Raw genomic sequence first — 112994 nt, forward strand, 5'->3', positions numbered from 1 at the left:
GAATCAGCCTTCAAAGTCATTTACCTAGCCATCCAGAATATTTCCAAAAAATGGACGATGCCGATTCGAGACTGGAGACCTGCTCTAAATCAGTTTGCAATTATGTATGATGACCGCTTTCCTCTCTAAATTTAGATCTTTGACACAGATCTATTTACATACCCGCGGCTGGAGCGCTGCGTGTTCATGATCTATGCCCCACGGGTATACAACCCTCTCGTCTAACCTCGTTAAACCTCGTATCAAGAGGTTAAACCTTGTGTTGCCTCGTCCGAAGAGGAATCAAGAGGCGTGACGAGGTTGTTTGTTGTAGCGCTAATCCTTCATCCCTTAAATCGTGGGAACTCTCGCTCGAACTATCTCATCTGAGAGCGAGACATCCCATGTCCACAATCAATTATCAGACCGAGGTCGTTATCACGGAAGGCACCAAGTTAGATATTGGGTGGCTCATGCGTGGTACTCGAACCCCGGCAAGCTACATCCTTACCGTTGGCACCGCTGCGGTGCTGAATGACGAAGTTTTATCCGTAACGTCCTCGGTTGATAACTTGCTGATTCAAGCTGGTACCAAGCTAAGCTTTGGCAACCAGATTGTTATCGTCACCACCGACACGATTGTTGATGCAACGACCCCAACTGATTTACCCATTCGCGCATTAGGTGCACCGATCGCCGCTAACGCAACTGCTACCACCCGAGCGCTATTGACCGTGCTGGGTCTGACCGATGCTTCTCCCAGTGGTGAAACTCAAGTTGAAGATACTTCCAACTTCTTGAGCGGTTTTGGTAATGAGGGAGTCATCGTTGGCGTAAACCGGACTGTTCAGTGCTCCGGCAACGTGATTGTGGGCGATCGGGCAATGGATCGCATCATCAAGCCTCTAATTCTGGACGATGAGAAGGCACGTCGCGAGATTTACGCTGACCTCCAGCTCCCCTCCGGCGAACGTTACCAGGGCGCGGCAAAGATTCAGTCATTCTCCAGCCCTTCTGCAAACCGTTCGATTCAGAAGTTCCAGTTCCAGCTTATGTTCCAGGGCTTGAGCTTCAAGCACACCCCAGCGACCACCTACGCGGCGATCGCCCAGGATGCAGCGTAAGCGATACGACATCTTGGCTTCCCGCTACTGGGATGTGTGTTTGGTAAATGCGCGGGTTGAAGATGGGCGGCTGCTCTGCGGTTTCGCCCACTTCGAGGGGGGAGGGTTAAGCGAGCAAGTCGCCGTCTTTCCCCCATCCCGCCCTAACGAAATTTTTTGGCTCGAAGTGCCACAGCGGGCCCAGCAGACGCTGACCAATGTGGTGATGACCTCCCCCACAGACGAACTAGAATTCAAATTGGTTGAGAAAAATGGCTAAACTTCTTCCCTTCGTAGTCCAGCCCCGTACAGAGATCCGGGCTGTCGGTACTCCTGAAATCGGTGTGATTCACCTGCTTAAGAAAGGTGGCATCAGCCCCAACGAAAACCCTGTAGACATTCAGCAGGCAGGCACCCGTCAAGCGAAAACACAGTTATTGCTAGAGTCAGCTACGAAGCGGCTAGCAGACGAGGAGAGAATTACTCGGAAGGAAGCCCGCAAGCGTCTGTTTGCGATGCCCGTCAGTAAAGAAGAAACTAACGGTGAGGCAGAAGTAGATATGCCCTCACTCTACGATTACCTCTCCCAAGAAGAGGCAACTCAACTCCTAAACCTGCGCGAGAATCACGCTGACACTGCGATTAAAGCGGCTACGCTGTTCATTCAGCATCGGGTAGCCTATCCGGTGCAGGTGACTGCTAAGGCTAAAGCTGGAGAAGAGAAGTTGGCGATCGCCCCTCTCTCATTTGAAATTGCCGATGGTCAGAAGATCCGGTTCGGGGGGTTACGTGTTGAGGTCGATGGCTATCACGAGCCAGAATCTGAAGAGTTGAAGGTTAAGTCTTTGAAGCAGCCTCTAGCAGCAGAGGCGATCGGATATCTGCAAGATCCAGATGTGAATAAGTTGCTGTTAGGTAACAGTGAGTGGTCAGAGCAGGATACCCGTGATTGCCTGACTGAAGAGTTGATCCTTCACATTCACCACTTCTACCAAATCGAGATGGGCGGCGTTCCTGAAGAAGAGGAGGCGCAGCCCGACGCTGACGAGGGAAAGAACCTAGCCTCAAGCTCCTCCGTCGCATTGCCAGCCGCAGCGTAATTGATTGGGGTGAGCTATTCTGGCAGCTCCAATATTACGGCTGTCGGGATGAGCGGTTTAACCATGAGAATTTTGGGAATCAGACCGATTCTCTAATCTTCCAAGCGCTGGACTTTTACACCCGGCGCTGGAAGCTCGATTTGAACACACAGTCTAAAACCCATGCGATCGGCTGGAGTGGTTTGTTTAACGGCTTCGGTGGCAAAGATTCTGCCAAGATGGAGCCGTGGCAGCTCCTACCCTTCCCTGACCTGGCAGAGACGAAGGTGAAGCGCCTCAGCTCGAAGACGGCGCACATCTTAGCTAGCTTGATTGAAGGTAGTTCACTGCCTCAGCGCATCATTGGGACGGTGAGACAATTTGACGAGATTGTTGAATTAATTGATGAAGCAAGTTGAGGGGGGAAGCTGAATTAGCTCCCCCCCTCAACTTGCTTATTTACCTAACATGACTTGACCTAGACCGGCTGCCAGCTGGCGACTCTCTCAAAAGCTTGGATCACCTTCTACGTTCCAGAGGCTATACAAAAGCTGGCAACCTCTAATCAATCCCGCTATCTGATCAAACTTGCTATCTCAGCTTCGGTTGAAGTTTGTCTTTAAAGTGGGCGGGTGGCGCAATTAAGCCTGCCCAAAACAGAACCTTGCGAATTGCCTAGGCAATTCGCAAGGCTTTCATATACTGAAGTCTGACGGTACTGCCGTCTGTGAATCTGCTGAGGATTCAGCCAAAGGAAATGCTTGATTCGGATAGATTGCAACTAACTGTCCAAGGAGTAAAGGTGTACTATGGCTACATGGTTAAAGCAGTACTCTATCAAGGTGATGCAATTTGTTGGCTGCGTGATCTGCCGGATGCGTCAGTTGACCTTATTGTGACCGATCCCCCATACGAGTCGTTGGAAAAGCATCGCGCGATAGGTACTACCACACGCCTTAAGCACAGCAAAGCATCTAGCAATGATTGGTTTGATATCTTTCCTAACGATCGGTTCCATGAGCTATTCGTTGAGCTGTATCGGGTATTGAAGAAGAATTCTCATTTCTACCTCTACTGTGACAATGAAACAATGTTCGTGGCAAAACCCATTGCAGAGTCCGTAGGGTTTCGCTTCTGGAAGCCACTTGTGTGGGACAAGATGAAGATCGGGATGGGGTACCACTATCGTGCTCGATATGAATTCATACTGTTCTTTGAGAAGGGTAAAAGGAAGCTCAATGATCTTGGTGTTCCTGACATCATTCAAGTGCCTCGGATTTACCGTGGATATCCAACTGAGAAGCCTGTTGAGGTTTCAGAAGTTCTCATAAAGCAAAGTACAGAGCCAAATGAAATCGTTATCGATCCCTTCATGGGTTCTGGCTCGACAGGCATTGCTTCGGTGAAACTTGGTCGTCACTTTATCGGCAACGATATTGGCTCAGAGGCTTTAAAAGTAACTCGCGAGCGGCTTCAAAATCTGCAAGTTGACTTTGTATCTACTCTCTGGCCGCAGTCAACATCAATGTCCGAAACGACACAACTTGATATCTCAATCTGAAGGCTCGGCTCAAACTTCAAAAGGCACTATTGTTAACATTTACGCAAGGTTCTGATAGTTATTAAGATGGGAGACAACCATGGCGCTGTCAAGAGGAGCGAAGAAGCTGTTCGAGTGGCTTAAACAGCAACGTGCAGGAACGATCGTAAGCTACAAAGATGTCATGGATGTCACTGGCTGGAGTGAGGTGTCTCTCACTACTTATATCGGTAAGAACAAAGTTGCTCCCTTTCTACAAAAACTCGGAGATCAACGTTTCAAGCTCATTATGGATGGCAATGAGATAACTGAAAGTTTTTTTGACGAGACATTCACTCAGACCACACCGCGGCAAGTTAAGCTCTCCTCAGGTGAACCACTGCAGGGTCAAGTTAACGAATACAAACTCGTCGAGCCATTAGGGAATGGAGCGGTAGGACACGTTTGGTCTGCTCAAACGCAGTTACCGGGGTTCACACTTGTGGCTGCTAAGGTAATGCTTCCGCGACAAGACCTACTGCAGGGCTCAAAGCTTCCAAATGTACGAGAACGGTTTAGGCGTGAGGCAAGAAATGGACGTGAGCTTAATCACCCAAACGTCGTCAAGTACATCGACGTAGGAGAAATTCAACAGAACCCGTTCTTGGTTATGGAGCTAGCGAATCGCTCTATTGCCGACAAACTTTGCGATAGTGGTCTTATTCCTGAGGAAGAAGCTGCTGAAATAATACTGAATGCTGCCATCGGTCTTGATTTCCTACATTCAAAGGAATGCCCTCATCGAGACATCAAACCAGCAAACCTCTTAGAGTTTTCTGATGCGATTAAACTTGGAGATCTCGGAATCGTTAAGTGGAGTGACTTTGACCCTAATTTCACGGGAGGAGGGACTATTACTTTGGAATCAATGCAACTTGGTTCCTGGTTCTACATGGCTCCAGAACAGCAAGAATCACCACACAACGCAGTCAAGGCGTCAGATATATATGCCTTGGGCGTTACTTGGATACAACTGCTCACTGGTAAAGTACCAAGTCCTCAGGCAATTGGTGCCGGAAGATATCAATTGCCTGAGGTAAGGTCTGGCGTTGCCGAGCTACTGGCAAATATGCTCAGATACAATCCAACTGACCGTCCAAGCCTTATAGATATTCAGGGAACAATTCAAAGATCGTACTTAATATAGTGACAGATGCAGGATCCGAAATTTCAACTTCAAGTTGTCAGGCAGAATATTTAACTGTTGCAAAAGTAAATGAAGATTGAATTTATTACAGCAGTTGTTGCTCTCATAGTTTCAATTACAGGAATCTTAATTAATGCACTACAAATAGATATCCAGCGCCGTAAGTTAAAGGATGACAGAGGACAATGGGAACGGGAATTCCAGAATAAGCAGAGTGAGTGGGAGCGCGCAGTAGAACGAGGAATTACTCAGGTAATATTTCAGGAAGCATCAATAAAATTATACGAGGCTAGACTTAGGGAATATGCTTCAGTTTGGCCGTTATTGAAAATAACAGCAAGATATGAGTGGCAAAGATTGGGAGGAGGTCAATTGGCTGAGGATTCCCACCAAAATGCAATAGAAGCCGTACAAAAAATGGCTGACAATCTGACCAACATTGCTTATGACAGTCTGGGTTTGTTGATGTCAGAAGAGTCTCGAACACACCTCACAGGTCTGCGTCGTTGCTGTGGTGCTTTCAAAAAAAATAAGATGACATTCGAAGAACTAGCAGGACAGGCACATTGGTTTAAGCATAGCCTCAGGGCTGATTTGCACATTCCTAATAAGTCTATCGAAAATGAGGAGTTTAAAAAATATACAGAGATAATCAATGAAATCCTTCAATCTGATAGAAATTGAAGACAAATTTATCCATATTGCGATCGCCTATCACATTAAGTTAGGCTGGGTTGTGGCTCATAAACCCAGCTCTTGCTTAAATGTTTCTAGGGATACCGTCCCTTTTTCCTGAGCTTCAGCTTTGGCTCCGCGCGCATCTTCAAGGTCTTCCTGCCCTTCCAAGTATTGCTTCATTACAGTCTCTAGATCACCGCCTATCGCCATCCAATCTGCTGCAAGCGCCAAACCATCAACCTGTTCACGAGGCAAAGTTGTGTTGTACACCTCAAGAGTGCCTCCAAAATCCATCAACCTCGCAATGCCTTCTATGAAAGACGGTCTAGCATACAGAAAATCTGTCAATCCGTTTAGGTTTATCTTCATTGGCTTTCCCTCTAAACCAAGTCTGTTGATAGCCGTCTATTCATGCATCAGAACCATTTCCATTACGCCGCTGCTGCTCCCCAAACAAATACTCTAAGATTCGGTGGTTCTCAGATTGCAGACCTCTGATAGCCTCTCGGTTTTCCTGCGCCTGTTGTGCAAAGCCGTCCATCATGCTAATCATATCAGCTATGCTAGAGCGCATTTCTTCGCGGTCTTGCTGTGCCTGTTGTGCAAGATCACCGATCATGCTACGCATTTCTTCGCGGTCTTGCTGTGCTTGTTGCCCTAGCTGCTGAATGCCTAGAAGCGTTGCCTCTGCAAGGTTTTCAAGGCGATTTAAGCGCTCTTCTGTGTCAGTCACGTCAAACCCCTTCATTGAATGCTGAAGACGCTTTGGTGCAAACCGTCTCGATTAATCGTCTATTGCTATTGTCGCAAACCGCGACAAAATTTGAGTACTTTGTTGTATGAAGCAAACAAAATACTGAAAGATTGCTGCCTTTAAGTCCAAGCCGATCATCCTCACCAGTTGCGGGAACTCTCAGACGGAGTTTCTGAGCGTCTTCTGTGGCAACTAGCGTTGGTGAATTGGTGCTGGAGTTGGGCTTAGACCCAACTGCCTATAACGAAGGCATGGAGAACGCGCATAAGGACGCGATCGCCATTGGTCAGGAGATCGAAGCTAGCCTGCGAGTTTCCCTGCCAACTCTCACGCCCAAAGTTGATGACTCAGCACTGACTAGGCTCAATAAACATTTTGACCTTAAAGAAAGTCACGCCAAACGGCTCAATCGATTCTTTTCTCAGAACCCACTCAAAATCAAAGTTGATTTCTCACAACTGAACCAACTTGAGCGCAAATTAGACAAGCTTGAGCGGCGAAGAACTACTGCCTCAATTCGCACCCAAACTAGTGGCAACACCGGCAGTTCGGGGGGTGACTCTAACTCTCAACTTGCTGAGATGATTGGCAAGGCAGTTGCACGAAACCTTAGACCAGGTTTAGCAGGACGAGCAGCGGGGTTAGTGGGGAATGTCTTAGCAACTCCCGGTAGGGTCGCTGGCAGAACACTGGCTGGGGTAGCTGAAGGGTTAATGTTCGGTGTGACACAGGAGGTCAGCCGCAACTTAGGCAAAGGGTTATCCAAAGCAATTGAGAACAGCCTTTCTGGTTCTGTAGGCAGTTCAGAGTTGCTAGGGGAGAAAGTTGGAGGCGCGATCGCTCAATCAATGGGGCGGTCGATGTCCGAGAAGTTTAAAGACCTACCCGATACGCTCAACAAGTTTGTAGATGAACTAGAAATTGACTCCAAGCTAAGGCGCAAATTCAAACAAGCCATTGGAGAAATCGAAGAGTTCCAGAAGCAGACTGCGGAACTACTGACGGAGACATTAGGCGGACAGCCAGCAATTCAACAGGAGGCACTGTACCAACGGGGAACCCAATCTCGCGATCGCCGGCGCAGAGTTCCTGCCACCCAGGAACAAGCTGCTGAAGAGTGGCGTGAGGCATTAAGAAGCAGAGATCGAGTACAGGCTTCAGCATTTAAGAGAACATTCAAAAACAGTCAACAATTTAAGCAACTCAAGGACGAATACGGTAGTACCCAGGAACAGTTTTCAGGACTAGAGAGCCAAGTTCAACAAGCTGAACAAGCCGGTGCTCCAGCCGAAGAAATCGAAGGGCTGACAACTCAGCTTAGACAAACTGGAGCTAAGCTGCGAGGTTTAGCTCAGGCGATGCAGAACATCGTTAAATATCAGGAAACCGTTGATAAAGCTGTAGTTGAAGCACAGCAGCGAGTCAAATCAGGCTATCAGCAGGTACAAGCTTTAGCTCCCAAACCTCAGCCTAAGACCTATATGGATTTGGTTCGTCAGGTTACGGGCAAAGAGTTATCCCCTGAAAAGATTCCTCAATTGAGGATTGCAGACGCTTCGCTTAAAAAATCTGGAGCGCTCAGCCAATACGACCCTGCCCGCAATGCAATTGAAGTAACTCGCAAAACTTACGAGGCAATTGAGAATAACACCCTAACTCCTCAACAAGTTGAGATGTTGAAAGAGGAGCTAGAACATGCTGTAGATTTCGACTTTGGCTCTTTTAAAGGACTGCAAGCTGCCAAACAAAGTCGAATTATCGGCAAGCCCGTAGTCCCTACTGCTGAGGAGTTTTCAGCAATCGCCCCTGGACTAGCTCCCTATGCCCCAGAGCGGAGGGCATTGGAGCTAAATGCCAAAATCAAGGCTCGAAGGGGTATGACTGCCTATGAGCAAGAGTCTAGGCAGTCAATGTTGATTAACAATGTTCCGACTCTGGCTTCTAACAAAGAGGCGATCGCTAACCAGAGAACGCAGTTGCAGGCGAAATTGCAACAGATTGGAAAAATTAGTGCTCTAACAGGAAACGACCTGTCCAAAGCACTTGCGTCTTACAACGGTTTCTTCGATTCACTTCAGCAGAAAATAGAACAAGCTGTTGAAGAAATGCTGTCAGATATTGATGGCTTAGATCAGTCTAAAGTTAACTCTATCGTCCAGAAGATAAAAGGCTATTGGGAAACTGTAGAAGGATTGAATCAGAAGGTCAATCAACTACTTCAGAAACAAATTGATGATGTTTCTGTTACCTCTAACTATGACGTTTGGACGGGCAAATTAGAGCGTTCCAAAAATTCAGGCTTATCCAACCAACCTCTAGGAACGGTTGATGATGAGTTCCTTAATCCAAATTTCGATCCGTTTGCAATAGATCGCCCCCCTATTGCAATTCCCCTTCAACTATCTATGCCAGAGGCAGAACTTGTACCCGTACAGATTCAGCCTAAGCAAACTCAGGTTACAGCTAGTCAAACTCAGGGCAGGGGATTTGCTAAGCCAACTCAAAGAGCAGTTGATGCCACAAATCAAGCTGTCAAGCAAGTTACTCAAAATGCTACCCAGACTGCCCAAGCTGCGATCGCCGAAGCACAGAAGTTAGAGAACGCTTTTTCTGGCTTGTACAAGGGGTTGCAGGATGCGATTAAGAAGGGAGATGACCGGCTTGTAAGAGCCTACAGTAGCGAACTTAAAGATATGGCAGAGGGTAGCCGCTCTGCCATCAATACGTTAATTGAACAAGCAAAACAGTCAGGCGAAACATTTGGCTCAGACGTTTTAGCCAAGCTAGGAGGAGTGAAGGGACGGTTAACTCAACGCTTTAACCTAGCCCAGAAAGGTACATCAAAGTATCAGAAAAAGAGAGCTGCTGAAGGAGAGGATTTAACGGCTCAAGCGCTTGACCCAGAAGCTGTTAGAGCAACCAACAAAACACTGCAAACCTTTAAGCAGTCTATTCAAAAGTCAATTGGGACACTCAATCAACTAACCGCTAACCTCGCAGGAGTTGAGGTACAAGAGAGCTTTGGAAAAACCCTTCAGAAAGCAGCGGTTTCAGAGCGTGGCAAAGACCTTTTGGTTAACACAGGTGGATTTATAGCATCCAACCTTGCTAGCCAGCATGGACTGTTGCCGGAGCTGGGCGGCGATTTGATTGGAGCACTTGTTACCCGACAAGTCGTTGAAGCTGGCATTGCTGGCAAAGACGCATACAGCAAACTTCAGAATGACGAAACCTTCAAAGCGGCAGATGCTTTGAAGAAGTTCTCGATGATCCTCACTGAGGTCACCGCAAAACTCCAAAGTTCTGAGTTTGGGGAAGAGCAAAACGGGGCCTTATTTGGAGATATTGCAGGGTTCACTGTTGGCAATCTGATTAAAGAACTGCCCAAGACCATTGCTCCAGGTCTGCCGGGAATGGATCTGCTGGGACAGATACCTGGCAGAGGAGCATTGGCAGCTTCACAAGCCGTTCCAATGCTCTCGAAGATGAGGGCGCAGATTACTCAGCAATTACAGTCCGGTCAATACAGTGGCGAAGAGTTGAAGGCTCAACGCCTAGATCTCAGCTACAAAAGGCTGAAACCCAATAAGCAGATGAATGATGCCGAGAAGGTATTCCTCGAAAACATCATTGAGCTGTTGGATGACGCAATTGTCAAAGCAAGACAGTTTGATCTTGCCTTTGGCATGTTAGACGCGCCTTCAATGAGGAAATTTGAGGAAAGTCTTGAGGGAGTAAATGAGGCACTAGATTCAGACGGCACAAAGATTGTTGCCCAGGTTCAGAAAACCATTGCTGACTACGAAAGAACTGTTCAGGAGCTAGAAAAAAGCTACGCTGAGCGATTCCAAACCTCACAAGACGACCTTGATGAAACATTTCGCTATCGCGAGGCTTATGCTGGGTTACTTGGGGACGGGCAAGATCCGCAGGAGTTAGACCTGGCGATCGTTCCTCCCAAACCACCCAGTGGTGAAGGTCTCTTTGGGGCACTGAAAGGAGATCTTGATGACATTGTTGAACGGCTTGGGGGCTTGAAGAATGCCGCAGGAGTGGCGTTTAAAGCGATCGTTGGGTTTGCGGCAGCTAGTATTGTGCTGCCATTCCTGACAGATCTTGCCACTTCAGCCTTGGAGACAGCAACAGAAATGGAGCAGGTTGGGCGTATGTTCAACTTTGCCTACGGATCTATGGCGGAAGGACAGTCCGTCATGGCTGACGTAAAAGCTGATGCGGAAGCGCTTGGACTTGATATGAGGCAAGCACTGCAAGGTCAGGCACAGCTAGGGGCAGCGACTCGCGGCACAAAGTTAGAGGGATTTGCGACCGAGCAAATTGGTGATGCCTCCAGAGACGCAATTTCGGCTTACAGTCTGAACCCGCAGCAGGCAGAACGGGTCAATCTGGCAATTCAGCAGATGTCGTCTAAGGGCAAAATTAGTGCTGAAGAATTGCGTCAGCAGTTAGGTGAATCGCTGCCCGGAGCGTTCCAGATTGCCGCTCGTGCGATGGGGGTGACGACTGCTGAGTTGGACAAGATGATGGAGCGGGGCGAACTGCTGTCGGAGGAGTTTCTACCCCGCTTTGCAGCACAGTTGTCAGCAGAGACGGCAGGTGCAATTCCAGGCGCAATGAAGTCATCTCAGGCTGCTATCAACCGTTTTAACAACGCGATTTTGGAATTGCAGACGAGTTTGGGTAAGCCTCTACTTCCAGCTCGAAATGCTGGATTGGAGGTCTTGACTAAGGGGATGGAACTTGCCTCAAGTGCCTCTGGAGTGTTAGTCAAAGGGTTAGGCGCTCTAGTGATTACTCCAGTCGTCAAAATGCTGTTCGATGTCGCGGCTGGAGCGATCGCCTCTGCGAAAGGCATGACCCTTGCAGGATTGGGAGCTAAGACTCTCAATTTCAGCATGAAATCATTGGCTAACACTGCCAAGGCCGTGAAGGGAGCGTTAGGAGCGATCGCCCTTCCTGCCGCCATTTTCCTGGCGATTGATGTCATCAGCTCATTTGGCAAAGCCTTCAAAGATGCGGGTGGTGAGGTTCGAGAGTTTGCAGATCAGGGTGTGAAAAGTTTAGCTGAGTACGACAAAGCTTTAGCGGACTTGCAAAATCGTTCTGGCAGAGGTGTCACACCTCCTGAACCACCACAGCCGACTGGGGTGCAAACCGAGTTTGGCGATACAGGCGGATCACTACTTGGCGGTCCGTTGGGTACATTAGAGCGGTTTATACAATCTGATAACCCCGCTGCCATTGGTTTTAGAATGACTTCTGGCATGGGGGCAGCTCCTATGCGGACATTTGGTCAGGTTGAGGCAGAGCAACAGGCGATCGCCCAAAGTGACTTCCTACGCAACACTGGCGACACTCGCGGACGACTTTTAGAGGAGTTGCAAAGGTATCAACTGAATCCCAACGGAGAGGGACTAATCGCTCAAGTAAGGGGCATTGACCAGCAGGTGGAAGAAGCCCAGGGGCAACGGCGAGCATTACTGCCGGGAGATGTGGAAGGACGCAGAGCACTTGATAAAGAGATTGATGACCTACTTCAACAGCGACAGAAGCCTGGGGAAGTATTAGCCAGCCTCCAGACCATCAACAACGCCAAAATTCAGCAGCTTCAGCAGATGATCAATCAGGCTGCCGCTGAGGGCGATACGGCAGCAGTCGCCCGATTCCAAAGCGAGTTAGACGCTACTACTGCGGCGGTAGACAAACTCAACGGTTTGATTGGCAAAACTCCTGATGTGCTGGGGCGCTTGGCACGGGGGTTTGCTGAAATTCAGGCTGAGCTTGAGAAGGTCAACATGGAGTTAGACCGCAGCGCTGCCTCCAATCGGAAGGCGATCGCCTCTGCCCAAATTGCGGGTGCAACGCCGGGAGAGCTGGAGTTTGCTCGGTCGTTGGCAGATCAGACCAACATGCGCGGTCGCATGAACGCCAACCAGTCTGCTATTGACCAGGCTCGAAATACGCTGACATCCAGCGACAAAACAATGGAGGCATTGAAGTCTGTTGGCATCAACTCTATCGACGAAATCAACCCTACTGCCCTGTCTGGTCAAATCCAGAATATGGAAGATTCAACCACCAAGGGATTGATTGAGCAGGCGATCCAACAGAAGCAACAGATCGACAGCCTCACCACCCAAAACTTTGATTTGGATGCCCAGATTAAAGAGTCTCAAGCTGCCGCTGTTGAAAAGCTGAGAAGCTTGGCAAATCAGGTTTTTGACTTCTTCCGCTCAATCGAGCAAAGCGCCAAAGAGATTCAGCTCAACGCCCAGCAGACCGCTCTACAAATCAAAACTGAGACGGCTCAAAGCAGGTTGAAAGGTGCGCTGGTCGGCTTCCAGGACTCGTTCCTCAACGATTTTGTGAACTCGCTAATTGGATTGATTGAGGCATTGAACAAGCCTCTCAATGATGCGATCGCCGCTCAACAGCAGATTCTTTCAGCTCAAAACCAATACTTCCAACAGATTCAGCAGTCGTTCCAACTGGGTCAGCAGTTACCCAGCAATCAGCAGGTGGCAGCAATGGCGGGTGAGCAGGCTGCACCGTCTGACCCGTTCACGCCACTGCCAGCGGGCCTACCCGTTGCGCCGGCTGCACCTGGTAACCAAGCGGCGATCGCCCCTGCATCCCAACGTCCAGAGGCATCGTTGCCAGCTATCCCAGTCGGGTCTACCCAAATGACCGCTCCAGAGATTCAGGGGAATCTTGGAGCACTCGCACAGCTCGACCCAGTATCAGCACAAGCGTTTAGCCAACAGGGATTAGCAGGGGCACAGGCACAGGCAGCGCAGAACTACCAGGCTCAGGTAGACATGATTAACCAGCAGCTTGCAGCCTCACAGCAGTTTGCTCAGCTTGAGGCAGTGATGCAGGCAGACGCAGCGAATCGCTCACTCTGGGAGGCGACACGGCGAATTGATGATACCTCAAGAGGGTATCAGCGGAGTCTGGAAGACTTGTTTGCACGGGGAGAGGTGGAAACACCACTGACCCAAATCCAGGGGACTTTCCGAGGCATGGCGCGGGAGTTTGAAGACTCTATGCGTGGCATGGAGGATTTCCGGCGTGGTTTGCAGCAGACCGTAGACCAGGCTGAGATGTTGCAACAGGTGATTCGGGATGGTGTGGCTCAGGGCATCATGCCGCGTGAAATGCTGCAAATGCTGCCACAACTCCAGCAGATGTCAGATGCCGCTAGGGACGACCTGAATGAGTTAGCTGGCACCATGACCGACTATGAGCAGGCTTATGGGGAAGCTGTGCGACGGCAGCAGAATGAGTTTAAGCGGCAGGAGGGAGAGCGGCGTTTTCAGGCACGGCAACGGCTCTCAGGCTATGACGTGCAGATGTATGGAGCACAGGCACAGCAGGCACGGCTGGGAGGCAATGAGGGTGTTGCTCGCAGTCTGGAGTATCGGGCTAAATATCTGGAAACGCAAAACCAGTATGAGGGACAGTTCCGAGAGCTTCAGGAGTTGCAGCGCACGGGACAGATTACCGCCGATGAGTTTGAACGGATGGCTGAATCATTGCGAGGACTGAACCAGATCTCGCTGAGAAACTTGCGAACGGAGGTGGAGAAAACCAATAACGAAGTCGCCGCTAGCGCTCTGTTTGGGGGACAGGGGCAGGATATGAGCCGACGCGATCGCCGTCGAGTGCTGCGGGATGCAAGAGAGGATTTCAGACTGGCAGTCAGAAATGGGGAGCTCAACCAAAGTCAGCAAAGGGAGTTTCGTGAAGCATTTAGCGCAGTCAGCGGCAGAGACAATGCTTCGGACGATTCGCTGGTGAGGCTATCCAATCGCTTCCAGGACAATGCTTTCTTCAATGAACTGATGCAGATGACGGGACGGGGAGATATAACGGCGATCGCTGGCATCTCTGAGCAAACTGCTTCGACCAGGATGACTGAGACTGCCGACCAAGGTTCGTCAATGGTTCAGGCATTCCGGGAAGCAAACGGAGGTATTGAGCAGCGACTAGATACCCTCAATGGCAATATCGTGTTGCTGGCCAACTCGCCGCGATCGCTCACAGTGCAAACTCCAGACCCAGTGAATGACATGAGCCAGATCCTATCTGAGCAAAGCAGACAGAAGATGGAGGCAGCAGGATTGTGAGAAGTTCCTTCTGAGAAACTTACTTCAGCAACTTTCCTTGATGAAGAGCAAGAACCACAAGTTAAACATCTTCTAGAACAGTTGCGTTGGGCGGTTGCTAGTAACTATTGAACTAAACCTTGATCTTTCTTAAATCTGCTCCAACACGGTTGTTAGCTGGCTTCCTTAGTATGTTACCAATTAGCCCACCGGAGATAATAGATGAAATATGGATCTGGAACGTTAAGAAACTCTTTCTCATCGTCCCATTCTAAAACTCTATCTTCACCAAGTTTCTCTTCAACAGCTTTGCCCATCTGTTGAAGAGCTTGTACTATACCAACACCACGAGGCGGATCGTTTGGAACTAAACTTTCAATACGATCTTTAATAGTTGCATAAGAGAGCGTCAAAACTGGATCTTCACATGCAAGGGCTTTTAGTATGACATAGTAAACGTCACCAGATTTTCCATCATTCAGGTAATGAATTTTTCGTTCAGTTCCGCGCGGTTTTGGTCCTGTGACGATAATGTCAAATGCAGTTTTGCAATTTGCTAGTGAGGTTGTGTTGCGAAGAAGTACTCCTACTTGTTCCTGATTCAAATCAATAGGAGCAATGTTTGGCTGGGTTTCACTACACCCTATATCTCGACAAAATTGTAAACATATAGCTTGCATCAGCTGTGGCGATGATACGCTTTCAGACACAAATCTATCAATAAGTGCTGGCTCAGGCTGAAGTTTGAGCAGGGGAAAACCTTTGTCGGCAATAACTCGTAACTCTGACTTCTCCCAATAGGGAATGTCTATGCAAGACACTCGCCCGCGCAAATCTGGGTTTGCCCGAATTGCATCATCACTACGATGTGTTACTGATACAACTACAATTGCTGTACCAAGTCTCGCTGCTTCTTTGAACTGTTCTGCAAGTGATTGCTGTACAGCTTTATTAATATAGTGAAAGTCGTCAACAACAAGCGTGTATCCATTCTGCCCTATGAATTCAAGTAATTCAGTGCCGTCAGGTCCATCATATTGACTAGTTTCGCCTTGAGATTGCCCTGTAGACAGGCTTCCATCGACTCCTCCTTTTGCATTGAATAGCATAGGTATTTGCAATCCAGCTTCGGATTTGCCCGTAAGTTGTGAAGCACGAGTAGCTTGCGTAGAAATAGATTTGGATAAGGGTAGTTGTAGCTTTTTACGAACTTTTTGCCAAAAGATTGATTCTTCACTGATGCCGCCTCCAGTGACAAGGAGCATTTTTTCCTTGCCTATTACACTTTCACAGAGGACAGTTTTACCGCTTTTGGATGGTCCAGAAACAGAGCAAATAAAACCTCGTGTTGCAATAGCCTCTGAGAGGCGTTGTTCAAGCTTAAGCTGTTCTCGATCATTGTAAGTGTATTCCGGCAGAAAACCTGGAGTAAAAACGACGTTTGCTTGCATGAGCTCTTGGACATCACAGATATGCTTCAACACTATGCTAAGAGCTGAGTATGTTTTATGCCAGCTAACTATCTTAAGCATTTCAGCTTGAAGACTAAGGAATCTTACGTTAACTACATTCGGAATTTCATCCTGTTTCATCACAAGCGGCACCTTAAAGAAATGAGGACAGATGAAATTCAAGCCTACTTGGGACTAGCTAGAAGGTTTGAGTATTTTCGAGGTTTAACATCAAGTTCATCTCATTAGGCAGTTGCTTCAACACAGCAGCAGACGTAAATTGCGTCAAACCCAGCAGGAGGCGATCGCCTGACTTAAAGTTTGCTCAGGACGAGGTTAGAACAGTATATTTAGTACAAACGTCCTAACTAATCCGTTATGCAAGCTCTTACTCCTGTTCAACAACAGCTTTACGACTGGTTGGTTAGCTATTTTGAACAAAACCAATGCCCTCCAACGATTCGAGAAATGCAGGAGGCAATGGGGCTGAAATCTCCTGCTCCCATCCAGAGCCGATTAGACGCATTGGAATTGAAGGGATATATTGAGCGGTCTAGTTATGGTCGTTCTCGCAACATTCGGCTTGTACAAGAGCGGATATCTGTACCAAAAGGCATTCCTATTCTGGGAGTAATAGCTGCTGGCGGGTTAGTTGAAACATTTGTTGATGGCGAAGTTGAACACGTTCCAGAAGCTTTTCTTGCAGCAAAAACGTCTAGTCATGAGAGGTCAAAGCATTTTGCTGTTCGTGTTCGAGGAGATAGCATGGTCGGCGCTTTAATTGCCTCTGGTGATGTAGTAATTTTGAAGCGACCTGATGATCCAAAAGCTATTAAGAACGGCACGATTGTGGCAGCAATGGTTAGAGGCAAAACAACGCTCAAATACTTGCAGCGCATAGACGAGAAGACTATCAGACTTGAACCTGCAAACTCTAGTTTTTTGCCTATAGATGTCAACGTTGAAGAAATAGACATCCAGGGAGTATATGTTGGAAGCGTGCGGAATTTAATTTAGTCCCACTTCTTCAACGCTAGTTGCTACAGAAGACACTCAGAAACACCATCTGAGAGTTCCCGCAAGCTGTGAGGATGATCAGCTTTGGCACAGGCACAGCGGGTAATGACTGGCAGGGCATGTTTGGAGGGGTTACTGGCAGGCAGGGAACAGTAACTCCAGAATTGGCAGGATTTACATGGTTAACGAATTTGGCAGATCAATTACCCTGACGCTAGGCGACTTTGCCATTAAGCTAGGCGACTATAACTGCCGCTTTGTGGAAGGCACTTACCCTCGTGAGTACATGGAATCGCCTGGGGTTAGTTTTAGTGCTTACGGTACTGCCGCGGGCGACGGAGCCAGCTACGAGTACACACATATCTGGAATTTGGCGCTGCTGTGTGAGCCAGATGTAGCTGACCAAATCTCCAGGATGTATAGCGCCTTCTTACTGGGCGGCAAGAGCAAGATTCGGTTGGTGGACGAAGTTGATCTGTATCACGAACCTACCCCCCGAACCAGAGCGATCGCCCCAGGCACAGAGGAGAACATCAGCGGCGGCATGACCAGTTATTTTGCTCAGTTTGACGCTTGGTTTACGGCTCCACCTCGCAAAGTGCAGGTGAGGGGATGGATCAAAGTGGCACTACAACTGACGGAAATGGGCAAGGTCAGAGCTTAATTGTGAGCTGATGCGGGTGAGTTTTGTAGTGAGCGGGTGTCTCGGAGCGATCGCCCCTTACTCAACAAGGGAACCTTACAGCAGTCTTAACCCTGCTGAATTGCTTTGTCTATCAACGTTTCCAGTCGCCGCTTTAAAGTTGTAATTATTGCTCCAGGCGAGTCTGAGAGCAACGGATTAGACGTGTCGCCGCTGCTAATTTCGTTTGACGGCGGTTACAACCCGTTGGACCAATCCGGGCTAATTAGTTTCTCTGGAAACCTGATCATGCAGGGGTTTCCTATTGGCAGCAATATTGACACCAATCCCCGAACCAACCGACAACGATGGGCAAGGGGTAACAGGGTAGTGATCTGGCTAGCAAACCAATCAGGAGAACTGATCAAATACAAAACCCTGCACATCCTGAAAGAACCACTGCCACCTTCCCCCCGAACCATACCTAATTTAGACATTCCAGTGGGAGATAAGATTGCGCTGCTGTCCTTTCGTCAGCCTCCGGGCGATGAGAGTGGAATCAAGATCGGCAACAACACCAGCCGCGCTACGATTATTGATCGCTTGCTAGCTAAAGCCGGAGCTGGAACACTGCTGGGAACCGTGCCAGGGTCGCTGAGCTATCCACCACAGAAACTTAGCAACGAGAGCTATCTTCAACAGGCTGGGAAGATAGCTTTTGCCGTGCAGCATTACCTCTGGTGTAATCGCAATGGGCAGGTGAGAGCATCTAGAATCACTTTGGATCTGCCTTCCTTCACTTCACTTCAAATTGGTAGGGATAACGGCTCAGAGTTAATTTACGAGCCATTGGAAGGGCAGGAGACACCTGCTGAAATTGTGCGCTGCGTCGGAACTGGATATAAAGTTCAGAAGACTTCAGAAGATGACGAAGAGAGCTTTCAATTTAATGAGGAGTTTGGTCCGGCAGTTGTTGTAGATCCAGAAGTTGGCGGAATTGCAGTTCTACTGCAAGAGACTATTCGTGAGTCTTGGAAACGCAATCAGCGAACAGTTCTAACTACTCGATATGAACCTGTTGGTCTGTTATTTCCAGAGCAGGAAACAGGTCGTCTCAGCTTATATCTCTCGTCTGTCACGCTCGAAAAATATATTTACGAAACAGGACGGGAAGGGAAGTTGTCACGGATTGTGTCAACTGTTGAACGTCCTTTTGGTGTCGTTGCCAGGGAGTATGTTGCAAACCTACCAATAGACCAGCAAAACGTTAAGTTTGCGGTGATTGAAGCCGAGGGCAACGAGGTCACCTATGACTACGAGAATGAGGTGACACAGGCGATCACAACCACTACTCAGGAAACTTGCGCTGGAATTATTCCAACGGAAGAGTGGACTAACCCGCTGTCCCTGGTCAACTCCAAATTGGAGCGAGAAACCTGGAAGCAGTTGAATGAGCGCGAGTGGCAGTACAAAAAACTAACTTATGAATCGGTTGGAAGAGCATTTCCTGAAGTCCTCACAATATTTCAAAATAACGATTTTGAAGCACCTGTTGAATCCAAGATTGGGTTAGTTCAAACGGGCAAAACTTCTCAAAACAGCAACTCAGGACAAACCCAGCCGCCAGCTCCAGACCGACGTAAGCCTACTCACAGTGTTGAGGAACTTCAGTTAGAAGGTGAGGCAAAGTTTGAGCCTTATGCTGGGTCGGAATATCAGGAGCGGGAGCGGCAATACGATATTCCCTATTGCGGTTCATCTGCGGATTTGGAGGATATTGCTCAACTGTTAGGAAGGATATTGATTGGCAGAAGACTAGGGCAAATGTGGCAAATTGAGCCAACTGACCAATGGCTCAATGACCCAGAACCATTGCTCAGAGTTGACTTCACAGAACCCAATAATGCTAAGCAATCTTTTTTGGCAAATGGGATGGCGATCGCCTTCAACCAACGCCAAATGTACGTTGGGGCATCCGGAATTTGGCTAGGCACAATCAGGAAAGGACTTTTCCCGGCAGGGGCAGTGATTCAGCCAGGGCAAACGCTGATTGAAGATAATCCAGATGCTTCTGAAAACCCAGATCGTCCAGCCATTCCCGTGAAGGAAGTCGAGTACATCGAACCACCCTATTATCCTGTGCTGCGGATCAATGGTGCGTCTGGTTCGGGGGGTAGCATTAAAGCTTATCCCTACCCGCTAGATATTGCGCCTGCAAGCATTCAGGGTGCATCTGGTTCGGGGGGAGACATTAAACCACTGTTGCCAATTCTGCGGCTAGATGGTGCGGCTGGGTCAAGTGGCAGCATTGAGCCTGTGCTGTTGCTGTTTGGTGCATCGGGTGCATGTGGAGAGATCACCCCAGTTGCTTCAAGCATTGTTAACGGAGACCTAACCCGTTACCTACTCAGCGATTCAGGCGTTGTGATTAATAACAACGAAAATGCAATCGAGAACAGAATTTTGACTTGGCAGGATCAATCACCCTTAACAACTGCGGTTGTTGGCTCCGAATTTGGAGACTTCAACCCTGAATACGCTTTAGGTAAGCTCAACGGCAAGCCCGCCATTAGGTTCTATGGAGACTACTCTGGTGAGACCCTAGAAGATAGAGATGACAGGCGTTTGCCAGCTTTCGTCTCCCCCTCAAGCTTTGCTGCCTTTGTAGTAGTTCAAATGACAGATGCTTACTATGAAGAGTTTGTTAGCCAGTCCGACTCAATTGTTTCTGCTGACGCAGCTTGGGGTATCTTCGCTCGAACTTCAATTGAGGGAGACCTTGAGGTAATTGGCGCTCACGCAACTCAGAACGGGAACAACTGGGTAGCTGTCGCTGCAAAAATCAACTACAACACTCCAATTGTTGTTTGCTACTGGCAGGAAGCAGGCACCGCTTACCTGCAAGTCAATGACGGAGCAATTATCTCTGTCCCTGCCTCAGACATTTCAGCCTCCAATTCCTTGACAAACTATCGGCTAGACATTGGCAACCGATTTGGCAACGCCTTCAACGGGTATCTGGGAGCCGTACTAACTTACAAACTGTCACTATCCGAAGCTGCGAGAGTAGCAGTCAGAGATGAACTAATTAACCTATATTCAATTGAAGATCCTGGTTCTCTAGCCTGCTACTTCATCAGCACACTGGGCGTTGAAGCTGACCTGAACGGCAGATTAGTGAGATGGAGTAACCAAGGTGGAACTGTTAACCCGTTGGTTTCTGTAGACCAATACGGCACACCGCAGGACGCAACTTCTATTCCGCTGGTGGTTGGCAATGCCCTTAACGGTCAGCCTGCACTCCGATTCAGCAATGCGGACGAGTACAGCGACTACCTTTACAGCGATCGCCTTGCCAATTTTATTGCAGCCGACCAATTCTGTAGCTTCCTCGTAATCAGCGTGGATTCTATTGATGGCTACGGGGACATGGGAAACAGTAACTCCTACCCAGTTGATGCTTTTTATTGGCGCATAGAGGTTCAATACAACTACGAAATCGAAAGTTATGAGATTCAAGGGTATTACCAAGCATCTGACAACTCAGAGGTTCTTGTTTCTGTCCCAGTCGCTTCTGACACAGCCATCCTAGTGTCCTTCTGGCAGGAAGCAGGCACCGCTTACCTGCAAGTCAATGATGGGGCGATCGCCTCTACTCCCGCCAAAACAATACTCAGCCGACAACAACAGTTGACATTTGGTTTAGGCTTCTTTGGCAACCTGGGAGCATTTGTCTGCCACCGAACCTCCTTATCAAGCGTTGAGCGGGAAGCAATCAGATCTGACCTTAACCAAGTCTTTAGTTGCTACTAGGGCTACTAGAGGGAACTTTACGCCAGATTTTCTGGATAATGCTGTGGCTAATTGGAACGAACACGTAATCTGGACGGGGAGGCGGGCAGAGGTAGACGTGCGAGGTGCAACGCCTCCAGATCCCTCAAAGTTCCGCTTGTTGCTGTGCAATGGAATCACAGTGACTTCGGAGACGAACAAAGCGGCGATCGCCTCGGCTGAGTTACTCCAGCAGAATGGCTATTCGCGCAAGAGCTACCAGCCTGCAAAAGGCAGCTACGACACTACGCAAAAGCGTTATGAGTTTCCGGTGGTGAGGGTGGATTACACTGCCGCTGGAGTGTCGCTGCAGTGGAGTGCTGCGGTGCTGTGGGCAGATTCCACAGCTCAAAGCTCTAAGCTGGTTGAATCGATTAATACTGCAACCGATCGCCTCACTATTACCGCACACGGACTGCTTAGCGGCAACGAGGTGGCAATTACCTCGACGAGCGGCTTGCCTTCGGGCGCTGTGGCAAACGTCATTTATTACGTCAAAGCCATTGATGTCAATACCGTTGAGCTTTACACCGAACCAGAGCTGCTCAACATTGTGAATTTTGTTAATACTGGTTCGGGCTCAATCCATCTGCGCTTGTGTGGCGGCAATCCTGTGTTTTTTGCAAACTTTCAGACTCAGCTAATTGGGCAGGATGCAACCTACCCAATTGAGATTAATTGGGCCTACGTTAGCCCTGGCAATGTGAACGGTGTCTGATGACTTGCAAGATCTTTTGAGAAGCAGGCAGGCGAAGCAGAATGCCAGCCTGAATGAATCTGTGCTGCAAGAGCAGCTAAATGCTGACCGAATGCCTCGCCCAATGGTAAGCCAGGGCTTTGATGCAGATTCTGGAACGGCATTGGTGCAGCCGCTAGGTGGTGAGGTGCTAACTGCTAGGACTATCACCAGTGGGGCGATCGCCACTGGCAGCACAGTTGTTGGCAGACAATCAGGGCAGATCCTTAGAGTCGATCAGATGCCTTCTCAGCGTGGCTCTGAGGAACAATTCCGGACGCAAACTGTTACCGCAATTCCAGTGCTGTTTCTGGTTGATATTGGGAATAGCGTTGAGTATTGGGTAGGAGGCGATCGCTCTACTCCAATCAAGGTTGCAACAATTCCAAAATATGGTCCTGAGTTTGAACTGAGCGGTTCCTTTTCAGGGAGCCTGGCTAGAAGTGGTCAAACTGAAGGAACTTTGTCTTTAGCAACTGAAGGAATGTTCTATCAAAACGTTCAAGCTTTCGGTCAAGCAGGGGGATCGTCAGTTACCGGAAACGTAACTTATCCTAGCAACCAGCCATTTATACCCAACGGAAATCTATTTGGGTCACTGGGTTTTGGGCAGACATTTGCGGTAGGGCGATTTCAATTTTTTGTTCCATCAGGAGCTGGGGACGGCTTTAACAAGACAAATCTTCCCGGGACTTTTGCCGTGCCACCTACTGTTAATTTCACTCCAGGTCAATCTTTTCCACTTTCAAACACCGATTCGGTTAGTGAAGGTAGGAACGACATTAGCGAAGCTGGTATCAATTACGAGCGGCCAGCCCAAATTCATTATCAAGCAAGCATCAGTGGGCGTGGATTTGCGACTGATGATGATCGGGTTTATAGAGCTGATTTCAGCGGCAGTGGCGGTGGCTCTCTAAGGGCTACTGCAAGGGAAGTTTATAGCCGCCGAGTCTACATGAGCGCTGCTGGGCGAAATGTTTATGTCACTATCGCCTATGACCTGAAAGCAGCAGGCTATGCAAACTTATTGATGTTTGCAATATTGGGCGATCGCGTGGTTGAACTGGGTCAACCTACACGTCAAGATTGGCGGCGATCGCTTGCTGTGCTTGACTACAAGCCACCTTCCACCGGAGATATTTGTATTGATCAACTGAGAGAAAACGGCAAGGTTAACTTGCTTCAGCGAACCAGGCTAGAGGCTGACTTTACCGAGGTCGAAGGGGACTTGAAGACTACAGACTTGATGGTCCCAATTCTTCGACAAACAATTACTCCAGGAGGCGATCGCTGTCAGGTTACGCCTATTCCACCTCAAACCATCCCTCCAGTCAAACTCTACTCGTTGCAAAACAGTGCAGCCGTACCGCTTTACATTTGCCCTACACAGTATCAAAGGCGGGTTGAACGATGAGGGAGTTGAACGGTAGACAGCTATTGCAACAGCGGTTGAGTAGGCTCAATTCGGCTTATTACTCTAGGGTTCAAGCTGGGGAAAATTCTAGTGACTCTCAATCAGTGTTGAGTGGCATTTGCACTGGCTATGACGCAGATTCAAGTTCAGTTTTGGTGACACTGCCGGGAGGCAACACCATTTCGGCGCGGCTGATTACGAGTGGAGCGATCGCCATTGGTACTCAGATGCAGATATTCATCACTAAAGGCAGTTCGATCGCCCACGCCGATGAAATGCCGAGCTAACTTGTCGTGGGAACAACAGGGCAACCTCTTTACGGCGGGATGCCCAATGAAGTACAAATTCAAAAATCCTCTAATTCCTGGTTTGGCTCAAGTTCACTTCTCCCTAGCTCCAGAAGGCACAGGTGACGGTGACGCAGGCGGCACTGGCGGCACAGGTGACAGTTCGGGGGGTGATAACAACGGTGGCACTGGCGGCAGCGGTGGTGAGGATGTCACTGGATTAAAGAATGCTTTGGCAGGTGAACGCAAACGGGCCGGTGATCTGGAGAAGCAGTTTAAACAGCTTCAAGAGTCAGTGAAGGGTATTGACCCAGAGAAATATAAGCAATTTGAGACGTTGCAAGCTGAAGCAGAGAAGTGGAATCAGCGGGAAGTTGAGATTCGCACTGGGCTTGAGACTGAGTGGACAAAGAAGGTTGAAGCTGAGCAAACCAAGTCCAAAGGTTTTGAGACGCAGTATCTAGACCTGCTGAAGCGCACCGAGGCAGAGAAGGCGTATCAGGCAGTTAAAGGGCGCGTAGGCGCTGGGGAAGACGGAATCACCTTCTTCGATAGTTTCTTGGCAGTTGCAGGCATTTCATTGCGCCTTAATGGCAAACAGTTAGAAGTCATCGACGCGAATGGTACACGACGCTTTAGCGCCAAAGATGCAACCAAACCAATGAGTGCGGTTGAGTACTTCGAGACTCTAACGAAGCACCCTGTTTTAGGACATTACTTCGAGCGCCAAAACGATTCACGCGGTGGTGGAATGCAGCAAAGCCATAACCTCGGCAACCTCAGCCAACAGGACTTGAGCAAGTTGCCCAGAGCTGAGCGTTTGGCTGCGGCAAGACGGGCGGCGTAGGGATGAGGGCTGGATTAACCCTTCATCCTCCTTCATTTCGCGTGGGAACTTTACGGCAGAAAAGCTCTGAGCGGCGGGATGCCATCGAGCAAAACCCTTCTGGCGTGCGGGATGCAGCCAACGAAGGACAGCAAACCAACCAACAGAATTTTTAGGTGATTAACCGATGGCAATGACCCTTTTGGAGGCTGCTAAGGTAGCCCCTGATCTAGAAACCGGAACCATTATTGAGGAGTACGCCGCTTCCTCAGACATTCTTCAAGAGATCCCTTTCCGAGACATCGATGGTAGCGGTGAACACTATAACCGCGAAGATACGTTGCCTGGAATTGGTTTCCGGGGCATCAACGAAGGCTATGAATCTAGCAATGGCATTATCAACCCTCAGTCTGAAGCACTGAAGCACGCTGGTGGTGAACTGGATGTTGACCGAGCGATCGTTGACCAGCAAGGTGAGGCGGCCCGTGCTTCTCACGAATTGATGAAGGTGAAAGCACTTGCACTAGCATGGACACGCAACTTTATCAAAGGCGACTCCCGCACCAATCCTCGTGTATTCGATGGTTTGCAGGTTCGGGTAACGGGTTCTCAGTTAATTGAGAATACTGCCGCTGGTGGCCCGCTGAGCCTCATCAAACTAGATGAGGTCATTGATCAGGTTGACGGAGCAACGCACCTGGCAATGAGCAAGTCTATGCGCCGATTGCTGACGGCTGCGGCTCGTGACCCACAGGTGAGTGGACACATCAATTACGAGCAAAATCAGTTTGGTCAAAAAGTCATGTACTACCAGGGTTTGCGAATCCTAATTCTAGACTATGACAACACCGGCGCGGACATCATGCCTTGGAACGAGGCTAGCGGTGACAGCAGCGCTCTAGATTGCAGCTCAATCTATTGCCTCAGCTTTGGCGAAATGATGGTTTCTGGCATTCAGGGCAAGGTCAACGGGCGCTACGGCATTCAAGTGAAGGACATGGGCGAACTGCAAGAGAAGCCCGCTTTCAGAACTCGCGTGGAGTGGGATAACGCGATCACCGTTAAGCACGGACGCTCTGTTGCCCGTTTGCGCGGTATCAAGAACGCTCCTGTTGTGGCGTAAGAGGTTTTGCCTCGTCCCACCTCGACTGACCTCTTCACACCTCTTTTGACCTCTTGAAAACTCGTTTAACGAGGAGAACCTAACTCATGTCCCGTTCAACTATTGCGAACCGTCGCTCGGCTCAGTTTGATAAGGAGCTGGAGCTGCGGGATTACTCCAAAGTCGCTCTGGCTGCGTCTGCACCGGAGGCGGCGATCGCCTTCCCTGCTACGAAGCAAATGACTTATCGCTGCATTGTCAATGTAGGCAGCCACACAGGTTATGTCGCTGGCACTGCTCAGTGGAATATTGCCGTTGAAGCGTCTGCCGATAACGTCAGCTTTAAACCTGTTGGCTCTGTCGCCACAACTGGGGCGATCGCCGGTCTTGAGATTGCTTTATCTGGCTCGTCTGTTGAGAGTGTGGTTCCGAACGCTGCTTACATTCGCGTTACCGCCACCAAAGTAGGCGCACCTGGAAACCTAACTTATGGCGCATTTTTAGCGCTGTCCTGACATGAAACAGGCAGATCCATTTCGCATTTATCGCGGCGGCGAATCTCGCATGGTTCATGGGGTGGACTTCCCGGCTTGGGAAGCCCAGGGTTGGAGCCGTGAGCCTCAAGCAAGTGCAGAGGAATCTATCAATGCCCAGTCTGATGATGTGGCTCAAAATGCTGGCAAGGAAGTTGTTGAGACAACTGCTGAAACAGCTAATCCGGTGGGGACTGAAGCAAGCGCTGAGGAAGACACTGAGGCACCTCAAACGCAACGTCGCACCCGCCGCACCTCCCCAACCTCTAACCCCTAACCTCCAAAAATGATCCCTGCCAACCTCAACCTATTCATTCCGCAGGGCGCAGATTGCAGCCTGACTATCACTGTGCTTCAAGGAGAGCCAATGAAAGCTGCGACAGATGTCGCAGCAGATTCACTCTCAATTCCCCTTGTGAAACCTATAACGGCTGCTCTGCCCCTCGGAACTCGGTTGATGTTTGGGGAGGCGATCGCCGAGCTTTCTGCACCTGCACCAATCGGCACTAAAGCATTGCCTATTACTGGGCTGCTATTACCGATTTCCAGGAATGCGATCGGACAAATCGTAGCTGATCTAACTGGCTGCTCTGCCCGTTCGCAAATCAAGCGGAAACCTGGTACTCCGGCGATCGCCATCTTTACTCCCTGGTTCGACCCAGACCCGCTCACGGGGCTATTCAGCCTGTCTCTGACCAATCAACAAACCAGCGCCCTACCTGCCAACTTGCCTCCCGGCACATCGTTGACGGAAGAGGAGTTGCAGGAGCGCAGACCACAGCCCACAGACTATTTTTGGGACGTGGAATTGGTTTACCCCAATGCCAAAGTTGAACGCCCTATGAATGGGTTGGTGCTGGTTAGCGCTGAGGTGACAACGCCTCTGATACCCCCCGAACCGGAAGAGGCAATAGCTCCATGACTTACTCAATTCGCCAAGCCACGACTGTAGTGGTGAAGCCTGTCACCGTGAATGCGGTGGTGAGTCAGCCGAGCCAAGTAACTGCGGTGAGGGTGAATGCAGGCTTGCCCGGTCGTTCTGGTTCGGGGGGTGGAAGCATCAAGATCCCATTTTCTTGGGGTGACGCTTCGCCAAAAGCGGTTTATGAGGTGGAAGGGAACGGCACCGTCTTCAGAGCTTCAATTGTGATTCAGACTCCATTTGACGGAGTTGGAGCATCGCTGAGATTGGGAGATGGCGAAGTGGGCGATCGCCTAATTCGAGCCGATCAAAACCTTCCGTCTCAAGCTGGAGAGTACGCCACTAGCCCAGGCATCACTTATATGACATCAACCTTCATCCTGCTAGAAATCACGCCAGGAGAAGGCAATCAAGGTTCAGGATTTGTTCTTCTGGAGATTTAACAATGGGAATTTGGCAAGACTTTGTAGGAACAACAGAAGCCTTATTCAGAGTTGGTCTGACAGGTTTCTCGCTCAAAAACAACGGTGGCAACGTCGTTGTCCGCAACTCAGGCGACACAGCCGATGCAGAACTGACAGCTTCTCAGGTCAAAGTGAGTGGCGACAGCATTGTAATCAACAGTGACGCAGCTAATGCTGGCAACGATCGGAGCCTCACCTTGCAACGGGCAACTTCAGGTATGACGGGAGCCTTAACAGTCATCCTTCCAGCACTGACAGGAGCTGACGGACAGGTGTTGGCTAAGAAGGCCGGCTCGCCTGCTGGAGTGCTTGAGCTTGAACTCATCTCAGCAGCTAACACGGCTTTGAACACTGCCAATGACACGACAGCTTTGGCGTTTGGTTCTGCTGCAACCGTGCCTATGTTCACGTTGCCAGCGAACGCAATTATTCAAAGCGTCGAAACGGTTGTAGACGTGACGTTCAACGGCACCCCTTCAATCAGCGTTGGCATCAGCGGCAACGCTAGCAAGTATGTTGCTTCGACTCAAGTTGATCTCAAGGCAGCTGCAAGAACATCGTTTGTGGTTCACCCCGCCATTGCTCCAAGCGCTAACCCTGAGAACCTTGAGATTGCCTACTCAGCCGGGGGAGCAACCGCTGGAGCGGCACGGGTGATTGTCGCTTACACAATCCCAGCCTAGTGAGCGTGTAACTCATGTTCTTTACCGACCTGATAGGGATCTTTGCCAATAGCCTACAGCTAGGCTTTGGTGGGGCAAGAGTTAAGAGCAACGGTGGCGCGATCGAGGCTCGGAATGCTGCTGACTCTGCCCTAGCTCCAGTTGTCGCTGACTCCTACAGGTATCTGCCGATCGTTCAACCTGCGACTCCCGCCAGTGGCATCGTTGAGTTTGCTGAACTGTCTAACGGCTTGCTGCGACTCAAAACCATTGACTCTACTGGCTTCATCACCGTTGACGGTCGGGACGTTACATTAATTGTTCGCAACACAACCGCTGCAACTATCAACAAGGGTCAACCTGTCTATAGAACGGGTGCAAGCGGGGGAGTCCCAACGGTTGGGCTAGCACAAGCAAATGCCTTGACGACCGCTCCAGCATTAGGACTGGCGGCTGAGACGATCGCTGCCAATGGGTTTGGGCGGATCATGATTCTGGGATTGCTGGAAGGGGTCAACACTTTGGGCATGACCGAGGGAGGCACCGCTTACCTCAGTTCAACAACAGCGGGAGCCTTGACCACGACCAAGCCGAGTTTTCCAACCCTGCAACAACGCTTAGGCTCGGTGGTAACAGTCAGTAATGGCATGGGTCGAGTCCAGGTCAGAATCCAAGGACTCGACAATGAGGAAGAGGGTTCGATCAACCCGTCCTGGCATATTGGCAATAACACCGCAGGTGTCAAATCTCTGCAATATCACAACGGCTTCACGCAGTCGCTCAACGCAAACCCGACTGCGAACCGGACAAATACCCTGCCCAACAAGGACGGAACACTCGCAACGTTGTCGGACGCGATCGCCCCTATCACCTCCAGCGATTTTTTGACCTGGCACGAGGGGCACGTTACAGCGGTTGCGCCCACAACATATCGAACTATTTTCTCGCTGACGGGAGCCGTCGATCTAGTTGGAGGTGCAATCTACAGTGCTGCACCTGGCTTCCGTCTGACAATCGACGGAAGCCAGGTAATCAACCGTACTGTCATTTCCGCTGGAAGAGTTGGGACATCGGGCATGGGGGAACCTTTTGGAGTCATAGCTATCCCTCCTGCAAGAGCAGCATTCACAATGATTTTGGAACTTTATAACACCTCTGGGGCGATCCGCGACTTCGGTTGGAAGGTAGTGACACGATGAGTTATCACATTGTTCGAGTCCTGAATGGGCAAGTGATTGGCACCCTTTCTCCTGTCAGCGACCCTGAAGCCTACCAGTGGGATGAAAGTGAGGTAGTTGAAGTTTTTGACAATCAGGAAGCGTTTGATGTTCGGCTAGAGCAACTACGGCAAGCCGCAGAGCCAAAGCCTGAAGACTTGCCGAGGTGGGATGACTTCCAAAATCTCATGTTGATGAACAGCAACTATCTAAGGATTGTTGGAGCCAGCTCAGCTACGCTTGTCTACAACTCCACACTGATTTGGATTTTAGGGGAGATCGGGAAGCATCCCGAACGACTCCCACACTTGATAAACGTGTGGAACGCGATCGCTTACATCGCACGGCCGACCCCTGAAGAAATCGAATCGCTCAACAAGGTTTGTGTGGCGACAAACATGCGGTTCTGGTTGAACGAGCGCGGCTTTATGGTTGCCGTTTAGCCTGCAACTGACGTTCAATTTTGTCGATCTTCCGCTCTAGGGCGTTTACCTTACGGCGACGTTCTAGCCGCTCCTGCCACTCCTGATATTGAGGGTCAGCTTCAGTGCCCAAATGCAAGCGCTTAACGGGTTTGCCATCCTTCTCAAAGATGGCTTTCTCAGCCCTGATGCGCTTGTAGATAAATGGTTTTTTCTCACCTGAAGCCAGTTTTTTGTAGGTGGTGTAGTTTTCCATCCAACAGCCCGTGGGAGCGATCGCCCCTTCCCGCCGAACCTTATCCAACTCGGCTAGCAGATCCCGGCGCTGGTTCTCAAGTTTGGGATCAGAATTTTTTACTTTTGAATACCCCTCTTCTAGTGACTTTCTAAACTTGTCATTTTCAACCTTTAAGGCAAATAGAGATTCAGTTGTAGCCCTTGCGTGGAGCCGGAGCGAGCTTCGAGGATAGGCAAAGTGTAGCCCATCATAAACAATCTCAACTTCAAAAGTTGGGAGTATGCGCGAGACGATGACAACCTTTTCATACAGGTCATCATCTGCCACAACTTGAACCCAGTCCCCAGGCTCTAATGTGACTGTTAAAGACTCATCTTGAAATGGCTTGATGGGTTGAATGTAGGGATCTGGTTCGGGGGGTATCGTTTCTTCCTCAAAGGGTTCTCTGAGAGAAAGATAGCGAGCAAGGCTACAGCGAGGGGCTGGTTCGTGAATTAGTTTAATGCGGTCTGGGTGAACGCAATCCCAAGCTTTTACTCCATTTGAGATCTCTCGGTCAAAGTGGATGTGTTCAATTGGGATGCCCTCACGGTCATAACGGTTGCGCTCTCGCACAACGCCTTGAACAGTAATCCAACAACTGAGCCCTTCAGCATCAAAACCTATAATCTCTGCCTCAATTGAGTCACCCGCTTTCAGTTCGGGGGGTATGGGTGCCACATATAGGGAATCACTCTGCTGGTCATCACCAGCCGCCGAGCTTGCAGCCGGTAGAGGTACTTTCTCGCCATCCCCTGCGAGATTTGGAGTTTCTCGGCGATCGCCTTCGTCGTCAGTCCTGGGTTGCTCTGAACCAATTTGAGAATGTTTGCGCCCGGAGGTGTTGTCTCTACGGGTTGTCGCTTGTGTCGTGGAACTCCCATTAGCCTGTATGCATGTGTGCTTGTCTACAACCTTAAGTAGCGCAGTAGCACCCCAATTGCCCTCAGCCACATCGCCGTCAAATGTGACTAGCACAGGAGTTTTGCGGTCTTTTCTGAAGCCTGTAACTCTGCCGTATCGGCTGCCAGGTCGGTGCGCCGGGGTGATGCGATCGCCTACTGCCAACTCCTCAACAGATACGGGAACGAACTGCAAATCGGATTCAGGCTGGGGCTTTCGCTGGCTCAGCCAAAGCACTTTTCCCAGCCTTGCCTGCTGGTAGGTGCCCAGTTTTTCAAGCTCGATTCTGATCGTCTCTGAGATAGCGATCGCCTGCTCCTGCAACTGCTGAAGCCGTTGCCACGCCGCGTCGTCGGGGCAACAGAACTTTCCTTGCTGGCTGGTAGGCTGCTCATAGGTGCCCTGCTGAAGCCGCATCATCACAGCAGAGTGTTTGACGATGGGGTAGCGCTCGACCCTAGAGACACCCCACCAGCCCAGATAGTTCGGGACACCCCACGAGGGTGAATCCGGGTCTTCAGCCAGAATTACCGTCGGCGTGAGTGGGTTAGGAGCCTTCTTCAGTCCGCCCGCTTCTTTCAGCCGGGTTGAGTAGGCTCCGAGGCTGCGGAGATGTTTGGCGATCGCCTCCAGTGCTGCCTGAAACTCACCGTGCAACCGCACCGCCGTTGCCCATGACTGCTCCTCGGGCAGGCAGTAGACGAAACTGTGATCAGCGTTGAATTCTGGCTTGTTGTATGTGACTCGCTTGGGGTACATATCAACAGACACCCCCCGAACCAAGCGCACTGATTGCGGCGTGGCATAGCCGACAGGAAGACGTTCTATCACTGGAGCTTGGTAGGGGTCGAGGCGATCGCCAATCACCAGGCAGTGAGAGACAACTGGCTTAACCTTTCCTGGCTTGATGGGTAGGGCAAGCTGGTCGCCTTCGTAAGGAATTACTCTGCACGTCACCATAAAATCACTCCTCCTTTGCCCGTCGCATGGTGAGGCTGATGCGTCCGGGAGACTGCATTTCAAGATCTGCGGGGCAGGTGTTTGGCAAGATTTCAGTGATGCCGTGATATGCCAACCGTGAATGACCACTCATCACTAACAAGTCACCAGACCGCAGCTCAATGTCTTTGTAGGGCGGGTCACGGTGGGCCACATTGCCCAAGCGAAACATGCCACTGTCGCCCAGGCTGACGGTGACAATCGGGCTACCTGCGTCGATTAGCGGCTGATCTTCGCTCTTGTCTTGATGTAGCCCCAAACTAGAGCCGAGAGGAAACATATTGACAATGCCCGTGTCAGGCGTGAACGGCAGGTATCGTTGCAGATTGGTGTCGATTAGCGCCTGCACCGCCATGAGGATAAACTCGCCAGGAACAGGCACTCGCGCTTCGTAGTACTCGTAGGGTCGCCATTGAAGCCCGATGCAGGCGATCGGGTGCTTCATGGGCGTTCCGTTGAGCATCTTGGGTGTGTACCACCCTTTTCTGGTGCAGTGCCTCAGCAGAGTCAGCACGGCGTTTTGCTGGTCGATTGGCAGCCAATCTGGGACGTGCCACACGCCGGGAGCTATCTGCTCCTGTGAGCGGGGAATCAGGTCAAGCTGATTCATGGCGATCGCCCCCTTCAAACAATTCTTCTAATTGCCGTCGCTGACGAAAACCTTGAAATTCAGCAATCATCGGATAGGCTTCTTCTACACTGATGCCGATTCGCTCCATCAGAAACCAGCGGAAATAGGCATCGCTCTCGGCCGCTTCAGCGGTTTCAATCAACCCAATGGCGTGATTGAGTGCCTGTACTGTTTCCCACTGGCACTTTTCGCCATACCAAAACACGTTGATTAAAGCCTTGCGGGTTTTCAGTCCAAAAATGACTTCAATCCCTTCGATTAGGGGCGATCGCCCTTCTTTAAGAAACTCGCGCAAGTGAGCAGATGTCACGAGCGCTTCATTTTCTGCCTGCGCTAAGTGCTGCGAATAGCTAATACCAAAGCCTTTTGGCGGTTGCTGCTGAGCCGAAGATCTGTACATTTGAACAAATCCTTTGACAATTGCAGCTTCTCCTTCGGCATAACCGATAGCCTGAAATATTGCTTGCGCTCTAGCTCTAGCCTCAGTCAAAGAGAGCAGCCCATTTTGCTGATTAAGCTGCCAGTAGATTGCCGGTTGGTAATTGTCAGCCCTAAACCAAGCATTGGTGAATATGATATTCGGCTCAATGTCCGGCATCAGTGGAAGTGAGTCAGTCATTGGCGATCGCCCCCTCTCACCAAAATCTCAGGGATTTCTGCCCAGCCAAGTATTTCAAAATCTCCGTCTAACTCAGTAAAGCAATCGCCACACCAGTTCCAACCCACAAGTTGCCACTTGTCGTCACCTGTATTCGCAAGATTGTTGAATCCAATCGTTGTGAAAATTTCTTCATCTTCCAGGCGATGCTCGCAGTCCTCGGTAACTTTGACTCGCAGGAGCAGGAGACTGCCATCTTTAGGGGCATTGTGCGGATATTCCTTAACCATTACGATCGCCTCCCTCTACATCTTTAGGGCGTATTTTGCTGGCTACTTCTAACGCATCTTGAAGAGATCGGGGCTGAGCTTCAAGAACCGCTGCAAGCTGCCTTCCTGCCATAGCTGCAAAACCTGCTTGCTCATCCGTTTGCCCATAAGTGACAATGTTGAGATTGTGTCCTTGCTCATCTGGTTTGGGGAACCGAGCTATCAAAACCAATTCACCTGCCCCGTACTCTTCAGCAATTCTTTTTAGTGCTTCAACAGGTATTTTCTTCACTGGCGATCGCCTCCACCTTTACTCACTCGCTGTCTTTGCCAACTTAAGAACAAGTCCATGACTTCCTGAGCTTCCTCGGCTGAACAATGTACGGCTGCAACAATGCCATCGCAGCCAGGGCGAATCTCTAAATGACCTTGCCTGACCTCACCCGGCTTAAGCCCTAACCCGTTACCAGGCGGAAACATGGGGATGAGCAGCGGCATTCCAGCTTCACTTGCTGCCTTGTGCAACACCTCAGCGGAGGTTGCTATAGGGTTGTTGCCCTGTTTTCCAAAACCTTTACTCATTAGCGATCGCCTCATTAATACTTGTCTGCTCCGCTTCCAATGCCTGGGTGTAGGCATCTAGAAGGGCAAGTGCCGCTTCAACATCCGAGCTCATGAAAGGCTCTACATCATCTGCCCGATACAACATTGCAGTCCACACAGGAGAACCATCTGCACTGTGGCGACTCAACTCCAGAATCAAAACCCAGTCAGGTCTAGCAGCGATCGCCTCCTGAAGACACCACTGGAGATGCTCATACTTTTCCAGTTCTGCCCATTCGTTAAAAATCTCCAGCATCAGACACCTCCAGAGACACACGAATTAGCTGCCCTGACTCATAGCGCACTTCCCAATGTGGGTTTTGGTCTACTAGCCACTTCACCTGGTTAGGGTCAGCCGGGTAAGTCGGGCCGCCCTTGAGCCGACGCTCCAGTGCAGCAAACAAGTCCTCTAACCGATTCTCGTCATAAAGTCTGTTGAGGTTTTGACTTGCCTGCTGCCACTCCTCAAGCTGGCGGTCACGGAGTGCTGCATCAGGAGTTTTTCCAGGTTTAACTTTGGATGGGGACTTCTTTAGTCCTGATTCAATTTCATACTCTTCATAAAACCTAGAACCATCGTTTTGAATCTTGGTAAGAGCGTAGTCTTCTATCGAATCAATTTTTTTTCTTTGGGATTTGACTCTGCGGGTGCTGTAGTCCTCTGTACGTTTGAGCATGTAGTTCCAGAACTCTGGAAGATCTTTTTGTAGAGACTCAATGGTGGCCGCACTCCATTGATAAGAGGTGGTATCAACAGAACGGGAAATACTCTTTGTTCCTTCTGGCTCGGAATTTGAAGTTTTTTTAACACCTTTCTCTCTCTCAGTTTTTAAACCGATCTGATTTAAAGATCTAGAAAGATCTATAGGAGAGCCGGAGTCCTTGCTGCTACTGACTTCTAGAGGTTGAGGTGTCAAATTTAGCTGACAAAGTGTCAAATCCTCTGTAGAAGAGTCGGCTTTTTTTGACACCGTGTCAGAAGAGTTTGACACTTGATCATCATCAGGGGTGTCAAATTTTTTTGACACCTGTCGGGATTTTTTGACACTTAAGTTTCGTCCTCTCCATTTCTCAATCCTGAAACTCCAAAGTCCAGCAGACTCAATTTCTGCTTGGGCTGTGTTGATGCTTTGCCTGGTAACACCAAGCCTTAGAGCAAGCTCTCCTTGGTTTGGCATATCAATGTAGCGATCGCCAAATGGATATAGTGCATTCAGGTAATTGAGCAACCGGTATGAGGTTTTAGATAGGTTCGCGTCCGTTGCCTTAATCAATGCCTCACAAAGATTTTGGCAATACAATTCAGCTTCAATTACTGCCTGTTCTTGCGCCTTGAAATCCTCTAAAACGGTTTCTTCCCACGCCTGTTTATCTGCCTCGGAGCTAAACTTTCTAGGCATCGCTGCTCACCTCCTCAAAGGTGACAGCAACATCTAGAACATCTTGTTCCGACAGGACTAGTTGATTGGTCAGCTTTAATTCATGTGTCATAATTGAAGCAAGTATTCGATAAACAACAAAACCCCGAACTGTTGACGCAGTTGCGGGGTTATTTTTTTGCCAAAGCCTTAGATTCAAGGACTTCCGCAATCAATTCCTTGAGTAAGGAATCTTTGTATTGTTGCCATTCACCTCTGGGGTTTAACCATTCGGCTTTGACAATTTGTGCGATCGCATATCCCGCACTCTGCAAGTCTTCCAAAGCATCTTCCAGGTATCTGTAATTGCCTCTAAGCTGCTGTGGATTGCTCCACAAAGCAGACCTTAAAAGCAACCGAAATTCAGTTGGTTGGATGTCTGGAAGCGTGTGCATAGTGCGGAAATGATGAGGTGAATAAAGTGAGCTTTATATCCACTTGCGATCTCAACGAGATCCCCGCAAGGGGTCGCTCGTTAACCCAACCAAGTTTTGAAACTCGGCGCGTTGAGCTTCGGGAATTTCAGATAAGATTGCGACTGCCCGACCTTGAAGCCTGCGGCAGTAGGAAGGCATCGCAGGATTCAGGGCCGCAAGCTTGCAATAGAAGCGGTAGCTATCCGCGTGGGCAGATAGCCAAGAGTTGGGTTTGACAGGCATTCGTCATCTCCCCAGCGCTTTGTAGACGACTTCAAACGCTGGTGGGGAAGATTCTGTCTGGTAGTAAAGTTTTAGGGATTGAAGCCACTCTAAGTCGAGCTTGGCGATCGCCGCTAACTTGGGCAGCAATGCCATAATTACAGCGTGATTTTCAGGAACGGGAAGCCGCTCATTCTCAAGCTTTGAGAGCCACACAAAATCAACTTGAAGTTGAGCTGCAAACTCTCTCTGAGAAAGCCTTAATTTCCTACGGGCATTTTTAAAAGTTCGGTTGATTGTAACGGCGTTTTGTGCCGAACAATCCTGACGAGCACCATCGTCAGGTGATACAAATAGAGTATCCATCGCAATTTTTTCCTTTTGCGTGTGGGTTTGCACAATGTGCCTGTCAGCTTGGGGAAGTAGGCGGCACAGCATTTTGAAGAGGGGCGACGCATTGGTAGTGCGATCGCCTCTCTGCTATTCAGGCATTGTCAGGCTGGGCTTTAAATTGCTTGAACCGTTCCAGCATTGCTTGAAGCTGTTCGGGGTCAAGGTTTTTTTCTGCCTCTGCCTGCATGAAGATAGCCAAGTCAATCCAATCCTGCATTGTTAATGCTTCGCCATACAAAGTCGGCGAAAGAGCGGATTGTGCTTTAGCCAGAATGTGTGTTTTATTCGAGACGTAAGGGCGTTTGGAAGTAGACACTTCTTGCCCAATGTTAAGAACTAGAGTTTGAGGCATGGTATTTTTTGCCGTATGAGTGTCTTAGACACCTTAGACACCTTAACAAAAAATAGACTATTTGGACACTTTAGACAAGAGTTGGGTAATCTTAAGTAAGATTCGGGAAATCAACGAAATGAAGATTGTTGCGGTAGATGTGTCTGAGGCGCAAATCACTTACACCCCGGAAGGGATTCAACGCTTGGCAAAGGCAATTAAAGCCACGCTGAAGCTGCGCGGCTGGTCAGAACGAGAACTTCATCGCCAGATGCAAGCCGCAGGTTCTACGATCGCCCTTGGCACAGTTAACCGCTATGCCAAAGGTCGTCCAATCAACCCTAAAAACGAGGTGCTAAGGGAAATTGCTCCGTTTATTTATCGGGTTGTCAGCATTGACGGAGATAGCGTTGAAGTTGATCCATCTCGAACTTATGCAGATGACTGGATTGCGTTTGCCAAGATCGGCTCAACTGAGTTTTCTAACTCGAATTCCCATTGAGTCAATAGCCAGGTGCGTATCTGGCACTTCAACATCTTCAATTAGCGCTGCTAACTCCAAAAAATCTTGGTCTACGAAATCTTTTCCCGCTTCAACTGCTTCGTTTGCCGTTTGGTAGGTCGCCCAGTCTGTATAGGACTGGAAATCATCGGGGGAGAAGCAATGTGCTTCGTATCCTTGGCAAATGGGTACAGCGAAGATTAACCAGCCTCGATACAGTATGAACACGCAAACCTGATGGAGATACCAGCGATCTTTTCTAGTTGTAGCTTGCAGCTTTAAGGTTTGACTCCGTGTTTTTGCGGGTTATTGGGTACGCGATAACCAACCTTCAAGAAGTTCCTGTACGACTTCTGAGATTTCCCTATCCTCTTGAAAGCAACGGATTTTCATGTCTGTATATACTTTTTTGGTGATATAAGCCGAAATTTGAACGTAATTAGGGTCTGACTTTTTTCCTCTAGGTCTACCCGGTTTGCGTCTCGGCTTATTCATTCGGTCTACACGTTGAACTCTTCAGCATTTCAGCGTGTCAGACTGTCAGCCCATTGGCTTATCGCGATTCTGAATTTCTAGACTTTCGCATACGCGAAAAATAAAAGCCCCACCAGTGGCGGGGCTTAAGCATCTACTGCTGTTAGTGTTCCCTCGGTCAAGTTTAGGAAGCGATCGCCTCCTGAACTTTGACTTCCTCCTTGCCCTGCATCTCTTTTGCGGTGGAGATGAACTCAGCCCGCATTTTGGGTGTGGGCTTTGTGGAGTAGGTGTTTAAGATTTTCTCAAGGCAGTGTTCGGCGTAGGACAGTTCTGAATCTTCACTGGGTGGCTCTAGCGGAAGTTCAGAAATCTGCTCGACCATTTCGATTCGCTTGCCATCATCCCAGCCCTGAGCTTCCAGGAACTTACCAATGGTGCGGTTGCGGGAGTTGGCTTTCTGGAAGTTTTTGAAGCGGGGCACGCCGCGTCTGCGTCCTCGTTTTGGCGAGGCAGTTTCAGTTTCTTCGGCTTGCAGTTCGGGGGGTGTCTCAACTTTGCCATTCGTAGCGATTGGCGCAGCGGTCTCTCCTAAGCCCATCAGCATCGCCTTCTGTTGGGCAATGATTTGCTGAGTCTGAGTTTGAACCCAATAATCAACCCAGGCGGCGATCGCCTCTTCTGTGGCTTTGTAGCTGCCTGTGTCGGGGTCGAAAGCAACGAGCTGCCCCAAGGATTGAATTTGAGCTGCAATTTGTTCAAGCGGCTGGTGGCTGCGCTCTGCGTAGGGGGCTAGAGTTTTGAGAGTCGGGATGGTTAACGGTATTGCTGATTGAACTGTCTTAGACGTATTAGACGGAGCAGGGGCGATCGCCTGTTGGTCCTGAAGAGTTGCTGTTGCCATATTTACAAGTTCCAAACTTTTGATTTCTAGTTTAAGTGGATCTTGCAAAACTAGTTCAGGCAGGCGGGTAGCAGCGCTATAAATCAGGTCGTTTTCGCAGTAAAAGGCAATCGAGCTAGCGGCGCAAATATACCAGGCTTGCAGGCGCAAATCGACCAGGTTAGCTTCAATTACTGCCCTGAATTCAGCGGAGAAAATAACAATCAAACCCCGGTCTAACCCACTGAGAAATAGAGAGCAACCTCCCAAAACTTTAGGAAACTCAGCCTGATATCGGGCAACTCGAAAGGTGTCGAGTTCTCCCAGGTCGAGCTGGTCTAGCTCTGGAGTAAAGTTTGGTTCGGGGGGTGTGGGTTCCATAGGTATGTGTGCGAACTGCGATCGCCCTATAGTTCCTACGGTATCTACAAGCCTGTCCTGGAGCCGTTTCGCCCTCCTAGCACGGCATCTCCTGTCCCGGGTTTGCGATTCTGACCTCCCAGCACAGCATCTCCAGCTTGGGGGTGAGGATCAAACATAGACGGACGATTATTCTGTTCGATCGCCTCCTTAAGCTGCCTCAAAAGCTTTTCCCCATGAACCGCTCGAAAATAGTGCAGTCCACCTAGTTGGTTGCGGTAGCGATGCAGCATTTTCTCTAAAAAGGCTAACTGCTTCTCTGTCAGCGACTTTTCCGGTTCCTCAATGGCGATCGCTGCCATGTGACGGGCAAATCGCTTCTCATAGCTCCCAGGCAGGAAAACGCAGCCTGCGAGAGCCTTTGATACTTCAAGCTGTGCTGGTGTCATGGCGATCGCTCCTCCAGTGCGCCCAGTCCAAAGGGGTAAAACCTTTGATATTCCAAACTAATGCAATACTGCATTGATGAAAACTGAGTTCGTAATCTAGCTGCTCTTCCACAGCGTAGGCAATGTTCTGTAGCCGTCTATCAAGCAATTCGTTTGCGGTGTCCCAGATAAATGGGTCTTCCAAAGAAATGTTCTGACCCTCAAGAATTGTCTTTTGCTCATAGATTGCAGATGCCAAAGCTGCAATGGCGTTTTTATATTGTGGACTCCAATCAGTCATAGGCGATCGCCCAAAGTATTCGAACTGGAGACCTAAACACCAATCTAATTCGCTTGCTGTCTACAATTCTCCCAATAGACTTGAGCAGCAAGGTTGCATTCTAAAATTTTTTGAGGATCTATCATGCAAGGTGGAGATACAGCTAGGTGGGAAACGTGGAGCTTCAACACAGGACTACTCAGCCCATCCATACCAACTTTTTCAAAAAAAATCTTCTTCCGAATACACCACTCATTTAATTTGACTATAGTTTCAAGGTCTTGCAGTCTAGTTGACCAGTAGTATGCAAGAGCATGAGGTCTTGGAAATCCATTTTGTTGATCCACAAATTTCATGGTTTCAATCATCGGAATTCCTGTGCCGGTATGTAGAAAGTCGTTTAGGAGTCGATGGACAAGAGCATACGCTTCTGGATCAAGGGTTGCTGCATGTCTTTCGAGAATATGTTCCGCTCTAGAACGAAACTCCTTGTCGTTCTGTTCCAACCATTTCCACCAGGTTCGAGGCGGAGCAACATTTGGTTGACTATCTAAGTCAAGACACATTCTTATTGCATCAATTGATTCCAGGGAAAATAACTGTTCTACCGTTAACGGTGGTGGTGTTTGCGGGACGTGACGGTTAGAAGGGTCGTTCCATAGAGCGATTAGCAACGGTGGAAGGGTTTGAGGAACAGATTCATAGAAAGCACTGTTCCAAAATCTAATGATTAATCCGACCAGTCTTGCCACATCTTCATAGGCGGCAACTTGAAGTGGCAGTGTCCTGCGTTGCTCTTGTCGCCGAATTAACTGATCCACAAAAACGATCGTTACGACAATACCCATTACCTCAGTGAATGCGTTTAACCCAAACTCTGACCATCCTGGGACACCTATCTTCCAAATCAGAAGACAGATAGTAGCTAGGACTATAAGCGGAACTGTCAGTTCACGGGTTTCTACAATTGGTGTCGCAAGAAGTTTTAGCCAGTCTTTAACGCTCAACAATGTGTGCCTCAAAAACCTTCTGAGCATGTGTAGAGCCTTGCTTTATAGTAGATATTCCTTTGATTTTAGCTAAGTAGCATTCAGCCTGTATTGATTCTGATGAAGGATGCAAAATGGCTAACTTATTCATGTTTTGCCATTATGTTCAACCTTCTCGTACCAGTCATTGACTAAATCAATCCAGCTAGCAGGTCAGTCATCTCCCCTTGAGCATTCTTGCGGTTGTCATCATACTTAAGCAGCGTGTCTAGGTTGGAATGTCGGCTCAACTTTTGCACCGATCTAACATTGCCATCGCTCTGGTCTAGGGCTGCTGTGATACCGCTGTGGCGGCACCGGTGCGGCGAGAAAATCTTCTTAATGCCTGCCTTCTCTGCAAACTCATACCTGACCAAGTAATACAATCCATCGCCAGTTAACCGATGTCCAAAGTGGGCACGGTCAACGGCAATAAATAGCGGTGAGCGAGGTTCATAGGGGCTGCGTTCCTGACGTGCTTCTAGCCAGTCGGCGATCGCCTCAGAACCTAAACTGCTAATTGAAATCTTCTCTTTCTGAGTTCCCTTGCCCTTACCCAGAATGGATAGACTGCGGGTGTCTGGGTCAAAGTCGCCCGTGTCAGCAGCGCAGATTTCATTGCGGCGCAGAACGTTGTCCCACAGCAGCCGAAGCAATGCATAATCTCGCTTGCCTTTGAGGGTAGAGCGATCAGGAATTTCAAACAGACGCTTGAATGCATCAGACTCAATGCCTGTAGTATCTCGATAAGACGTGACCTTTTCAGATTGAACTTCTTCTAAGCTCCAACTGCATTTTCCAATCTTCTGAGCATACTTGACCAACGCTTTAACCGCTGAGATACGAGTATTCACAGTCGATTCAGCTTTACCTTGCTCCATCAGATGGGCTTTGTACCCTAGAACAAGTTGAATGGCAGTGAATCGCTCAAGCTTCAGAAATTGCTCAATCAGTTGCGGTGAGGGTTCTTGGTTAGCAATGTGTTGAAAGAACATCGCCAGCCCCTTAGCGTAGGTGCGGCGAGTGTTAGGGCTGCGTTTATCCCTTAGCAATTCCTCCATAATGTCTCGGTCAACAATCTGGATGAAGGGACTTGAAGCAGCAGTTTTAACTAAATTCGTTGCCACGTCAGGAGGCTCCATAAGTACTGGTAGTACTAAAGTTCCACCATGCCGCAAGTTGATGTTAAAGTCTAGCTACTGATAATAAAAGTTTCCGGTAGCTAAAATCAGCCATGTCTCAAGTTGTACTCTGCGACCTCTGCGGCAAGTCCTGTCAGAGGTGATGTGTTCTGTGATATCTGCCAAGCTTCCTGCTACGAGAAACATCGGAAGTTTCAATCCCAGTGGAAGACTTCGGATGATTCAACAACTGAGACTGAGGTGTGCGATCGCTGTGTTAGGTCAAGGTTAAAGCCGCTAATCAAGCTTGAAACGGTGGCTGCTGTAAATGGCGATCGCCCAAAGCTGTTCAAAGGTTACTACAAGGCCTTTAGCCTGCCAAGCTCCTTAGAACTTTGCACTCAAACAGATAATTCTCAAATGCATACCTCTATGAACAGGTTGAGGCGGCACAACGGCGACATTCACCGGCTGCCAGCAACCTTTCAATCCTAGCCGATCGCTCTCCACAGTCCGGTGCAATGAAGGGTTAGGATGCGGCAATTCACCAAACTACATTTGGTCATACCCTGAAATGCCCTTCCTCTTACAAAACTGTACTGGATGCAGCAAGTATTCCCGTAACTCCGGATCTTCGTTGATGTCTGTGAAACCCTTGATAATTTTGATGTGTGGAAGCGCAGCAACAACATCCTCAAAGACAGCGTTAGCCTCACGGTTGAAGGCAATGCATACCTGTTGCTGCCAAAGAGAAGGGAGCATTTGATACACGGGATTAAGATATGAGGAGTACCAGCTACCAAGATTTGTAATCTTCTGTATAAGCTCCTCAGATAAACCGAGTTTTTTTATGTCTTCAAGATTCAAGTAATGATTCCGTTCTTTATCAATCAACTCGCAAGAATAGTCATAGAGAGAGAACGTCAAGGTTTTATGTTCTTTCACGTAGCTTCTGGTTCTAAACAGAGGTATCAGAATTTTAACCTTCAAGACTATTCTTCTTACCAGGACACAGCAGCCTAACGATCGCGTTCAGCGGCTGCAAATAATATCGAACTCAGCACCAAAAGCTGTCCTCATTCCGTTGCAACGCACTGGTTAGGTTGCATTCCTCTGCCCCTGCTTGAGAACCCACAACAACCCTGTTCCTTGAATCATGCCTGCTACTATTCCTCCTCTAATAGCAGCCCGCAGCCAATCAGAGCTCTCAGGAATTGTGGGATTATTAAAGAAGGCTGGTGATGCCAAAATTTGGATTAGCAGAAAGCTAGGAAGGCTGATACTGGCAGCAAGAGAGTCGATAACAATTAGCAACTGCGCTTGGCGATACCTCCTAAGTACAAGGTATTGCCCACAGCCAAGCAAAGCACCACTGACAGCGTAGCCAATGCTGAGATTCAACTGTAAAGGTAGGGGTTCGGCAAACAGAAAAACACTGGACAATACAAACCCCAACCAGAGACATAAAACGCCCCCAAGAGCTGTAACAGGAATCCACCAGACTGCTTGTCTTAATCTTTGACGAAGGACGAACCATTGCAAAATACCTAGCAGAAGCGATCCGGTAAAAATGCAGTGACGCAGATCAGAAAGGGGCAAGTTCAGGCTTGCATAGACGGGTAAGACAAAGCCCAACAAGGTTGTAATTACCCACAGAACTAAAAAGTACCAATAAGGGCGTTGCCTAACCATATATCGCGCCTAGTTAAAAGCAATTGCTGAACAACAACTTCTGCGACCTAACGGCAGAGTTGAACGGCGGCAACCAACTTCTGCATCATAAACGATCGCCCCTGCTCCGCCGTTCCAACGCAGTGTTCGACCATATTCAACAGGTTTGAGTTGATTTTACTTGCTTTCACTGATTGGTGTTCTTACAGAATTGGGTAGAGTTTTAAGCATAATTCAGTAGCAGGATTAACATCAATGCCTCGTGTCAAATGGTTGCTTCTAGGGCTATCTGGTCTCCTGTTAATTGGGTGTTGGCAGATGACTAACACCAATTATGGAAGATTGGAAGCTTTACTTGCTGCCCATCAGTGGCAGGAAGCTGACCAGCAGACGACTGATATCATCTTGAGAGAGTCTAATTGGGGAATCTCCACCTGGAAGATGTGGGGAGTCGCCCTACTATCAGGCAAGCTCACGGGTTGGTATGAACCCATCAAACAGTATCCCTGTCATGACCTCGAAATACTTGACAATCTCTGGTTAAAGCACAGTGATGGGCGATTTGGGCTGAGTGTTCAGCAGCAGATCTTTAAACGTATTGCTACACAATCTAACGATGAGTTTAGAACCTATGATGCCTTTATGGATGAGGTGGCTTGGGATCAACCTGATCGTTCAAGCAGCACCCCCATCGGGCATTTTCCATCAGAGGATTGGGTTCAAGCTACAACTTACGGTAAAGGAGAACCTTGGATGCTCAGTGCAGTGTATATGTACGATCGCATCGAAGAATGCCAGATATCTCAGCCATCTTCGATGAGTCAAACAGATAATGCTAGTAAACCGCCCCAGAGATAACCTTGCGGTCGAACTATTAATTAGACGGAACGATTCTGCCGATCCACCCAGCTTCGGAGAATAGGCAGAATAATTCTGTATATCACTCCAAAACAGGTGGATCGACAGAATGATTCTACATAATAGACTGATTTGGGTGGATCTGCAGAATCGTTCCAAATGGAATCAATTCAGTGGAATACAGACCACGAACGTAGGCAAACCTGAAAACCTAAGTCTGGGTAAGGGGAGGTCTGGCAGGGTTAAAGCAACTGAACCGTCATTTGCCTGCAAGAAGCACTTGAAGCTTCAGTCTCAGTGGAAAACTTTAGATGACTCGACAACTGAAATCAAGGTACGCGCTCGCCCCCTCAACCAAATCCTTTTTTCTTATTCTTGCCCCTACCCTTCTTCTTAAAATCAATCGTCTCAAACGGAGCTGCTCCTAAACTCGGCTTCTGCCAGCCGTCCAGATCCCAAATCTTATAGAACGGAGTATGCTCAATGTCCAGACGTTGGCTGATGGCTTGAGTTAAAGCTTCCAGGTTCTGAAACATTAAACCTGCGATGTCACGTAGAGAATAAGCCAGATGAATGCTAGCCTCTGACCGCTCCGGCTCTGCTGACTTGGCACGGAACCTAAACCCTTGCTCCTCAATTGAGATCATTGACCACTTAGGGAAGTTCAGTTTGAACTCTGCATGAGTGGATGAAGCCAGCCCATAAAAAGCAGCGATGCCATACTTCTTACAAATCGCATCAATCTCGGCGGCAGCTTCTTTGAGTTTGGGATCTGACTGAGGAAGATTCTCCAATGGGTCACTCATCATCACTCCTCGAGTCTTTAACTTGGCGAACTGCATCATTAAAAATTTCAGTTCCAGTTCGGGGGAAACTCATTTCTTGAAGTGGAAACCAGCCTGACCACTTTGCCTCTAAACTGGCAAGCTGTGACGGGATTGCATCAGGATGCTCGGCGAGAAACAGAATGTGCTTAGTTGCAGCCTGCCACGCGACCTGAATAGCCGGTGGTAAGTCCTCCCAGTTGGGCATCGTCTCCCCCCGATAGTTTTTGTTTCCAACGCTGTGCCCATAGGCGCGATAGGCACTAGCTGCAATGATTGAATCTTGGCTCATAGTGAGTGCGGGAATTTTATGGTGCTACTTCTTTCTAGCGCACATGAGCATTTTATTTCCCATTCATGAGACGTTTCAGCAGACTCTTCAGGGGGAAGGGTTTTGGGCTGGAACACCAGTTGATTTCATTCGGCTATCTGGCTGCCCTGTGTCATGCCACTTTTGCGATACAGGTTATGCCGATGGCGGCAAAGATACCCCCCGAACCATGCGATCGCTCGACGAATTAATCGCTGAGCTAAAATCCCCGTTTGTGGTGATTTCTGGTGGTGAACCCTTCATCCATTCCAACCTGCCGGAGCTGGTCAAAGCCCTCGAGTTCAACGGTAAACGAGTGGCGATCGAAACCTCTGGAGCATTCTGGCAAGAGCTGCCCGAGTCAGTTTGGGTTACGGTTTCACCCAAGGAACACATCAGCCCTAAATATCCAGTTGATGAGCGCTGGTGGCGACGTGCCAACGAAATTAAGTTAGTCATTTCCAGTGGTCAGGAAGTGTGGTTCTACCGTCCCAAATTGGCTAAAACCACTTGCTCTATCTTCCTCCAGCCGGAGTGGGGCGATCGCGAGAAAACCTTGCCGCTGGTAATGGATTTGCTCCAGCGCTACACCAACTGTCGCCTCAGCCTACAACTTCACAAGTTTCTCGGAATTCAATAATGAACCCCCAATTTCACTACCCAAAGCATCTACAGGGCACTGCTGCACCTTATCTGGAGGCGATCGCCTCAACCCAAGGCAGAGTACCAACCACGTTCCAATACCAGATCAGCACAGCCATTCGCCGCAAACACTGCAATCCGCCGATCTGGACTGACACTCACTTTCATAACTTCCAAATCACACTTCATCTCCAGGCAGTTCGGGGGGTGAGTGCGATGTATGGCATCGACATGATTGAAGTTGAAATGCTGCTGAAGGCATGGGCAGAAGCATTGCCTGAAGTGGTCAATGAACACCCGCTCTGCATTGGCGGAACGACTGAGGATCTGTGCCTCTATTTTGCTCGAATCGAGCTAGACCCTCACATTCAACTGCTGCGCGTAGACGTGGCAGAAACCCCAGAACGTATTACCAGCCTTCCAATACTGCAAACGACCTCTCTTAACTGAGGGAACGTTACCGCAGATTTAGCATCTACTGCGAGGTTCGACAAGTGATTGAATTCAAAACCCTAACGGCAGGGGTGATTTTGGGCGCTATCTTTGCGATCGCCCATCTGCCAACTCCCGTTCCCTTCACAGTGGCAGGGAGGCTCTAGTAGTGGCTAAGAAGTTTTTGCCTACAGTGGTCTGGGTGCCAATCGACCAGATCACACCCTATATCCACAACAACAAACAGCACCCACAGAGCCAGATTGATAAGCTGGCGAGCTGCATCATTGAGTATGGTTTTGATGTGCCCATCGTCGTGGATGAGGATAACGTCATTCTCAAAGGGCACGGGCGACGGATGGCAGCGCTGAAGCTGGGGCTAACTGAAGTTCCGGTGATTAAGCGAACTGACCTTACGCCAGCGCAAAAGAAAGCCTGCCGCATTGCTGACAATAAGGTTGCAGAATCCCCTTGGGATTTTGAGGCGTTGAAGTTGGAGATGGCAGCGCTGGATGAAATGAACTTTGATCTGCAGATGACAGGCTTCAGTCTGGAGGAATGCAGCAGTCTGTTTGACTTGGGAGTGATAGACTTCCAGGGCAAACAAATCTTTGGTGAGGATGGGCCACCAACACCCCCCGAACCAGACACATCGCATGAGCTAGATGAGGGGCGATCGCCACAGTTCAGCAGGCAAGACGCTCACGACGACGATGATCAGTCAGAGCTGGAGCGATCGGACGGCTCATTGCTGGAACTGGTAGAGATTGTGATCGCAGAGCCACGCCACCAGGTTCAACGAGGTCAGGTCTGGCAGCTTGGCAACCATGTCCTGGTAGTCGCCGATGTCCTCACTGGCTGGCAGTCCTGGAAAGATTACCTCTCCGGCGATGCCATCTTTGCCCCATATCCTGGTCCGTTCGTGCCACTAACCGTCAAGGGTGAGGAACGACGGCTGGTGATGGTGCAGCCAGACGAGTACATTGCTGGGCACATCCTTGACCAATATGAGAACGTCAAGGGGGCTGGTAGTGTCCAGCGGGGTTAAGCGCACCGGTGGGGGAACCTTTGACCCTGCTGAGGAGAATGTTTATTTTCTGGCATCTGGAGTAGGACGGCTGGCGATCGCCGAGCCGGTCTATGACCACTTGCTGATTGCTGTGAACGAGCTGGAGGGTGAAGGAGCTCTCCAGCAGATTGAGCAGTGGTGTGACAGCGGCAAAAAGCTGTTCATCGACTCCGGCATCTTTCACCTGACCCAAGAGCACGCCAAGGCACACCGCTGCTCAATGGATCAGGCACTTGCCATGCCACCCGACGAGATTGACGGCTTCAAAGAACTGTTGGAGCGCTACGTCGAAATCTACAGGCGACTGGGAGATAAGTGCTGGGGCTTTATTGAGCTAGACCAGGGCGGACGGGAGAACAAGATTAAGACCAGGGCAATGCTGGAGGAGATGGGCTGCAAACCCATTCCGGTCTATCACCCATTCAACGATGGTTGGGACTACTTTGACTACCTTGCTGAGCGCTATGACCGCATCTGTTTCGGCAACGTGGTGCAGGCTGATCGGGAGACTCGGAAACGGTTTGTCGCCACTGCCTGGGAACGACACCGCAAGTATCCTCACCTCTGGATTCATCTGCTGGGGCTGACCCCAAACGAATGGCTCAACGCGATGCCAATCAACTCCGGCGACTCCTCAAGCTGGCTCTCCTGCGTTCGCTGGTCAAGTGGCTATCGGGAGCGCTGCGCGGGCAAAGCTCTCGGAGACATGCCCCGAAACTTCATGTATGCCTACGGTGCGGATAAGGACAGTCCCAGAGGCAATAACAAGGCTGTAGCGGCAGCCGCCTATGGGTCATTCATGCAGCAACGTAACTGGCGATCGCATCTCAACAGCTTAAAGAAACTGGGTTGTCAGATTTACCCCAACCCAGTCTCAGAGCAGCCCCCTACTACTGATTAGTATGGCTCGACATCAATGCTGAAAGTTGTGCAAAGGCAGTTATTATTCGTACTCTTGCTCACTGTATCTGAACTCAAATATGCGTTTAGCAATTAATTGCATTTTGAGATCAGCTCCCAGATAGTCTCCGCCTCGGACATCTTGAGAGTTTGCCGTTCCCTGAACATCACTTATCCAGTCCAGCCCCCGTCGATGATTGAATGAATACCAGCTAGAAATTTGTAAGTCCACTGCATTTTGAAACTGAGCAGATAAAACATTCAGCTCTTGAACATTAGATGCATCAGTTTCTACTTCAACGGACAAAGTTATACGTTGAGTAACTAAGATTCGCTCGGGGACAGATTGTCCACTAATCTTGCTAACCATCTCCCCCAACTTAAAGTTGATCTTCAGCGCTTTGCCAGTCAACTGAAATCGACTTTGATAACGTTCGTGTTGCAACGCCCTTTCAAGTCGTGGAATTAATCCAGCATCACCATCAAGCAAAAGTTTACGGACTGTTAGTTGCTCAGCCATTGCCTTGCTCTTTCAAAACATCTTTCTGCTGTCCGCATTGTATCTACAAGACGATCGTCTAGAGAGGTTTGGTCTTTGCCACCTCGTTAAACGAGACTTGCCCTCGCGAACCGACAAAACTCACACAAAAAAACGTGCGATCGCCTGTCGGTTTTAGTTAACAAATTAGGGGTAAAACGACCCATTAGGCAAAACGCTTACCTGTTTACAAATCAGGGCGAATTCGACAAATCGTTTACCTAGCACATGCATGTCAACACCCTGCCGCAAAGGGAACACTCGCTCAAACATCTGAACTCATCATGATTGCAACTACTACTGTTCCAACCGTCTCAATGACCACAGCGATCGCCCGCTTCCAGGTTCCCGGTTTCCATTGCTGGGCTGGGGCAAGTGGCGATCGCCAATACTTGGCTGACCGTCACCGTCACCTGTTTCATATCGAAGCTCGAATTGAATTATTTGGAGATGATCGGGAAGTCGAGTTTCACGACTTCTTGGACTTCTGCCGCGCTAACTTCCCAGGTGGAGAGATGGGAGGTCAGAGCTGTGAGCAGATGGCTGAGGATTTAATTGAGAAGATTGGCGATCGCTACCCAGGAAGATGGATTCAAGTGTCTGTTTTTGAAGATGGGGAAGTTGGGGCTGAAGTTAGCCAGTTGCCGTAGGCAACCAGGTTTCATCAAAGAACTGACTTTGAGAAATCGGCTCTAAGCTCTTTCCCCAAACTCCAGCAGAAAACTTGCACTCACTAAGATCAGCATTCCGCAATTGCTGTATCACTTGCGATCGCTCACCTTGGAAGTCTGGCATCTGTTCACCAACGGCATTGAACACTGCCACCATGCCGTTGGTGAACAAAATTACTTCTTTGGGCGCGTTATCTGCGATCGGGTTGGTCATTCTACCTCTTCAGCACGCTTAATTGCTCGCAAGCTTTTCAAGCCTTCGATTGCACCTGTTAAACCTTCAACTGTGTTTCTAATCACCTCTCCACCTTGAGCGCCTTGCGCTTCAGATTGCAAAACACTGATTAATTGCTTTTGCTGCTCAATTAGTTGAGAGATTGAGATTTCAGGAGTTGCCATCGAATTACCAAGGTAGACTAAGGACAATTTAACTTGGAAAACTTGGATTAGGGGCGATCGCATCTAATCAACAGTAGCAAAACTGATTTAACGTTACTTCTAGATAGTTAAAACAAGTCAAATTTCAAGAGGGCGATGTTTATGAGTTTATCTAATGCATTACCTACAGAAGCTCGACCCAGAGTATACGTTTGGACAATATTGATTTGCATTAACGAAACCATAGGTTACGGCGCTTTCTCTACTGTCATGCCATACCCTCCAACTAAAGGAAATACTATTGAGTTTCGTGACACTCCAGAAGGAAACTTTTCGGGGACTATTTTCGATGTTGAGGAAGTAGTCAAATTTCAATCCTGTGAGACAGAACAACTAGACCCTAGTTTTGAGATTAGAAAAGCAATTGAAGTTTTACCCTCAGCAATTCAATTTCGAGTCTTCGTTGAGGTGAAATTCTCAAGTGAATTAACCAAGCAGGGAATTCCTAAGCTTTAGAAACCCTCTAGCTTTTAACTCTTTCTCAACTGCTTCTCTGATTAAAGCTTGAGCCTCAATTGAAGAGAGCGATCGCTAAACTTCATCTGCATCTGGCTCTTGCGGCTGCAACTTGCCTAGAGCAATAAGATGCGCCTCTACCGCTTCTCTAATTAGTCGGTGGCGTTCCTCCGAGTTCATTGCATCCAAGACTGCGTAAACATCTTCTGGATAGCGAGTGCTGACAACTTTTTTGCTCAGCAATCGTCCCAGGCGATCGCGCCTAGTATTTAACCGCTCTTTCCCAGGGGCACCAGCACCGGGGCGAACGCCGCCATGTCCATCTTTTTTGGTTCGTTTGACCATTCGACTGCCGAGTCTACGGCTAGGCACATACAGTTTCATCTACTGCCTCATGGTATCAAGTGTAGTGTCAACACTAAACAAAATTGGCAAAATGCTTTCATGCACGACTGTTCCACCAATCTATTAGAGATTTTGGATCATCCATGCTGTTTGCAACATTGCATGAACAACAGAAGATTGAATAGAGATGATATGGCTGGCTAACTTCCACTCCCTTGAGATGAATAGAGGTTTTGATGTCGTCACTTCCACAGAACGGGCAGAGCTTCAGTGTCTCGGATTCAAGAAGTTCATACAAAACATCGTCCTGCTGGGATATCGATTCAAAAGGAATTTCTCTGCTCATAATCACTCCCATTCGATAAGAACTCCCTCGAAGGGAAGTGTATAGCTAGGACTCATGCTGTCGGCTCCGTAGAAGAACTTTTGGAACTCTTCCAAACTTGCAAATCCATCGGCGATCGCCAGCTCCGTCTGTTGCTCCACAGTCAAGGGCTGACCGCCTAACTCAACAGAGCCTCTATCAATTTTGATTGGAGTTACGCAGGTGCAGATTGGATCAGGTGCCCACAATTTGCGGCAGTGGCGCGTTCTCATGCCCGTGTAAAGCTGTAGCGCTTCTCCTGGTCTGGGGTTGCGCTTGCGGTTGGGTCTGATGGTTTGACGTTTAAAGCGAGTTTCGATCGGGTCAACGAATCGAGCTTTGAAGTTATAGGCGACCATTTTTTAAGCCTCAAAGGAAGCGATCGCCACTCCTCATTGAAGTGGCGATCGCTGTATCAGAAGTTAGTTAGCAAACATCTCACTCACCACATGAACATGGGTTAGGGCTGTCCACGTAACCAAAAGCGAAATGTTGTCCCGGCGAGTAGTGTTGAATTTGCCCTTTGTCATCGCAAGGTAATTCTTTTAGCTTTGCAACGTAGCCAGCAAGGTAATACCGATTATTGAATCGGGGGAGCTGGGCAAATGCTGCATCGTTCGACCCATCTAGATAGAGTTTCAGGGCGATCGCATTCGGCTTCTTGCACGGTTGCGCTGATTGATTGGTCTGTATCATGATGATGAAAGCTCCATCGCTAGGTGGTATACCCCTGCTCTTCCGCCAAGAATCAGCAGGGGTTAAACATTTGAATTAATGAACGTAAACGCCAACAAGCTGCTGCATGAACTGCTGTTGGCGTTTTGCCTTGCTGCCCATCCAGAGGCTATTGAGCTGGGTTTCAGCCTGAGTCTTCTTGCCTTCCCAGTTGAAATATTCAGTGACCGAGTTGAGCAGTCCCCAGGCTGTGTTGTAGGCACTGTTGAGTGAAGCGCCTTTCGCTTCACCCTGGAAAAGTCTCAGGCAGGTCTGGATAAGCGCAGGCTGGTTCTGCACTGGTTTAGTCGGATCACCAAAGGCGCTAATTAGGTGCAAGGTTGCCTCTTCGACGGTGATAATCGTCTCTGCCAGTTGCTCTGACTGAGTTTCAAACTCACGGAAGTTGCTTTTGGCAGACTCCAATACCTCGGTGACGCGATCGCTATTCCACTCGTTAACGTGGGAGATCACTTTGCCATTCAAGCGAACCGGGACGGTCAGACCATTGCCGCAGATGTTTCGCAGGGTCATCAGGTCAACGCGATGACCTTTGCCTTGCTCATGGAATCCAGTCAGCAGAATTTTGCCGTAGACCTCTGCCAGCTAGCTACCTTCCCAAAAGATTGGATCACTCCGACTCCCAAAGTTCAAGCTGTATATGGTCTTCTGGCAGCCTCTTCAAGGATCTCCTTTTGGGACGGTCTACCCCGGTTTTTGCTAACTGTGAGCTGACTACAGGTGTCACCAGTTCACTTGGGTCAGAGGTTGCAAGCACCCCCATACCTCCCCTTGCCTGCGTCTTCCCACTCGTAGCGGGGTTTCGGTCAGTTCTAGGGGCAACAGAGTCAGCAACAACGGCTGATTCCTGCAAGTCCGAAGACTTGTACCCTTTGGCTGAATCCTCAGCAGGTTCACAGACGGCAGAACCGTCAGGCGTAGGCATACGCAAGCCTTGTCGAATTGCCGGGGCAAGTCGCAAGGTTCTGTTTTGGGCGGGCTTAATTGCGCCACACGCCCCGTAGAGGACAGAGCTAAGGAAGTTGCAACCTCCTACTCCATCCCGATCGCCCAACCACCCACAGCCACCTTTACGAGGATTGCAGTAGTAGACGCGGTTGCGTGGCTTGTGCCTGCGACCGCAGTTTGGGCAAACTTGTGACGACCGTGCTTCGCTGGCTGTCTCTGTTCCTTCGCCGCCAGCTAACAGCAACTTCTCGTCTAAATATTTTACTTGGGTTGGCATTTCCCAAAGGTTGTTTCGACCAACTTGCTTGATCCGACGCTTGCCCTTCTTCCTGGTCTTTGGCAGTGTCTTCAAGTCACCTACATAAACCTTGCCAACTTTATTTTCAACGCACCAATTAACGGCTGCACGGGTGACGCAATGGTTAGCGTAGGTCAATCTGACCCGGTAATAATCAGCCGCTTTATGCTGAGAGCGAAGCAACCGCATTTCTCTGCGGCTCCGCTTCTTTAGTCCTAAGTCCTTACGCCGTTGCCGAATAATCCGAAACGCATATTTGATATCAGATCCCCGGCGCTTCAACCCCTGACGCTGCCGTTCGTTGTCCCGCTCCTGCAATTCTCGATAGGTTGCTTTTTCGTCAGGCGATAGGTATTGACGGATTTGACCCTTTAAAACCCGCGATCGCTTGCGGTTGATGCCTCGATAACGCCCATCGCGTTCGCGCTTGAGGGCACAGATATTCTTGCCGCTGATAGTCGCTGTAGTGCCATCCTTCAGAGCCAACACCATTGCTCGTTTCTGCCCAAAGTCAACGGCTGCAACTTCAATTAGTTCAGGGTTTGGTTCAACTGGTAATTTACGGGTGATGTGCAGGCAGAACCGACCACTGCGAGAGCGAGTAATCTTTACATCACCATCAATCGAAATGTTTAGAAGCTCTGGTACGCGCAGCTTCAACACGTAGGGCTTTGCGCCTAGAATCAGGCGATCGCCCGAGCGTTTCACCAATTGATTTGTAAAAAACAGAGTGTGCAGACCTTTGTACCGCCTGGGAAGTTGAGCGTTTGTATCCCCGTTCTTTCGGTGGGTGAAATAGCTAGCAATATTCGCTTCAAAGTCCTGAGTTAATACCACTTTTGACTGAGCCGGAATTCCATAGTCAGGTTTGGCATTCTTCTCGGTAGCAACGACTAACCGCTCCTTCCCTTTATCCTTTCCCTGTTTAGCGGGTTTGTTGACTAACTGCCGAGGGTAAATACTTGATTGCTGAGTGATTAGAGTAATAATCAACTCATCTGCCCAACCTTTACGCCGAATATCAACGTAAGGATCAACCTCCCAGGCAGGCTGATCCGGATACTCTTCTCTAGCTTGTTTATAGGCACTTTGCTTGTAAGCCAAATGATCGATCAGCAGGTTGTAGATCATCGCACTCGATCGCATCATCCCGTACAGCAGTTGCCGCTGCTGTGGTTTAGGATGAAACTCGATTTTTAACGTGCGGGTTTGATAGTGCTGGCTGGTCATATCTGCAAAAGTGCATGGAGTGCTGAATGTTAGTTGCTGCTACTTGGTAGCGAGTCGCCGTTGTGCTTGCAGTTCTCGAATGAAGTCAGGAAATCGCTGGGCTAGCACGACGTTCTCAATCAAGAAGCGGCGATCGTCATTTACTGCTAGCCCTATTTCCGCAACTAAGTTGGTCAAATCTTCGATGCTCATTGCTTCGAGCTGTTCAATCGTGTAGATGGTCATTTCAGAAACCTAGTTAAGTTGAAATACTTCTAAATCAGGAAGAGGCAATCGCTTACGGGTGTCTTTTCAAGACCGCCCTCTCAACTCCCCTTCTCCTTTACATGCCTGGAAACCAGTGCTCTCTTCACGCCTGGGTCATAGAGATACAGCCCTAATCCAAATCGACAGCAGGCACGACGAAACGCTTGAGACTCGCTGTTGGTATTGCTGCTACCAAACTGCGTTCCCTCTAGCGCCTCATCACCTGTGCTAGCGCGAGAGATTGGTCCCTCTTCACAAAGCAGCGTAATTTCATAGCCCAACACATAGCGGCTGCCCTGCGGCATGTGAATTAACTGCCCAGTCCATCCAGGGCTGATGTAATCCAAAATTAGGTTGCAATCATACCAATGCAGGTATGGAATGTAATTCAACTTTCCTGACTTTTTATCCTTCTTCTCAAGCCAGTTAATAAACGCCCAAGGAAGCGGCTTTGACAAGTCAGCTAGAACGTCAATGAACGGGCGACGAAACCCTAAAGTTTGCCCCTGAGTAATCAACCGTCGCAGATCAGAGCGAGTTTCAGGGATGACAGGTAAAACTTTGGACGTGGTTTGAGATGTGGTTTGCATGGCGGTTGAGATAAGGCGATCGCCCCTTGGTTGGATAGATGGGCGATCGCTCATTTATCAGGTCTGTAGTAAGCGGTGCTGATAGGCAAGTTGCATCGTTACACCGCTGTTAAGTTGAAATACTCGTGAACATCAATCAAACCTGCCTCCAAGAAGTCCGCCAAAACGTCACTTAAAAGCATCCGAGTAGCGTCTAAGTCAATGTATTGCCGTCCTGCAATCAGAGCCGATTGGTAGTCCTGATAGAACCTCCAATCACCGCAGCGATCGCCTTCTGGAGAACGACAGAGGGGTCTAAATCCTTCTTGCTCTTGCTCCACTTCAACTTGCCAACCTCGATAAAAATCGACTGGAAGATTGCAAGCTGAAATAGGAGACTGAGCGAACTCCCAGAACTTGAGAATGCAGAGGTCAGAAGGCAGGTCGTGACCTAGCGTTGCCTGGTCATATAGCGGACAGTAGCCGACGTTTGAAGTGCGGCTTGACTCTTGCCAGAATGGGCATTGTGAACAATTTTGAGGCTCCATAACTCTCCATCTAAATAAGTTGAACCCCTACCCGAAAGCAGGTAGGGGAAGAACGGTTTAGTCGATAGAGAGCCGAAGGGTTTTGCCGTCTTTGCAGCTTAAAACCGCAACAGAAGGACGCTTGCCGACACCAGGAATGATTTGGACAAGAGACTTTTGAGCGGATTCAGAAGTTTGTGCAATCATTAGAGAAATCCTTAACGAAGGTTGGATTTGAGAGAGGGGGGTCGTTTCTTTGGACGGAGGCGATCGCCCTCTCTCTTTGTTTATTATTGCATATCGTATGTACGATTGCACCAATATTGCATACGAAAAACTGATTAGCTAGATATCAGTTAATCAGTTTTTCGTATGCAATAGTATGTACGTTTTCCCCAAAATTGTGTCACATTGAGTTTGTATTGTTCAATGGGTAAGGAAACCTGTATGACAGAGATCATTGTGGGAAGAGCCAAAAAGCCAGCTAAGCGGCAGAATTACAAGATTTCGTATGAGTTACTGGCTGGGTTGAAGGGCGTGGCGATTTTGGAGGATCGTAGCGATACTGCTCAATTAGAAAGATGGATTAGAGAAGGAGTAGATCGTTGGCGATTAGAAAACCCTTCTAAAACAGAAAAGCTTGACGAGTTGATATCTAGCTTCTTAGCTAACGAGGGTGCTGAGGAGGGCTGACAGCCTGCAACATCCGTTGCATCACTAGTACGTTGATGGGCGATCGCTCCCACCTCCCACTCAATCACTAACTCTAAGAGGCAGTCCTATGAAATTGCTGCAAAAGAGCAGATCTTCACTCTGCTCCAAATCGTTATGTCTAAACTCTGATTTGCCGCCTCAAGTTCCACCTCCCAAATTCCGCTTCTGGCAGAAGGTTCGAGCTAAAGACCGCTGTGGGCACATAACGGGGATGGAATACATCGACACCCATGTTGCTCTAATAGATTTGTTAGACACGCACGGCTGGTTCTACACCGTGAACTCTCTCTACGGTTGCACTACTGCCGAGATGCTTAAAGCTAAGCACGAGCCAACTCTGAGTATTGCTGAGTCCGAACTTGAAGCAGTGGAGGACTAGCAGAGATGACTCAGTATCGAACACTGCTCACAACTGAATTTCCATCCAACATTCCACTACCCAAATTCCGATTATTTCAACGAGTTCGGTTTGAAGACCGCCCTAACTGCAAGCTAGTCGGTGAAATCGTTGGCATGGAGTACGTCACGTCCGACGCTCGCAAGATTGAAGATTTTGAACAGGAAGGCTGGACGTATCGAATCAAGACAGATGAAGCCGCAAACCCTAACCCCGCAGGCGCGCACATTTTTGCCTGGGAAGAAGACGTTGAGCTACTGAAAGAGCAATAAATACTATGATCAAGCGAATTAGTTCAGTTGCATTGATAGCGACTTTGACGTTCTCTGCCATGCCAGCAAAGGCGAATCCGGCACTAGTAGCGGCTCCGGCTATTTGTGCCACTGGAATCGGCTGCATTTTAATAGGAACCGCCATTATTGGTGGAGTAGCCTATTACGTCTGGCAAAATAGTCAAACAGGTGAACAGTACCACATGCCTATTGAAGATCCTGAAGAGACTGCTCAGGAGTGGGATGAACCAATTATTGCAAGAGATCCAGAAGAAGCAAATCGGGAGTGTCAGGCTAGAGCAAGACAATACGGAGTGGAGCTTTCCAGGGTTCAGCCACCAAGACAGGTCAGGCGGGGACAGAACCAACAATATCGCTGTTGGTTTATATAATCAATCCAAAGGAGATAAACCTAAGATGATCAACCTCGAAAGCATTCAAACCTCGAAACTCCCAATTGGAGCAAAGGCTGGACAAATTGTATTACTGGTCGATTTGACTCAGACACCTAATCCCATAGAAACCCTGGATCTACTCAAATCTACAGGGTATGAACCTCAATTAAGATTTTGTGTCTTTGCAACTGGATTGCACATTGTTGCGGTCTTAAAGAACGAACAGTTCGATCCCAGTCAACCTATTGATGACGAGTATTTAATGGACGAATGGATTGAACTGGTTGAGAAAATCAACCCTGACGCTGTAAGGCTATGGAGAGGACATCCCAAACCACAGCCCTCACTCGTATAGAAAAGCGTAGTTGATTAAACTCCTATTCTCCTCATAATGCCTCCTAGAAACTCTAACTCAAAAACTAGGAGGCGTTTGTGCTCCTTTGCTGGCGATTGCCCTTTACAGCAGCCACCGTTTCAAACTCGATTAGCAACTTCAACCTTGATTCAACACAGCGATCGCACACCTTGATTTCAGTTGTCGAGTCATCTAAAGCTTTCCACTGAAACTTCAAGTGCTTTTTGCAGACAAATGATGGTTCAGTTGCTAACCCTGCCAGACCTCCCCTTACCCAGACTTAGGTTTTCAGGTTTGCCTACTTTCGTGGTCTGCATTCCACTGAGTTGATTCTATTTGGAACGATTCTACAGATCCACCCAAATTAGTCTATTATGCAGAATAATTCTGTCGATCCACCTGTTTTGGAGTGATATACAGAATCATTCTGCCTATTCTCCGAAACTGGGTAGATAGGTAGAATCGTTCCGTCTAATCAATAGTTAGCTGTCTAGTTTCCTACATGAATCAGACAAAGAACTGTGAGGGTGTAGCAACAGTTAGTACGTGAATTTTGAGGAAGGCTACTGAGATGTCCAAATGGTATGAAAAGCTGGTACAGGAAACCTATCAAGCCCTTCTCGATCAAGAATCACACATCAAGAACATAGTTGTGCAGCACGATGTCAAGTTGACTGGCAAAAGTGGTGCTTCTCACCAGATTGATGTCTATTGGGAATTCAGGATAGCCGATACCATCTATCGGACATGTATTGAGTGCAGGAATTATACATCAAACATCAAAAAAAGTAGAGTTGTAGAATTCAAAGGTATTTTAGACGATATAGGTAACGCGAACGGAATTATTGTAACTAGGGTCGGTTTTCAAGAAGGGGCTTTAACCTATGCCGAACATCACGGGGTTCGACTACTTCTTATTAATCCCGTGCTGCAAAGAATAGACGTGAACGTGCATATGGTTATTCCCCAGATAAGTAACATAGGATTTTTGTTCGATTCTTCTCACGCAAAGTTCGTTTTAGAAGCAGCAGGAGTTGATACCACAAGTATCTTATTGGAGTTAAACGCTTTAGCTAAAGACATTTATCTGTATGATGCCAATGGAAATAAAACACGTAATTTGTCGACAGTGTTATCACAGCCTATAGGTAAAGTTGGTCAAATTGTTGTCGATCTTGATAATGAATATCTGGAAACATCGCATGGATTGATAAAACTCAATTCAATTAGTTTTGAGCGACAGGAAGAGATGGTCGAGAATAAAATTACAATTGGTGGTGGTGAAGATGTTGCTAAGACATTAATCCAAGATGTTCTCGAAAATACATCCAAGTATCTTTTCAAGGATGGTGCTGTAGGCAGCGAATCTCGAAGAGACAAATTGTTGCCGCAACAGAACAGATAATCGGGTCGCCGGAGGGTTTTCCCCTCCAGCTCCCACAGCACCCCGCATGCGGCTCCGCACGGGGCGCTTCCTCAAAGAGGTTTAGACGGTTTGGTTCCGAAGAACCAATGTCCAGGGCTGGTTACGCAATTAAGCGCCGACTATTTAGCTCCCCCATCCGGGTTCATCGCCACGTCGAGCTTTACGACTCCTCCCCGCTCTCTGAAGTTCGGCCCTTCACCGTGTCTCATCCATTACGATGAGCGTTTGGCTACTATGGCTTCTGCTGACTTCTGCTCAATTACACAGGGCGTTTCCATACCTGTGCGCTGTCTGCTTTTCCTTAGGGTTCTGTGGCTACCTAACCGTTTCCAGTTAGACCTCAATCAGACTCCCGTAGAAGCTTAGACCGCCATTTGAGCAGATCTCCCCGGATAAGAACGTGAACTGTCCCTGCACAACCGCGTCATTTACTGCGTTCCCTGAACCAGGGGGCTTCGTTGTGTTGTGCCAACTTGCCCTAGGACTATCTCAGCCTTCTATGACGTTTCTGTTCGTCGGCTCACAGGTTTGCCTCCAGCTTCCTTCAGACATTCCCTCGCGAGTTTGCCCTTGCTCTTGGCTAGTGGTTGTCGTTACTCGGCTCCAATACTTTCGAGCATTTGAACGCTGGTTCCACCACAGAGGACTTTCACCTCATAAGTTCACGCCCATGCCGGGCGTACACAACCCGATTGGAGCGGGCTACCGAGAGATATTGGTGGTGATGAAAAGGTTTTAATAGCCGCTCAATCGGAACGTTGTGCCACCTCAACCTGTTCATAGAGGTATGCATTTGAAAATTATCTGTTTGAGTGCAAAGTTCTAAGGATCTTGGCAGGCTAAAGACGTGGTAGTAACCTTTGAACAGCTTTGGGCGATCGCCCTTTACGTTTCAAACTCAATTAGCAACTTCAACCTTGATTCAACATAGCGATCGCACACCTTAATTTCAGTTGTCGAGTCATCCAAAGTTTTTCACTAAGACTGAAGCTTCAAGCGCTTCTTGCAGGTTCAGGTGCTTTAACCCTGCCAGACTTTCCCTTGCTCTTACCCAGTCCTAGGTTGTCAGGTTTGCCTACGTTCATGGTCTGCATTCCACTTAGTTGATTTCATTTGGAAGGATTCTGCCGATCCAGCTAGATCGTTTATTATTCAGAATCATTCTGTCGATCCACCTGTTTTGGAGTGATATACAGAATCGTTCCGTCTAATCAATAGTTAGACCACTAGATTTCGGTTGAAGCGGTTCTTTAGAGATATCTGTGGGTGTATCTGACTTTTCTCTGACCTTTTGCTGACTTTGCACGGCTGCCAAAGTCAATTTGTGAAGGTTAGGGTAGATTCAATTTCAAGTGTTGTGCCAAATCATTCTGCCTGTCACCCTCTATGGGATCTTAGACGGAATAGTTCTATCTACATAATAGATAGAAGCCCATTACTAGAGGTGAAATTGCTAAGTAGCTTTAGGCTGATTTACTTCAAATCTTCCGGTTTCCAATCCATGAACAGAGGAAGTTCGGTTAAGTGTATCAGGTTACGTGCACAAAGCAAGGATCAATCGACATTCAAAGCAAGTTTTCCTACAGTCGTTCAACCAGCATAGAGAGCATTATGAGAACTTCTCCACTACGCCTTCTTCAAGACCCTACAGTTGTTGTGTTAGCTGCTGGACACGGGGGCAGCGATCCAGGTGCTGTTAACTTGCCTCATAAAGAGCGTGATCAAGCAATTACTATCACTGATCAAACTGCTGATCTACTTCGAGGGCAAGGTGTGGAAGTTGAGATCGCACCGCATGATGAAGATACTGAGAGATCAATTCAATGGGTCAATAGAAACTTTAGTTTTGGCGATGCTTGGGTTTTGGAATTGCATCGTGACTCGGCAAGTGGACTAGATCTAGACGATGCCTCGCGGCGCTGCGGAATTTATTATGGTACATCTGAAAGTAGCAAGGATATAGGCAATTTTGTCCGTAGTTCCTTCATCCTAAATGGTACTCATCCCAATTCTTGGGCACGCCCTGATACAGCATCAAACTTTGGAAGACTAGGTTGGATTCGTCAAACGCGACCGGTTGCTCACCTGCTAGAGTTGGGCTTTATGCAGGGTAAAAATGACGATGCTCATCTTAGCTGGTTAGCAAAAGTCGCGGCTACAACCATCATGGAAGCTTTTACCGGGCGTTCTTTTTAGTAACTGTTGATTAGAACAGTTAAGCTGCTTCAACCTAGAGAAGCCAACACTTGAAATCTACCTGATGTGAAGGGTTAAAGAGGAGAAATTTTTGTCTATTTGGAAAGTTAATACTGATTCACTCAACCTGCGGAGCAGCCCTGAAAAGACGAATGACAACATCATTCGAGCACTTCCACTTGCTCAAGAGGTTAAAGTTCTTACTGGAACACCCGCAGACCGATGGTGGAGAGTTGAAACTGTAGTAGAAGGAGCATCACTCACGGGATTTGTGAGTTCAGCTTTTCTACGCCAACCTTTAAGTGCAGCAAAAGAAGCGTTGATCAGCGCAGCCGTAACAGAGTGGTTGCGATTTAAGTTAGGCAGTGGGTTAGAAACTAAAGACCCTTACTATAAATACATTGGAGAATATTGGAGAGCACTCGATTTGCCTCATGATGGGCGAGATACAGAAATATATTGGTCGGCAGCATTTATATCCTTTGTTGCTCGTAAAGCAGGATACGAAAACTTCAAATTCTCGATCGCTCATCATTCCTATATCCGCGACTCTATAGAAAAGCGTATTTCTGGCGATACGAATTCTTCATTCTGGGGCTTTAGGCTAAACGAACATAAGCCCCAACTGGGTGACTTGGTGTGTCTATGGAGAGGTACACCTGTAATATTTGATGATCTCCCATCCGAATTTTCAAGTCACTGTGACATTATTGTTGATGTTCGTGACACAGAAGTTCGAGCCTTAGGTGGCAATGTTGGAGATTCGGTTTCAATGAACACCTTTCAACTCGATTTAGATGGCTTCCTAAAACCCACTGGGAGAGTGTTTGCAATATTACGCAATAACGAATAGGAGTTTTTCGCTAAATCTGGTTTAGGCTTACACTGATTCTTTCTCAATGCTTGTTAGGACTTGAACCGAGTTTTACAGTGGCTTTCTTTAGGAGATGAAGTGATGAACCGATTTAGAGTAATAGCCGATGGATTAAATTTACGTTCAGCCCCTACAACTGGGGGTAACGTGATAGCAGTTCTCCCCAAAAATCAAATCGTTACTAAGCTTGTAGTAGCTAGCAACGATAATTGGTGGAAAGTAGCAACGACCTTGAATGGAGGAAGTTTAGAAGGTTTTGTCGCTCATCGTTTTCTTACTTCAGATACAGCGTTTTCTGTAGAAAGCTTTGATTTACCCAATCCTGCTGATGGCGATCGCGGTTCGCCACTGACTCTTTGGGCGACATTCTACAACGTGCATACAGCACAGGGTTCCTCGGGTGGAAATCCTTTGCTTGATTTAGCGGGTAGCAGTTTGGGACCTACACTTTCGGATAGGGATTGGTGTAACGCAGCTGTAGAAGGCACTGTAAGAATCCTGGATGCCAGTAGTAATGTGGTAGGAACTTATAACTTTGCTGGAAGAGGTTCTACAGAGCAGGTTAACTGTTCCCGATTCTTTCCCGGACTGTCTTCCAGCATAATTACAGGTACCAATAGGGCGCGATTTAAAGTTTCTAAAGGTGCGTATGGAGAGGGAACCAGAGGATTTACACTAGTTCCCTACCGTACAGTAGCGGTTGATGACACTTTCATCCCGATTGGCTCTGCTGTTTTTATTCCAGAAGCAAGGGGGAAAACTGTGCTGCTGCCATCAGGTAGAAGTGTTACTCATGATGGCTACTTCTTTGCTGCAGATGTTGGAGGAGCAATTAAGGACAATCATATTGATGTCTTCTTAGGAGTGTCTACAGCAAATCCTTTCGCATTCATCCAAAGTAGAAGAGATCGTACTTTTTCTGCATTCCTAATTAGGAATAGCCAAACGGTTGGAACTTTAGAAGCATTACATAGAGTTTAGATAGATTTGGATTGTCACTAGCAAAGCTGTTGCGCCAAGCGCTCTAAATTCCAATGCACCGGAACAAAGTCAAATGATCAGTGAGTTGCAGAAGTTGTCTGTGTCCGGTGATTGGAACCGTTAGCTAGCTTGAGTAAATGAGAAAATTCTATGAAAGATTATAGTCAACATTATTCAAGCTAAAAGATTGAACCCTGCCAAACTTCCTCAGGGTCGTTCTTTCCCTTGCGTCTGCGCTTCTTGATGGGTTCAAATCGCCACTGGTTCTCTGCGTCGTGTTCTGTCCCTGCCAGATATTCAGCCGCAGCGGGATTCTGATCGGCGGTCGCAGTCATGGAGTCCGAGGTAGCTTCACTGTCGCCATGAAGCAGTTCAGAATCTAGGAACGGCAGTGGCTTGACCAGCCAGGGAGCGTAGAGATAGCCGTTAACTAGGGCAGCTTTAATTACCGTGTCGTTGATGTCCTGCCCATACAGCCTCAGTGAGTAGTTGGAGGCAGTCAGCAGCAAGCGACCGGTACCCAAGCATGGATCGCATACCGTCTCCAGTCGCGAATCGTGGCGACCCCTTGCGGGTATCTCTGCGAGATCGCCAGAGATGACATCATGCATCAACACCTGGGTCATCAGGATGCAGACGGGCATGGGAGTTGGGTAAAACCCTGAGCGCTTGCCGAAATGGTTGATTGCCAGGATGTCTCCCAAATAGTCGTGAGGGTAGGCAGTCAGCAGATTCAGATTGAACATCTGATAGAGCCTCATGCTGGCTCCGCTACATCCGCTCGGTTCATCGGGCAGGTCATAGCCTGGGTGACCAAACCCAAACAGTAGCCAGTCGAGGAAATAGTTCATGTATGTCCAGCTCGACCAACCTTGCCAACCCCCCGAACCGCAATTAGTAACGAGGTCTAAGCAGCGCTCCAAATGCTTGTGCCCTTGCTGGTCAAATAAATGGCGACTGTGTTCATCTGTTGCCCATTCGATTTTGGGAATCGGGCGATCGCCTAGTTTCTGAGTCTCCATCAACTCAACCCAGTAGACCCAGCGCTGCCACGTCAGTTCATCGGCTCGAAGTAGGTAGGGAAGGAGCCAGCCCCGTTCCAAGTTGCGCTGTAAGTTGGGGTCAAGCTTGTATTTCTGCCGCGCTTTAAGCTGCTCCCTAAGTTCTGCGCGAAACCATGACAATCTATCCCGTGACTCTTCCTGAGCCGGGATGCTATCGCTGTTCATTATTGAAGTTGCCTTAAATCTTGTTGCTTGATAGGTGGCGATCGCCATCCAGAGCGCAGCGCTTCACTCTGGTGGGTTCATGTGGCTAGGCACAACGTCTCGCTTGCGATCAAAGGCTTTACACCACCCTTGATGGCGATCGCCAAACTTGTTAAGCGGACATCCGAGCTTCAGCAGTCTCTACGGTGTCTGCCTTCTTGAAGCTAAATGCCAGGTTGTAGAGTTCAGTCCAGTTCAGTTCTCCAGCATCGTAGGCAGTCCGGATTTTGCTGGAAGCCTCATACAACTCATACGCCTTAGCAATCACTTTGGTGTAGTGAGCCGACTTGCCCACAGTTTCCCCGGCTGCTTTGGTGTCACCGTTGCAGCGGACTACTGCCTCATAAACTTCTCTGGCTTGAGCCAACTTCTCTGCCGGGTCAGTAATCCGAGGTGTTCCGGTTCGGGGGGTGCCACCTCTGCGAGTTTTGGCAGGTTGGGCAATGGCGATCGCGGTCAGCAATTGCTTGAAGGCTCCAAAATTCTCTAGCAGGTAAGTTGCTTCGGCACAGCTCCCTACATTGGCATTCTCATCCAGGTAGAGGATCAAGCGTTGTTCATAGGTCAAGTCAGACTTTTGCTCCTCAGCCTCCAGCTCCGGTTCGGGGGGTGCTACCTCTTCAACTTCGACTTCAACAGCAGCTTCAGAATCATCATCTGTAGCAATTGCCATTTGCTCAAAGTCTTCTTCATCGTCAGATTCAACCTGATCTTCAACCTGCCCTTGAGCAAACAGAATCCAGTCAATTAACTGTGCTTTCGTGTCGCTTGGCTCAAACTCAATCTCCAGTCCAGCAGCAATGTTCTGGAGTTTGGGTTTGGTCATTTCACGGGTGGTCAGTTGGTCGCGAGTGTAGGTGGTAGTCATTGTTTTGCCTTGATTAATGTCTAGTGAGTTAACGGTCAAGCGGTCATCAGTTAGCACGTTGGCGGTCAGCTTTTAGCTGTTGAATGTAATCCGGGAAGCGTTGACCCAACAACACGTTCTCAATCAGGAAGCGGCGATCGCCTTTGGTCGATAAACACAGCTCAGAAACGAGCTTGGTCAGTTCTTCGGTGGTCATCGCTTCAAGTTGTTGAACGGTGTAGTTGGTAATCATCTCAGTGCCTCGTTTGCTTGTGATGCCCCTATCCTCACCAGCTTTTTTGGTAGTGTCAGCAGCAATCCAAGTGTTTTACGATTCGAGTTACTGACAGGTTTTAAGTCACTCCATCAGCTAGGCGAATCAGAGTTTTCAGGCATCAAAAAGAGCGCTCGACAGCAGAAGTCAGGCGCTCAATATGAGGAGTATTGAAAACCAAATTAACTGACATTCAAGAATGCCAAAGCCAATTCTCCAAGTTGGACAGGCCTTCTGATTCAGTGCCTTGGCATATCTGTTCTTAGTGATCCGCCAGTTGTGTACTTCACTTTCCTCCAACTTCCAACTTTCTGTCGGATCGCTTTCACACCTTTCGTATCAAGGTTCTTAGGGGTTGAGAGAGCAGGGCGATCGCAATTTAAGTCGGATGAAGCCGACTTAAATTGGAAAGATGTCGGTCTTGTCGGAGAAATTCAGTTTTTTATCGCCTTTACGGGGTGCAGTTAAACGAGACTTGTCGCCTCACTAAATGTGTAGAGAGATCAGAGGCCCTAAGTTAAACTTTGCCGTCTTTAGGGGCACTTGAAAGGGATCGGATACGGCTTGAGGATCATCGTGGGAAAGGAAGTAGTTGAGGAATTCCCTCACATTTAACAATGATGTGGGCGATCGCCCATACTCTTCACCCCAGATATCCGCGTGTGGATTCCCCTCACTGTCATGCCAGATGCCCTGGCTCTTAAAGTACTGAATGCCAGCGTAGGGAATGCCCAGCATCAGGACAGCGGCGATCGCCCAGTTGCGCGCTGTTAAGGTTGGAAGACTGAAGTATAGATAGTGTTTGGGAACCCTATAGTATACAGGCACCCCAACTCTACGTTGGAGCCGACGAACACCGTTGGCCCGACGACGCGAATAAGCGGCATTCGCGGCTCAACTCCGCTGTTATGCCGCTTATTCCTTGCTGGGGCACAGCTGAAAGATTTTCTGGAGGCGTTGAGGATTGGGGGACTATAGGGTTAGTGGTGCAAGAGCTAAAGATGGTTGTTCAGGGGCATCGGCCATTGAGTATTAGTGTTATCTATAATACAGTTTGAGCGATGAGTATTGAGGGGTTGATGCATTAGCCTGTGGTGCCCCTGTACTACACAGTTGTCGTTTCATAGCACAATGTTGCAAAATGAGAGAAATTCGGTTTGCCGAGTGATTTTTTACACCCTCACCCTTGCGCTTATGTCAGAAGATTCCCAGCGTAACTCTGCTTTCAATGCTGCTGTGAGTTCAAAAGTTCATCACGCTCAACTAAACGATACTGGCAAGTACACACCAGAAAAGTTAGGGCATCTGTACAGAGGTGGTATACGTACTGGTGCAGGGCGAACCGAAGCGCAAGCTCAACAAATGTTAGACAAAATCCCACCTTCTCAGAGGGCTGGAGTTGATGGTCAATCCGCTGCTGCTAAAGTCAAAGAATATTTAGCTGATAAGGATGCTAGTCATATAAAACCACATAGTAAAGGTGGTTCAAGTCATCCAGATAATATCAAATGGGAAGGTAAAACTGCTAATCGTGCTCGTGGCGATCAACACATGACCAGCCAAGAGCAAAGACAACTAAATGTTAAGGCACAAGCTGATAACATACGTGGAGCATTGAAAGCTGGTGTAGAGGCTGCGTCCAAAGGAGCAGTAATTGGTGCAGTAACAACGGCTCCTTTCTCTATGCTTAGAAATGCATTGCGAGTTGTACGAGGTGAAATGTCAGCTCAAGATGCTGCTCTAGAAACTGTAAAAGAAACTGCTGTTGGTGGGGGAGTTGGAGCTACAACAGCATTTACGGTTACGGCGGTAGCATCTGCTTGTCCTCCTATTGCTGTTGCATTAACAGCTATGTCACCAGTTTTACTTGCTGCTGGTGGTGTTGGAATGGTATGTGAGTTTTTCAAGATTCTTGGTGACCATAAGCAGCAGGTGAAAGAGTATTATTCATCATTGACTCAGAGAGAACTGCAATATCTCCAGGATGTTGAGAGTGAACTTCTGTACGAACACTCTAAGAATTCAGAGTTTCTGAATAAGTCCGCAGAATTAAACGCTGAGATTACACACAGACCTATCGAGTCTGGTGTAGAAGGTGCATTAAAGCGATATCTTGAGTCTGCTGCAATTGCTAAAGCTTTGGGAGCTACACCAATCGGTAATAAGCAGTTGCCTGTTTCAAAAAAAACTTTGCCCTCAGCTTAATAATTTTAGGATTGGTAAATACTTATGTTTTTTCTGCTTCCTTTAGTTGGTGCGGCAGTTGGTGCAGCAGTTGGTGCTCTTGTTACTCATGCTAGCGGCGAGAAAGATAGACAGGCGGCAGAGCATCATAGAAAAGTTGCTAATGACTTGACCAACAAATTCTCAAATTTAGAGAAAAGATACAGCGAATATGCCGATAAGAGTAAGAGTCAAATTGATGACTTGACCAGGCAACACGCTTTAGATGAAGCAGAGAAAGATCTTCTGCGTTTAGCCATCAGGTTGCAGCAGAGCTTGTATATGCTTATGTGGGATATAGATAATAAGCCTACATATGATGCTTTGATAGATTTTGAACAAGCTGTTGAGGCAACTAACAGAGTTTTATCCGAGTTAAGCGAGGAGAAAATTCAAATCCCAAGTAAGTACTTTTCTCGCAACCTGACACGGGTTAAGAGGCGTGAAAAGCTCGCTGAAACGAGGCAGAAGAAAATAGAAAGTAGCAGCGCGGCATAGCAATTCGGGTGCAGCGGATTGACCGAAGCCGCTTGGGTTAGATGCAAAGACCTCGGCAACCGCTGACCCGACTCGTTAGGTGGAATTTGAGACATCAATTAGAACATTAAATACCTCTAAAGTTGAGGCTAGTACAAAAATGTTAAAAGACAAAGCGGTGATCATTATCGCAGTATCAAAATATGCTGGTACTTATGACAATCTTCCAGGGGCAATAACAAGTGCTAGGAGACTGCGTGAATGGGCTGAACAGTCTGACGAAGACTGTAAATATAAAGTTCTTTATCTAGCTGATGACGTCTTTGAGAAGATTGACGTTCAACTCGTGCGCGAACAAGTTAGCCAATTTGTTAACAGTAACTTCATAGATCGACTCATCGTCTATTTCGCTGGACATGGCATTGTTCGCTCAGCTGGTGACCAGTTTTGGCTTCTTACCAATGCGGCGCAGGATCTACGAGAAGGAATTGATGTAGAAGCCTTTAGGCGGGGTTTACTAAAATGCAATATTGGTAATGCTGATTTTGCAGGTCAATTGTGCATTATTGGTGATGCCTGTCGAAATACTGGGCGAGATGCTATCGAATTTTACGGTGATCCAATTCTGACTTCGACAGCAAAGAGGAATAGTCGTATTCAGCTTGATAAGTTTCTGTCCACAGGGCTTGGCAATTACTCATTCCAAATCAATCAAATTGGTAGTCAAAGTGCGTACTGTCTGTTTTCGGAGGTGATGCTGAGTGCCTTGCGAGGCGAAGTTAAGGAAGCAATTGACACGGAAGACCATCGATTCAAACCAGTTATCACAAATCATAAACTAGCTGAATATTTAGAGAAAGAGGTCAGAAGTCGTGCTGCTGCAATTGGAGAGGAGATGGAGCCTGATCTGCTTACTGGAATCCATCCTCCCCATAACTTCTACAAAAGATTAAAGGAACCGATTTCTGATGTAATAGCTAGTTCGCAAGATTCGCAACTGGCGGCAGCAATCCAAATGGCAATACATGATCCCCATCCAGAAAGCAGTAATGAGAAACTTACAGCAGCTCAAGAAGGTCGTAAACAAACTCTTTTGGGATTGAAAGACCGTATTAAATTGAACTATTCCCGACTATCAATCAGAGTTAGACGTCGTTTCGATCCTAATAATCCTAATTTTTTAACTGTTAGTGATTTTCGCCCAAACTTTATAGCTGTACCTCGTAGTGCAACGGTTGAAGTGGCACATCGGGAAGAAACACTCTATGAGATACTAGCGTTTAACTGTTACGATTCGCCTATTTTAATCCACCAAGATGGACAATGGATAATTATTCCTAATTACCTCAATGTTGTTGCTGTCATATCTCGCAATTTACCTGGCGACATCTTATTCTTTAAGACTGGACATTTTACTAAACGAGATGAAGTGTGGGATACATATTTAAGTGATTTTTCAAATCTTGCTGGCAGTGTTCCATTACGCGCCGCAGAGGCTAAAAAATTTGCAGATAGGGTTAGAGTGGGAAAAGAGGAATATCCTCATCAAGCAGTGACAGCAGGATATCTTTATGAATTTTCCAACGACTACGATAATATTGCTAGAACTGCACATTATATGGCTAGAAACACAGATTCGGTGCCATTCGATCTAGCACTACTATGTGCAGACAAAATATGGTGGAGTAAAGAAAATGGCAGGTTGGTCGCATTTGCAGATCTGCCAGCCGTTGAACCCTCACAACCGAGTGAGCAAAAGGATAATCGCCCCTATTATGCTAGACGTGAATTTGCGGCACACAAGAATGTCCAACTTTGGGGAATTACACCAATCTTTCGTCAGGGTTGGAGTTTTATGCAGACTGAACTATACCTTGATATTCCAGACAAGATCAGGTTAATTAGCGAAAATATGATTGGGAGATCGGCAGCAAGCTTAACAGATGAGGGACTTAGAATGTTTCTTAAAGCCTTTGACTATCGAGTTATTGAGATTGACACCTAACAACTAATACATCAACGAAACATTCTACCTTTCAATACTATTTGGAGCATTTGTTAATGACAACAGTTCTTTTAATTCACGGCATTAATAATCAGGGTAATTCAAAGGATAACATTGAAAAAACGTGGAGTTATGCCCTTAGAAGCAGTGCTGCTACCGCAGGACTAACGATACCTGATGATGTGAAATTTATTGCAGCGTTCTATGGCGACGTACTCTTTAACGAAACAGAATCCTGGAACAAGAACAAACCTACTTCAAGTCCTATGAGTGTCGAATCTCCGGACGAAGATTATGCGGATGATGAAGTTGCGGCTTTATATCTTGAATTCCAGCAAAAATATGGTATCGGCGATGAGCAAGTTTCTCGGGAACTTGAGGCTGAAGATAATCTTCAAGCTCAAAAGCGCATGGCTAAAGGAATTCATAAGAGGTGGTTAAAGGCGATAGCGAAAGCTTTGGAAACGGTACTTCCTTCAAAGGGTAAACGAGTAGCAGCAGCTTTTATAAGTCAAGCTGCCGCATATCTTCATAAGCCCGGTTTAAAGGAAAAAGTTGACGATCTCGTTATGACCCAAGTGATAGACGGACTACCAAAAGATGAAAAGGTTGTTATTATTAGTCATTCCCTTGGCACTATTGTAGCTTATGACTTAATGCGCCGTCTTAGGCATCAAGTAAAGGTTGGGTTGCTGCTAACTGCCGGTTCACCTCTTGGGATTGAGATAGTCAAACGTAGGCTGGGTACACCGCTTATCTGCCTTCCAAATGTAGATAAATGGGTAAATATATCAGATGATGAAGACTTTGTTGCCTTCCAAACAAAGCTAACTAGTACGACTTTTGGATGTGATAAGATTGTAAATATTGATCAGTTAGATAATGGCGATGAAGATGCACACGATATTCTGAAATATCTTGCACATGATATTGTCGCAAAAGAAATTGTGTTGAATCTCTAACTGGACAAACAAATTAGTCGATTGTGAACATTTAGTTTGACATTTCCACTACACTATTCCACCTAACCCTTACATGCACCGGACGGACTGGACACCTCTGGCTTCGTTTAAGTGACATCTGACGCCGTTGATGTCCGCCGTTAGCAGTTAACATCATTGCCGAAAATGACCCTTCTCGGCATTGTTTGATTCAATGCCCATATCAAAAGCCTCTTTCAGACATAGATTTAGGCTTTACTACTTACAGTACTCAATGGTCATTTTCGGCAGAGTTAAGCTGTTCAGACGTGGAAGGGGCAATCGCTCTATCTTCTACTGATACCTACCCATAAAAACGGGTAGCTTCCCGACTATCTCAAAGCCAAAGGAGGCGGGATGATACATCCATATCAAAGCCGCCGACCACGCTTTACAAGGTCGGCATATAGAAAAACAAAGCCCTGACCGGTAAGGTTAGGGCTTATTGTTTTGGTCAACGTCTTAAATAGCGTGACTAGGGCAGCAGGGCGATCGCCCAACTCCTTCTCAATAAAGCCGATTGGGTCATTGGTGTCCCGTGTCACCATTGCCGCAACTCCAGCTCACCCCTAGCCCGAATTTGATCCCCTTCAAGCGACAGCAAGGACATTGCGTGGGTTCTCTCCAGCGGCTAATCTCTCAAGCTGCTCATCTGAGAGATTTGAATAATCAATTTTGACGTTGAGCTTGGTTTCCTCCTTCTCACCTAGAGCAGTTTTTCCAATCTTTTGAAGTCGCTCTAGCGCCTTGGCTAACTCATCCAACTGTTTGGGAGATGGTAGATCATTGCCTTTTGCCACTCCTTCAGTTGCTTCTTTAAGTTGCATGAAAACAAGATTCAAGCCGCCTTTCGCAAGTTCATAGCACTGGGCATCCCATGCAGCTAAGTCGCCCGCTAAAGCAGTCGATTTGTGTTCCTGGCGTTTATCTGAAACAGTTTGAACAAAACGCTCAGCCTCAACTTTCCAATGCTCTTTAGCTGCTTTTTCCCGCAGATATGAGGGCGAACAGGTATACTTCGCAGCCAATTGCTCTAAGGTTGGACGAGACTTCTCATCCGGAGCCTGGACGTATTCATCTTTGATGACCTGCCAGTTGTGCTTCGCCACTTTCCCTCAGCTTCCTGCAATTTCCGACTTTCTGTCGGATCGTTCCCACGCCTTGTGGGGTGGGGTTTTCACGGACATGGAAAAGGGTAGGGCGATCGCATTCAAGTCGGTTAAAGGCAACTGTTCTGGTAAAAATGCTGATCTTGCCAAAGATCTTTAACTTTCTGAAGTTATAAAGGGAACACCAGATCTTCATCGACCAGTGCAACAGATGGCAAAAATCTTTTCAAGGCGAACTGAGGAACAGGAAAAATTTCGTCAGGATCTATGCTTGGTTATTCAATCTGAAGAAGAGCGCAGGATTCAAGAGCAGTCTGCTGAACGTCTTGTCATGCCTATGACTTTAAGTACGTGGGAAGACGACTGGAAGAGTTGATTTCAAGCTGCTTACCGGCAGTATAACGATTCACTCGGGTTGGATCTAAGGGTTTAACATTGCGGAAGCTAACATATCAGCTTCATTCAGAAGGAGCTGGGCGAGTAGCTGACGGAAGAACAGCGGGCGATCGCGGCGGTATAACATATTTCCTGTTGCGCCCGACCATTGAAAAGTTATCGGTAGATTATTCGAGGTTGTCTACAGTGGGTTAAGCGGAACGTTAGACCACAAGATCTCGGTTGGAATGGTGCTGTAACCGCTCTAAGTATCAATAGGGAAACCGCTCTAAGTGCTAGCTTTGAATGGATGATTGCAATAAGGAAAAATTAGGTGTCAAAAGGCATCCCTGCAAAGCTTAAAAAGGTTTCAGTTAAACTCCCATTTGGTATTGGTGGAGCAGAATGGGAAGCCGACTCGACAGAACGCAAAGCGGCTTGGGCGATTTATGTTGAGTTAGTTACTCGCATCGCTGTTCAAGACCTTGATAAAGACCAAGGACTTTTGCGAGAGTTGCTAAACTCGCTACATAGTTTGTTTGGTATTACACGTCAAATCCTGCGGGAAGCTGGTCCAGATGTTGGTGCATCATACGAATCAGTTGGGGGTACAGCAATTACTGTCCTTAACAGAGGACTACGCCCTTTTTTGTCTACATGGCATCCTGCACTTCAGGCATGGGAGGCGCAACGCCCTGTAAATCTTAGTCCAAAAGAGCATGAGAAGAATTGGATTCATGAACCTAAATTACGTAGTGAATTAAAATCCCTTAATCTAGATTTAGAGCAATATGCTAATGCGTTAGCAGAGATAGCTGGAGTTAAGTGTTGATAGGCTAGTAGGCGCTTGACAACCTCTCAGAATAGTTAAAGATGGTATTAATCACATTATTAGAATTAGTAATTTATCTTTAGCAGAATGAATGAGCTAATCATACAAAGACTAAAAAGAAAGTCACGCGGAAATCAAGTGGCAATCGCAGTCAGCAGTTCGCTGTCAGAAGAAAAATTTTCTATTCCAAGTCTAGCGAAAAAAATAATTAGCCACTGCAATTTAGAATTTGAAGTTCAGGAATTGACACAATATTTCAAAGTATGGAACGCCCTGATTGAAGAAGCTGAGAAAAAAGTAAGTAGAGATTATTTGGTTAAATTGGTGAGAGATTTCGTATCCACCGCAGAGCCTCTTCCGGTGCATTATAAAATTGCATCACTACCTATTTCAAACTTTATAGATGCTACTTTCGATCGATCACTGTATAAAGCTCTTATTCAATTGAATAAAAATCCAATCATTCATGATTGGAATCATCAATCTATTGGGGCATGGAAGCAAAGTAATCCAAATCAACCCAGTATATTCTTCTTGTTCTGCAATTTAAGTCCACCTCATCCTTGGCATGGAGTCTATGAACCCATCAGTAGAGCTGGCAGTAGGGGTGATCAAATTCAGATAATGAATATTGCAGAGATGCTCAATGATAAAGACTTGATTCTCGCAGGATTTACCTCTCACGAGGCAGAATTTACCCTACACTTATCTTCATTAATCAGTTCTTGCAATAAAGTAGTTAATTGTCTTGATTATATTGATGATTCTACTTACTGGTGTCAAAGAGGGGTTTGCATCCTTAATAAGGAAGCTGAGCAAGTAATCGATTACTTACTTCCCTATGAGATGGGTGAGTACACGTTTTGGGATATGCCTATACCGAGGAGAGAAATAATGGATGTAGTGCGAGACAAGCAGTATGACTGCTTTATCAGTCATTTCAGTGGCGATAAACCTTTTGCAAAGAGATTATCTCAAGATCTTGAGATGCGTGGTCTTTATGTCTGGGTTGACGAGAACGAAATTGATATTGGGGATTCTCTTTCAGATAAAATTCAAGATGGTTTAGGAAGCTCATATTCGTTTGCAATTATCCTATCCAATGAATCCATTTCTAGACCTTGGGTCAAGGAAGAATTAAGAGCAGCATATGCTTTAAGATTAGCGGGAGAATCTAAGATACTGCCAATTTTGTACAAGGAATGTGATATTCCTATACTTCTGAAAGACTACAGATATGCAGATTTTAGAAGTGAAGGTCGGTATCATGAGGAGATTCCTACTTTGGAACGCTCTATTAGAAATGCTATGCGCCAAGCGAGGGGCAAGAAATAGTTGACGCAGTTCTATAGTTTCATAAGCTCAGGCGTTCTAACAATTTAAATGCAGGCGGACGTTGAAAGCCACTCTGCTTAGTTCGAGGTTACTTGCCGTCACTGATTCAAACCGTTAGCCTGTTTTGTTCCGCATTGAAGGCAGTATTTATTAGCTAGCAAACGTAAACCGCGTCGAAGCCAGCAGGCGGGCGATCGCTACTTCCTAGTTTGGATTCTTTGATTCGTTTAATTGTCTAACCGTTGCTTTCAGGGAGAGTTTGCCGATTATAGCTTCGCGCCATTCTTTAATATTGCTTTGAATGAAGAGCAGGAAACACAGATCAAATGTCTTCTAGAACAGCAGAAGCCATCTGCGATGATAACCTTCATCCTCCCACGGCAAGCTTCCATCTGTCCGCTGCATTAAAGTTAGACTGCCCAACGTGGCATCAGGCTTCATTAGGTAAAATTGGATGGGGAATCCTAAATGCTCCCTAAGATGAACACTCTACAAGCTATTCAGTTTTGTGATTGGCTGGGACTCGTTTGCGAAGAGCAAGTAACAAATGGCTAGTGTTACACCTAGTACAGCTAATGTTCTACGGATTTTTAGAACGAGGTTGATTTCATCTATGATTTTTTTCATAGTTTTTTACCTCCTTCGCCCCCATCTGCAGGAGGCAAGCTCTTCGATCTTTTCCGTAGCTTGATCACCACGTACACGATCGGGGTAGCCATTTGCGCCATACCGTTAGCCTTCGCAACGAAGTCCCTCCCCTCGGAGAGGCTTTTGGCAATCAGAAGCAAGAACTTGGTTCATGATTGCCTTGATTTACAAAATATCACAATCAAAGAATTGGTCTGAGGTAGGACATCAAGGATCTATTGGTGTGATAACCGAACATTCTCAAAGTCCTCTTCTCATGCTGTTTATGCCAATAAGTCTTGTACCTTCAGTAGTCAGCCTTTAAGCTACTACCCCAGAGATACCCAGCAATCTAACGTTCGCAATCACCGGACACAGATCACTTTTACTAAAAACAGCATACTTCAAAGTTTCGATGCATTGTGATTGTTGGGTGGCGGAACACTGTTGTCCTATCCGTTCGCCTCTTTTTCAGCGTCTATTTCAAGACGTATGCCCTTGCCAGGGATAAATATCAATTTACCGATTGTCTTCCGAGGCGCTCTCCGCTCAAGCTCAGATTTCATCTCGATTTCCAGTTCGCTGACGTGTTCCAACATATGAACGAGATCTGTTCCAATCTCATACGCGTCGCGATGAAGCTCGGCCCGCGATTCAATAGCCGTCCGGATTTGCAGATCTGGCATACCGGAATGCGCAGCCTTACTGTTTCGGCGTCTCCCCGCAATTCGCAAGTGATCCTTCAGACAGTGTTCGTATTTGAGGCAATGCCCGTATCTGTGAGCAAGCGAACCCAAAATCGATATCTTGTGCGCTGGCTTTTTCTCCCGTCGGCACTCTTTACAATCTGTAGCAAGCAACGCACCAAGGCTTGCTTTGAAGTAGTAGTGTTTCGGAATATTTGTACAAAAGGCTAGTTGCTTGATGAGCGCTTCACATAACCTCGTGACATAAAGAACTAGCTCATTGTAGATCCGTATCCGTTGAATCTCGGCATCGAGAGCATTCATGGGCTCTTGGCTCGTTGAGATGGAATGCGAGTCATTAATTACATGACTCATGACTCCGGCGAGAGCCGACGCTTCATAGGTGTGCAGGTTCGTGAACGCACCTTCAGCGGTGCGATTTGAGAAAACTTCAAAGGTGCCTTCTTGCTTTAGCCACTTCCGAAATTCAGTTGCAATTGGATAGAAGTTAATGCCGATAACGTCGGCGCTGTTCCAAATATAAGCTTCCTTGCGAAACTCCCATTCAAAATGAAATGCCATATCCAGCTGGTCATGATCTGCGTGCTCAATGCCCAAGATATCGATCCTCCTTAACAGCGCGTCTTTCCACCCGAAGGTTTGCTTGAGCGGTTGCAAACGACCTTCACCATAAACCAAGCTTTTTCGGCAATCCGCTCCAGGGGAATTGTTAGCCTGCTGGCAGAGTGAGTTTAGCCAATTCTCAAAACATTTAAAGATTTTACTTTTGCTAGGTTAGAACTAAGAAAATGCTGGCTTTCCATCACCTTCAGGACCACCTAATGGACAATCAATATCTCTAATTGGATAACCGTAAGTAGAGTAATCGATATAATGATCATTGGCTTCAGTTATTTTTAACAATAACCTGTTGAATAAAGAATATAAAGCACCTGAAGTCATCGACAGCCTATGACAGTCCAGAGGCTTATAGCGATGACCATGAGCAGATTTATTACGCTCTTTTAGTGCTTGTAATTCAACTCGTCCAACTTGAAGAGAGAGAAGATCAAAGAATTTTTCATACTGCATATTAGAGCTTTTTTTGTTTAAATCCTCTAGTTTTCTCTTTAAAATGTCCAAGTTCTTACTTTCAATAGATTCTTTGTCTAGAGAAGATGTAACTTCATCGAAAGTATCCATTAGTGGCTTTCTAATTTTTGTCTTCCAAACACTTTTAGGAATTAGTAAAGGCGATAACTCGTTCTCGTTAGCACAGTAGGAATCCCGCAGAGACTCTATCGCAGCACCAAAATGAACAGCTTGTACATCCAGGGGAGAGGTTAAACCTAGCCATATGAGAAAAAGTGGATATTCAATATTAATAGTTTCCATTTTAGTAGCGACGGAACTTATCATTCTAGATATTCTTTTCTCATCTAGGTACCATTCTTCTGTAGAGATTCCAAGTGAAACAGGTGGTTTACATGGGTATTTGTAAGCTCTTTCACCTAGTATATAAATTTCCCTAACAACACACCCAATGCGACCACCATCTTTACTTAGAGATGTTGAACCAACCGAAACTAACTGCCTACCAAGGGTAAAGGATAAGGCAGCTAAAATAGTTTGTTTTGTATCTTCTGAGGGCAATCTATTTTCGTTTAGGTCTTCAAACTCTACAAAACCTGGTTTATATTTTTGTGGAGCAATATCATCCATGGTATGTCCAACTGTAAGTGACCATTTTTGATCACTCATAGTACATTCACATTTGAAATGATCTAGAGAACTATCGAAATTTTTATTAAGATCAAGTTCAAGTACACCTCCACCACTGCGCTCTCTCTTGAAGGAAGCTGAATGTTCTCTAGTTGTACACCTACTGAAAATGTATCTGTCAGCAGAAAAGTTAACAATCCACTCAACTTGGGCGACAGCTGGTAACTCACTTTGAAAAATTTCAGCTTCATTAACTTTCGCATGAATGAACAAGGGATCTGTCTCTTCTACTTGTAAACTCTTACTCTTATTACTTGTAGAAGTTATTAGTACTCCTCTCAATCGAACTAAAACACCAGTCATAGTTTGTCCGATGGTTTCTTCTGCATAGGAGGGAGCTTCACCCGGTCGTAAATTTATGTGTTCTTCAAGCGAAAACGAACCCATGCCTTTACCAACCGCTGTCAACCGCAAATCTGCATCTCTTGAAAGGTCTATTTCAGTAATTTTTTCAGGAAAAGCTCCCCGCTGGATAACCCTGAAGCTTAAGGGAGTAGTTACAGTTTGCCATTCCAGCCAGTCTAAGTTTTCCATTGTATTGAAGTTGAACTACACTACTCACCAATAATAATTGGGAGTACTTTTACAAAGGGGTGAAAGCAGTCTAACGACTAAGATAAGTGACAATAGATATACTAAGATTTCTCAATTATTCGTTCCATCAGCTTGTTAGCTGGCTGGGCAACACCAAATCACTGATCATCAATCAAATCGCTACACAATTCACAAAACAAATCGACATCATCTACTGAATTTATCCAACTAGGATATCTAGAATCATCAATCTCTTTTTCCCACTCGTGCAGAAAAGAAATGTATGGTTGTTCGCATTTAATACAATAGTTAATTGCGTATTCTGCCAAACAGTTAAAGCAATGAGCAACCCTAAGATATTTTGCAGTTGGGTCAGGAACAGCAACTGCTTCTTCGTCACAAATTCCACACGTAAAGTATTGATAATCAATCCATTTTTCTTTTGGGTCTGAAATTGGTATTCCTTCTTTCTCCATGTGTTGGATATAGAACAAATAAGACATAGACAGAGTTCGATAAGTACTTTGACTTTCAAGAGCATCAATCTCTCCTCCATCTTCAAAAAGCTCTTCTTTACGGGCTTCGTCAAGTTTATCTAGTTCAGTTTTAAGGCTCAAGCCTAATTCCTCAGCCACAAACGTATCTAGAAAAATAAAAGCAGTACCTAAAAATTCTTTAACTTCATTTGATTTGAGAGCAGCTTCTCTATGTTCAATGCAGTTTCTAGCTTTTCGCAAAGCATTTAGTGCCCCACCCAGCTTGTATTTTCCTGATTCTTGACGCTCCGCATACTGAAATAGTGGCAGCTTGACTTCTCTGACTAAAAGATCGATCGCTTCATCAGAGCCTACTGTACTACCACTTTTTCGGTTTCGATAGATCAATGACTCATCATGTTTAGCCAACCTCGCTTTTAGAAAAAGTTCAACAGCGTGAAAAACATGCAGAATCACATATTTCCAATCCGTATTTCTTCTACCGTGAAGATGGTGCTCTACACCATGTACAAGAGAATCCATTGCGTTCTCTTCAAGCTTTACGATTAATCTCTGCTGGCTTGAGGTCGTTTCGTTGGTCATTTCTACTGTGTTACTGATTGATACGACAAACTCGCGAGATAATACCTAGTTTTTCAATAACTAATGCAGAATAACTCTCCCAGTTCCGGTATTACCCAGCATTTATCCTTGATGGCACAACATCCTTCCCCTTGCCTATTAGGTCAGGTACAGCAATCTATCCAACTCAAGCATTTCAGCTTAAAGACTGAGAAATCCTATATTGACTACATCCGCGATTTCATCCTGTTTCATTACAGCGGCACCTTGAAGGAATGAGGACAGATGGAACTCAAGCCTACTTGGAACTAGCTAGAAGGTTTGAATACTTTCGAGGTTTAACATCGAGTTCATCTCATTAGGCAGTTGCTTCAACATACCAGCAGACGCAAATTGCATCAAATCCAGCAGGAGAGCGATCGCCCGTCAAAACGCTGCCTCAAAGACCTCTAGTCTTTTGCATTCACTAACTTGAGGAAAGCCGCAGAATTCCCGTAATCCTTGGCGTGGGAACTCTCGGACGGAGTTTCTGAGCGTCTTCTGTGGCAACTACTGTTGGCGAATTAGTGCTGGAGTTGGGCTTAGACCCAACTATTTATAACGAAGGTCTGGAGAACGCGCACAAAGACGCGATCGCCATTGGTCAGGAGATAGAGGCAAGCTTACGGACATCTCTACCAGTCCTTACGCCCAAAGTTGATGACTCAGCTCTAACGAAACTGAATAAGCATTATGACCTTAAAGAACGCCATGCCAAGCAGGTCAACCGCTACCTTTCTCAGAACCCGCTCAAAGTCAAAGTTGATTTCTCTCAACTGAACCAGCTTGAGCGCAAATTAGACAGGCTTGAGCGACGCAGAACCATTGCCTCAATTAGCACTCAAGCTAGCGGCAGTTCGGGGGGTGACTCTAACTCTCAACTTGCTGAGATGATCGGCAAGGCAGTTGCACGAAATCTTAGACCGGGTTTGGCAGGACGCGCAGCGGGGTTAGTGGGGAATGTTCTAGCAACTCCCGGCAGGGTAGCTGGCAGAACACTGGCTGGGGTTGCTGAAGGGTTGATGTTCGGCGTAACGCAGGAGGTCAGCCGCAACTTAGGCAAAGGGTTATCAAAAGCAATTGAGAATAGCCTTTCTAGTTCTGTAGGCAGTTCAGAGCTATTAGGGGAGAAGGTTGGAGGGGCGATCGCTCAATCAATGGGGCGATCGATGTCCAGCAAGTTTAAGGATTTACCTGAGAACTTAAACAACCTGGTAGATGGATTAGAAGTTGACTCTAAGCTAAGGCGTAAGTTCAAGCAAGCGATTACTGAAATAGAAGATTTTCAGAAGCAGGCTGGAGAACTGCTAACCGAAACTTTGGGCGGACAACCAGCAATTCAACAAGAAGCGTTATATCAGCGTGGAACTCAATCTCGCGATCGCCGGCGCAAAACTCCTATAACTCAAGACCAGGCAGCAGAAGAGTGGCGCGAGTCGTTACGGACTAGGGATCGGGTACAGGCTTTAGCAGCCACCAGGACAACTAAAAACAGTCAACAACTCCAACGCTTGAGGGGTGAATACGGCGGCACTCAGCGACAGTTTGCAGAACTGGAGAACCAGATTCAACAAGCTCAACAGTCTGGTGCTCCAGCCGAAGAAATCGAAGGGCTGACAACTCAGCTCAGGCGAACTGGAGCTAAGCTGCAAGGCTTGGCTCAAGCAATGCAGAACGTTATTAAGTACCAAGAAACTGTTGATAAGGCTGTAGTTGAAGCACAACAACGTGTCAGGGCAGGCTATCAACGAGTACAGACTCTAGCTCCAAAACCTCAGCCTAGAACTTATGTAGATTTAGTTCGTCAAGTCACCGGCAAAGATTTAGCACCAGACAAAATTCCTCAATTGAGGATTGCAGACGCTTCACTCAAAAAATCTGGAGCGCTCAGCCAATACGACCCCGCTCGAAATGCAATCGAAGTAACTCGTAAAACTTACGAAGCGATTGAGAATAACACCCTCACTCCTCAGCAAGTTGAGATGCTGAAGGAGGAGCTAGAACATGCTGTAGATTTCGACTTTGGCTCCTTCCGTGGGCTACAAGCTGCCAAACAGAGCCGAGTAGTGGGTAAACCTGTTGTTCCTACTGCTGAGGAGTTTGCTGCGATCGCCCCTGGACTAGCTCCCTATGCTCCAGAGCGGAGGGCACTAGAGCTAAATGCCAAAGTCAAAGCCCGTAGAGGCATGACTGCCTATGAACAAGAGTCTAAGCAAGGACTGTTGCTCAATAATGTCCCAACTCTGGCTTCTAATAAGGAGGCGATCGCTAACCAAAGAACGCAGTTGCAGGCAAAATTGCAACAGATTGGAAAAATTAGCGCTCTAACCGGAAACGACCTATCAAAAGCACTTGAGTCTTACAACGGTTTCTTCGATTCACTTCAGCAGAAAATAGAACGAACTGTTGAAGAAATGCTGTCAGATATTGATGGCTTAGATCAGTCTAAGGTCAACTCTATCGTCCAGAAGATAAAAGGCTATTGGGGAACCGTAGAGGGATTGAATCAGAAGGTCAATCAACTACTTCAGAAACAAATTGATGATGTTTCTGTTACCTCTAACTATGACGTTTGGACGGGCAAATTAGAGCGTTCTAAAAATTCAGGCTTATCCAATCAACCTCTAGGAACGGTTGATGATAAGTTTCTAGATCCAAATTTCGATCCGTTTGCGATAGATCGTCCCCCTGTTGCAATTCCCCTTCAGTTATCCATGCCAGAGGCAGAGCTTGTACCCGTACAGATTCAGCCTAAGCAGTCTCAAGCCATATCTAACACAGGTAAAGGCTTTACAAAACCAGCACAGAAGACAATTGATGCAACTAATCAAACCATTGCAAAAGTCACTCAAGCTGCTGCTCAAACTACTCAAAGTGCGATCGCTGAAGCCCAGAAGTTAGAAAATGCTTTCTCTGGCTTGTACAAGGGGTTGCAGGACGCAATCAAGAAGGGGGATGACCAGCTTGTAAAGGCTTACGGCAACGAGCTTAAAGATATGGCAGAGACTAGCCGCTCTGCCATCAACGCTTTAGTTGAACAAGCTAAACAGTCTGGTGAGGCGTTTGGATCAGAAGCCTTAGCCAAATTGGGAGGAGTGAAAGGTAGGCTAACTCAGCGCTTCAACTTAGCTCAACGAGGTACGGCAAAATACGAGCGGAAGAGGGCTGCTGAAGGAGAAGACTTAACGGCTCAATCCTTAGACCCAGAAGCCGCTAGGGGAGTTAACAAAACCCTTCAAACTCTAAAGCGCTCAATCCACAGATCAATTGATACGCTAAATTCTCTAACTGCCAGTCTCGCCAATGTTGAGCCACAAGAGAGCTTTGGAAAAACCCTTCAGAAAGCAGCGGTTTCGGAGCGTGGCAAAGACCTTTTAGTCAATACTGGCGGATTCATCGCATCTAACCTTGCCAGCCAGCAGGGACTGTTGCCAGAACTGGGAGGCGATTTGATTGGAGCACTTGTTACTCGACAAGTCGTTGAAGCTGGCATTGCTGGCAAGGATGCTTACAGCAAGCTTCAGAACGACGAAACCTTTAAAGCAGCAGATGCTCTGAAGAAGTTTTCGATGATCCTTACCGAGGTCACCGCAAAGCTGCAAAGTTCTGAATTTGGTGAGGAGCAGAACGGGGCGTTATTTGGTGACATTGCAGGGTTTACTGTCGGCAATTTGATTAAGGAGTTGCCTAAAACCATTGCTCCAGGTCTACCAGGAATGGATCTGCTAGGTCAGATACCCGGTAGAGGAGCACTGGCAGCTTCTCAGGCAGTTCCAATGCTCTCGAAGATGAGGGCGCAGATTACTCAGCAATTACAGTCCGGTCAATACAGTGGCGAAGAGTTGAAAGCTCAACGCCTAGACCTCAGCTACAAAGGGCTGAAACCCAATAAGCAGATGAATGATGCCGAGAGAGTCTTTCTTGAGCACATCATTGAGCTGTTGGACGATGCGATTGTCAAAGCAAGACAATTTGACCTTGCTTTTGGCATGTTAGACGCGCCTTCAATGAGGCAGTTTGAAGAGAGCCTTGAGGGAGTAAACGAAGCGCTGGACTCAGACGGCACAAAGATTGTTGCTCAGGTTCAGAAAACTATTGCTGATTACGAAAGAACTGTTCAAGAGTTAGAGAAAAGCTACGCTGAGCGATTCCAAACCTCACAGGATGACCTTGATGAAACATTCCGCTATCGCGAAGCTTATGCCGAGTTACTTGGAGATGGACAAGACCCACAGGAGTTAGACCTGGCGATCGTTCCTCCCAGACCACCTGAGGGTGACGGTTTCTTTGGAGCACTGAGAGGAGATCTTGACGATATTGTTCAACGGCTCGGCGGCTTAAAGAACGCCGCAGGAGTGGCGTTCAAGGCAATCGTTGGGTTTGCGGCAGCTAGCATTGTTCTCCCATTTTTGACCGAGCTTGCGACCTCTGCTCTGGACGTAGCAACGGAGATGGAAGGGCTAGAGCGTCGGTTTAAGTTTGCCTATGGGTCGATGGCGGAGGGGCGTGCTGTCATAGCAGAGGTTAGAACCGATGCAAATGCGCTCGGAGCTGACCTGAGACAGGCATTGGAGGGGCGTGCTCAGTTGGCGATCGCTGCGAAGGGTACGGCGGCACAAGGCGAAATCGCAGACCAAACAGCCAGAGCAATCACGCAGGCGGGTACTGTGTATGGACTGAACCCAGAGCGACAGCAAAATGCAAATCTGGCAGTCGCCCAGATGTTTCAAAAATCGGTGATCAGCGCAGAAGAACTGCGTGGGCAGCTCTCGGAGACGGGGCTAGGTAACCCTATTCAGACAATGGCGGACGCAGTGGGTGTTGACGTTGCTGAGTTGAACAAAATGATGGAAAGACGGGAATTGGTAATCGAAGAGGTATTTCCTAAATTTTCGGCACAACTTAACGCTGAAACTTCTGTTGCTATTCCTGACCTAGCATCGTCTTCTCAAGCTTCGATCAACCGCTTCAATAACTCAATGTTGAACGTGCAGGAGAGCATTGGTAAGCCTCTGCTACCTGTTCGCAATACAGGATTAGATGTTCTTGCAAGCAGTATGGATTTAGCGTCCAACTCAGCCGGAACATTGGTGAAGACATTTGGGGCGATCGCACTGACCCCAGTTGTCAAAATGTTGTTTGATGTTGCTAAGTCAGCGATCGCCTCAGCTCAAGGAATGACACTGGCTGGAGTTGGAGTTAAAACGCTTGACTTCAGCATGAAATCGCTTGCTAGCACTGCAAAGTTTGTGAAAGGGGCTTTAGGAGCAGTTGCGCTTCCTGCTGCCATTTTCTTGGCGATCGATGTCGTTAGCTCTTTTGGCAAAGCCTTCAAGGACGCAGGTGGAGAGGTGCGAGAATTTGCAGAGCAAGGCGTAACCAGTTTGCAAAAATATGACGAAGCTCTAGCCAATCTACAAAATCGTTCTGGTAGAGGTTTAACACCCCCCGAACTACCACAGCCGACTGGAGTTCAAACCGAGTTTGGCGACACAGGTGAAACACTAATGAGTGGACCGCTCGGTGCCTTTGAGCGATTTATTCAGAATGACTCGATTGGCAAGGCGATCGGAACATACATGCCTCTTAGAACGTATGGGCAAGTTCAGGCGGAGCAACAATCTATTGCCCAAAGCGACTTTTTGCTTAATACCAGCGATACTCGCGGACGACTTTTAGGGGAACTTCAGAGGTATGACCTAAACCCTGACGGAGAAGGGTTAATTGCTCAAGTTCGAGGCATTGATCAGCAGTTAGAGGAAACCCAGGGACAACGACGGGCACTGTTGCCGGGAGATATAGAAGGACGTAGAGCGCTCGACAAGCAAATAGACGAGTTGTTGCAACAGCGTGAAGAACCTGGTCGGCTGTTGGCACAGTTGAAACAGCTAAATTTGAGCAAAATTGAGCAGCTTCAGCAGCAGATTCAGGCAGCTTCAGCAGCAGGTGACACCGAGTCTTTAAGCAGGCTTCAAAGCGAGTTAGACGCTACTACTGCGGCAGTAGACAAGCTCAACGGCTTGATTGGCAAAACTCCTGATGTGCTGGGACGGTTGGCGCGTGGGTTTGCTGAAATTCAGGCTGAGCTGGAACAACTGAACATGGAGCTGGATCGCAGCGCTGCCTCTAATCGGAAAGCGATCGCCTCTGCCCAAATCTCGGGTGCAACGCCGGGAGAGCTTGAGTTTGCCCGGAGTTTGGCAGATCAAACCAATATGCGCGGAAGGATAGGCGCGAACCAGTCTGCAATCGATCGGATTCGCAGCACGGTAACAGGTAGTCAGGAAACAATGGATGCTTTGAGTTCTGTAGGAATCAACTCCATTGACCAGATTAATCCTGCTGACCTGACTGGAAGAATCCAAAACATGGAGGACTCCACTCAAAAGAGTCTGATTGAGCAGGCGATCGCCCAGAAACAGCAGATTGATAGCCTCACTACCCAGAACTTCGATTTGGATGCCCAAGTTCAAGAGAGCCAAGCCGCTGCTGTTGAAAAGCTGAGAAGCTTGGCAAATCAGGTTTTTGACTTCTTCAGAGGCATTGAGCAAGCCGCACGGGATACTCAATTACAAGCCCAACAGACCGCTCTGCAAATCCAAACTGAGGCGGCTCAGAGCAGATTGAAAGGGGCACTGATCGGTTTCCAAGACTCGTTCCTCAATGATTTTGTCAACTCGCTGGTTGGCATGATTGAGGCACTGAATAAGCCGCTCAATGATGCGATCGCCGCTCAGCAGCAAATTCTTTCAGCTCAAAATCAATACTTCCAGCAGATTCAACAGTCGTTCCAACTGGGTCAGCAATTACCTAGCAATCAACAAGTGGCAGCGATGGCAGGTGAACAAACTGCCCCGTCTGACCCATTCACCCCACTGCCAGCGGGTCTGCCTATTGCACCAACTAGTGGGCAGGGACAAGGACGAGGGGTGATTGCCCCCGGTTCACGGCAGTTAGCAGCAGCTGTGCCAGCCATCCCAGTTGGGTCTACTCAGATGACGGCTCCTCAAATTCAGGGGCAGCTTGGGGCACTGGCGCAACTCGACCCAGTATCGGCGCAAGCATTCAGCCAACAAGGGTTAGACGCTGCGGCAGCGCAGGCAGCGCAGAACTACCAGGCGCAGGTAGACATGATTAATCAGCAGCTTGCAGCCTCACAGCAGTTTGCTCAGCTTGAGGCAACGATGCAGGCAGACTCAGCCAATCGTTCCCTGTGGGAGGCAACGCGACGGATTGACGACACGTCGAGGGGCTATACCCGCAGTCTGCAAGACCTATTTGCACGGGGAGAGGTAGAGACACCGCTCACCCAAATTCAGGGGACTTTCCGAGGCATGACGCGAGAGTTTGAGGACTCTATGCGCGGCATGGAGGACTTCCGGCGTGGTTTGCAACAGACTGTAGACCAAGCTGAGATGTTGCAACAGGTCATTCGTGACGGTGTGGCTCAAGGCATCATGCCGCGTGAAATGCTGCAAATGTTGCCGCAGTTGCAACAAATGTCAGATGCAGCTAGAGATGACCTGAACGAGCTAGCTGGCACGATGACTGATTATGAGCAAGCCTTTGAACAGGCAGTGCGACGGCAACAGGATGAGTTCAAACGACAAGAGGGTGAGCGGCGTTTTCAGGCACGGCAACGGCTTGGAGGATACGACGTACAGATGTATGGCGAACGAGCGCAGCAGGCACGGCTAGGAGGCAACGAGGGTGTTGCTCGCAGTTTGGAGTATCGGGCTAGATATCTGGAGACGCAAAACCAGTATGAGGGACAGTTCCGGGAACTTCAGGAGTTGCAGCGCACCGGACAGATTACCGCTAACGAATTTGAACGGATGGCAGGGGCGTTGCAAGGACTGAACCAGATTTCACTAAGGAACCTGCGAACGGAGGTAGAGAAGACGAACAATGAGATTGCAGCTAGTGCTCTATTTGGGGGACAGGGGCAGGATATGAACCGAGGCGATCGCCGTCGAGTGCTGCGGGATGCCCAGGAAGATTTCAGGTTGGCAGCTAGCACTGGAGAGTTAAACCAGAGTCAACAAAGAGAGTTTCGCGAAGCATTCAGTGCAGTTAACAGCAGCGGGAATGCCTCAGATCAACAGTTGGTCAGACTGTCCAATCGCTTTCAGGACAATGCTTTCTTCAACGAATTGATGCAGATGACAGGGCGTGGAGATATAACGGCGATCGCCGGCATTTCGGAGCAAACTGCCTCTACTCGAATGACTGAGACAGCAGATCAAGGTTCGTCAATGATCGAGGCATATCGAGCTGCAAACAGTGGTGTTGAGCAGCGGTTAGACACACTCAACACCAATATTATTCAATTGGCAAACTCGCCGCGATCGCTGACCGTGCAAACTCCAGACCCCATTAGGGATATGGGTCAAATTCTTTCCGAGCAAAGTAGACAGAAAATGGAGTCGATAGGACTGTGAGATATGGACGAGCAGCATCTTCTCATCATTGCCTAACTGGAATTGATAGCTGCAATTTAGAGAAAGACATTTAGGCTTAATTATTGGATTGGGTCACCGTTCTTGAGCAGAACTTTTCATGTAAGCGGCATGAGTTTTTGAGATATTACCAGCAGTTTTGCGTCCGTCCGCTGCAAGCGCTGGTTAGACCACGACCTACATCACAAGTGCTTTTGGATATAAGTCGCTGTTGAGTTCTCATGAGGAAATGCCTCTTCTGGAATTTCTAGATCAAGCGCTCGACACAGCGGCTCCCAGCCGTTACTAGCCTCCCATTCAAGTAGCCTTTGCCCTAAGCCAGAGTTCCGGACAAGCTCATTGTGCCGATCAAAAGCTTCGATACAGACTGAGCGATTAGCCAGGTCTAGGGTAAATTTATTCTCAAACAATTCATTGATCATAGAGCGCCACGCACCTTCCGATTTCCTGATTCTTGGAAAGATCGTTGAACTTGCACTCTGCCACCATAAATCAGCGTCTCTATGGGAAAGAATAATAAGAGAGTTAGGGTAGATAGTACTCAACTCAAACCAGAAAGAACTTGAAGGCCAATCTACGGTAGCAACATATCCATCAAAGATTATTGACCAATCAATTCTCTCACCACGAGACGCAGCACACCAAAGAGGAATATGTTCTGGATGGGAGAATACCTCGCTCATGTGATAGCAAGGCTTGCCAAGAAGACGTTCAAGTGCAAATTTGAGTGACTTTGTTCCAGTTCGACCGAGTCCAGCCCCTACTACTTTCAGCATCAACAGAAATCCATCACAAAAAATTCTTTAGCAGACTAACGTTTCCACTCACTGGATGCAGATTAACTTTGCAATCTAGACGAACAATCCTGTACGTTCCAATGCAGCGGTTGTTAGACTGCTCAACACAACACCACGAAGTAATCAAACTTAAAGCGGTTTTCCGCATGTAGGACAGGAGTTAGAACGCTCCCCTGGTGCTGGTCCAGCGTAATATCCGTCGAAGTTAGCTGTTGTTTGTCTGTCGCAGATATAACGAGCTATTTCAACTTTCTGTTTAGGCGTAAGCTGATTAAACCACGCTACGAAATTATCTAGAACTTGGCTCATGTTTTGCTCCTCAATGCTTGTCTAGTTTTATGAGCACCCGGATGTATGCCTTTATAGCACTCAATTAGTTCTTCGTTGGGCTGGAGTACCACCGCAAGCCTCACAGCTTCCCGGAGTAAATTGCCAAGGATCAGCTCTGCAAATAGGACAAGGAGTGGAAGTGGTGGGGCTAAACTGCTTAAGAGCATCTCTGTAAGCTTTCTGCCTATTCCCTTCTTTCACACCAAGCAATAAAGCTTCGTCCTCAGCATCAACATCTTTAACACGCCTTAGAAACTGCTCTACAGCTTCACTAGTAGCAGTTTGGCTTTGCAAAAGTCGATCTGCCTCGTAAGCAGTATCTGCATTGCGCCGCGACATAATTGCATGTTTAATCTCATCATCTTGCCATTTGTTGACGAGTTTTAAGATTGCTAGTACCAACAAAATTGCAGCTAGGACTTCACCCAAACTATCAATGAGATTTGCAAGTAATGTGCCTTTTGCTAGTAACCGAGGGGTGAGATAAAAAGCTGGCACTGCTATTGAGAGAAACTCAATAAACCGATTTCTTTGTTGAAGATTACGAATTTGCCTTCTGTGCAGTTGAATGGCGACTAGTGCATCAAGCTTCTGCTGTCGGATCTTGTTTGCGTCTTCCTGGTTAAGCATTCAACCTTCTAGCTGAGTAGCCTTACACTAACTTATAGAATACTGTCTTCTTATCAATATGCTTCCAAGAGCACCTTTGCAAGTAACTCAGCAGTCTACCGGTGCACTTGAGCGGCTGCAAACAACCTTGACCAAGATCTTCCGGCAGCCTGCTCCAAGCGAATTGTTAGACTGTTTTAGTTTCTATACCTCTGCTTAGAAACAACAGCATTGCAAATTGATTACTCGTCATTTGCTGCAATACTCCGCCGTAACTTTAAGAATGTTTTATATTTAAGCCCGCACAACATCTTTAATCGAATTTCGTACATCAAATCTATCACCAACTTCTTAAATCTGTCATAGACTTTCTGATCAACCTTTTCCTCTGATGTTAAATCACCTCCATGAGCTACAGCATTGCGTAACCTTAGAAATAGCTCTAAGGATTCCTTTAAATTAGGCTTCGGATGTGTATAGTCTTTCCAATGTTCTGGAAACTTTTCAAGTGCAAAACTTTTGAGCAGTTTGTTTAAGACATTGAAGCCAACATTGCTCTCAGTATTAACAACTCTTGAAATAGGGCAGTTACTACTAGTGTGGAATACTCTGAGCGAGGCAAAAAACTTTACCTTCCTATTATCATTTCCGGGATATTCCTTAAACTGTTTGAAAGAGTTTTCCATATGGTGAATAACTATTTCATCGCAAAAATCATGGAAATTTATACTGACTTTATTAAGTTCATCAATGTAGAGGTTGAAAGATTTTTGGATGAAGCTTTCCCATAGAGAATAAATCATCGATATTGATTGAGTTGAGAAAATGTCTTGATGCTTTGAAGATAGAGAATATCTATTCGTAAAAATTGCCCTCTCAATTTCAAAAAGAACAGATATTCGCTCTTCAATAATTTCTTGCAATGCCAAATCAAAATCATGCATAGCCGATTGCTAAGTTTATTATTGAAAAATTTCATCTACTCTTCTAAGACGATTTCTAATCCGGCTTCTACTGTTAGAAGCGCTTCCGGAGTATCTCTTGAAATCTTCATCACTTTTTAATTCTGTTATTTTTAATTTCAAAAGTTCAAGATCTCCAGTATACTTATCAATATTTTGAGCAACTCCGATTAATATACCTTCAAAATAAGCTGGAACGAATAAGTTACTCTCGTTTCTAAATGTCTTGGCATCTCCTATCTGGTTAATTAATTCTAAAACTCTCATAATGAGAGATTCATAAGCATCGTAGTCAAAATCAGCATTTTGAACAGTTGCCTCCATAAAGTTATTTAAAAATTTCTCCATATTTTCATTGATATTTTTAGCATTTCTATAGAAAGCAAAAAATCTAAGAACTAGTTCTTGATCATATAACTCATTAAGTCTGCGAGGACTTAATTGGGTAAGACATCCGAAAACATCACTTTGACTAATTTTTAGCAAAAGCTCGTTAAACCTAGGATCTACCCCTCGATAAATTGCATTTCTTATTTCCTGCGGAGTTAGTTTTGATCCCCCAGAGTTGAGTCGTTTGAACAACTCATACTTCATAGAAGTACTACTTTCTCCTCTCAAAATTTCGACTCTACAAACAGCTCTTTTTAGATTTATTTTTAGATTTGTTGGAAGACTGTCAATGTTAAAACCTTGTAAACTTTCAACTAATCCTCCTTCTTGCAAAGTCCATTTATTTATGGTTTTTCCCTCTTCGGTTCCTTCCCCATCTTCCTCTACAATTTCTTCTTCCTCTTCGACTAATGAGCTAACATCCTCTTCCTGATTATCGATTTTCCACCCATCCCCTTTTAGTTCACCAAAGAAACTTATGAAAGTAGAAACACGTTGTAGTCCATCAACTAACTCCCATACACCGTTTCTATCTTCAGCTACAAATATAGGAGGAATCGGAATCGAGAGTAAAATAGATTCTATGAGTGCAGTTTTTTGTACTTCTGACCATCGAAACAATCTTTGATATTCTGGTCTAATTATTAATTCATCATTTTTGTATAGGTTGATCAACTCACCAAAAGAAATGTCGAGCCTATCTGACGAAAGTCTTCTTCTCTCATCTGAGACTGCTTTTTCGAGCAAGGCTACTTTTTCTTTAAGGTTTTCCATATTACTCAGGCTTAGTAAGCTTTTCCAAGTATAACGAGCTGGCAATAAAATGAATACTCAGATGTCTTCATTGATGACCGACCATGTAAAAGAAAGAACTTAGTGTCTAGCAGTCTAACAGCGAAGTTGAGCCGTGAACGCTACTTAGTTGCGTCATCAGGCTAACGGTGTTCATCAGCTCCAACGTCGAGTTAGGTCCCCTTTTTTGGCAGCTATACGGCATACTTGCGAGATGATACCCAATTTTCAGTAACTAAACAGCAAGTTTGCAGGATGACTTCCTAGTTTCAGGGCGCTGTTTATCAAGTCTGATGGATAATCTTGAAGATTAGGAGAGTTATCCGTCAAACATGCAGGATAACTTCCTCAGTTCCGGTATCACCGAGCATCTAACCTTGAATGGCACAACCTCCTTCCCCTCGCCCATTAGATCAGGTACGGCAGTCTATTTGACTCAAGCATTTCAGCTTGAAGATCAAGAAATCTTACACCGGCTACATTCGCGATTTCATCCTGCTTCGTCACAAACGGCACCTTAAAGAAATGAGGACAGATGAAATTTAAGTCTACTGGGAACTAGCTAGAAGGTTTGAATACTTTTGAGGTTTAACATCAAGTTCATCTCATTAGGTAGTCGCTTCAACACATCAGCGAACGTAAAGTTCATCCAACCCAGCAGGAGGGCGATCGCCCAACTTAAAGTTTGCTCAAGGCGAGATTGGAACAGTATATTTAGTACAAACGTTCTAACTAATCCGTTATGCAAGCTCTTACTCGTGTTCAACAACAGCTTTACGACTGGTTGGTTAGCTATTTTGAACAAAACCAATGCCCTCCAACGATTCGAGAAATGCAGGAGGCAATGGGGCTAAAATCTCCTGCTCCCATCCAGAGCCGCTTAGACGCATTGGAATTGAAGGGATATATTGAGCGGTCTAGTTATGGTCGTTCTCGCAACATTCGGCTTGTACAAGAGCGGATGCCTGCACCCAAAGGCATCCCTATTATGGGAGCGATCGCTGCTGGCGGGTTAGTTGAAACATTCGCTGATGGCGAAGTTGAATATGTTCCAGAAGCTTTTCTTGCAGCAAAAACGTCTAGCCATGAGATGTCAAAGCATTTTGCTGTTCGTGTTCGGGGGGATAGCATGATCGACGCTTCAATCACCTCAGGTGATGTAGTTTTTTTGAAAAAACCTGATGATCCAAAAGCTATTAAGAACGGCACGATTGTGGCGGCAAGGGTGGAAGGTCAAACAACGCTCAAATACTTGCAGCGTGTAGACGAGGAGACTATCAGACTTGAACCTGCAAACTCTAATTTTTTACCTATAGATGTCAACGCTGAAGAGATAAACATTCAGGGAGTATATGTTGGGAGTGTGCGAGGTTTAATTTAAGTCGCTTGAAAGTTTTTTAAGAACAACGGTGCCATGAGAAAACGCTTTAATTTGTTGGCAGCGTTCCCCCTCAAGGCAACGGTCACCTCGCCAAACGAGTTAAAGCCGACTGCATCTGTTTGCGGAACTGCGCTCCATTCAAATGCAATTCCTTTGCCAAAGTTTTGCGAGGCACACGGCTGAAGTAAGCTGCCTCGATTAGCTCACGGTCTGCCGCTGGCATCTCGCTCAGTCGTTGCTGAAGTTGCTGTTGGGCGATCGCTAGTCGTGACGTAGCTACCACTTCGGTGCGGCAGGTCTGTTCTGGCATCAACCCCTCCTCGATGCTGGTGTGAAAGTCCTCGTCGAGTGAACTTGTTTTTTGGTTGGCGATCGCCCCCCGAACTTCCCGCAGCTTTACAACTTTCGTGCCTAGCTCAATGGCTAATTCCTGTTCGTTTGGGAACCTACCGTGCCGAGCCGACCAAGCCAACTCAACCCGATTAGCCTCAGCATTGAACTCGCGCCAGCGCCGGGGAATCTTGACCGTACTGCCGTGGTCACGCAGGTGGTGAAGGATTGCGCCTCTAATGTAGGGGACGGCAAAACTGCTGAAAGCAATGCCCTTTGTAGGGTCGAAGCGTTCGATTGCCTTGTTCAGTCCCAAATAGCCAATCTGCTCTAGATCTTCGTAAGCAGTGGCGCAGCGTTCTGCCCATCGGTGAGCAATCTCTCGCACTAGGTTCAGATTCTCAACTGCGACCCGATTTCTTAATCGCACCGTGTTCTGCTGTGAAACGGTTTTGGTGCGGTAGTAATTCCAAATTGATTCTGCGGCTGCCATCTAATACCTACCTTTGTTAATAAGTGGCAGGTAGAAGAAAACTCTGTTGACGCTGCCGTAACTCGATTACAGCACCTTAGACACCTTGGACAGATTGCGGCGAATACTGAAAAATTTGGTGTTTGCCGCAGATTGATACAAAAGCTCCTGAGAATTACGGATATTAGTAGCCCCATCCCGCTTCGCTTACGACCCAAACAGTCTGATGAGACTCCAGCCAGTTGATTGCTTGGGTGCAGGCATCGACCTGATCATCGTAAACTCCATTAGGGAACTGAGAAAATTCCAGAATGAAATCGTGAATCCAGGGAGCAATACTGGAGTCTGGCAAAAAGATATTTCCAGCCTCGACATAAGGGGCGATCGCCACTGCTCTGACGACCTTACCTCCCTCCGGCTCGATTGGAATCAGTCCTGAGACCTCCCGTTTCAGCAAATCAACAACGGCTGAGCCGTTTGCCTTGTCCTCAATCAGCTTTGCGTGAGCATCAGGATAACGGGCTGCCAGAATGCGAATTGCCTGGAGAGTGCTGTTAATATCCATGCGATCGCGAATTTGGTCGAGCAAATAATATCGACCGCCCAGCTTGCCCCAAACCTGTCCCACTACGAAGTCTGATGATTTGGTTTCTTTAAAGGCGCAGTCCCACGACAGCACCACCTCATCAAATCGGTCTGGCAGTTCCCTGTAAAACTGCCACCAGCTCCGCTTAAAGTAATCTCCCTCCAGCGGCGACGGGCGCTGCTGATAGAGGGCACTCCAAAACAGCGTGCCGACCTTGCCCTTGATGCGCTTAAGTTTCTTCAGGTCAAACCGTTCAGGATTCAGCGCCTCTCCTGCCTGCCTCCAGTCCGGCTCAATAGTACAGCTCGCTGGAAAATCCTGCGCTGTCTCTTCTTTAATTGCCTCAAAGTTAACGACGTGCCAGTTTTCTGGGTCTTCTCCAGACCGCTCCTGCCCAATCAGCCAGCCTGACAGGTCATCTTCGTGCCATCGGGTTTGTACCACGACGATTGCCGCGTCTGGCTCGGCGCGGGTGTAGAAGGTTGAGCCATACCAATCCTTCTGTTTAGAGCGAATGCGATCGCTCATCGCCTCCTCAGCATTTTTGAGCGGGTCATCAATGATTCCACATGACCCAAATCCTTTTCCTGTAATTGGGCCACCGACCCCAGCCGCCCAGCAACCACCGCCCTCCGGAGTCTCCCAGTTCTTCACCGCCGAAGCATCCTCGCGCAACACCCCACCAATGTCGCGGTAGGCATCACGAGAGGCACGGCTGAATGTGTAGGCAAGCTCCGCGGCATAGGAGTTGATACCAACCCACTTCTGAGGATGCTTGTAGAGCAAATAGGCAGGAAATAGCTTAGAGGCAAGCTGGGACTTCCCGCCTCTGGGGGGCATAAACACCAAAACTCGCTTCAGATTGCCATCGGCGACTCGTTGCAAAACATTCGCTAAGACTTCGCAGTGGCGATACCACTGGTAGCGAGGATAAACACGATTAACAAACTCTCGGAACGAGAGCGATCGCCGTTCCTCTTCCCTGCGTCGGCGTAACTCCAGTTCTACCGCTGCTCTAATCCGAACCTCATCAAGCTGCGACAACATGACACGGGTTTTCCCCGGCTGCTAGCCGCTGAAGTTGCTCATCTGAGAGATTTGAATAATCAATCTTGACGTTGAGATGGGTCTCCTCTTTCTCACCTAGAGCAGTTCTGCCGATTTGCTGGAAGCGCTGTAGAGCTTTACCTAGCTCATCTAATTGCTTTGAAGATAAAGGATCACCGCTCCTTCTAGTTCCTTCAATTGCCTCGTTAATTTGCTGAAAGATTAGGTTCAATCCGCCTTTGGCAAGGTTGAAGCATTGAGTATCCCACCCTGCCAGGTCGCCAGCCAGAGCGGTTAATTTGTGCTCCTGCCGCTTATCCGAAACCATCTGAACGAAGCGCTCAGCCTCAATCTTCCAGTTCTCCTTAGCTACCTTCTCCTGTAAATAAGAAGGCGAACATTTATACTTTGCAGACAATTGCTCTAAGGTCGGGCGAGACTTCTCATCCGGAGCCTGGACGTATTCGTCCTTGATGACTTGCCAATTATGCTTTGCCACTTTCCCTCAGCTTCCTGCAATTTCCAACTTTCTGTCGGATCGTTCCCACGCCTTGCATAGTAGAGTTTTCACGGTCGTGGAGGCAGGAGGCGACCGCCAATTCAATCGGCTCACGTCGGAAAAGTGGTGGTCTTGTTGGAAAAATTCCGTTTTCTACCGACAGCTACTCCAAAATTTGGTCAACATAAGACCGCACTTTGCTTAAGCTTGGGCGTTTAAGAGATAGTCGGTTTTACCGCTGTTGCACTCATTGCAGGCTTGTAATTAGGTTGTCTTCCGAATCGCTACCACCTTTCGCTCTAGGATGAATGTAGTCAACAACCAGTTCTACATTTTCACCACTGGTAAGTAGGCTTCTGCTACAGTAGCGACATTTGAACCCGTCCCTCTGCAAGATTCGAAACCTGGTTGATAGCAAACCTGGACGAGATGAAGCACTCTTCAACACAGGATTTAGAATTCGCTCCTGCATCTCTATAACCTCAAGGTTGTCCGCTAACTGTCGAGCAATTTTGATTAGGTCAGCTTTGGAGTGCGATCGCCACCATCAGTCTGGTATGAAACGACAACCAGAAGGCAGGATATTCTAAAAATCCATTTCTAGGAACGGCGATGGCATAACCGAACTCTCAAACCAAGCAGATGTCAGTAGTATAGCCCTTTCCTATTTCTCAAATTCTCAGGTTGTCTTAGGCTTGTCTTATCCCAGATATTGGTCAAATATCTGGGATAAAGACTTAAGGAGGTAAGTATAATTGCTTATTCACGATCGGTTGAAATAGAGCATTTTCGTTCTCCTCCTCTCACGCTTTAATCGAAAGAGCAGGGATTCCAATCTGCCCAAATGGACGGCATTATGCAGAATCATTCGCCGATCCATCTAAAACAGCTGGATCGGCGGAATGATTCCCTCTAATAATAGTTGAGGTGCCTAATATCAACTGTTATTAGAGGGAATCCTATAGCTCATTACACCAAAGTGATTGCTAAAGCGTATAAGCTGTATGAGGCTTCCAGCAAAATTCGGACTGCCTACGATGCTGGAGAACTGAACTGGAGTGGACTCTATAACCTGGCATTTAGCTTCAAGAAGGCAGACACCGTAGAGACTGCTGAAGCTCGGATGTCCGCTTAACAAATTTGGCGATCTCACAGAGATACCCGCAAGGGGTCGCAAAGATTCGCGGCTAGAGACAGTGTGTGATCCATGCCTGGGCACTGGTCGGCTGCTGCTGACTGCCTCCAACTACTCGCTGAGGCTGTATGGGCAAGACATCAACGACACGGTGATCAAAGCTGCCTTAGTCAACGGCTATCTCTACGCTCCCTGGCTGGTCAAGCCGTTGCCATTTCTAGATTCTGAACTGCTCTATGGCGATCTCGCAGAGATACCCGCAAGGGGTCGCTCAGCTTCTATCTCAGACTCCATGACGGCGACAGCCGACCAAAATCCTGCCGCTGCTCAATACCTCGCAGAGACAGAACACGACGCAGAAAACCAGTGGAAGTTTGAACCCATCAAGAAGCGTAAGCGCAAGGGAAAGAACGACTCCGAGGAAGTTTGGCAGGGTTCAATCTTCTAATTTGAATAATGTTGACACTAATCAAGTTAAAGCTGATAATTTAATTGTCTAAGCTGTTTTAGGCACCTCAACACACGACACTAATCGACTTGGAGCAATCATGTCTCAACAACTTACTGGCTGAACGAATTTCGACCTTGAAGCGGCGACTCGCTACGACGAAGGATTTGTTGGGTTTCCTTCATCAACCCAACCGACGAATGAGCGATCGCACTTCTCAATGTGGGTTTGCAGTTTTCGAAGGTTGCAGTAATTCTTACTCTTCAACCAGTTAATGACCGATTGCCATTGTTCTGGTTTAAGACATCCAACCGAGTCAGCGTAGCCTTACTTCAACCCCAGAGTTCCGAACTGTTCGTACCGTCCCACTAACTTCTATGACTGCTTCAATCTCCTAGTGTTTGTATCCTTTGAGGTCTATATGAACCGCCAAGGCTCGTTTCAGTTCACGGGCAGCCGGATTTGAGTCAATTAATTCAGCAAGGCTGTCTGATATCGGAGGCTTTCAAAGCAACTTTGGTTCCTTCAATCTCTCAACATATCATTTAGAACTGCTATAGCAAGAACTGCTTCTTCTCAGATTGATTTAGGAGAGATCAAATCTTGGAAGTATTCATTACTATGCAAGTCTAACCATGCTACATCCTGACGCGCCCAAATTACGGCTTGACGCTTCAAGGATATAGACTGCTCTAAGTAATTCAAAGCAGCATCAATATTTCCGGTTACTGCTTCCAGACCTCCCAAACCATAAAGGGCTGTGCCACGAGATTTTGTATAAAGCAAAGAGGTAAGGGTTGGTCGAACCGCTTCGATTTGAAGATAAGCATCAGTTACTCCTCGCAATCGAACAGTAGCAATAGCGATATTATAAAGATCGCTAAAGGCATTAGGGTTTCGCTTAAGTGACTCTCTATAATTCTGAATTGCCTCAGAATAACGCCCAAGATAAGTAAGTACTAACCCTTGATTTCCCCAGCAATCGCGTCCTGAAGACATTGCTGTATCAAAGTCAGTAAGAGCCTCGTCATATAATCTCATTAATCGATACGTATCAGCCCTATTTTCAACAGCCCAAGCATCTTGTGGGTCAAGTTCAATAGCTCTGTCAAGGTCTTCTAGAGATTTCTCATACTGTTCTAACTCACGATAAGTTATGCCACGATGAGCAATTGCCCAAGCATCTTGTGGGTCAAGTTCAATAGCTCTGTCAAGGTCTTCTAGAGATTTCTCATACTGTTCTAACTCACGATAGGTTATGCCGCGATGAGCAATTGCCCAAGCACCTTGTGGGTTAAGTTCAATAGCTCTGTCAAGGTCTTCTAGAGATTTCTCATACTGTTCTAACTCACGATAGGTTATGCCGCGATGAGCAATTGCTGGAATATAAGATGAGTCTGAATCAATTGCCTCAGAAAAATCTACTATGGCATAATCCTTATATCCTGCTTTGCTCATTGCTCGAGCACGGCAATAGCGTACCACTGCTCTTTCTAATTGTGGTATTGGTGCTTCTGTAATTAACCGAGGAATTTCAAGGCGAGGATACACCAATTGATGTATCCTAACTAACGAGAGCCAACATTCAGGGCAAGCTGGCTCTGCCGATAATGATTTAAGAAACGAATCAATAGCCTTTTCAGGCAGTCCCATACTTTGGAATGTTAAACCTATTTCTTTTCGCCCCACATGCTCAAAATCTGGCTCCGATGCGATCGCCTTCTGAAGATCAGTTAAACTTGCTTCATAACGCTCCATCAAACGATAGGTTATACCGCGCTGCGCAATTGCCCGACTATATTTTGGGTCGAGTTCGATAGCTTTATCAAAGTCTTTAAGCGCCTCTTCATAACGCTCCATTAAACGATGGATTAGACCGCGCTGCGCAATTGCCCAACTATATTTTGGGTCGAGTTTGATAGCTTTATCAAAGTCTTTAAGCGCCTCTTCATAACGCTCCATTAAACGATGGATTAGACCGCGCTGCGCAATTGCCCAACTATATTTTGGGTCGAGTTCGATAACTTTATTAAAGTCTTCGAGCGCCTCTCTATAACGGTCTATATCTTGATAAGTTAGACCGCGTTGCGCAATCTTCCAACTAGATTTTGGGTCGAGTTCGATAGCTTTATCAAAGTCTTTGAGCGCCTCCTCATAACGCTCCATGTCTTGATAAGTTTCACCACGACTAGCAATTGCCCAAGCATAAGCTGGATCTAATTCAATGGCTCTATCAAAATCTATTAACGCCTCTTCATAATATTCCATCAGACGATACACTTCGCCTCGCCAAGCCAAACCAATAGGTTTCCACTGTGCCTCAATCGTAGAATGTCCAATAAGAGCAGTAAACATTTCAGCAGCAACTTCGTAGCGTTCCTCCTCATACGCCTTTAATCCTTCAATCAGTTGCTCACTCCAACGCAAAATTTCGGTTGCATCTCTATCTTGGGCTGCCCGCATCATTGTTTCCGCCCAACGTAACGCAAACTTGCGTTGATTCTTTAGAGCAGCTAGAAACTCGTTTAAAGCAATTGCAAGATTCTTTTGTGGAGCTTGGCATAGTCGATGATATAACACATTCAATGTATAGCTTTGCCAAGCTAAATCTCTTCGTTGCACTTCTTCGCTCAACTGCAGTTCGTTGCGAAGTCGCTCAAAGTAATCTGCTAGTTTTCCATGTAATTCAGCCCAGCTCTGAGGATAAGCGAGCCGTTTATGACGTAACATTTGAGATCTGACGATTTCGTGATACATCCAGCCATCAGTTCTTTCCTCAACAAAAGGCATTTCCTTCAACCAATCAAATAATTCATCTGCTTCATTCCATTCTCTAAGTTGGGCTAAAACGTCTCTGTTTAAGTACTGTGGAATAGCAGCATCTAAAGCCACCTGTCGTCGTTTTGAGTCATCTACCCAGCTCAAGAAACGTTCAACTGCTGTTCCGCTAGGATCACCAACCTCATCAGGCGTGTGTGGAATCTCTGTAGCCAATGTGGCAACTAGCAGAGGTAACCGTCCAGAAAGCCGTAAAATAACATCAACGACCGTTTTACTAGTGATTCCTTTTTGAGCAAGAAACTGTTGGGCTTCCTCTTCCGTAAATGGCTCTAGAGGCATTCGCGTTATTAATCCTTCATAGGATGCCCAACGATTTTTGTCTAGTTCGTGTCGTCCGGCAATCACGAACAATACATTCAAAGGTATTTCACCATACCGACCTTCTATAACGTCCTGGAGCCAGTTATCTAAAAAATTTCCTGTCCGCTCGTAAGTATCAAAAAACAAAATTATTCCAGACTTCTCAGCAATCTTCTTAATTTCTTCTAAGAATAGAGGCGTTAAAACTTCAATTGGTTCTTGAACTAAACGAACTTCATCTTTATTAGTTAACTTCTTCGCGACGTAAGATGCCCATTCTCCTGCCTGTGCTGCTGCCACATCCTCATCTACCAAATCAAAGACAGCTCCTCCAACTGGAATTCGTCGCGCCAATTTTACGCTAGCTTTAACAGCCGTTTTACTAACAAAAGCAGAAAAGCCTTGTGGAGCTTCTGCATCAGTCTCTAATTCTTGGCGTTTCTGACGAAAAACTTTGTAGCGTTCGCTAAATTGCCCCAGTTTATAGTGCTTCTCCAGATGTTCTCCAAATCTTCCCAGGACTTCTGGCACACTTTTTTCTGCCTCGTCAATATGAGCGGTGATTACTCCTCTCTCCTCTGCAATCTTACGAAACTGCTTGAGTAAAGTACTTTTACCAATTCCTCCTTGCCCTGAAGCATTAAATATGAACCAACGCCTGTAGTCTTCCAAGGGCAGTTCCAAGTTCTGTCGAAACTGAGCAACCTGCTCTGTCCGTCCCACAAAGCCAGACTGTTGGCGCTGTTTGAGAACGTCTTGGATACTTCTGACTCTATTTAATGAATTCATAGGTGTCTTAACACGAAGTGTCTGAAGTTCTTAAGTAGCTGGGTGCAATTAGATGTAGGACGTGTTAGTGCCAGTGGAAGACATCAAGCCATCCTAACCCTGTAGAATTGAAAAGCCATTTAATGCCCCCAATCAGCTTAACAATCGTCTTCAGCGGCGGTGTAGGGGCTGGGGAAGAAAACTCCCCTGGCTACCCGATAGCTCGGTTAGGGTGCTAGAGTCGCACCTTAATTTGGGAGATATCAACCTCCTCTGATTTGATTGCTCGAATATATCTGAACTTCCAGACTTCAGTATTTTCAATTATTCTAAAACCGGCAGTTTCAAGACCTCTAACAAACCCTTGAAGATCTTTAATACGGGACGTTACTTCATAAATCCAGAGTTGCCCATCAAGTTTTAGGGTGCGGGATGCTTCTCGAATGTAATCAGCAATGTTCAAACCCATCAGTGACAAATTGAACATAGCAACGTCCAGACAGCCATCCTCCAAAGGTACACGAACCATGTCACACTCAATGACTGAGTCATTGATAGCAATGAAATCAAAGCTATGAACCGTATGCTTGCCGACAAGAGCTTTAGCTATCAATGCTTCCCCACAACCCAAATCAGCGACAACTAAATCAGAACGCTTTTGAAGCCACTTAATAGCCTCCTCATAGGGAATAACTGTCCAAGTTTTTCGAGCGTCTTGATAAAGTGTATGGTATTGCATCCACTCTTCCGGATTGCCTTGTAAGCGTTTATAGGTAGTGTGACTGTAGCTATTACTCCAACGGGCATTCATCCGGCTAAAGTCACCGTATTGAACATTACGGCGTCGAACATCTGATGGATCAATATCTGGAAGTGGGACAAAGATTTTAGGACGAATAGCTAGTTTCTGTTCACCTGTCTTCAACCTTTCTAACCATTTACGCAGATCTCGAAATGCTTGGGATTCAGTCCTTAGCTGACCTTCAGGCATTACACCATCAACCGCAGCATCGGCAACCGTTTGCTTGTTTTGTAGTCGCGCTAATCGCCCCTCATCCCAACTCCATCGTTCTCCATCATCTAAGCCGTAAGTTACAGGCATGAGGATTGTGAGAGTGTCATGAACTTGCCCCTGACGATTTAATCGTCCTTCTAGTTGCTCTAGTTCGGCACTTGTCCAAGGTGGAATATTTAAAATCAAGCGATCGCAGACTCGTTGAAAGCCATCAACACCGGTAGCCATAGCACTACTGGCAATCAGAATGTCAGTAGAACCGTCAATGAAATTGTTACGCCCACTTTTATCACCTCCCATGTGAAAACCAACAGTCCATCCGTCTGCCTCGATTGCCTCTTTTAGCTGATCGACGATGCCCTCAACATAGTGGGTATAAACAATAGTTTTGGGACGGAGTTCCTTGAGAATGGTTGGAATTCTAGCACGGGTAAGGATCTGCTCCATCTTCAAAATAGAGGTGCCTTCTTCGCGAATTTTATCAACTAAATGAGTGCAGTCAATTGGAAGCCTAACTCTATTGATTCTAATTTTGGGTTTGACTCTAGAACGAATTCCCAGAGTCACAAACGCCTGATGCAATCGCATACAGTTATTAAGGGTGGCTTTCTCATTTAATTCAGGTCGTTCTACACCTGTCACTAATTCAACCAAGCTTTTACCTTCTTTTAGGTTGTTAATAACGGGAGTTGCACTCATTCCAAGCACATGAAGATTAGGATTCTTCTCTGCTGCGTTAGTAATCAAGGCAAGAACCATCTGCCGTCGTTTAGACGGATCATCACCACGTTGCTTGCAACGATGAATCTCATCCACAATGATGAAGTCAATTTGATATCGCTCTAGCAGGTGCCTAATGTGAGCAGGCGTTGAAGGTTGTTGGAACATCTCGTGATTTAAGAGGATGTAATGATGCCCCTCTTCAATATCTATCCAGTGAGGATTAAAGTTTTTGATTGTAACTCGGCTATCTGGAAAAACATGTTTAATTTCTCCATGCCAGTTTGGCACCGTATCTAATGGACAGATGATGATAGTGAGATGGGCATCAATGATGCGACTGCTAAGAATGCCACCAATCGTTTTACCTGTTCCTGTCAATGAGAGGTTTAACATTCGCTGCTGGTTACGTAAATTCACCGCAGCTAATTTTTGCATTAAGTTTGGAGGTGTGACTTTGCCATCAACTCGGAATGCCCAACCTGATGGAATTGCCATATCGTGCGCTTGGTTATATTCGTCAAGAAATTGATCTCTTACTTGACGACCATAGCCATCATCCGTAAAAGCTTCAATTGCTTCAACGGCAGATTCATCCTCAAAGACTTCTGCCCAGATCCGATTGCGTCTAGAAGCAATAAAAAAATCAATTGCTTCTTGATCAGCTGAAGCAACAATTTCGCTGCTTAAAAATTCTAGACTTTTTCTAACCTTGACTTTTGGTAACTCATTGAGCTCATTAAGTTGCTCTTGAGAAGCACCAGTTGTTTCAAAGGTTTCAGATTCCTCAGATATGCTAAGTGATGGAATAGTATCGACAATCTGTAGCTCGGTATCAGCTTTAATAACATCAACTGAATCAGTTTCAGGTTCAGACGTTTTGACTCCCTTACCTTGAATTACATCTCGAAGTTTTTGACCTGCCAGTTTACCCTTAATAATCTCTTTAACAATCTTAAGTCCTTCAAGGTTTGTCGTATCTAAAACACCCGATTGCTCAAATATTTTATATAATTCAGCCTGAGTCAGGTTTGGAATATGAACTTCTAAACTAGCAACGAACTGGCGAATAGCCTCTATAGTCCAACCCGAACCACAACGAGCACATCCACTATTGCCTTGACTCCAAGAAGCTCTAGTAATGCTAGTTATTCTAGCTTTCCATTCATATCCATCAATAGGACATTTAAACCAAGCGTCTTGGCTTGAACCTCTAGTTAATTTATCAGGATTTAAACCAAGACTAGTATTTTTGCCATAATCCCAATACTGAGCTACGTAATTAGGGTAAAGTCCAATCAAGGATGTAGTTTCAGTAGCGATTAAACCTCTGCAAGCTGGACAACCGCTGTTACCCTTTTGCCAAGCTGATCTGGCAACTGAAGTAATAGATGCGACCCACTCATGCCCATCAACAGGGCACTTGAAGAAAGCTTCTTTACTTGATCCGCTAGTCAGTTTCGTTGGATCGAGTTCTAGTTCATTATTAGCTTTGTATAACCAATACTTAGCGACTTCATCAGGAAATTCAATTGCGATTGGCTCTCTACGCTGCCATTCACCACGCTTACGTTCAGCAGTTCCATTGCAAACCCGACAGCCAGCATTGCCTTTTGACCATTGCTGATTGATCGTTGCAGTAATACTTGCTTGCCACTCATTGCCGTCGTAAGTGCATTTGAACCAAACCTTCTTGTTGCTTGCAAGAGTCAGTTTTTCTGGATCTAAGTTAATTTCACTATTTTTTCCATAATCCCAGTATTGTTTGACAAGTTCTGGATATCCCTCCATCAAAGTAGATTGTTTCTCAGGCTTCTTCTTTTTCCCTGCACACACTGGGCATCCACTTGTACCATACCTATCCCAACTGTTTGTGATATCATTTGACTTCTTCTTCCAAGAATGACCATCAACCGGACATTTAAGCCAGAAAAACGGTGTGGAACTCCCAGCAGAAACTTCTCCAGGATTGAGATCTCCATTTCTCTCGTAATCCCATAATTCTGCAACTCGTTCTGGATAAAGGGCGGCTAAGCTTCTTGAATAAAGTTCTTGCTTGGCACTTTCTTTTTTTTCTTCTTCAGCTGCCGCCTCTGCTTCTTCACACTCCTTTAAATACTCATGAAATGCAGGATTTGCATTAAGGATTTGTCTAACTCTTTCTCTACTAATTCCATACTGATTACCTATTTGCTGCCTATTAAATCCTTGTTTGTAAAGTTCCAGAAGCTGATTGCTTTTCTCAAGTTTTGCTTGTCTTAATTTGTTTGGTTTAGGTAACTCTTTTGTTCCTTCACCATCTAATTCAAGCAAACGGCTCGATTGGTCATTCTTTTGTTCTTGCCAAGATTCGCAAACAGCCTGGCCTAAGCTTGTAAGAAAAACTCGATTATCTTCTAGTTTAATAAGTCCCCTATCTTGAAGATTCAGCACTGTGTCTTTGACAGAACTAAACTGTTCAACTGGTTGAGGAGATAGATATAGTGATCTAAGAATGAGCGTCTGGTTCTTGCCAAATCCTTTTGTAGCTTCCCGGAGCTTGTCTGCATTATCCATAGCTGAACCTGAACAATTAGAGTTGCCTATGTAATAGTTTTAGGCTTCACACATCAGTTTGCCCTTCTACTACTCAAAATTCACCAAACCTTAAAGCTTTCGGGCATTTCAGGCAACCGATTTTACATTTCTTGCCAATTCTGATGGTTAACCTTGAAGGTCAGGGATGTTATCTGTCAAACATGCAGGATAGCTCCCCCAGTTCCGGTACTACCCGGCGTTTACCCTTGATGGCACAATACCCTTCCCCTTGCCTATTAGATCAGGTACAGCAATCTATTCAACTCAAGCATTTCCTTTGGTTGAATCCTCAGCAGGTTCACAAACGGCAGTACCGTCAGGCGGAGGCATACGCAAACCTTGTCGAATTGCTGGGGGAATTCGACAAGGCTCTGTTTTGAGCGGGCTTGATTGCGCCACACGCCCGTAAAGTCGAGTTGATCTTAATCAGACAGGTGTTAGCTCTTCAATCTGCTTCTCGGCTGGTGACTCTTCTCTCCTGCACCAACAAAGAACGATTTGCTCAAAGCCTTGTGGGGTGATTCGTCCAACTGGATCAAAGGACTGGCAGTATTTGAATTCCCAATCTTCAAACGGTTCGTTAAAGGGAATATTTACAACATTGTCCACAAGTCCAAACCGATTGGTTCCGTCGTCGTTCAATGCCAGCTTCCCATTGGTCAACGCTGGAATATAGAGAATCACTGGGTTGCTGTCATACCATTCTCGACGCTCTGGCACCGATCCATCCTGACTGCACACGGCAGTAAAAACGGTCTGCACTGGACCGGGTGTAGTATGGCTGACCTGATAAGAATGAATCTGCGCTACAGACCATTGATTACTATTCAAGCTGTGCTTATCTCCCACAACTGGAGGTGCATCCGAAAACCAGAAAACATAGTCCTCGAAGTGCATACTTGCTTCGTCCATCTTCACGTCATCGGGAATGTCTTCCGGTCTGACATCAGGTGGAAGTTGCCCAGGCGGATAGACCAAAACAAAATTTGTCAAAAATTTCATAGCTTAACTCCGATAGGTACGCACTTTACAACGCCAAGCTCTACCGCTCATCTGCTCAACACCCCGGTAAATAACCTGATTGGCGATCGCAAACTCTCTGCAACGCCTTACCGCTTCATTTGGATTTCCAGCCCAGATGCGCTCTTCCCAATCCTCGGTTGTGCCCTCTGGCTCTTCTAGATATTCTCCCTCCTCTACTGGGAAATGTTGAGTTTGCCCATCTTGCGTAACAGCCCAATAGGAAAGACCGCCAATAACGACAACTACCACTGTGCAATAAGCATTTGTTAGGCAGGTTTGAACTGCGGCAGGAGCAGCGGCTTGAGCTTGCACCTTTTGAGGCAGTAAGGAGGCAATGAGCAGTGTACTTAAGGCGATCGCCGTTGGCTTGCTAGTTCGCTTGATCATAGTATTTATTGCTCTTTCAGTAACTCAACGTTTTCTTCCCAGGCAAAAATGTGCGCGCCTGCGGGGTTAGGGTTTGCGGCTTCCTCTGTCTTGATTCGATACGTCCAGCCTTCCTGTTCAAAGTCTTCAATCTTGCGAGCGTCGGGCGTGACGTACTCCATGCCAACGATTTCACCCATTAGCTTGCAGTTAGGGCAATCGTCAAATTGAACCCGTTGAAATAATCGGAATCTGGGTAGTGGAATGTTAGATGGAAATTCCGTTGTGAGCAGTGTTCGATAGTGAGGATCTTTGCTAGTCCTCCACCGCTTCAAGCTCGAACTCAGCAATACTCAAAGTTGGCTCGTGCTTAGCTTTGAGCATCTCAGCAGTAGTGCAACCGTGGAGAGTGTTCACGGTGTAGAACCAGCCGTGCGTGTCTAGCAAATCTATTAGGGCAACATGGGTGTCAATGTATTCCATGCCCGTTATGTGCCCACAGCGGTCTTTCGCTCGAACCTTCTGCCAGAAGCGGAACTTGGGAGGTGGAACTTGAGGAGGGAGATTGGCATTTGAGCATAGCGAATTAGGGCAGAGCTTTGATCTGCCCTCTTGCAACAAATTCATAGAACTGCCTCTTGTTTTAGGAACTACTCTTCAATCTTGAGAATGTCGTTTGGCACAACAGCCTGACCAGACCAGTTGGCGCAAAGCCTGGTCAGTTTGACCAAGTTGGAGAAATAGCCCCTATCTAGCGTCCCATCTAGAGCTAAACGCAAAGTGTTGCGCCCAACCTCGTTGGACGTTCCTTTGATTTCCTCGTAAATAGAATTTACAGTTCTAGGCTCGTCATTGCCGTCGCTGGGCCAATAACGAGAGATGTCAACGTAAACGCGCAAGCCTTCTTCCGTCTCTAAACACACATTCAAAATCTTACCCCTTGAAACTCAACTGTCTAAATTCTGCAATTCAAAATGCTAAAGTGTCAACAACCCAAAATTTCAAAATGTTGACATGTTGAAAGTCAACTTGCAATAATAAACAAAGAGAGAGGGCGATCGCCTCCGTCCAAAGAAACGACAGCCCCCTCTCAAAGTTCAACCCTAGTTAAGGATTTCTCTAATGATTGCACAAACTTCTGCTTCCAAAAAATCTGCTGTTCAGATCATTCCTGGTGTCGGCAAGCGTCCTTCCGTTGCAGTTCTGAACTGCAAAGATGGCAAAACCCTTCGACTCTCTATCGACTAACCGTTCTTCCCCTGCCCGCCCACGGGTAGGGGTTCAACTTATCTAGATGGAGAGTTATGGAGCCTCAAAACTGTTCACAATGCCCGTTCTGGCAAGAGTCAAACCGTACTCCAAACGTTGGCTACTGTCCGCTATATGACCAGACAACGCTAGGTCACGACCTGCCTTCTGACCTCTGCCTTCTCAAGTTCTGGGAGTTTGCTCAGTCTCCTGTTCCAGCTTGTAATCTTCCAGTCGATTTTTACCGAGGTTGGCAAGTTGAAGTGGAGCAAGAGCAAGAGGGGTTTAGACCGCTCTGTCGTTCTCCAGAAGGCGATCGCTGCGGTGATTGGAGGTTCTATCAGGACTACCAATCGGCTCTAATTGCGGGACGGCAATACGTTGACTTAGACGCTACCCGAATGCTTTTAAGTGACGCTTTAGCGGACTTCTTGGAGGCAGGTTTGATTGATGTTCACGAGTATTTCAACTTAACAACGGTGTAACGATGCAGCTTGCCTATCAGCACCGCTTACTACAGACCTGATAAATGAGCGATCGCTCAGACCAAACAAATGAGCGATCGCCCTCTTATTTCAACTGCCATGCAAACCCAAAGTACATCCAAAGTTTTACCTGTCATTCCTGAAACCCGATCTGACCTACGACGGCTAACTACTCAAGGGCAAACATTAAGCTTCCGTCGCCCATTCATTGATATTTTGGCTGACTTGTCGAAGCCCTTGCCTTGGGCTTTTATTAACTGGCTTGAGAAGAAGGATAAGAAGTCAGGGAAGCTCAATTACATTCCATACCTGCATTGGTATGACTGCAATCTAATTTTGGATTACATCAGTCCTGGCTGGACTGGGCAACTGATTCACATGCCGCAAGGTAGCCGCTATGTGCTGGGCTATGAGATCACACTGCTCTGTGAGGAAGGCCCAATCTCTCGCGCTAGCACTGGCGATGAGGCGTTGGAGGGAACGCAGTTTGGTAGCAGCAATACCAATAGCGAATCGCAAGCGTTTCGCCGTGCTTGCTGTCGATTTGGGCTAGGGCTATACCTCTATGACCCCAGTGTTAAAAGGGCACTAATTTCTAGGCATGTAAAGGAGAAGGGGAGTTGAGAGGGCGGTCTTGAAAAGACACTCGTAAGCGATCGCCTTTTCCTGATTTAGAAGTATTTCAACTTAACTAGGTTTCAGCAATGACTACCAACTACACGATTGAACAACTCGAAGCAATGAGCATCGAAGATTTGACCAACTTAGTTGCGGAAATAGGGCTAGCAGTGAACGACGATCGCCGCTTCTTGATTGAGAATGTTTTGCTGGCTCAGCGATTCCCTGACTTCATTCGAGAACTGCAAGCTCAGCGCCAATTCACTGCCAGCTAGCAAGAATCAGGGTAGACCGTCCAAACCAAAGGAAATCTTTGAAGAAGCTGCCAGAAACTGATATTCAGTTTGAACTCTGGAATTTGGAGTAATCCGACTCTTTGGAAGGATTGTTAGCTGGCAGCCGTACACCAAAACCGCTGCACCACGAATTTTGAAGGGACTTGCGACCAAGAGTCAACTACCCGAAGCTGACTGCTAGGCGGTACAGCGCGGGCTTGGGGGAGCCAGTCCTCAACTAAGAGATGACTAGATCAAGAGGCGTTGCATGGCACATACTACCGACCGTTTTCCTAAGTCGGGCTATGTAGAAACTCTCTGGCTGAGAGTGCTTGCAGAAAGGACATCTTTGCAGCGCTGATCGAAGGAACAAGTTGTTTTTGGATTATCTCCATGAACCGAAACACAAGAATTCCAACCCTTGCCCCCGATGGCACCCGCCTTATGCCAACAAAGTATTGGCGGGCAGAGGCGATGGTCGAAAAGGAAGAAGCAGAGTGGGTAAGCAATGACCTCAACATCAAAGCCATCCGCCTGTTGCGAGAACCGTCAGGCTATGCAGTACAACCCGTTACTTTGGGCGTTGACCCTGGTAAAAAGTTTTCAGGCATAGCGGTGCAGTCCAGCCAATTTACTCTATTCACCGCCCACCTGGTTTTACCCTTTCCTAATGTCACCAAAAAGATGACAGGTCGGCGCATTCTCAGGCGGACAAGGCGAGGGCGGCGGATTAACCGCAAAGTTGCCTTTAAGCTCAGAGCGCATCGTCAGGAACGGTTTTACAACCGCAGGCAGAAGAAGCTAGTCCCCTCAATTCGGGCAAATCGGGAATTTGAGCTACGCATTGCCCGTGAGCTGATGCAACTATTTCCTATCTCATCTATTGTTTATGAATACATTGAGGCAAAGGGCAGCAAAGCTTTCAGCCCCGTAATGGTGGGTCAAAAAGTGATGTTGGAATGGTTGCGTCAACTTACTCCAGTCAAAACGCAATTTGGTTGGCAAACTGCCACATTGCGAAATCATCTGGGGCTAGTTAAGCAAAAGCATGACAAGTCTGAGCAGTCTCCACAAACCCACGCCGTGGATGGAGTTGCACTGGCATCCAGTCAGTTTGTGCACTATAAAGCATTTCAATCCGGGCGAGAGCACGGGCATTGCTGGACTGGCTCTGTGCGGCTCACGCCTTCCCCGTTCCGGGTGATTACTCGCCCCAACATATATCGCCGCCAGTTGCACTTTGAGAACTTCAGTAAAGGCGGGATTCGCAAGCGCAAAGGTGGAACCGTTACCCCCTGGGGACTGCGTTCTGGTGACTTTGTGCAGGCAGAGAAAGCAGGCAGAGTTTACCGGGGCTGGATTGGTGGTTTCAGTCAGGTCAACAATGTTGTATCCGTTTATGACCACAACTGGAAGCGGATTGAGCAGTTCAGGGTTTCTAAAGTTCAACTCATCAAGAGGAGTACAAAACTGTGTGTAGCGTAGACTCTCTGCTCATCGCTTCGATGGGCGCACTATCCCTCCCGATGTTGTATCCTGCAGGATACAACATCGGGAGGGATAGTGCTTTGGTTGAAGTTCAACGGAAGGTGGCAGCATAACTATGAGGGCAAACCGCCAACAATTATAATCAATGCTCCAAACGGTTGAGAAAGTAGAGATTGCTGTAAGGTCTTTGCGATCGCCTGAAGGTTGGAAGCGATTTGAGCAGCTTCAGGCGATCATTAACGAAACGATTGAGCGCATTGACCGCAAGATGAATTATTTGATGCAACGACTTGATGAGAGAGGCGATCGCGGCGTGGCTTGTTACTGTCAGGACTACCGAGATCAAGTGAGAGAGCTTGAGAGCTTGGGCGTGGCGTTTGCAAGCATGGCTATCATGTCCTAGAGCAGTGGTTTGGGATAGGTAGCTTGCGAGAATATCTCGATGCTCAACAGAAGGTTGCAGCCTGAATTGCTGGACAACCAGAAATTACAATCAATGCTTATATTGATGCGGCGACTTGATGAGAGGGGCGATCGCCATGACTGATGAAGAGTTATCCAAAGTAGCTATTGGAACTGTTCTGAGAAATAAAGGCAGTGGACAAGCCTATGTGGTAATTCAAGGCGCACCTGTCCCTGTTGCAGTTCGAGCTATAGCAGTCACACATGCTAACGAATGGGAAGTTGTTGAGATAGGGGGCGATCGCTAGCTATGACTGAAGATTCTTGCGACGCACTTAAAACAGAAAAAGTTATTTTTCAAACCAAGTGGATTGCGGTCAAAGAAACGCCTAGAGGTTTCCAGTTTTTGGAG

The 112994-nt window shown here is 47.1% G+C and carries 126 protein-coding genes and 1 pseudogene (1 of these 127 running past the window's edge); 65 read left to right on the forward strand and 62 right to left on the reverse strand.

All coding sequences use genetic code 11. The features are described from left to right. From H6G00_RS35070 to H6G00_RS00700, 8 genes and pseudogenes are all read left to right on the forward strand, one after another. Window positions 1–129, forward strand: a pseudogene (locus H6G00_RS35070) (IS256 family transposase); the annotation flags it as partial. A gap of 254 nt (window positions 130–383) precedes the next feature. Further along, on the forward strand, window positions 384–1103 hold the full coding sequence (locus tag H6G00_RS00670; protein ID WP_190795169.1) for a hypothetical protein: 720 nt from the start codon (window positions 384–386) through the stop codon (window positions 1101–1103). After that, entirely contained in the window at window positions 1093–1362 is a 270-nt protein-coding gene (locus tag H6G00_RS00675) for a hypothetical protein (protein ID WP_190795170.1), read from the forward strand. The genes H6G00_RS00670 and H6G00_RS00675 overlap by 11 nt, the downstream gene beginning before the upstream one ends. Then, entirely contained in the window at window positions 1355–2182 is an 828-nt protein-coding gene (locus H6G00_RS00680) for a hypothetical protein (protein ID WP_190795171.1), read from the forward strand. Before H6G00_RS00675 ends, H6G00_RS00680 begins: the two co-directional genes overlap by 8 nt. Before the next feature lie 140 nt (window positions 2183–2322). Beyond that, a complete protein-coding gene (locus tag H6G00_RS00685; protein WP_190795172.1) occupies window positions 2323–2580 on the forward strand; it encodes a hypothetical protein in 258 nt (85 codons plus the stop codon). 398 nt (window positions 2581–2978) lie between these two features. Next, the gene (locus H6G00_RS00690; protein WP_190795287.1) at window positions 2979–3722 is read left to right on the forward strand and encodes a site-specific DNA-methyltransferase; all 744 of its coding nucleotides are present in this window, start codon (window positions 2979–2981) and stop codon (window positions 3720–3722) included. Between the two features lie 79 nt (window positions 3723–3801). Beyond that, window positions 3802–4887 carry a serine/threonine-protein kinase gene (locus H6G00_RS00695; protein ID WP_190795173.1) on the forward strand — a complete coding sequence of 362 codons (1086 nt, stop codon included), beginning with the start codon at window positions 3802–3804 and terminating at the stop codon, window positions 4885–4887. 69 nt (window positions 4888–4956) lie between these two features. Beyond that, the gene (locus tag H6G00_RS00700) at window positions 4957–5571 is read left to right on the forward strand and encodes a hypothetical protein (protein ID WP_190795174.1); all 615 of its coding nucleotides are present in this window, start codon (window positions 4957–4959) and stop codon (window positions 5569–5571) included. Window positions 5572–5628: 57 nt separating this feature from the next. Here H6G00_RS00700 and H6G00_RS00705 read toward each other — a convergent pair whose 3' ends face one another. Together H6G00_RS00705 and H6G00_RS00710 are read right to left on the reverse strand one after the other, a co-directional pair. Then, on the reverse strand, window positions 5629–5934 hold the full coding sequence (locus H6G00_RS00705) for a hypothetical protein (protein WP_190795175.1): 306 nt from the start codon (window positions 5932–5934) through the stop codon (window positions 5629–5631). Between the two features lie 40 nt (window positions 5935–5974). Next, window positions 5975–6298, reverse strand: a complete 324-nt coding sequence (locus tag H6G00_RS00710) for a hypothetical protein (protein ID WP_190795176.1) — start codon at window positions 6296–6298, stop codon at window positions 5975–5977. 206 nt (window positions 6299–6504) lie between these two features. Here H6G00_RS00710 and H6G00_RS36470 point away from each other — a divergent pair, with 206 nt between their 5' ends. Then, window positions 6505–14466, forward strand: coding sequence for a tape measure protein (locus tag H6G00_RS36470; protein ID WP_190795177.1), 7962 nt, complete (start codon window positions 6505–6507; stop codon window positions 14464–14466). Between the two features lie 173 nt (window positions 14467–14639). Here the strand turns inward: H6G00_RS36470 and H6G00_RS00720 are convergent, their stop codons facing one another. Continuing rightward, window positions 14640–16037, reverse strand: a complete 1398-nt coding sequence (locus tag H6G00_RS00720) for a hypothetical protein (protein ID WP_190795293.1) — start codon at window positions 16035–16037, stop codon at window positions 14640–14642. Between H6G00_RS00720 and H6G00_RS00725 the strand changes: the two genes are divergently transcribed. The 17 genes from H6G00_RS00725 (at window position 15954) to H6G00_RS00805 (ending at window position 29972) form a co-directional block, all read left to right on the forward strand. Next, window positions 15954–16145 carry a phage integrase N-terminal SAM-like domain-containing protein gene (locus tag H6G00_RS00725; protein ID WP_190795178.1) on the forward strand — a complete coding sequence of 64 codons (192 nt, stop codon included), beginning with the start codon at window positions 15954–15956 and terminating at the stop codon, window positions 16143–16145. The two genes, H6G00_RS00720 and H6G00_RS00725, sit on opposite strands and share 84 nt — an antisense overlap. 129 nt (window positions 16146–16274) lie before the next feature. Further along, on the forward strand, window positions 16275–16913 hold the full coding sequence (gene lexA / locus H6G00_RS00730) for a transcriptional repressor LexA (protein ID WP_190795179.1): 639 nt from the start codon (window positions 16275–16277) through the stop codon (window positions 16911–16913). Window positions 16914–17091: 178 nt separating this feature from the next. Beyond that, window positions 17092–17577: a hypothetical protein gene (locus H6G00_RS00735; RefSeq protein WP_190795180.1), complete on the forward strand. Its 486-nt coding sequence runs from the start codon at window positions 17092–17094 to the stop codon at window positions 17575–17577. 105 nt (window positions 17578–17682) lie between these two features. After that, window positions 17683–21348 (forward strand): hypothetical protein, encoded by a 3666-nt coding sequence (locus H6G00_RS00740; RefSeq protein ID WP_190795181.1) that lies wholly within the window; start codon window positions 17683–17685, stop codon window positions 21346–21348. A gap of 43 nt (window positions 21349–21391) precedes the next feature. Next, entirely contained in the window at window positions 21392–22084 is a 693-nt protein-coding gene (locus H6G00_RS00745) for a hypothetical protein (protein ID WP_190795182.1), read from the forward strand. Next, entirely contained in the window at window positions 22077–23516 is a 1440-nt protein-coding gene (locus H6G00_RS00750) for a hypothetical protein (protein WP_190795183.1), read from the forward strand. Before H6G00_RS00745 ends, H6G00_RS00750 begins: the two co-directional genes overlap by 8 nt. Continuing rightward, the gene (locus tag H6G00_RS00755; RefSeq protein ID WP_190795184.1) at window positions 23513–23803 is read left to right on the forward strand and encodes a hypothetical protein; all 291 of its coding nucleotides are present in this window, start codon (window positions 23513–23515) and stop codon (window positions 23801–23803) included. The genes H6G00_RS00750 and H6G00_RS00755 overlap by 4 nt, the downstream gene beginning before the upstream one ends. A 46-nt stretch (window positions 23804–23849) precedes the next feature. Continuing rightward, window positions 23850–24650: a hypothetical protein gene (locus tag H6G00_RS00760; protein WP_190795185.1), complete on the forward strand. Its 801-nt coding sequence runs from the start codon at window positions 23850–23852 to the stop codon at window positions 24648–24650. A 2-nt stretch (window positions 24651–24652) separates the two neighbouring features. After that, on the forward strand, window positions 24653–24805 hold the full coding sequence (locus tag H6G00_RS00765; protein ID WP_190795186.1) for a hypothetical protein: 153 nt from the start codon (window positions 24653–24655) through the stop codon (window positions 24803–24805). Between the two features lie 11 nt (window positions 24806–24816). After that, window positions 24817–25752, forward strand: a complete 936-nt coding sequence (locus H6G00_RS00770; RefSeq protein ID WP_190795187.1) for a major capsid protein — start codon at window positions 24817–24819, stop codon at window positions 25750–25752. A gap of 86 nt (window positions 25753–25838) precedes the next feature. Continuing rightward, window positions 25839–26246, forward strand: a complete 408-nt coding sequence (locus H6G00_RS00775) for a hypothetical protein (RefSeq protein ID WP_190795188.1) — start codon at window positions 25839–25841, stop codon at window positions 26244–26246. Window position 26247: 1 nt separating this feature from the next. Next, the gene (locus tag H6G00_RS00780) at window positions 26248–26541 is read left to right on the forward strand and encodes a hypothetical protein (RefSeq protein ID WP_190795189.1); all 294 of its coding nucleotides are present in this window, start codon (window positions 26248–26250) and stop codon (window positions 26539–26541) included. Between the two features lie 9 nt (window positions 26542–26550). Continuing rightward, window positions 26551–27186, forward strand: coding sequence for a hypothetical protein (locus H6G00_RS00785; protein WP_190795190.1), 636 nt, complete (start codon window positions 26551–26553; stop codon window positions 27184–27186). Then, a complete protein-coding gene (locus tag H6G00_RS00790) occupies window positions 27183–27629 on the forward strand; it encodes a hypothetical protein (protein WP_190795191.1) in 447 nt (148 codons plus the stop codon). The genes H6G00_RS00785 and H6G00_RS00790 overlap by 4 nt, the downstream gene beginning before the upstream one ends. Before the next feature lie 2 nt (window positions 27630–27631). Next, window positions 27632–28333 (forward strand): hypothetical protein, encoded by a 702-nt coding sequence (locus H6G00_RS00795; RefSeq protein WP_190795192.1) that lies wholly within the window; start codon window positions 27632–27634, stop codon window positions 28331–28333. 14 nt (window positions 28334–28347) lie between these two features. Beyond that, entirely contained in the window at window positions 28348–29511 is a 1164-nt protein-coding gene (locus H6G00_RS00800; RefSeq protein WP_190795193.1) for a hypothetical protein, read from the forward strand. Beyond that, window positions 29508–29972 carry a hypothetical protein gene (locus tag H6G00_RS00805; protein WP_190795194.1) on the forward strand — a complete coding sequence of 155 codons (465 nt, stop codon included), beginning with the start codon at window positions 29508–29510 and terminating at the stop codon, window positions 29970–29972. The genes H6G00_RS00800 and H6G00_RS00805 overlap by 4 nt, the downstream gene beginning before the upstream one ends. On the opposite strand, the gene H6G00_RS35080 is transcribed toward H6G00_RS00805, so the two are convergent. The 12 genes from H6G00_RS35080 to H6G00_RS00865 all read right to left on the reverse strand — a co-directional run bounded on the left by H6G00_RS35080 (window position 29956) and on the right by H6G00_RS00865 (window position 37032). Further along, window positions 29956–32091 carry a hypothetical protein gene (locus H6G00_RS35080; RefSeq protein ID WP_242042077.1) on the reverse strand — a complete coding sequence of 712 codons (2136 nt, stop codon included), beginning with the start codon at window positions 32089–32091 and terminating at the stop codon, window positions 29956–29958. The two genes, H6G00_RS00805 and H6G00_RS35080, sit on opposite strands and share 17 nt — an antisense overlap. Before the next feature lie 4 nt (window positions 32092–32095). After that, window positions 32096–32740 carry an alpha-ketoglutarate-dependent dioxygenase AlkB gene (locus H6G00_RS00815; RefSeq protein WP_190795195.1) on the reverse strand — a complete coding sequence of 215 codons (645 nt, stop codon included), beginning with the start codon at window positions 32738–32740 and terminating at the stop codon, window positions 32096–32098. Continuing rightward, on the reverse strand, window positions 32727–33380 hold the full coding sequence (locus tag H6G00_RS00820) for a hypothetical protein (RefSeq protein WP_190795196.1): 654 nt from the start codon (window positions 33378–33380) through the stop codon (window positions 32727–32729). The genes H6G00_RS00815 and H6G00_RS00820 overlap by 14 nt, the downstream gene beginning before the upstream one ends. After that, window positions 33377–33649 carry a hypothetical protein gene (locus H6G00_RS00825; protein WP_190795197.1) on the reverse strand — a complete coding sequence of 91 codons (273 nt, stop codon included), beginning with the start codon at window positions 33647–33649 and terminating at the stop codon, window positions 33377–33379. The genes H6G00_RS00820 and H6G00_RS00825 overlap by 4 nt, the downstream gene beginning before the upstream one ends. Further along, window positions 33642–33920 carry a hypothetical protein gene (locus H6G00_RS00830; RefSeq protein WP_190795198.1) on the reverse strand — a complete coding sequence of 93 codons (279 nt, stop codon included), beginning with the start codon at window positions 33918–33920 and terminating at the stop codon, window positions 33642–33644. Before H6G00_RS00830 ends, H6G00_RS00825 begins: the two co-directional genes overlap by 8 nt. Further along, window positions 33917–34210, reverse strand: a complete 294-nt coding sequence (locus H6G00_RS00835) for a hypothetical protein (protein ID WP_190795199.1) — start codon at window positions 34208–34210, stop codon at window positions 33917–33919. The genes H6G00_RS00830 and H6G00_RS00835 overlap by 4 nt, the downstream gene beginning before the upstream one ends. Beyond that, entirely contained in the window at window positions 34203–34487 is a 285-nt protein-coding gene (locus tag H6G00_RS00840; protein ID WP_190795200.1) for a hypothetical protein, read from the reverse strand. The genes H6G00_RS00835 and H6G00_RS00840 overlap by 8 nt, the downstream gene beginning before the upstream one ends. Then, entirely contained in the window at window positions 34471–35631 is a 1161-nt protein-coding gene (locus H6G00_RS00845; protein WP_190795201.1) for a hypothetical protein, read from the reverse strand. Before H6G00_RS00845 ends, H6G00_RS00840 begins: the two co-directional genes overlap by 17 nt. A 149-nt stretch (window positions 35632–35780) precedes the next feature. After that, window positions 35781–36044, reverse strand: a complete 264-nt coding sequence (locus H6G00_RS00850) for a hypothetical protein (protein ID WP_190795202.1) — start codon at window positions 36042–36044, stop codon at window positions 35781–35783. Between the two features lie 51 nt (window positions 36045–36095). Next, a complete protein-coding gene (locus tag H6G00_RS00855) occupies window positions 36096–36308 on the reverse strand; it encodes a hypothetical protein (RefSeq protein ID WP_190795203.1) in 213 nt (70 codons plus the stop codon). 3 nt (window positions 36309–36311) lie between these two features. Next, window positions 36312–36653 carry a helix-turn-helix transcriptional regulator gene (locus H6G00_RS00860; RefSeq protein WP_190795204.1) on the reverse strand — a complete coding sequence of 114 codons (342 nt, stop codon included), beginning with the start codon at window positions 36651–36653 and terminating at the stop codon, window positions 36312–36314. Between the two features lie 118 nt (window positions 36654–36771). Then, window positions 36772–37032, reverse strand: a complete 261-nt coding sequence (locus H6G00_RS00865) for a hypothetical protein (protein ID WP_190795205.1) — start codon at window positions 37030–37032, stop codon at window positions 36772–36774. Between the two features lie 118 nt (window positions 37033–37150). Here H6G00_RS00865 and H6G00_RS00870 point away from each other — a divergent pair, with 118 nt between their 5' ends. Further along, complete coding sequence (locus H6G00_RS00870; protein WP_190795206.1) at window positions 37151–37513, forward strand: hypothetical protein; 363 nt, start codon at window positions 37151–37153, stop codon at window positions 37511–37513. On the opposite strand, the gene H6G00_RS00875 is transcribed toward H6G00_RS00870, so the two are convergent. The 10 genes from H6G00_RS00875 to H6G00_RS35990 all read right to left on the reverse strand — a co-directional run bounded on the left by H6G00_RS00875 (window position 37481) and on the right by H6G00_RS35990 (window position 43949). Further along, window positions 37481–37741: a hypothetical protein gene (locus tag H6G00_RS00875; protein WP_190795207.1), complete on the reverse strand. Its 261-nt coding sequence runs from the start codon at window positions 37739–37741 to the stop codon at window positions 37481–37483. The genes H6G00_RS00870 and H6G00_RS00875 overlap by 33 nt on opposite strands. A gap of 430 nt (window positions 37742–38171) precedes the next feature. After that, window positions 38172–39251 carry a hypothetical protein gene (locus H6G00_RS00880; protein WP_190795208.1) on the reverse strand — a complete coding sequence of 360 codons (1080 nt, stop codon included), beginning with the start codon at window positions 39249–39251 and terminating at the stop codon, window positions 38172–38174. 44 nt (window positions 39252–39295) lie between these two features. Further along, on the reverse strand, window positions 39296–39679 hold the full coding sequence (locus H6G00_RS00885) for a hypothetical protein (RefSeq protein ID WP_190795209.1): 384 nt from the start codon (window positions 39677–39679) through the stop codon (window positions 39296–39298). Continuing rightward, window positions 39660–39959, reverse strand: a complete 300-nt coding sequence (locus H6G00_RS00890; RefSeq protein ID WP_190795210.1) for a hypothetical protein — start codon at window positions 39957–39959, stop codon at window positions 39660–39662. Before H6G00_RS00890 ends, H6G00_RS00885 begins: the two co-directional genes overlap by 20 nt. Window positions 39960–40003: 44 nt before the next feature. Further along, window positions 40004–40948: a hypothetical protein gene (locus H6G00_RS00895; protein WP_190795211.1), complete on the reverse strand. Its 945-nt coding sequence runs from the start codon at window positions 40946–40948 to the stop codon at window positions 40004–40006. Between the two features lie 170 nt (window positions 40949–41118). After that, entirely contained in the window at window positions 41119–42093 is a 975-nt protein-coding gene (locus tag H6G00_RS00900) for a tyrosine-type recombinase/integrase (protein ID WP_347278132.1), read from the reverse strand. Window positions 42094–42302: 209 nt separating this feature from the next. Next, window positions 42303–42440, reverse strand: a complete 138-nt coding sequence (locus H6G00_RS00905; protein ID WP_190795213.1) for a hypothetical protein — start codon at window positions 42438–42440, stop codon at window positions 42303–42305. Between the two features lie 199 nt (window positions 42441–42639). Next, window positions 42640–43032: a hypothetical protein gene (locus tag H6G00_RS00910; protein WP_190795214.1), complete on the reverse strand. Its 393-nt coding sequence runs from the start codon at window positions 43030–43032 to the stop codon at window positions 42640–42642. A gap of 153 nt (window positions 43033–43185) precedes the next feature. Continuing rightward, entirely contained in the window at window positions 43186–43779 is a 594-nt protein-coding gene (locus H6G00_RS00915) for a hypothetical protein (RefSeq protein WP_190795215.1), read from the reverse strand. 47 nt (window positions 43780–43826) lie between these two features. Next, the gene (locus H6G00_RS35990) at window positions 43827–43949 is read right to left on the reverse strand and encodes a hypothetical protein (RefSeq protein ID WP_277881833.1); all 123 of its coding nucleotides are present in this window, start codon (window positions 43947–43949) and stop codon (window positions 43827–43829) included. A gap of 127 nt (window positions 43950–44076) precedes the next feature. On the opposite strand from H6G00_RS35990, the gene H6G00_RS00920 reads away from it, so the two are divergent. Continuing rightward, window positions 44077–44616, forward strand: a complete 540-nt coding sequence (locus tag H6G00_RS00920) for a GUN4 domain-containing protein (protein ID WP_190795216.1) — start codon at window positions 44077–44079, stop codon at window positions 44614–44616. A gap of 350 nt (window positions 44617–44966) precedes the next feature. Here H6G00_RS00920 and H6G00_RS00925 read toward each other — a convergent pair whose 3' ends face one another. Together H6G00_RS00925 and H6G00_RS00930 are read right to left on the reverse strand one after the other, a co-directional pair. Then, entirely contained in the window at window positions 44967–45422 is a 456-nt protein-coding gene (locus tag H6G00_RS00925; RefSeq protein WP_190795217.1) for a hypothetical protein, read from the reverse strand. Then, window positions 45415–45732, reverse strand: a complete 318-nt coding sequence (locus H6G00_RS00930; RefSeq protein ID WP_190795218.1) for a hypothetical protein — start codon at window positions 45730–45732, stop codon at window positions 45415–45417. Before H6G00_RS00930 ends, H6G00_RS00925 begins: the two co-directional genes overlap by 8 nt. A gap of 43 nt (window positions 45733–45775) precedes the next feature. Between H6G00_RS00930 and H6G00_RS00935 the strand changes: the two genes are divergently transcribed. From H6G00_RS00935 to H6G00_RS00950, 4 genes are all read left to right on the forward strand, one after another. Beyond that, on the forward strand, window positions 45776–46390 hold the full coding sequence (locus tag H6G00_RS00935; protein WP_190795219.1) for a 7-carboxy-7-deazaguanine synthase QueE: 615 nt from the start codon (window positions 45776–45778) through the stop codon (window positions 46388–46390). Continuing rightward, window positions 46390–46842 carry a hypothetical protein gene (locus tag H6G00_RS00940; RefSeq protein ID WP_199318258.1) on the forward strand — a complete coding sequence of 151 codons (453 nt, stop codon included), beginning with the start codon at window positions 46390–46392 and terminating at the stop codon, window positions 46840–46842. Before H6G00_RS00935 ends, H6G00_RS00940 begins: the two co-directional genes overlap by 1 nt. Window positions 46843–46993: 151 nt before the next feature. Further along, window positions 46994–47872 (forward strand): ParB/Srx family N-terminal domain-containing protein, encoded by an 879-nt coding sequence (locus H6G00_RS00945; RefSeq protein WP_190795220.1) that lies wholly within the window; start codon window positions 46994–46996, stop codon window positions 47870–47872. Next, window positions 47856–48794, forward strand: a complete 939-nt coding sequence (locus tag H6G00_RS00950) for a hypothetical protein (RefSeq protein WP_190795221.1) — start codon at window positions 47856–47858, stop codon at window positions 48792–48794. Before H6G00_RS00945 ends, H6G00_RS00950 begins: the two co-directional genes overlap by 17 nt. A gap of 42 nt (window positions 48795–48836) precedes the next feature. Here H6G00_RS00950 and H6G00_RS00955 read toward each other — a convergent pair whose 3' ends face one another. Further along, on the reverse strand, window positions 48837–49313 hold the full coding sequence (locus tag H6G00_RS00955; RefSeq protein ID WP_190795222.1) for a hypothetical protein: 477 nt from the start codon (window positions 49311–49313) through the stop codon (window positions 48837–48839). A 302-nt stretch (window positions 49314–49615) separates the two neighbouring features. On the opposite strand from H6G00_RS00955, the gene H6G00_RS00960 reads away from it, so the two are divergent. Further along, complete coding sequence (locus tag H6G00_RS00960) at window positions 49616–49981, forward strand: hypothetical protein (RefSeq protein WP_190795223.1); 366 nt, start codon at window positions 49616–49618, stop codon at window positions 49979–49981. Here H6G00_RS00960 and H6G00_RS00965 read toward each other — a convergent pair. Together H6G00_RS00965 and H6G00_RS00970 are read right to left on the reverse strand one after the other, a co-directional pair. After that, window positions 49965–50216, reverse strand: coding sequence for a hypothetical protein (locus tag H6G00_RS00965; protein WP_190795224.1), 252 nt, complete (start codon window positions 50214–50216; stop codon window positions 49965–49967). The genes H6G00_RS00960 and H6G00_RS00965 overlap by 17 nt on opposite strands. Then, window positions 50213–50401, reverse strand: a complete 189-nt coding sequence (locus tag H6G00_RS00970; protein WP_190795225.1) for a hypothetical protein — start codon at window positions 50399–50401, stop codon at window positions 50213–50215. Before H6G00_RS00970 ends, H6G00_RS00965 begins: the two co-directional genes overlap by 4 nt. Window positions 50402–50542: 141 nt before the next feature. Here H6G00_RS00970 and H6G00_RS00975 point away from each other — a divergent pair, with 141 nt between their 5' ends. Beyond that, window positions 50543–50896 (forward strand): hypothetical protein, encoded by a 354-nt coding sequence (locus H6G00_RS00975; protein WP_190795226.1) that lies wholly within the window; start codon window positions 50543–50545, stop codon window positions 50894–50896. Window positions 50897–50971: 75 nt separating this feature from the next. Here H6G00_RS00975 and H6G00_RS00980 read toward each other — a convergent pair whose 3' ends face one another. The 8 genes from H6G00_RS00980 to H6G00_RS35995 form a co-directional block, all read right to left on the reverse strand. Continuing rightward, window positions 50972–51280, reverse strand: coding sequence for a hypothetical protein (locus H6G00_RS00980; RefSeq protein WP_190795227.1), 309 nt, complete (start codon window positions 51278–51280; stop codon window positions 50972–50974). 309 nt (window positions 51281–51589) lie between these two features. After that, a complete protein-coding gene (locus tag H6G00_RS00990) occupies window positions 51590–51964 on the reverse strand; it encodes a hypothetical protein (RefSeq protein WP_190795229.1) in 375 nt (124 codons plus the stop codon). A gap of 412 nt (window positions 51965–52376) precedes the next feature. Continuing rightward, entirely contained in the window at window positions 52377–52925 is a 549-nt protein-coding gene (locus tag H6G00_RS00995; protein ID WP_190795290.1) for a DUF932 domain-containing protein, read from the reverse strand. Window positions 52926–52950: 25 nt separating this feature from the next. Then, window positions 52951–54816 (reverse strand): zinc ribbon domain-containing protein, encoded by a 1866-nt coding sequence (locus H6G00_RS01000; RefSeq protein WP_190795230.1) that lies wholly within the window; start codon window positions 54814–54816, stop codon window positions 52951–52953. A gap of 39 nt (window positions 54817–54855) precedes the next feature. After that, complete coding sequence (locus tag H6G00_RS01005; protein ID WP_190795231.1) at window positions 54856–55041, reverse strand: hypothetical protein; 186 nt, start codon at window positions 55039–55041, stop codon at window positions 54856–54858. Between the two features lie 80 nt (window positions 55042–55121). Next, on the reverse strand, window positions 55122–55706 hold the full coding sequence (locus H6G00_RS01010; RefSeq protein WP_190795232.1) for a hypothetical protein: 585 nt from the start codon (window positions 55704–55706) through the stop codon (window positions 55122–55124). 44 nt (window positions 55707–55750) lie between these two features. Further along, a complete protein-coding gene (locus H6G00_RS01015; RefSeq protein WP_190795233.1) occupies window positions 55751–56179 on the reverse strand; it encodes a hypothetical protein in 429 nt (142 codons plus the stop codon). Between the two features lie 57 nt (window positions 56180–56236). Beyond that, window positions 56237–56365 carry a hypothetical protein gene (locus tag H6G00_RS35995; protein WP_277881834.1) on the reverse strand — a complete coding sequence of 43 codons (129 nt, stop codon included), beginning with the start codon at window positions 56363–56365 and terminating at the stop codon, window positions 56237–56239. A gap of 240 nt (window positions 56366–56605) precedes the next feature. Here H6G00_RS35995 and H6G00_RS01020 point away from each other — a divergent pair, with 240 nt between their 5' ends. The 10 genes from H6G00_RS01020 (at window position 56606) to H6G00_RS01065 (ending at window position 63768) form a co-directional block, all read left to right on the forward strand. Continuing rightward, complete coding sequence (locus tag H6G00_RS01020; protein ID WP_190795234.1) at window positions 56606–56851, forward strand: hypothetical protein; 246 nt, start codon at window positions 56606–56608, stop codon at window positions 56849–56851. 88 nt (window positions 56852–56939) lie between these two features. Continuing rightward, entirely contained in the window at window positions 56940–57251 is a 312-nt protein-coding gene (locus H6G00_RS01025; protein WP_190795235.1) for a hypothetical protein, read from the forward strand. Between the two features lie 5 nt (window positions 57252–57256). Then, window positions 57257–57541 (forward strand): hypothetical protein, encoded by a 285-nt coding sequence (locus tag H6G00_RS01030; RefSeq protein ID WP_190795236.1) that lies wholly within the window; start codon window positions 57257–57259, stop codon window positions 57539–57541. A 5-nt stretch (window positions 57542–57546) separates the two neighbouring features. After that, entirely contained in the window at window positions 57547–57933 is a 387-nt protein-coding gene (locus H6G00_RS01035) for a hypothetical protein (protein ID WP_190795237.1), read from the forward strand. Between the two features lie 25 nt (window positions 57934–57958). Next, the gene (locus H6G00_RS01040; protein WP_190795238.1) at window positions 57959–58291 is read left to right on the forward strand and encodes a hypothetical protein; all 333 of its coding nucleotides are present in this window, start codon (window positions 57959–57961) and stop codon (window positions 58289–58291) included. A 571-nt stretch (window positions 58292–58862) separates the two neighbouring features. Continuing rightward, window positions 58863–59696 (forward strand): restriction endonuclease, encoded by an 834-nt coding sequence (locus tag H6G00_RS01045; protein ID WP_190795239.1) that lies wholly within the window; start codon window positions 58863–58865, stop codon window positions 59694–59696. Window positions 59697–60216: 520 nt separating this feature from the next. Beyond that, entirely contained in the window at window positions 60217–60456 is a 240-nt protein-coding gene (locus H6G00_RS01050) for a hypothetical protein (protein ID WP_190795240.1), read from the forward strand. 872 nt (window positions 60457–61328) lie between these two features. Then, a complete protein-coding gene (locus H6G00_RS01055) occupies window positions 61329–61913 on the forward strand; it encodes an N-acetylmuramoyl-L-alanine amidase (RefSeq protein WP_190795241.1) in 585 nt (194 codons plus the stop codon). A gap of 91 nt (window positions 61914–62004) precedes the next feature. Continuing rightward, window positions 62005–62766 (forward strand): DUF2272 domain-containing protein, encoded by a 762-nt coding sequence (locus H6G00_RS01060; RefSeq protein ID WP_190795242.1) that lies wholly within the window; start codon window positions 62005–62007, stop codon window positions 62764–62766. Window positions 62767–62868: 102 nt separating this feature from the next. Next, window positions 62869–63768 (forward strand): 3D domain-containing protein, encoded by a 900-nt coding sequence (locus H6G00_RS01065; RefSeq protein ID WP_190795243.1) that lies wholly within the window; start codon window positions 62869–62871, stop codon window positions 63766–63768. A gap of 179 nt (window positions 63769–63947) precedes the next feature. Here the strand turns inward: H6G00_RS01065 and H6G00_RS01070 are convergent, their stop codons facing one another. From H6G00_RS01070 to H6G00_RS01085, 4 genes are all read right to left on the reverse strand, one after another. Beyond that, window positions 63948–64997, reverse strand: coding sequence for an N-6 DNA methylase (locus tag H6G00_RS01070; protein ID WP_190795244.1), 1050 nt, complete (start codon window positions 64995–64997; stop codon window positions 63948–63950). A 151-nt stretch (window positions 64998–65148) separates the two neighbouring features. After that, on the reverse strand, window positions 65149–65904 hold the full coding sequence (locus tag H6G00_RS01075) for a hypothetical protein (RefSeq protein ID WP_190795245.1): 756 nt from the start codon (window positions 65902–65904) through the stop codon (window positions 65149–65151). 46 nt (window positions 65905–65950) lie between these two features. Then, window positions 65951–66136, reverse strand: coding sequence for a hypothetical protein (locus H6G00_RS01080; RefSeq protein ID WP_190795246.1), 186 nt, complete (start codon window positions 66134–66136; stop codon window positions 65951–65953). A 507-nt stretch (window positions 66137–66643) separates the two neighbouring features. Continuing rightward, window positions 66644–66985: a hypothetical protein gene (locus tag H6G00_RS01085; protein WP_190795247.1), complete on the reverse strand. Its 342-nt coding sequence runs from the start codon at window positions 66983–66985 to the stop codon at window positions 66644–66646. A 303-nt stretch (window positions 66986–67288) separates the two neighbouring features. Between H6G00_RS01085 and H6G00_RS01090 the strand changes: the two genes are divergently transcribed. The 4 genes from H6G00_RS01090 to H6G00_RS01105 all read left to right on the forward strand — a co-directional run bounded on the left by H6G00_RS01090 (window position 67289) and on the right by H6G00_RS01105 (window position 71824). Next, the gene (locus tag H6G00_RS01090) at window positions 67289–68362 is read left to right on the forward strand and encodes a hypothetical protein (protein ID WP_199318259.1); all 1074 of its coding nucleotides are present in this window, start codon (window positions 67289–67291) and stop codon (window positions 68360–68362) included. Window positions 68363–68386: 24 nt separating this feature from the next. After that, the gene (locus H6G00_RS01095) at window positions 68387–68878 is read left to right on the forward strand and encodes a hypothetical protein (RefSeq protein WP_190795248.1); all 492 of its coding nucleotides are present in this window, start codon (window positions 68387–68389) and stop codon (window positions 68876–68878) included. Between the two features lie 79 nt (window positions 68879–68957). Continuing rightward, window positions 68958–70862, forward strand: a complete 1905-nt coding sequence (locus H6G00_RS01100; protein WP_347278133.1) for a caspase family protein — start codon at window positions 68958–68960, stop codon at window positions 70860–70862. 56 nt (window positions 70863–70918) lie between these two features. Further along, complete coding sequence (locus tag H6G00_RS01105) at window positions 70919–71824, forward strand: hypothetical protein (RefSeq protein WP_190795249.1); 906 nt, start codon at window positions 70919–70921, stop codon at window positions 71822–71824. A 389-nt stretch (window positions 71825–72213) separates the two neighbouring features. Here H6G00_RS01105 and H6G00_RS01110 read toward each other — a convergent pair whose 3' ends face one another. Next, on the reverse strand, window positions 72214–72390 hold the full coding sequence (locus H6G00_RS01110; RefSeq protein ID WP_190795250.1) for a hypothetical protein: 177 nt from the start codon (window positions 72388–72390) through the stop codon (window positions 72214–72216). Between the two features lie 42 nt (window positions 72391–72432). Continuing rightward, on the reverse strand, window positions 72433–72951 hold the full coding sequence (locus H6G00_RS01115; protein WP_190795251.1) for a hypothetical protein: 519 nt from the start codon (window positions 72949–72951) through the stop codon (window positions 72433–72435). A gap of 709 nt (window positions 72952–73660) precedes the next feature. Here H6G00_RS01115 and H6G00_RS01120 point away from each other — a divergent pair. Both H6G00_RS01120 and H6G00_RS01125 read left to right on the forward strand, forming a co-directional pair. Then, a complete protein-coding gene (locus H6G00_RS01120; protein ID WP_190795252.1) occupies window positions 73661–74158 on the forward strand; it encodes a hypothetical protein in 498 nt (165 codons plus the stop codon). 87 nt (window positions 74159–74245) lie between these two features. Further along, window positions 74246–75493 carry a toll/interleukin-1 receptor domain-containing protein gene (locus H6G00_RS01125; protein WP_190795253.1) on the forward strand — a complete coding sequence of 416 codons (1248 nt, stop codon included), beginning with the start codon at window positions 74246–74248 and terminating at the stop codon, window positions 75491–75493. Window positions 75494–76572: 1079 nt separating this feature from the next. Here the strand turns inward: H6G00_RS01125 and H6G00_RS01130 are convergent. The 3 genes from H6G00_RS01130 to H6G00_RS01140 all read right to left on the reverse strand — a co-directional run bounded on the left by H6G00_RS01130 (window position 76573) and on the right by H6G00_RS01140 (window position 80201). Further along, entirely contained in the window at window positions 76573–77505 is a 933-nt protein-coding gene (locus H6G00_RS01130; protein WP_190795254.1) for a hypothetical protein, read from the reverse strand. Between the two features lie 102 nt (window positions 77506–77607). Next, window positions 77608–79122, reverse strand: coding sequence for a hypothetical protein (locus H6G00_RS01135; protein WP_190795255.1), 1515 nt, complete (start codon window positions 79120–79122; stop codon window positions 77608–77610). A gap of 158 nt (window positions 79123–79280) precedes the next feature. Continuing rightward, entirely contained in the window at window positions 79281–80201 is a 921-nt protein-coding gene (locus H6G00_RS01140) for a hypothetical protein (RefSeq protein WP_190795256.1), read from the reverse strand. Between the two features lie 63 nt (window positions 80202–80264). Here H6G00_RS01140 and H6G00_RS01145 point away from each other — a divergent pair, with 63 nt between their 5' ends. Both H6G00_RS01145 and H6G00_RS36475 read left to right on the forward strand, forming a co-directional pair. Continuing rightward, entirely contained in the window at window positions 80265–80459 is a 195-nt protein-coding gene (locus H6G00_RS01145) for a hypothetical protein (protein WP_190795257.1), read from the forward strand. Between the two features lie 263 nt (window positions 80460–80722). Then, window positions 80723–88660, forward strand: coding sequence for a tape measure protein (locus tag H6G00_RS36475; protein WP_190795258.1), 7938 nt, complete (start codon window positions 80723–80725; stop codon window positions 88658–88660). A gap of 200 nt (window positions 88661–88860) precedes the next feature. On the opposite strand, the gene H6G00_RS01155 is transcribed toward H6G00_RS36475, so the two are convergent. The 4 genes from H6G00_RS01155 to H6G00_RS01170 all read right to left on the reverse strand — a co-directional run bounded on the left by H6G00_RS01155 (window position 88861) and on the right by H6G00_RS01170 (window position 92540). Beyond that, window positions 88861–89454 carry a sulfotransferase family protein gene (locus tag H6G00_RS01155; protein WP_190795259.1) on the reverse strand — a complete coding sequence of 198 codons (594 nt, stop codon included), beginning with the start codon at window positions 89452–89454 and terminating at the stop codon, window positions 88861–88863. Window positions 89455–89844: 390 nt separating this feature from the next. Next, window positions 89845–90435, reverse strand: a complete 591-nt coding sequence (locus H6G00_RS01160) for a mobilome CxxCx(11)CxxC protein (RefSeq protein WP_190795260.1) — start codon at window positions 90433–90435, stop codon at window positions 89845–89847. Between the two features lie 221 nt (window positions 90436–90656). Beyond that, window positions 90657–91358 (reverse strand): MAE_28990/MAE_18760 family HEPN-like nuclease, encoded by a 702-nt coding sequence (locus tag H6G00_RS01165; RefSeq protein WP_190795261.1) that lies wholly within the window; start codon window positions 91356–91358, stop codon window positions 90657–90659. An 18-nt stretch (window positions 91359–91376) separates the two neighbouring features. After that, the gene (locus H6G00_RS01170) at window positions 91377–92540 is read right to left on the reverse strand and encodes a DUF262 domain-containing protein (RefSeq protein WP_190795262.1); all 1164 of its coding nucleotides are present in this window, start codon (window positions 92538–92540) and stop codon (window positions 91377–91379) included. A gap of 350 nt (window positions 92541–92890) precedes the next feature. Between H6G00_RS01170 and H6G00_RS01175 the strand changes: the two genes are divergently transcribed. Beyond that, window positions 92891–93079, forward strand: a complete 189-nt coding sequence (locus H6G00_RS01175) for a hypothetical protein (protein WP_190795263.1) — start codon at window positions 92891–92893, stop codon at window positions 93077–93079. 41 nt (window positions 93080–93120) lie between these two features. Here the strand turns inward: H6G00_RS01175 and H6G00_RS01180 are convergent, their stop codons facing one another. Beyond that, window positions 93121–93306, reverse strand: coding sequence for a hypothetical protein (locus H6G00_RS01180; RefSeq protein WP_190795264.1), 186 nt, complete (start codon window positions 93304–93306; stop codon window positions 93121–93123). Here H6G00_RS01180 and lexA (H6G00_RS01185) point away from each other — a divergent pair. Next, window positions 93301–93939 carry a transcriptional repressor LexA gene (gene lexA / locus H6G00_RS01185; protein WP_190795265.1) on the forward strand — a complete coding sequence of 213 codons (639 nt, stop codon included), beginning with the start codon at window positions 93301–93303 and terminating at the stop codon, window positions 93937–93939. The genes H6G00_RS01180 and lexA (H6G00_RS01185) overlap by 6 nt on opposite strands. 82 nt (window positions 93940–94021) lie before the next feature. On the opposite strand, the gene H6G00_RS01190 is transcribed toward lexA (H6G00_RS01185), so the two are convergent. The 3 genes from H6G00_RS01190 to H6G00_RS01200 all read right to left on the reverse strand — a co-directional run bounded on the left by H6G00_RS01190 (window position 94022) and on the right by H6G00_RS01200 (window position 96873). After that, window positions 94022–94762, reverse strand: coding sequence for a sigma-70 family RNA polymerase sigma factor (locus H6G00_RS01190; RefSeq protein ID WP_190795266.1), 741 nt, complete (start codon window positions 94760–94762; stop codon window positions 94022–94024). A gap of 163 nt (window positions 94763–94925) precedes the next feature. Beyond that, entirely contained in the window at window positions 94926–96374 is a 1449-nt protein-coding gene (terL, locus tag H6G00_RS01195) for a phage terminase large subunit (RefSeq protein WP_190795267.1), read from the reverse strand. After that, window positions 96358–96873, reverse strand: coding sequence for a hypothetical protein (locus H6G00_RS01200; RefSeq protein ID WP_190795268.1), 516 nt, complete (start codon window positions 96871–96873; stop codon window positions 96358–96360). The genes terL and H6G00_RS01200 overlap by 17 nt, the downstream gene beginning before the upstream one ends. A gap of 979 nt (window positions 96874–97852) precedes the next feature. On the opposite strand from H6G00_RS01200, the gene H6G00_RS01210 reads away from it, so the two are divergent. Together H6G00_RS01210 and H6G00_RS01215 are read left to right on the forward strand one after the other, a co-directional pair. Next, on the forward strand, window positions 97853–98008 hold the full coding sequence (locus H6G00_RS01210) for a hypothetical protein (protein WP_190795270.1): 156 nt from the start codon (window positions 97853–97855) through the stop codon (window positions 98006–98008). A 61-nt stretch (window positions 98009–98069) separates the two neighbouring features. Next, window positions 98070–98456 carry an SAM-dependent DNA methyltransferase gene (locus H6G00_RS01215; RefSeq protein ID WP_190795271.1) on the forward strand — a complete coding sequence of 129 codons (387 nt, stop codon included), beginning with the start codon at window positions 98070–98072 and terminating at the stop codon, window positions 98454–98456. Window positions 98457–99032: 576 nt separating this feature from the next. On the opposite strand, the gene H6G00_RS01220 is transcribed toward H6G00_RS01215, so the two are convergent. After that, entirely contained in the window at window positions 99033–102386 is a 3354-nt protein-coding gene (locus H6G00_RS01220; RefSeq protein ID WP_190795272.1) for a tetratricopeptide repeat protein, read from the reverse strand. Window positions 102387–102600: 214 nt separating this feature from the next. Further along, window positions 102601–106656: a zinc-ribbon domain-containing protein gene (locus H6G00_RS01225; protein ID WP_190795273.1), complete on the reverse strand. Its 4056-nt coding sequence runs from the start codon at window positions 106654–106656 to the stop codon at window positions 102601–102603. 143 nt (window positions 106657–106799) lie between these two features. On the opposite strand from H6G00_RS01225, the gene H6G00_RS01230 reads away from it, so the two are divergent. After that, window positions 106800–107057: a hypothetical protein gene (locus tag H6G00_RS01230; protein WP_190795274.1), complete on the forward strand. Its 258-nt coding sequence runs from the start codon at window positions 106800–106802 to the stop codon at window positions 107055–107057. 46 nt (window positions 107058–107103) lie between these two features. Here the strand turns inward: H6G00_RS01230 and H6G00_RS01235 are convergent, their stop codons facing one another. The 5 genes from H6G00_RS01235 to H6G00_RS01255 all read right to left on the reverse strand — a co-directional run bounded on the left by H6G00_RS01235 (window position 107104) and on the right by H6G00_RS01255 (window position 108995). After that, window positions 107104–107679 (reverse strand): hypothetical protein, encoded by a 576-nt coding sequence (locus tag H6G00_RS01235; RefSeq protein ID WP_190795275.1) that lies wholly within the window; start codon window positions 107677–107679, stop codon window positions 107104–107106. Window positions 107680–107682: 3 nt separating this feature from the next. After that, window positions 107683–108087, reverse strand: coding sequence for a hypothetical protein (locus H6G00_RS01240; RefSeq protein ID WP_190795276.1), 405 nt, complete (start codon window positions 108085–108087; stop codon window positions 107683–107685). A gap of 5 nt (window positions 108088–108092) precedes the next feature. Continuing rightward, window positions 108093–108266, reverse strand: a complete 174-nt coding sequence (locus H6G00_RS01245) for a hypothetical protein (RefSeq protein WP_190795277.1) — start codon at window positions 108264–108266, stop codon at window positions 108093–108095. A 115-nt stretch (window positions 108267–108381) separates the two neighbouring features. Continuing rightward, window positions 108382–108693, reverse strand: a complete 312-nt coding sequence (locus tag H6G00_RS01250; protein WP_190795278.1) for a hypothetical protein — start codon at window positions 108691–108693, stop codon at window positions 108382–108384. A 23-nt stretch (window positions 108694–108716) separates the two neighbouring features. Beyond that, entirely contained in the window at window positions 108717–108995 is a 279-nt protein-coding gene (locus H6G00_RS01255; protein WP_190795279.1) for a hypothetical protein, read from the reverse strand. A 193-nt stretch (window positions 108996–109188) separates the two neighbouring features. On the opposite strand from H6G00_RS01255, the gene H6G00_RS36000 reads away from it, so the two are divergent. The 8 genes from H6G00_RS36000 to H6G00_RS01290 all read left to right on the forward strand — a co-directional run. Next, window positions 109189–109314 (forward strand): hypothetical protein, encoded by a 126-nt coding sequence (locus H6G00_RS36000; protein ID WP_277881835.1) that lies wholly within the window; start codon window positions 109189–109191, stop codon window positions 109312–109314. A 56-nt stretch (window positions 109315–109370) separates the two neighbouring features. Next, the gene (locus tag H6G00_RS01260; protein ID WP_190795280.1) at window positions 109371–109799 is read left to right on the forward strand and encodes a hypothetical protein; all 429 of its coding nucleotides are present in this window, start codon (window positions 109371–109373) and stop codon (window positions 109797–109799) included. Window positions 109800–109898: 99 nt separating this feature from the next. After that, on the forward strand, window positions 109899–110423 hold the full coding sequence (locus tag H6G00_RS01265) for a hypothetical protein (RefSeq protein WP_190795281.1): 525 nt from the start codon (window positions 109899–109901) through the stop codon (window positions 110421–110423). Between the two features lie 80 nt (window positions 110424–110503). Continuing rightward, window positions 110504–110692 (forward strand): hypothetical protein, encoded by a 189-nt coding sequence (locus H6G00_RS01270; protein WP_190795282.1) that lies wholly within the window; start codon window positions 110504–110506, stop codon window positions 110690–110692. 393 nt (window positions 110693–111085) lie between these two features. Then, entirely contained in the window at window positions 111086–112177 is a 1092-nt protein-coding gene (locus H6G00_RS01275; RefSeq protein ID WP_190795283.1) for an RRXRR domain-containing protein, read from the forward strand. Between the two features lie 148 nt (window positions 112178–112325). Beyond that, window positions 112326–112583, forward strand: a complete 258-nt coding sequence (locus H6G00_RS01280) for a hypothetical protein (RefSeq protein WP_190795284.1) — start codon at window positions 112326–112328, stop codon at window positions 112581–112583. Between the two features lie 136 nt (window positions 112584–112719). Beyond that, complete coding sequence (locus tag H6G00_RS01285) at window positions 112720–112890, forward strand: hypothetical protein (RefSeq protein WP_190795285.1); 171 nt, start codon at window positions 112720–112722, stop codon at window positions 112888–112890. A gap of 2 nt (window positions 112891–112892) precedes the next feature. Further along, window positions 112893–112994 carry the beginning of an NUDIX hydrolase gene (locus H6G00_RS01290; RefSeq protein WP_190795286.1) on the forward strand. Its footprint extends 468 nt past the window's final position, so only the first 102 of its 570 coding nucleotides appear in the window; it begins with the start codon at window positions 112893–112895; the stop codon falls past the right edge of the window.

It is taken from the genome of Leptolyngbya sp. FACHB-541 (assembly GCF_014695875.1).
Lineage (GTDB): Bacteria > Cyanobacteriota > Cyanobacteriia > Elainellales > Elainellaceae > JAAUTN01.

What these genes read in the sequence shown, in the direction of transcription:
- H6G00_RS00805 (WP_190795194.1), top strand. Translation starts at nt 29,508, where the DNA reads ATGAGTTATCACATTGTTCGAGTCCTGAATGGGCAAGTGATTGGCACC.
- H6G00_RS00735 (WP_190795180.1), top strand. Translation starts at nt 17,092, where the DNA reads ATGGTTAACGAATTTGGCAGATCAATTACCCTGACGCTAGGCGACTTT.
- H6G00_RS00800 (WP_190795193.1), top strand. Translation starts at nt 28,348, where the DNA reads ATGTTCTTTACCGACCTGATAGGGATCTTTGCCAATAGCCTACAGCTA.
- H6G00_RS00885 (WP_190795209.1), bottom strand. Translation starts at nt 39,679, where the DNA reads ATGACACCAGCACAGCTTGAAGTATCAAAGGCTCTCGCAGGCTGCGTT.
- H6G00_RS01175 (WP_190795263.1), top strand. Translation starts at nt 92,891, where the DNA reads ATGCAGGATAACTTCCTCAGTTCCGGTATCACCGAGCATCTAACCTTG.
- H6G00_RS00840 (WP_190795200.1), bottom strand. Translation starts at nt 34,487, where the DNA reads ATGCTGGAGATTTTTAACGAATGGGCAGAACTGGAAAAGTATGAGCAT.
- H6G00_RS01070 (WP_190795244.1), bottom strand. Translation starts at nt 64,997, where the DNA reads ATGAACAGCGATAGCATCCCGGCTCAGGAAGAGTCACGGGATAGATTG.
- H6G00_RS01105 (WP_190795249.1), top strand. Translation starts at nt 70,919, where the DNA reads ATGACAACAGTTCTTTTAATTCACGGCATTAATAATCAGGGTAATTCA.
- H6G00_RS00845 (WP_190795201.1), bottom strand. Translation starts at nt 35,631, where the DNA reads ATGCCTAGAAAGTTTAGCTCCGAGGCAGATAAACAGGCGTGGGAAGAA.
- H6G00_RS01155 (WP_190795259.1), bottom strand. Translation starts at nt 89,454, where the DNA reads ATGCTGAAAGTAGTAGGGGCTGGACTCGGTCGAACTGGAACAAAGTCA.
- H6G00_RS01065 (WP_190795243.1), top strand. Translation starts at nt 62,869, where the DNA reads ATGAACCGATTTAGAGTAATAGCCGATGGATTAAATTTACGTTCAGCC.
- H6G00_RS01025 (WP_190795235.1), top strand. Translation starts at nt 56,940, where the DNA reads ATGAAATTGCTGCAAAAGAGCAGATCTTCACTCTGCTCCAAATCGTTA.
- H6G00_RS00990 (WP_190795229.1), bottom strand. Translation starts at nt 51,964, where the DNA reads ATGGTCGCCTATAACTTCAAAGCTCGATTCGTTGACCCGATCGAAACT.
- H6G00_RS01245 (WP_190795277.1), bottom strand. Translation starts at nt 108,266, where the DNA reads ATGGGTGAAATCGTTGGCATGGAGTACGTCACGCCCGACGCTCGCAAG.
- H6G00_RS00795 (WP_190795192.1), top strand. Translation starts at nt 27,632, where the DNA reads ATGGGAATTTGGCAAGACTTTGTAGGAACAACAGAAGCCTTATTCAGA.
- H6G00_RS00870 (WP_190795206.1), top strand. Translation starts at nt 37,151, where the DNA reads ATGAAGATTGTTGCGGTAGATGTGTCTGAGGCGCAAATCACTTACACC.
- H6G00_RS00935 (WP_190795219.1), top strand. Translation starts at nt 45,776, where the DNA reads ATGAGCATTTTATTTCCCATTCATGAGACGTTTCAGCAGACTCTTCAG.
- H6G00_RS00780 (WP_190795189.1), top strand. Translation starts at nt 26,248, where the DNA reads ATGAAACAGGCAGATCCATTTCGCATTTATCGCGGCGGCGAATCTCGC.
- H6G00_RS00940 (WP_199318258.1), top strand. Translation starts at nt 46,390, where the DNA reads ATGAACCCCCAATTTCACTACCCAAAGCATCTACAGGGCACTGCTGCA.
- H6G00_RS00980 (WP_190795227.1), bottom strand. Translation starts at nt 51,280, where the DNA reads ATGAAACTGTATGTGCCTAGCCGTAGACTCGGCAGTCGAATGGTCAAA.
- H6G00_RS00850 (WP_190795202.1), bottom strand. Translation starts at nt 36,044, where the DNA reads ATGCACACGCTTCCAGACATCCAACCAACTGAATTTCGGTTGCTTTTA.
- H6G00_RS00855 (WP_190795203.1), bottom strand. Translation starts at nt 36,308, where the DNA reads ATGCCTGTCAAACCCAACTCTTGGCTATCTGCCCACGCGGATAGCTAC.
- H6G00_RS00725 (WP_190795178.1), top strand. Translation starts at nt 15,954, where the DNA reads ATGCCAGCTAACTATCTTAAGCATTTCAGCTTGAAGACTAAGGAATCT.
- H6G00_RS01135 (WP_190795255.1), bottom strand. Translation starts at nt 79,122, where the DNA reads ATGGAAAACTTAGACTGGCTGGAATGGCAAACTGTAACTACTCCCTTA.
- H6G00_RS01250 (WP_190795278.1), bottom strand. Translation starts at nt 108,693, where the DNA reads ATGAATTTGTTGCAAGAGGGCAGATCAAAGCTCTGCCCTAATTCGCTA.
- H6G00_RS00705 (WP_190795175.1), bottom strand. Translation starts at nt 5,934, where the DNA reads ATGAAGATAAACCTAAACGGATTGACAGATTTTCTGTATGCTAGACCG.
- H6G00_RS01160 (WP_190795260.1), bottom strand. Translation starts at nt 90,435, where the DNA reads ATGCTTAACCAGGAAGACGCAAACAAGATCCGACAGCAGAAGCTTGAT.
- H6G00_RS00960 (WP_190795223.1), top strand. Translation starts at nt 49,616, where the DNA reads ATGATTGCAACTACTACTGTTCCAACCGTCTCAATGACCACAGCGATC.
- H6G00_RS01165 (WP_190795261.1), bottom strand. Translation starts at nt 91,358, where the DNA reads ATGCATGATTTTGATTTGGCATTGCAAGAAATTATTGAAGAGCGAATA.
- H6G00_RS00695 (WP_190795173.1), top strand. Translation starts at nt 3,802, where the DNA reads ATGGCGCTGTCAAGAGGAGCGAAGAAGCTGTTCGAGTGGCTTAAACAG.
- H6G00_RS00925 (WP_190795217.1), bottom strand. Translation starts at nt 45,422, where the DNA reads ATGAGTGACCCATTGGAGAATCTTCCTCAGTCAGATCCCAAACTCAAA.
- H6G00_RS01235 (WP_190795275.1), bottom strand. Translation starts at nt 107,679, where the DNA reads ATGAAATTTTTGACAAATTTTGTTTTGGTCTATCCGCCTGGGCAACTT.
- H6G00_RS00785 (WP_190795190.1), top strand. Translation starts at nt 26,551, where the DNA reads ATGATCCCTGCCAACCTCAACCTATTCATTCCGCAGGGCGCAGATTGC.
- H6G00_RS01090 (WP_199318259.1), top strand. Translation starts at nt 67,289, where the DNA reads ATGTTGCAAAATGAGAGAAATTCGGTTTGCCGAGTGATTTTTTACACC.
- H6G00_RS01230 (WP_190795274.1), top strand. Translation starts at nt 106,800, where the DNA reads ATGGTTAACCTTGAAGGTCAGGGATGTTATCTGTCAAACATGCAGGAT.
- H6G00_RS01080 (WP_190795246.1), bottom strand. Translation starts at nt 66,136, where the DNA reads ATGATTACCAACTACACCGTTCAACAACTTGAAGCGATGACCACCGAA.
- H6G00_RS01005 (WP_190795231.1), bottom strand. Translation starts at nt 55,041, where the DNA reads ATGACCATCTACACGATTGAACAGCTCGAAGCAATGAGCATCGAAGAT.
- H6G00_RS01095 (WP_190795248.1), top strand. Translation starts at nt 68,387, where the DNA reads ATGTTTTTTCTGCTTCCTTTAGTTGGTGCGGCAGTTGGTGCAGCAGTT.
- H6G00_RS00825 (WP_190795197.1), bottom strand. Translation starts at nt 33,649, where the DNA reads ATGGTTAAGGAATATCCGCACAATGCCCCTAAAGATGGCAGTCTCCTG.
- H6G00_RS00670 (WP_190795169.1), top strand. Translation starts at nt 384, where the DNA reads ATGTCCACAATCAATTATCAGACCGAGGTCGTTATCACGGAAGGCACC.
- H6G00_RS00970 (WP_190795225.1), bottom strand. Translation starts at nt 50,401, where the DNA reads ATGGCAACTCCTGAAATCTCAATCTCTCAACTAATTGAGCAGCAAAAG.
- H6G00_RS01055 (WP_190795241.1), top strand. Translation starts at nt 61,329, where the DNA reads ATGAGAACTTCTCCACTACGCCTTCTTCAAGACCCTACAGTTGTTGTG.
- H6G00_RS00755 (WP_190795184.1), top strand. Translation starts at nt 23,513, where the DNA reads ATGAGGGAGTTGAACGGTAGACAGCTATTGCAACAGCGGTTGAGTAGG.
- H6G00_RS01145 (WP_190795257.1), top strand. Translation starts at nt 80,265, where the DNA reads ATGCAGAATAACTCTCCCAGTTCCGGTATTACCCAGCATTTATCCTTG.
- H6G00_RS01000 (WP_190795230.1), bottom strand. Translation starts at nt 54,816, where the DNA reads ATGACCAGCCAGCACTATCAAACCCGCACGTTAAAAATCGAGTTTCAT.
- H6G00_RS01190 (WP_190795266.1), bottom strand. Translation starts at nt 94,762, where the DNA reads ATGGCAGCCGCAGAATCAATTTGGAATTACTACCGCACCAAAACCGTT.
- H6G00_RS01270 (WP_190795282.1), top strand. Translation starts at nt 110,504, where the DNA reads ATGACTACCAACTACACGATTGAACAACTCGAAGCAATGAGCATCGAA.
- H6G00_RS01240 (WP_190795276.1), bottom strand. Translation starts at nt 108,087, where the DNA reads ATGATCAAGCGAACTAGCAAGCCAACGGCGATCGCCTTAAGTACACTG.
- H6G00_RS01285 (WP_190795285.1), top strand. Translation starts at nt 112,720, where the DNA reads ATGACTGATGAAGAGTTATCCAAAGTAGCTATTGGAACTGTTCTGAGA.
- H6G00_RS01030 (WP_190795236.1), top strand. Translation starts at nt 57,257, where the DNA reads ATGACTCAGTATCGAACACTGCTCACAACTGAATTTCCATCCAACATT.
- H6G00_RS01110 (WP_190795250.1), bottom strand. Translation starts at nt 72,390, where the DNA reads ATGGTGACACGGGACACCAATGACCCAATCGGCTTTATTGAGAAGGAG.
- H6G00_RS01220 (WP_190795272.1), bottom strand. Translation starts at nt 102,386, where the DNA reads ATGAATTCATTAAATAGAGTCAGAAGTATCCAAGACGTTCTCAAACAG.
- H6G00_RS00955 (WP_190795222.1), bottom strand. Translation starts at nt 49,313, where the DNA reads ATGGCTGAGCAACTAACAGTCCGTAAACTTTTGCTTGATGGTGATGCT.
- lexA (WP_190795265.1), top strand. Translation starts at nt 93,301, where the DNA reads ATGCAAGCTCTTACTCGTGTTCAACAACAGCTTTACGACTGGTTGGTT.
- H6G00_RS01125 (WP_190795253.1), top strand. Translation starts at nt 74,246, where the DNA reads ATGAATGAGCTAATCATACAAAGACTAAAAAGAAAGTCACGCGGAAAT.
- H6G00_RS00865 (WP_190795205.1), bottom strand. Translation starts at nt 37,032, where the DNA reads ATGCCTCAAACTCTAGTTCTTAACATTGGGCAAGAAGTGTCTACTTCC.
- H6G00_RS00920 (WP_190795216.1), top strand. Translation starts at nt 44,077, where the DNA reads ATGACTAACACCAATTATGGAAGATTGGAAGCTTTACTTGCTGCCCAT.
- H6G00_RS00675 (WP_190795170.1), top strand. Translation starts at nt 1,093, where the DNA reads ATGCAGCGTAAGCGATACGACATCTTGGCTTCCCGCTACTGGGATGTG.
- H6G00_RS01035 (WP_190795237.1), top strand. Translation starts at nt 57,547, where the DNA reads ATGATCAAGCGAATTAGTTCAGTTGCATTGATAGCGACTTTGACGTTC.
- H6G00_RS01225 (WP_190795273.1), bottom strand. Translation starts at nt 106,656, where the DNA reads ATGGATAATGCAGACAAGCTCCGGGAAGCTACAAAAGGATTTGGCAAG.
- H6G00_RS00930 (WP_190795218.1), bottom strand. Translation starts at nt 45,732, where the DNA reads ATGAGCCAAGATTCAATCATTGCAGCTAGTGCCTATCGCGCCTATGGG.
- H6G00_RS01020 (WP_190795234.1), top strand. Translation starts at nt 56,606, where the DNA reads ATGACAGAGATCATTGTGGGAAGAGCCAAAAAGCCAGCTAAGCGGCAG.
- H6G00_RS00775 (WP_190795188.1), top strand. Translation starts at nt 25,839, where the DNA reads ATGTCCCGTTCAACTATTGCGAACCGTCGCTCGGCTCAGTTTGATAAG.
- H6G00_RS00680 (WP_190795171.1), top strand. Translation starts at nt 1,355, where the DNA reads ATGGCTAAACTTCTTCCCTTCGTAGTCCAGCCCCGTACAGAGATCCGG.
- H6G00_RS35080 (WP_242042077.1), bottom strand. Translation starts at nt 32,091, where the DNA reads ATGGTGACGTGCAGAGTAATTCCTTACGAAGGCGACCAGCTTGCCCTA.
- H6G00_RS01045 (WP_190795239.1), top strand. Translation starts at nt 58,863, where the DNA reads ATGTCCAAATGGTATGAAAAGCTGGTACAGGAAACCTATCAAGCCCTT.
- H6G00_RS35995 (WP_277881834.1), bottom strand. Translation starts at nt 56,365, where the DNA reads ATGATTGCACAAACTTCTGAATCCGCTCAAAAGTCTCTTGTCCAAATC.
- H6G00_RS01265 (WP_190795281.1), top strand. Translation starts at nt 109,899, where the DNA reads ATGCAAACCCAAAGTACATCCAAAGTTTTACCTGTCATTCCTGAAACC.
- H6G00_RS00770 (WP_190795187.1), top strand. Translation starts at nt 24,817, where the DNA reads ATGGCAATGACCCTTTTGGAGGCTGCTAAGGTAGCCCCTGATCTAGAA.
- H6G00_RS00915 (WP_190795215.1), bottom strand. Translation starts at nt 43,779, where the DNA reads ATGGTTAGGCAACGCCCTTATTGGTACTTTTTAGTTCTGTGGGTAATT.
- H6G00_RS00835 (WP_190795199.1), bottom strand. Translation starts at nt 34,210, where the DNA reads ATGAGTAAAGGTTTTGGAAAACAGGGCAACAACCCTATAGCAACCTCC.
- H6G00_RS00700 (WP_190795174.1), top strand. Translation starts at nt 4,957, where the DNA reads ATGAAGATTGAATTTATTACAGCAGTTGTTGCTCTCATAGTTTCAATT.
- H6G00_RS00720 (WP_190795293.1), bottom strand. Translation starts at nt 16,037, where the DNA reads ATGAAACAGGATGAAATTCCGAATGTAGTTAACGTAAGATTCCTTAGT.
- H6G00_RS01040 (WP_190795238.1), top strand. Translation starts at nt 57,959, where the DNA reads ATGATCAACCTCGAAAGCATTCAAACCTCGAAACTCCCAATTGGAGCA.
- H6G00_RS00965 (WP_190795224.1), bottom strand. Translation starts at nt 50,216, where the DNA reads ATGACCAACCCGATCGCAGATAACGCGCCCAAAGAAGTAATTTTGTTC.
- H6G00_RS00765 (WP_190795186.1), top strand. Translation starts at nt 24,653, where the DNA reads ATGAGGGCTGGATTAACCCTTCATCCTCCTTCATTTCGCGTGGGAACT.
- H6G00_RS00820 (WP_190795196.1), bottom strand. Translation starts at nt 33,380, where the DNA reads ATGACTGACTCACTTCCACTGATGCCGGACATTGAGCCGAATATCATA.
- H6G00_RS00815 (WP_190795195.1), bottom strand. Translation starts at nt 32,740, where the DNA reads ATGAATCAGCTTGACCTGATTCCCCGCTCACAGGAGCAGATAGCTCCC.
- H6G00_RS00690 (WP_190795287.1), top strand. Translation starts at nt 2,979, where the DNA reads ATGGTTAAAGCAGTACTCTATCAAGGTGATGCAATTTGTTGGCTGCGT.
- H6G00_RS36000 (WP_277881835.1), top strand. Translation starts at nt 109,189, where the DNA reads ATGATTGCACAAACTTCTGCTTCCAAAAAATCTGCTGTTCAGATCATT.
- H6G00_RS00880 (WP_190795208.1), bottom strand. Translation starts at nt 39,251, where the DNA reads ATGGAACCCACACCCCCCGAACCAAACTTTACTCCAGAGCTAGACCAG.
- terL (WP_190795267.1), bottom strand. Translation starts at nt 96,374, where the DNA reads ATGTTGTCGCAGCTTGATGAGGTTCGGATTAGAGCAGCGGTAGAACTG.
- H6G00_RS00975 (WP_190795226.1), top strand. Translation starts at nt 50,543, where the DNA reads ATGAGTTTATCTAATGCATTACCTACAGAAGCTCGACCCAGAGTATAC.
- H6G00_RS00890 (WP_190795210.1), bottom strand. Translation starts at nt 39,959, where the DNA reads ATGACTGATTGGAGTCCACAATATAAAAACGCCATTGCAGCTTTGGCA.
- H6G00_RS01260 (WP_190795280.1), top strand. Translation starts at nt 109,371, where the DNA reads ATGGAGCCTCAAAACTGTTCACAATGCCCGTTCTGGCAAGAGTCAAAC.
- H6G00_RS00790 (WP_190795191.1), top strand. Translation starts at nt 27,183, where the DNA reads ATGACTTACTCAATTCGCCAAGCCACGACTGTAGTGGTGAAGCCTGTC.
- H6G00_RS01075 (WP_190795245.1), bottom strand. Translation starts at nt 65,904, where the DNA reads ATGACTACCACCTACACTCGCGACCAACTGACCACCCGTGAAATGACC.
- H6G00_RS00760 (WP_190795185.1), top strand. Translation starts at nt 23,850, where the DNA reads ATGAAGTACAAATTCAAAAATCCTCTAATTCCTGGTTTGGCTCAAGTT.
- H6G00_RS01170 (WP_190795262.1), bottom strand. Translation starts at nt 92,540, where the DNA reads ATGGAAAACCTTAAAGAAAAAGTAGCCTTGCTCGAAAAAGCAGTCTCA.
- H6G00_RS01015 (WP_190795233.1), bottom strand. Translation starts at nt 56,179, where the DNA reads ATGGAGCCTCAAAATTGTTCACAATGCCCATTCTGGCAAGAGTCAAGC.
- H6G00_RS01140 (WP_190795256.1), bottom strand. Translation starts at nt 80,201, where the DNA reads ATGACCAACGAAACGACCTCAAGCCAGCAGAGATTAATCGTAAAGCTT.
- H6G00_RS01275 (WP_190795283.1), top strand. Translation starts at nt 111,086, where the DNA reads ATGAACCGAAACACAAGAATTCCAACCCTTGCCCCCGATGGCACCCGC.
- H6G00_RS01010 (WP_190795232.1), bottom strand. Translation starts at nt 55,706, where the DNA reads ATGAGCGATCGCCCATCTATCCAACCAAGGGGCGATCGCCTTATCTCA.
- H6G00_RS00860 (WP_190795204.1), bottom strand. Translation starts at nt 36,653, where the DNA reads ATGGATACTCTATTTGTATCACCTGACGATGGTGCTCGTCAGGATTGT.
- H6G00_RS01050 (WP_190795240.1), top strand. Translation starts at nt 60,217, where the DNA reads ATGACGTTTCTGTTCGTCGGCTCACAGGTTTGCCTCCAGCTTCCTTCA.
- H6G00_RS01280 (WP_190795284.1), top strand. Translation starts at nt 112,326, where the DNA reads ATGCTCCAAACGGTTGAGAAAGTAGAGATTGCTGTAAGGTCTTTGCGA.
- lexA (WP_190795179.1), top strand. Translation starts at nt 16,275, where the DNA reads ATGCAAGCTCTTACTCCTGTTCAACAACAGCTTTACGACTGGTTGGTT.